At 64.6% G+C, this 114,018-nt stretch carries 98 protein-coding genes (1 of these 98 only partly in view); 55 read left to right on the top strand and 43 right to left on the bottom strand.

Translation table 11 applies throughout. The features are described from left to right. A partial coding sequence (locus ACIA49_RS33570; protein ID WP_396381971.1) for a hypothetical protein occupies nucleotides 1–492 on the bottom strand: 492 nt, incomplete at its 3' end. Nucleotides 493–594: 102 nt separating this feature from the next. Continuing rightward, nucleotides 595–954: a hypothetical protein gene (locus ACIA49_RS33565; RefSeq protein ID WP_396381969.1), complete on the bottom strand. Its 360-nt coding sequence runs from the start codon at nucleotides 952–954 to the stop codon at nucleotides 595–597. A gap of 199 nt (nucleotides 955–1,153) precedes the next feature. Between ACIA49_RS33565 and ACIA49_RS33560 the strand changes: the two genes are divergently transcribed. Together ACIA49_RS33560 and ACIA49_RS33555 are read left to right on the top strand one after the other, a co-directional pair. Continuing rightward, on the top strand, nucleotides 1,154–2,650 hold the full coding sequence (locus ACIA49_RS33560) for a M1 family aminopeptidase (protein WP_396381967.1): 1,497 nt from the start codon (nucleotides 1,154–1,156) through the stop codon (nucleotides 2,648–2,650). Between the two features lie 72 nt (nucleotides 2,651–2,722). Next, nucleotides 2,723–3,415, top strand: coding sequence for a TetR/AcrR family transcriptional regulator (locus ACIA49_RS33555; RefSeq protein ID WP_396381966.1), 693 nt, complete (start codon nucleotides 2,723–2,725; stop codon nucleotides 3,413–3,415). A 46-nt stretch (nucleotides 3,416–3,461) separates the two neighbouring features. Here the strand turns inward: ACIA49_RS33555 and ACIA49_RS33550 are convergent, their stop codons facing one another. Then, nucleotides 3,462–4,310, bottom strand: coding sequence for an alpha/beta fold hydrolase (locus ACIA49_RS33550; protein WP_396381964.1), 849 nt, complete (start codon nucleotides 4,308–4,310; stop codon nucleotides 3,462–3,464). A gap of 391 nt (nucleotides 4,311–4,701) precedes the next feature. Here ACIA49_RS33550 and ACIA49_RS33545 point away from each other — a divergent pair, with 391 nt between their 5' ends. The 4 genes from ACIA49_RS33545 (at nucleotide 4,702) to ACIA49_RS33530 (ending at nucleotide 10,587) form a co-directional block, all read left to right on the top strand. Continuing rightward, on the top strand, nucleotides 4,702–7,296 hold the full coding sequence (locus ACIA49_RS33545) for a Calx-beta domain-containing protein (RefSeq protein ID WP_396381963.1): 2,595 nt from the start codon (nucleotides 4,702–4,704) through the stop codon (nucleotides 7,294–7,296). A gap of 349 nt (nucleotides 7,297–7,645) precedes the next feature. Continuing rightward, the gene (locus ACIA49_RS33540) at nucleotides 7,646–8,323 is read left to right on the top strand and encodes a TetR/AcrR family transcriptional regulator (RefSeq protein WP_396381982.1); all 678 of its coding nucleotides are present in this window, start codon (nucleotides 7,646–7,648) and stop codon (nucleotides 8,321–8,323) included. Nucleotides 8,324–8,464: 141 nt separating this feature from the next. Beyond that, nucleotides 8,465–8,803, top strand: coding sequence for a hypothetical protein (locus ACIA49_RS33535; protein WP_396381961.1), 339 nt, complete (start codon nucleotides 8,465–8,467; stop codon nucleotides 8,801–8,803). A 329-nt stretch (nucleotides 8,804–9,132) separates the two neighbouring features. Further along, the gene (locus ACIA49_RS33530; protein ID WP_396381960.1) at nucleotides 9,133–10,587 is read left to right on the top strand and encodes a multicopper oxidase family protein; all 1,455 of its coding nucleotides are present in this window, start codon (nucleotides 9,133–9,135) and stop codon (nucleotides 10,585–10,587) included. Nucleotides 10,588–10,669: 82 nt separating this feature from the next. Here the strand turns inward: ACIA49_RS33530 and ACIA49_RS33525 are convergent, their stop codons facing one another. From ACIA49_RS33525 to ACIA49_RS33495, 7 genes are all read right to left on the bottom strand, one after another. Next, the gene (locus ACIA49_RS33525; protein ID WP_396381959.1) at nucleotides 10,670–11,464 is read right to left on the bottom strand and encodes a thioesterase family protein; all 795 of its coding nucleotides are present in this window, start codon (nucleotides 11,462–11,464) and stop codon (nucleotides 10,670–10,672) included. A 132-nt stretch (nucleotides 11,465–11,596) separates the two neighbouring features. Then, complete coding sequence (locus ACIA49_RS33520; protein ID WP_396381957.1) at nucleotides 11,597–12,919, bottom strand: cytochrome c biogenesis protein/redoxin; 1,323 nt, start codon at nucleotides 12,917–12,919, stop codon at nucleotides 11,597–11,599. Nucleotides 12,920–13,050: 131 nt separating this feature from the next. Beyond that, nucleotides 13,051–13,446 carry a hypothetical protein gene (locus ACIA49_RS33515; RefSeq protein WP_396381955.1) on the bottom strand — a complete coding sequence of 132 codons (396 nt, stop codon included), beginning with the start codon at nucleotides 13,444–13,446 and terminating at the stop codon, nucleotides 13,051–13,053. 140 nt (nucleotides 13,447–13,586) lie between these two features. Then, nucleotides 13,587–14,459, bottom strand: a complete 873-nt coding sequence (locus tag ACIA49_RS33510; protein ID WP_396381954.1) for a terpene synthase family protein — start codon at nucleotides 14,457–14,459, stop codon at nucleotides 13,587–13,589. A gap of 513 nt (nucleotides 14,460–14,972) precedes the next feature. Then, on the bottom strand, nucleotides 14,973–15,785 hold the full coding sequence (locus tag ACIA49_RS33505; protein WP_396381952.1) for a LuxR C-terminal-related transcriptional regulator: 813 nt from the start codon (nucleotides 15,783–15,785) through the stop codon (nucleotides 14,973–14,975). Nucleotides 15,786–15,822: 37 nt separating this feature from the next. Continuing rightward, nucleotides 15,823–16,827: a WHG domain-containing protein gene (locus ACIA49_RS33500; RefSeq protein ID WP_396381951.1), complete on the bottom strand. Its 1,005-nt coding sequence runs from the start codon at nucleotides 16,825–16,827 to the stop codon at nucleotides 15,823–15,825. 148 nt (nucleotides 16,828–16,975) lie between these two features. Continuing rightward, nucleotides 16,976–18,595: an AMP-binding protein gene (locus tag ACIA49_RS33495; protein ID WP_396381950.1), complete on the bottom strand. Its 1,620-nt coding sequence runs from the start codon at nucleotides 18,593–18,595 to the stop codon at nucleotides 16,976–16,978. 216 nt (nucleotides 18,596–18,811) lie between these two features. On the opposite strand from ACIA49_RS33495, the gene ACIA49_RS33490 reads away from it, so the two are divergent. Further along, complete coding sequence (locus tag ACIA49_RS33490) at nucleotides 18,812–19,963, top strand: acyl-CoA dehydrogenase family protein (protein WP_396381949.1); 1,152 nt, start codon at nucleotides 18,812–18,814, stop codon at nucleotides 19,961–19,963. A 275-nt stretch (nucleotides 19,964–20,238) separates the two neighbouring features. Here ACIA49_RS33490 and ACIA49_RS33485 read toward each other — a convergent pair whose 3' ends face one another. Next, nucleotides 20,239–21,621 (bottom strand): FAD-binding oxidoreductase, encoded by a 1,383-nt coding sequence (locus ACIA49_RS33485; protein ID WP_396381947.1) that lies wholly within the window; start codon nucleotides 21,619–21,621, stop codon nucleotides 20,239–20,241. Nucleotides 21,622–21,815: 194 nt separating this feature from the next. On the opposite strand from ACIA49_RS33485, the gene ACIA49_RS33480 reads away from it, so the two are divergent. Together ACIA49_RS33480 and ACIA49_RS33475 are read left to right on the top strand one after the other, a co-directional pair. Next, nucleotides 21,816–22,988, top strand: coding sequence for an acyl-CoA dehydrogenase family protein (locus ACIA49_RS33480; RefSeq protein WP_396381945.1), 1,173 nt, complete (start codon nucleotides 21,816–21,818; stop codon nucleotides 22,986–22,988). A gap of 281 nt (nucleotides 22,989–23,269) precedes the next feature. Then, nucleotides 23,270–24,190: an acyl-CoA dehydrogenase family protein gene (locus ACIA49_RS33475; protein ID WP_396381943.1), complete on the top strand. Its 921-nt coding sequence runs from the start codon at nucleotides 23,270–23,272 to the stop codon at nucleotides 24,188–24,190. 180 nt (nucleotides 24,191–24,370) lie between these two features. Here ACIA49_RS33475 and ACIA49_RS33470 read toward each other — a convergent pair whose 3' ends face one another. Then, nucleotides 24,371–25,396, bottom strand: coding sequence for a hypothetical protein (locus ACIA49_RS33470; protein ID WP_396381941.1), 1,026 nt, complete (start codon nucleotides 25,394–25,396; stop codon nucleotides 24,371–24,373). A 580-nt stretch (nucleotides 25,397–25,976) separates the two neighbouring features. Between ACIA49_RS33470 and ACIA49_RS33465 the strand changes: the two genes are divergently transcribed. Then, nucleotides 25,977–29,474, top strand: coding sequence for a S8 family serine peptidase (locus tag ACIA49_RS33465; protein WP_396381940.1), 3,498 nt, complete (start codon nucleotides 25,977–25,979; stop codon nucleotides 29,472–29,474). Between the two features lie 137 nt (nucleotides 29,475–29,611). Then, nucleotides 29,612–29,983, top strand: coding sequence for a hypothetical protein (locus ACIA49_RS33460; RefSeq protein ID WP_396381939.1), 372 nt, complete (start codon nucleotides 29,612–29,614; stop codon nucleotides 29,981–29,983). Between the two features lie 4 nt (nucleotides 29,984–29,987). On the opposite strand, the gene ACIA49_RS33455 is transcribed toward ACIA49_RS33460, so the two are convergent. Next, entirely contained in the window at nucleotides 29,988–30,716 is a 729-nt protein-coding gene (locus tag ACIA49_RS33455) for a BTAD domain-containing putative transcriptional regulator (protein WP_396381938.1), read from the bottom strand. 965 nt (nucleotides 30,717–31,681) lie between these two features. Next, on the bottom strand, nucleotides 31,682–32,176 hold the full coding sequence (locus ACIA49_RS33450) for a PaaI family thioesterase (RefSeq protein ID WP_396381937.1): 495 nt from the start codon (nucleotides 32,174–32,176) through the stop codon (nucleotides 31,682–31,684). Nucleotides 32,177–32,410: 234 nt separating this feature from the next. On the opposite strand from ACIA49_RS33450, the gene ACIA49_RS33445 reads away from it, so the two are divergent. Continuing rightward, nucleotides 32,411–32,764 carry a hypothetical protein gene (locus tag ACIA49_RS33445; protein WP_396381936.1) on the top strand — a complete coding sequence of 118 codons (354 nt, stop codon included), beginning with the start codon at nucleotides 32,411–32,413 and terminating at the stop codon, nucleotides 32,762–32,764. Nucleotides 32,765–33,131: 367 nt separating this feature from the next. Here the strand turns inward: ACIA49_RS33445 and ACIA49_RS33440 are convergent, their stop codons facing one another. Next, nucleotides 33,132–36,434 carry a S8 family serine peptidase gene (locus tag ACIA49_RS33440; protein ID WP_396381935.1) on the bottom strand — a complete coding sequence of 1,101 codons (3,303 nt, stop codon included), beginning with the start codon at nucleotides 36,432–36,434 and terminating at the stop codon, nucleotides 33,132–33,134. A gap of 485 nt (nucleotides 36,435–36,919) precedes the next feature. After that, nucleotides 36,920–37,576 carry an SDR family NAD(P)-dependent oxidoreductase gene (locus ACIA49_RS33435; RefSeq protein WP_396381934.1) on the bottom strand — a complete coding sequence of 219 codons (657 nt, stop codon included), beginning with the start codon at nucleotides 37,574–37,576 and terminating at the stop codon, nucleotides 36,920–36,922. 303 nt (nucleotides 37,577–37,879) lie between these two features. On the opposite strand from ACIA49_RS33435, the gene ACIA49_RS33430 reads away from it, so the two are divergent. After that, nucleotides 37,880–39,187 carry an NAD(P)/FAD-dependent oxidoreductase gene (locus tag ACIA49_RS33430; protein ID WP_396381933.1) on the top strand — a complete coding sequence of 436 codons (1,308 nt, stop codon included), beginning with the start codon at nucleotides 37,880–37,882 and terminating at the stop codon, nucleotides 39,185–39,187. An 82-nt stretch (nucleotides 39,188–39,269) separates the two neighbouring features. Here ACIA49_RS33430 and ACIA49_RS33425 read toward each other — a convergent pair whose 3' ends face one another. The 3 genes from ACIA49_RS33425 to ACIA49_RS33415 form a co-directional block, all read right to left on the bottom strand. Next, nucleotides 39,270–40,619 carry a cytochrome P450 gene (locus tag ACIA49_RS33425; protein ID WP_396381932.1) on the bottom strand — a complete coding sequence of 450 codons (1,350 nt, stop codon included), beginning with the start codon at nucleotides 40,617–40,619 and terminating at the stop codon, nucleotides 39,270–39,272. Nucleotides 40,620–40,846: 227 nt separating this feature from the next. After that, nucleotides 40,847–41,767 (bottom strand): SAM-dependent methyltransferase, encoded by a 921-nt coding sequence (locus ACIA49_RS33420; RefSeq protein ID WP_396381930.1) that lies wholly within the window; start codon nucleotides 41,765–41,767, stop codon nucleotides 40,847–40,849. Between the two features lie 83 nt (nucleotides 41,768–41,850). Continuing rightward, the gene (locus tag ACIA49_RS33415) at nucleotides 41,851–42,603 is read right to left on the bottom strand and encodes an SDR family NAD(P)-dependent oxidoreductase (protein WP_396381929.1); all 753 of its coding nucleotides are present in this window, start codon (nucleotides 42,601–42,603) and stop codon (nucleotides 41,851–41,853) included. A gap of 357 nt (nucleotides 42,604–42,960) precedes the next feature. On the opposite strand from ACIA49_RS33415, the gene ACIA49_RS33410 reads away from it, so the two are divergent. The 4 genes from ACIA49_RS33410 to ACIA49_RS33395 all read left to right on the top strand — a co-directional run bounded on the left by ACIA49_RS33410 (nucleotide 42,961) and on the right by ACIA49_RS33395 (nucleotide 46,624). Then, nucleotides 42,961–43,776, top strand: a complete 816-nt coding sequence (locus tag ACIA49_RS33410) for a S1 family peptidase (protein WP_396381928.1) — start codon at nucleotides 42,961–42,963, stop codon at nucleotides 43,774–43,776. Between the two features lie 81 nt (nucleotides 43,777–43,857). Continuing rightward, complete coding sequence (locus tag ACIA49_RS33405) at nucleotides 43,858–44,781, top strand: patatin family protein (protein WP_396381980.1); 924 nt, start codon at nucleotides 43,858–43,860, stop codon at nucleotides 44,779–44,781. Continuing rightward, a complete protein-coding gene (locus tag ACIA49_RS33400) occupies nucleotides 44,778–45,650 on the top strand; it encodes an alpha/beta fold hydrolase (RefSeq protein ID WP_396381927.1) in 873 nt (290 codons plus the stop codon). Before ACIA49_RS33405 ends, ACIA49_RS33400 begins: the two co-directional genes overlap by 4 nt. After that, entirely contained in the window at nucleotides 45,647–46,624 is a 978-nt protein-coding gene (locus tag ACIA49_RS33395) for an MBL fold metallo-hydrolase (RefSeq protein ID WP_396381926.1), read from the top strand. The genes ACIA49_RS33400 and ACIA49_RS33395 overlap by 4 nt, the downstream gene beginning before the upstream one ends. Here ACIA49_RS33395 and ACIA49_RS33390 read toward each other — a convergent pair. Both ACIA49_RS33390 and ACIA49_RS33385 read right to left on the bottom strand, forming a co-directional pair. Further along, complete coding sequence (locus tag ACIA49_RS33390; protein WP_396381925.1) at nucleotides 46,615–48,129, bottom strand: FAD-binding oxidoreductase; 1,515 nt, start codon at nucleotides 48,127–48,129, stop codon at nucleotides 46,615–46,617. The two genes, ACIA49_RS33395 and ACIA49_RS33390, sit on opposite strands and share 10 nt — an antisense overlap. Before the next feature lie 125 nt (nucleotides 48,130–48,254). Continuing rightward, nucleotides 48,255–49,049, bottom strand: coding sequence for a BTAD domain-containing putative transcriptional regulator (locus tag ACIA49_RS33385; RefSeq protein WP_396381923.1), 795 nt, complete (start codon nucleotides 49,047–49,049; stop codon nucleotides 48,255–48,257). A 123-nt stretch (nucleotides 49,050–49,172) separates the two neighbouring features. Here ACIA49_RS33385 and ACIA49_RS33380 point away from each other — a divergent pair, with 123 nt between their 5' ends. Both ACIA49_RS33380 and ACIA49_RS33375 read left to right on the top strand, forming a co-directional pair. After that, complete coding sequence (locus ACIA49_RS33380; RefSeq protein ID WP_396381922.1) at nucleotides 49,173–49,940, top strand: TetR/AcrR family transcriptional regulator; 768 nt, start codon at nucleotides 49,173–49,175, stop codon at nucleotides 49,938–49,940. 46 nt (nucleotides 49,941–49,986) lie between these two features. Then, complete coding sequence (locus ACIA49_RS33375) at nucleotides 49,987–52,449, top strand: BTAD domain-containing putative transcriptional regulator (RefSeq protein WP_396381921.1); 2,463 nt, start codon at nucleotides 49,987–49,989, stop codon at nucleotides 52,447–52,449. An 86-nt stretch (nucleotides 52,450–52,535) separates the two neighbouring features. On the opposite strand, the gene ACIA49_RS33370 is transcribed toward ACIA49_RS33375, so the two are convergent. Next, on the bottom strand, nucleotides 52,536–52,910 hold the full coding sequence (locus tag ACIA49_RS33370) for a hypothetical protein (RefSeq protein WP_396381920.1): 375 nt from the start codon (nucleotides 52,908–52,910) through the stop codon (nucleotides 52,536–52,538). A 143-nt stretch (nucleotides 52,911–53,053) separates the two neighbouring features. Between ACIA49_RS33370 and ACIA49_RS33365 the strand changes: the two genes are divergently transcribed. Next, nucleotides 53,054–53,716 (top strand): hypothetical protein, encoded by a 663-nt coding sequence (locus tag ACIA49_RS33365; RefSeq protein ID WP_396381918.1) that lies wholly within the window; start codon nucleotides 53,054–53,056, stop codon nucleotides 53,714–53,716. On the opposite strand, the gene ACIA49_RS33360 is transcribed toward ACIA49_RS33365, so the two are convergent. Continuing rightward, nucleotides 53,713–54,903, bottom strand: a complete 1,191-nt coding sequence (locus ACIA49_RS33360; RefSeq protein WP_396381916.1) for an epoxide hydrolase family protein — start codon at nucleotides 54,901–54,903, stop codon at nucleotides 53,713–53,715. The two genes, ACIA49_RS33365 and ACIA49_RS33360, sit on opposite strands and share 4 nt — an antisense overlap. A 118-nt stretch (nucleotides 54,904–55,021) precedes the next feature. Continuing rightward, nucleotides 55,022–56,017 (bottom strand): 2-dehydropantoate 2-reductase, encoded by a 996-nt coding sequence (locus ACIA49_RS33355; RefSeq protein WP_396381915.1) that lies wholly within the window; start codon nucleotides 56,015–56,017, stop codon nucleotides 55,022–55,024. A 426-nt stretch (nucleotides 56,018–56,443) separates the two neighbouring features. On the opposite strand from ACIA49_RS33355, the gene ACIA49_RS33350 reads away from it, so the two are divergent. From ACIA49_RS33350 to ACIA49_RS33340, 3 genes are all read left to right on the top strand, one after another. Next, nucleotides 56,444–59,275 (top strand): M36 family metallopeptidase, encoded by a 2,832-nt coding sequence (locus ACIA49_RS33350; protein WP_396381914.1) that lies wholly within the window; start codon nucleotides 56,444–56,446, stop codon nucleotides 59,273–59,275. A gap of 835 nt (nucleotides 59,276–60,110) precedes the next feature. Then, nucleotides 60,111–60,317, top strand: coding sequence for a hypothetical protein (locus tag ACIA49_RS33345; protein ID WP_396381913.1), 207 nt, complete (start codon nucleotides 60,111–60,113; stop codon nucleotides 60,315–60,317). Beyond that, nucleotides 60,314–61,255 (top strand): PLP-dependent cysteine synthase family protein, encoded by a 942-nt coding sequence (locus ACIA49_RS33340; RefSeq protein WP_396381911.1) that lies wholly within the window; start codon nucleotides 60,314–60,316, stop codon nucleotides 61,253–61,255. Before ACIA49_RS33345 ends, ACIA49_RS33340 begins: the two co-directional genes overlap by 4 nt. Before the next feature lie 76 nt (nucleotides 61,256–61,331). Here ACIA49_RS33340 and ACIA49_RS33335 read toward each other — a convergent pair whose 3' ends face one another. From ACIA49_RS33335 to ACIA49_RS33325, 3 genes are all read right to left on the bottom strand, one after another. Beyond that, nucleotides 61,332–62,717 carry an FAD-binding oxidoreductase gene (locus tag ACIA49_RS33335; RefSeq protein WP_396381909.1) on the bottom strand — a complete coding sequence of 462 codons (1,386 nt, stop codon included), beginning with the start codon at nucleotides 62,715–62,717 and terminating at the stop codon, nucleotides 61,332–61,334. A gap of 487 nt (nucleotides 62,718–63,204) precedes the next feature. Then, the gene (locus ACIA49_RS33330) at nucleotides 63,205–64,128 is read right to left on the bottom strand and encodes an SDR family NAD(P)-dependent oxidoreductase (protein ID WP_396381908.1); all 924 of its coding nucleotides are present in this window, start codon (nucleotides 64,126–64,128) and stop codon (nucleotides 63,205–63,207) included. 37 nt (nucleotides 64,129–64,165) lie between these two features. Further along, entirely contained in the window at nucleotides 64,166–65,266 is a 1,101-nt protein-coding gene (locus ACIA49_RS33325) for an acyltransferase family protein (RefSeq protein WP_396381906.1), read from the bottom strand. 186 nt (nucleotides 65,267–65,452) lie between these two features. Between ACIA49_RS33325 and ACIA49_RS33320 the strand changes: the two genes are divergently transcribed. Beyond that, nucleotides 65,453–66,487: a CapA family protein gene (locus tag ACIA49_RS33320; RefSeq protein ID WP_396381904.1), complete on the top strand. Its 1,035-nt coding sequence runs from the start codon at nucleotides 65,453–65,455 to the stop codon at nucleotides 66,485–66,487. Between the two features lie 5 nt (nucleotides 66,488–66,492). Here ACIA49_RS33320 and ACIA49_RS33315 read toward each other — a convergent pair whose 3' ends face one another. Further along, nucleotides 66,493–67,452, bottom strand: coding sequence for a DMT family transporter (locus ACIA49_RS33315; protein ID WP_396381902.1), 960 nt, complete (start codon nucleotides 67,450–67,452; stop codon nucleotides 66,493–66,495). 312 nt (nucleotides 67,453–67,764) lie between these two features. Then, the gene (locus ACIA49_RS33310; protein ID WP_396381901.1) at nucleotides 67,765–68,700 is read right to left on the bottom strand and encodes a PLP-dependent cysteine synthase family protein; all 936 of its coding nucleotides are present in this window, start codon (nucleotides 68,698–68,700) and stop codon (nucleotides 67,765–67,767) included. A gap of 73 nt (nucleotides 68,701–68,773) precedes the next feature. Here ACIA49_RS33310 and ACIA49_RS33305 point away from each other — a divergent pair, with 73 nt between their 5' ends. Next, nucleotides 68,774–70,213 (top strand): PLP-dependent aminotransferase family protein, encoded by a 1,440-nt coding sequence (locus ACIA49_RS33305; RefSeq protein ID WP_396381900.1) that lies wholly within the window; start codon nucleotides 68,774–68,776, stop codon nucleotides 70,211–70,213. Between the two features lie 81 nt (nucleotides 70,214–70,294). On the opposite strand, the gene ACIA49_RS33300 is transcribed toward ACIA49_RS33305, so the two are convergent. Further along, on the bottom strand, nucleotides 70,295–70,894 hold the full coding sequence (locus tag ACIA49_RS33300) for a VOC family protein (protein WP_396381898.1): 600 nt from the start codon (nucleotides 70,892–70,894) through the stop codon (nucleotides 70,295–70,297). Nucleotides 70,895–71,081: 187 nt separating this feature from the next. Here ACIA49_RS33300 and ACIA49_RS33295 point away from each other — a divergent pair, with 187 nt between their 5' ends. Then, the gene (locus tag ACIA49_RS33295) at nucleotides 71,082–72,005 is read left to right on the top strand and encodes an MBL fold metallo-hydrolase (RefSeq protein WP_396381896.1); all 924 of its coding nucleotides are present in this window, start codon (nucleotides 71,082–71,084) and stop codon (nucleotides 72,003–72,005) included. A 39-nt stretch (nucleotides 72,006–72,044) separates the two neighbouring features. Beyond that, entirely contained in the window at nucleotides 72,045–73,742 is a 1,698-nt protein-coding gene (locus ACIA49_RS33290; protein WP_396381894.1) for an amidohydrolase, read from the top strand. 32 nt (nucleotides 73,743–73,774) lie between these two features. On the opposite strand, the gene ACIA49_RS33285 is transcribed toward ACIA49_RS33290, so the two are convergent. Further along, a complete protein-coding gene (locus ACIA49_RS33285; protein WP_396381892.1) occupies nucleotides 73,775–74,458 on the bottom strand; it encodes a glutamine amidotransferase in 684 nt (227 codons plus the stop codon). Nucleotides 74,459–74,799: 341 nt separating this feature from the next. On the opposite strand from ACIA49_RS33285, the gene ACIA49_RS33280 reads away from it, so the two are divergent. The 8 genes from ACIA49_RS33280 (at nucleotide 74,800) to ACIA49_RS33245 (ending at nucleotide 84,376) form a co-directional block, all read left to right on the top strand. Next, nucleotides 74,800–75,261: a cupin domain-containing protein gene (locus tag ACIA49_RS33280; RefSeq protein WP_396381891.1), complete on the top strand. Its 462-nt coding sequence runs from the start codon at nucleotides 74,800–74,802 to the stop codon at nucleotides 75,259–75,261. Beyond that, nucleotides 75,258–76,703, top strand: a complete 1,446-nt coding sequence (locus tag ACIA49_RS33275; protein ID WP_396381890.1) for an MFS transporter — start codon at nucleotides 75,258–75,260, stop codon at nucleotides 76,701–76,703. The genes ACIA49_RS33280 and ACIA49_RS33275 overlap by 4 nt, the downstream gene beginning before the upstream one ends. A gap of 342 nt (nucleotides 76,704–77,045) precedes the next feature. Further along, on the top strand, nucleotides 77,046–77,594 hold the full coding sequence (locus ACIA49_RS33270; RefSeq protein ID WP_396381888.1) for a GNAT family N-acetyltransferase: 549 nt from the start codon (nucleotides 77,046–77,048) through the stop codon (nucleotides 77,592–77,594). Between the two features lie 304 nt (nucleotides 77,595–77,898). Beyond that, nucleotides 77,899–79,320 (top strand): FAD-dependent oxidoreductase, encoded by a 1,422-nt coding sequence (locus ACIA49_RS33265; protein ID WP_396381886.1) that lies wholly within the window; start codon nucleotides 77,899–77,901, stop codon nucleotides 79,318–79,320. Nucleotides 79,321–79,493: 173 nt separating this feature from the next. Then, nucleotides 79,494–80,825 (top strand): S8 family serine peptidase, encoded by a 1,332-nt coding sequence (locus ACIA49_RS33260; protein ID WP_396381884.1) that lies wholly within the window; start codon nucleotides 79,494–79,496, stop codon nucleotides 80,823–80,825. 57 nt (nucleotides 80,826–80,882) lie between these two features. Further along, nucleotides 80,883–82,358, top strand: coding sequence for a M1 family metallopeptidase (locus ACIA49_RS33255; RefSeq protein ID WP_396381883.1), 1,476 nt, complete (start codon nucleotides 80,883–80,885; stop codon nucleotides 82,356–82,358). Between the two features lie 193 nt (nucleotides 82,359–82,551). Next, a complete protein-coding gene (locus ACIA49_RS33250) occupies nucleotides 82,552–83,931 on the top strand; it encodes a hypothetical protein (protein ID WP_396381882.1) in 1,380 nt (459 codons plus the stop codon). Nucleotides 83,932–83,944: 13 nt separating this feature from the next. Further along, nucleotides 83,945–84,376, top strand: coding sequence for a hypothetical protein (locus ACIA49_RS33245; RefSeq protein WP_396381881.1), 432 nt, complete (start codon nucleotides 83,945–83,947; stop codon nucleotides 84,374–84,376). A 148-nt stretch (nucleotides 84,377–84,524) separates the two neighbouring features. Here the strand turns inward: ACIA49_RS33245 and ACIA49_RS33240 are convergent, their stop codons facing one another. After that, the gene (locus ACIA49_RS33240; RefSeq protein WP_396381880.1) at nucleotides 84,525–85,919 is read right to left on the bottom strand and encodes an epoxide hydrolase family protein; all 1,395 of its coding nucleotides are present in this window, start codon (nucleotides 85,917–85,919) and stop codon (nucleotides 84,525–84,527) included. Nucleotides 85,920–86,145: 226 nt separating this feature from the next. Here ACIA49_RS33240 and ACIA49_RS33235 point away from each other — a divergent pair, with 226 nt between their 5' ends. Further along, nucleotides 86,146–86,721: a hypothetical protein gene (locus ACIA49_RS33235; RefSeq protein WP_396381879.1), complete on the top strand. Its 576-nt coding sequence runs from the start codon at nucleotides 86,146–86,148 to the stop codon at nucleotides 86,719–86,721. A 70-nt stretch (nucleotides 86,722–86,791) separates the two neighbouring features. Here ACIA49_RS33235 and ACIA49_RS33230 read toward each other — a convergent pair whose 3' ends face one another. Beyond that, the gene (locus ACIA49_RS33230; protein WP_396381877.1) at nucleotides 86,792–87,400 is read right to left on the bottom strand and encodes a TetR/AcrR family transcriptional regulator; all 609 of its coding nucleotides are present in this window, start codon (nucleotides 87,398–87,400) and stop codon (nucleotides 86,792–86,794) included. A 214-nt stretch (nucleotides 87,401–87,614) separates the two neighbouring features. Between ACIA49_RS33230 and ACIA49_RS33225 the strand changes: the two genes are divergently transcribed. From ACIA49_RS33225 to ACIA49_RS33215, 3 genes are all read left to right on the top strand, one after another. Then, nucleotides 87,615–88,103, top strand: coding sequence for a PaaI family thioesterase (locus tag ACIA49_RS33225; RefSeq protein ID WP_396381876.1), 489 nt, complete (start codon nucleotides 87,615–87,617; stop codon nucleotides 88,101–88,103). 140 nt (nucleotides 88,104–88,243) lie between these two features. Then, complete coding sequence (locus ACIA49_RS33220; RefSeq protein WP_396381874.1) at nucleotides 88,244–89,038, top strand: ABC transporter ATP-binding protein; 795 nt, start codon at nucleotides 88,244–88,246, stop codon at nucleotides 89,036–89,038. 147 nt (nucleotides 89,039–89,185) lie between these two features. Beyond that, complete coding sequence (locus ACIA49_RS33215; protein ID WP_396381872.1) at nucleotides 89,186–90,001, top strand: isocitrate lyase/phosphoenolpyruvate mutase family protein; 816 nt, start codon at nucleotides 89,186–89,188, stop codon at nucleotides 89,999–90,001. Nucleotides 90,002–90,009: 8 nt separating this feature from the next. Here ACIA49_RS33215 and ACIA49_RS33210 read toward each other — a convergent pair whose 3' ends face one another. The 6 genes from ACIA49_RS33210 to ACIA49_RS33185 form a co-directional block, all read right to left on the bottom strand. Further along, a complete protein-coding gene (locus tag ACIA49_RS33210) occupies nucleotides 90,010–90,552 on the bottom strand; it encodes a TetR/AcrR family transcriptional regulator (protein WP_396381871.1) in 543 nt (180 codons plus the stop codon). Between the two features lie 126 nt (nucleotides 90,553–90,678). Further along, nucleotides 90,679–91,017 (bottom strand): hypothetical protein, encoded by a 339-nt coding sequence (locus ACIA49_RS33205; RefSeq protein ID WP_396381869.1) that lies wholly within the window; start codon nucleotides 91,015–91,017, stop codon nucleotides 90,679–90,681. Between the two features lie 11 nt (nucleotides 91,018–91,028). Further along, nucleotides 91,029–91,961: a DMT family transporter gene (locus ACIA49_RS33200; protein ID WP_396381867.1), complete on the bottom strand. Its 933-nt coding sequence runs from the start codon at nucleotides 91,959–91,961 to the stop codon at nucleotides 91,029–91,031. Between the two features lie 159 nt (nucleotides 91,962–92,120). Next, nucleotides 92,121–93,218: a terpene synthase family protein gene (locus tag ACIA49_RS33195; protein ID WP_396381866.1), complete on the bottom strand. Its 1,098-nt coding sequence runs from the start codon at nucleotides 93,216–93,218 to the stop codon at nucleotides 92,121–92,123. Between the two features lie 45 nt (nucleotides 93,219–93,263). Then, the gene (locus tag ACIA49_RS33190; RefSeq protein ID WP_396381865.1) at nucleotides 93,264–93,473 is read right to left on the bottom strand and encodes a hypothetical protein; all 210 of its coding nucleotides are present in this window, start codon (nucleotides 93,471–93,473) and stop codon (nucleotides 93,264–93,266) included. A gap of 68 nt (nucleotides 93,474–93,541) precedes the next feature. Continuing rightward, complete coding sequence (locus ACIA49_RS33185) at nucleotides 93,542–93,910, bottom strand: hypothetical protein (RefSeq protein ID WP_396381864.1); 369 nt, start codon at nucleotides 93,908–93,910, stop codon at nucleotides 93,542–93,544. Between the two features lie 460 nt (nucleotides 93,911–94,370). On the opposite strand from ACIA49_RS33185, the gene ACIA49_RS33180 reads away from it, so the two are divergent. Then, entirely contained in the window at nucleotides 94,371–95,732 is a 1,362-nt protein-coding gene (locus ACIA49_RS33180) for an FAD-dependent monooxygenase (RefSeq protein ID WP_396381862.1), read from the top strand. Nucleotides 95,733–95,961: 229 nt separating this feature from the next. Further along, a complete protein-coding gene (locus tag ACIA49_RS33175) occupies nucleotides 95,962–96,507 on the top strand; it encodes a CGNR zinc finger domain-containing protein (RefSeq protein ID WP_396381861.1) in 546 nt (181 codons plus the stop codon). Nucleotides 96,508–96,535: 28 nt separating this feature from the next. Here the strand turns inward: ACIA49_RS33175 and ACIA49_RS33170 are convergent, their stop codons facing one another. Continuing rightward, nucleotides 96,536–96,670 carry a hypothetical protein gene (locus ACIA49_RS33170; RefSeq protein WP_396381860.1) on the bottom strand — a complete coding sequence of 45 codons (135 nt, stop codon included), beginning with the start codon at nucleotides 96,668–96,670 and terminating at the stop codon, nucleotides 96,536–96,538. 135 nt (nucleotides 96,671–96,805) lie between these two features. Here ACIA49_RS33170 and ACIA49_RS33165 point away from each other — a divergent pair, with 135 nt between their 5' ends. From ACIA49_RS33165 to ACIA49_RS33110, 12 genes are all read left to right on the top strand, one after another. Then, on the top strand, nucleotides 96,806–97,498 hold the full coding sequence (locus ACIA49_RS33165) for a hypothetical protein (protein ID WP_396381858.1): 693 nt from the start codon (nucleotides 96,806–96,808) through the stop codon (nucleotides 97,496–97,498). Between the two features lie 62 nt (nucleotides 97,499–97,560). Next, nucleotides 97,561–97,806 (top strand): hypothetical protein, encoded by a 246-nt coding sequence (locus tag ACIA49_RS33160; RefSeq protein ID WP_396381856.1) that lies wholly within the window; start codon nucleotides 97,561–97,563, stop codon nucleotides 97,804–97,806. 102 nt (nucleotides 97,807–97,908) lie between these two features. Next, nucleotides 97,909–98,808, top strand: a complete 900-nt coding sequence (locus ACIA49_RS33155; protein ID WP_396381854.1) for a hypothetical protein — start codon at nucleotides 97,909–97,911, stop codon at nucleotides 98,806–98,808. Nucleotides 98,809–98,811: 3 nt separating this feature from the next. Further along, nucleotides 98,812–99,864: a toprim domain-containing protein gene (locus ACIA49_RS33150; protein ID WP_396381852.1), complete on the top strand. Its 1,053-nt coding sequence runs from the start codon at nucleotides 98,812–98,814 to the stop codon at nucleotides 99,862–99,864. A gap of 112 nt (nucleotides 99,865–99,976) precedes the next feature. Then, nucleotides 99,977–100,702: a hypothetical protein gene (locus ACIA49_RS33145; RefSeq protein ID WP_396381850.1), complete on the top strand. Its 726-nt coding sequence runs from the start codon at nucleotides 99,977–99,979 to the stop codon at nucleotides 100,700–100,702. A 36-nt stretch (nucleotides 100,703–100,738) separates the two neighbouring features. Beyond that, nucleotides 100,739–101,500 carry a hypothetical protein gene (locus ACIA49_RS33140; RefSeq protein WP_396381849.1) on the top strand — a complete coding sequence of 254 codons (762 nt, stop codon included), beginning with the start codon at nucleotides 100,739–100,741 and terminating at the stop codon, nucleotides 101,498–101,500. Further along, entirely contained in the window at nucleotides 101,497–102,048 is a 552-nt protein-coding gene (locus tag ACIA49_RS33135; protein WP_396381847.1) for a CHAP domain-containing protein, read from the top strand. The genes ACIA49_RS33140 and ACIA49_RS33135 overlap by 4 nt, the downstream gene beginning before the upstream one ends. Nucleotides 102,049–102,065: 17 nt before the next feature. Then, nucleotides 102,066–102,359 (top strand): DUF6112 family protein, encoded by a 294-nt coding sequence (locus ACIA49_RS33130; protein ID WP_396381846.1) that lies wholly within the window; start codon nucleotides 102,066–102,068, stop codon nucleotides 102,357–102,359. A 12-nt stretch (nucleotides 102,360–102,371) separates the two neighbouring features. After that, nucleotides 102,372–103,595 (top strand): hypothetical protein, encoded by a 1,224-nt coding sequence (locus ACIA49_RS33125; RefSeq protein ID WP_396381845.1) that lies wholly within the window; start codon nucleotides 102,372–102,374, stop codon nucleotides 103,593–103,595. Beyond that, on the top strand, nucleotides 103,592–105,016 hold the full coding sequence (locus ACIA49_RS33120) for an SCO6880 family protein (protein WP_396381844.1): 1,425 nt from the start codon (nucleotides 103,592–103,594) through the stop codon (nucleotides 105,014–105,016). The genes ACIA49_RS33125 and ACIA49_RS33120 overlap by 4 nt, the downstream gene beginning before the upstream one ends. Then, nucleotides 105,016–106,422, top strand: a complete 1,407-nt coding sequence (locus ACIA49_RS33115; protein ID WP_396381842.1) for an ATP-binding protein — start codon at nucleotides 105,016–105,018, stop codon at nucleotides 106,420–106,422. The genes ACIA49_RS33120 and ACIA49_RS33115 overlap by 1 nt, the downstream gene beginning before the upstream one ends. A 3-nt stretch (nucleotides 106,423–106,425) precedes the next feature. Further along, the gene (locus tag ACIA49_RS33110; protein ID WP_396381841.1) at nucleotides 106,426–108,180 is read left to right on the top strand and encodes a type IV secretory system conjugative DNA transfer family protein; all 1,755 of its coding nucleotides are present in this window, start codon (nucleotides 106,426–106,428) and stop codon (nucleotides 108,178–108,180) included. 420 nt (nucleotides 108,181–108,600) lie between these two features. On the opposite strand, the gene ACIA49_RS33105 is transcribed toward ACIA49_RS33110, so the two are convergent. Continuing rightward, entirely contained in the window at nucleotides 108,601–108,750 is a 150-nt protein-coding gene (locus ACIA49_RS33105) for a hypothetical protein (protein WP_396381839.1), read from the bottom strand. A 517-nt stretch (nucleotides 108,751–109,267) separates the two neighbouring features. After that, nucleotides 109,268–110,212, bottom strand: coding sequence for an RNA polymerase sigma factor (locus ACIA49_RS33100; protein ID WP_396381837.1), 945 nt, complete (start codon nucleotides 110,210–110,212; stop codon nucleotides 109,268–109,270). 55 nt (nucleotides 110,213–110,267) lie between these two features. Between ACIA49_RS33100 and ACIA49_RS33095 the strand changes: the two genes are divergently transcribed. Both ACIA49_RS33095 and ACIA49_RS33090 read left to right on the top strand, forming a co-directional pair. Continuing rightward, on the top strand, nucleotides 110,268–111,104 hold the full coding sequence (locus tag ACIA49_RS33095; protein ID WP_396381835.1) for a GNAT family N-acetyltransferase: 837 nt from the start codon (nucleotides 110,268–110,270) through the stop codon (nucleotides 111,102–111,104). 23 nt (nucleotides 111,105–111,127) lie between these two features. Beyond that, nucleotides 111,128–111,292 (top strand): hypothetical protein, encoded by a 165-nt coding sequence (locus ACIA49_RS33090; RefSeq protein WP_396381834.1) that lies wholly within the window; start codon nucleotides 111,128–111,130, stop codon nucleotides 111,290–111,292. A gap of 329 nt (nucleotides 111,293–111,621) precedes the next feature. Here ACIA49_RS33090 and mobF read toward each other — a convergent pair whose 3' ends face one another. Continuing rightward, nucleotides 111,622–114,018, bottom strand: the 3' portion of a protein-coding gene (gene mobF / locus ACIA49_RS33085; RefSeq protein WP_396381833.1) for a MobF family relaxase. Its footprint extends 1,203 nt past the window's final position; the window shows 2,397 of its 3,600 coding nt (coding positions 1,204–3,600); its start codon lies off the right edge, out of view; it ends in the stop codon at nucleotides 111,622–111,624.

Genomic DNA, 114,018 nt, shown 5'->3' with positions numbered 1-114,018 from the left:
GGCGGCCCCGCGGCCTTCGGGGGTGTGCCCCCCCGCCCCGGGCTGTGGGGCACTGGGTGTGCCACGCGGGGGGGGCGCCGTGGGGGGCGGGGCCGCCCCCCCCCCCCCCGCCAAGCTTGTACGGCGGTCAGCTCCAGTTGGAACAATCCGTGATGTTGTTCTCCCGCTGTAGTAGTGGTTGCAGACACGGATCTGCCAGACGTCCTGACCAGGAGTGATGCTCGAGGTCACACCCTCCTCGACCTTCCCGGTGTGGCGGATGATGCGGTCGTTGTAGAACTTGTAGTCGACCCAGGTTTCCCCTGTGCTGCCGCCGAACCACCAGATCCAGCTTGCGGCGCCACCGCTCGGGCTCTTGTCGAGCTGGGCGTAGGCGCCGTTGGAGGTGTAAACGGTCGTCGCCGCAGCAGCGGGTTGAACGACGGTGATTGCGGGCGCTGCGATCGTCGCTGTGGCGATCGCAGCGGAACTGGCGAAGTGCTTCAGCTTCACGGCTGTACTTGCCATCGAGCCGAGTCGGATGCCGAGCAGCAGTGGTCTGCGAGCGACTGGTCGATGAGCGGTCGAGCAGAGTGCCTCGACGGCGACATTCAGTCAGCTGTAATTGAGCGGAAACCAGTCCGAACCCGGCTGACTGACGGGGATGTAGTGGTGGGTCTCCTTCGACCTGCCATTGGTGAAGTACCAACGCACTGTGACGTTGCCCTTGAACCAGTATTCAGGGAAGTTCGAGCATCCGTGACTGCTCTTCGCACGGCTGTCCGTTTCCGCGAAGTTTCCGTTCCGGTCGGTCCCCCACACCCGCGCACCGACAATGTTGGCTCCACCGGGCGAGCAGGCGGCTGGGTGCTGACCGTTGGGGCTGGCCGACGCGGGGGCCGCCAGTAGGAGTCCAGCGGCACCGGACAGTGCGACGATGCCTGTGAGTAATCGTGTTCCAAAGCCGAGATTCATGACTTCTCCCTCAGATGGCCAAATCTCTCAGCCGCGGACGCGGCCTGCCTAGTGCAACCACAAGCAGTCAACGTCCTGTCAATGATCGCTCGATTCAGGCGGGAACTTTGGTGCGAGTTCGCGTCGCTCAACGAGTTGGCCGATGTGCAGTCAAGCGAGCATCATGCGGCTGTCTACTTGCTCCATTGACACTGGCCGGATGAGGATCCAGCGGCTACTCACATCCGGACTTGCGGTGCTCGTCTTCGCGGGGTGGACTCCAGGCCCTGGCATGGCCGCGCCCACCGAGGCGACCACGGATAACGCCCCCGCCGCAGTAGGCGCGGCTGGAATCGGTGACGCCGTCTGGCCCGAGGAAGGCAATGGGGGATACGACGTACTCGATCAGCGGCTCGCTTTTCGTTTCGCCACAGACCTTTCGAAGTACACCGCCAGTACCGCGTTGTCCGCTCGCGCGACTCAGGACTTGGACCGGTTCGATCTGGACTTGCTTGGGCCGAAGGTGGAGCGGGTCCGGGTGAACGGTAGGTTGGCCGCCTGGGCCAGCACCAGCGAGGGAGAGTTGGTCATCACCCCGGCGAGCAGGATCCACAACGGGGCTCACTTCGTGGTCGAGGTCAGCGTGACCAACACCGTGCCTGTGGCTGCGACGCCTGCCGACCTGCCGGCCTCCGGGCTCTTCCGTTCGGCGGGCTGGATTCAGTCGATCAACCAGCCTGCTGCCGCGCGCCGGATGCTTGCCGTCAGCGACCATCCGGCACAGAAGGCGCCGGCGACCTTCGTCATCACCGCGCCCAGTTCCCTGAACTCGATTGCCAACGGCAAGCTCCTACGGACGGTCAGATTGGGTGGGCTGACGACACGGGTCTTTCGTGAAGACCGCAGAATCGCCACCGAGCTGATGCAGATCGGTGTCGGGCCGTTCACCGTCGTTCGTCGCAGGGGACCTCACGGACTGGAGCTTCGCTATGCGGTGCCCACCGCGCGCTTGGCCGAGATCGAACCACAACTGGACGCGTTCGACGCGTCGGTGCGATTCATGGAGTCCCGGCTCGGACGGTTCCCGGGAGACCGCGCCGGTGCGTTGATCACTCCTTACGGGGGCGAGCTCGAGACTCAGGGCCTGACACTGTTGAAGGCTGACCTGATGACCAAGAAGGGCTTCGAGCAGGAGAGCGGAGCCACCATTGTGCTGCACGAGGTGTCGCACGAATGGTTCGGCAATTCGGTGTCACCTAAGCGCTGGTCGGATGTATGGCTCAATGAAGGCCATGCCACCTTCTACCATCAGGAGTGGATCGCGACGCACGGTGGAGGCCCGCAGGTCGATGTCACGCGGTCGACATACGAGGAGCTGGGCAACAAACTGCTGAAGAACGGGCCGATTGCCTTGCCCGATCCCGCTACTTTCCCTGGACCGGTAGCCTCATTCAGGCCTTACAGCAACGCTGCGTACCTCGGTGGTGCTCTGGTGCTGTTCGCCCTGGAGCAGCAGGTTGGGAAGGCAACGTTCACCAAGATCGAACGAGCCTGGGTGAGCGAGCACGCCAACGGTGTCGGTGGCACTGACGACTTCATTTCCACGGCGTCGCGTGTCGGGGGCTCGGATCTTGCCCCGTTCCTGCGGTCATGGCTGTACGGCACCAGCCTGCCTCGGATGCCCGGACATCCGGACTGGCGACCCGCGGCAGCCTGAGCCACCCGTCTGACGCGATGTCGAGGGTGCTGACGAGTTGCTGGAACCTTCAACGAACTGTAATGTCATGTCGTGCCGAAACCGTCGACGAGTGGTGAGTCGGGTCCGCAACGGGGCCGTCGTACGCCTCGGATCTCGGGCGACGACCGAGAGCGGGCGATCCTCGATGCCGCTCAACGGCTCTTGCAGCAGAAGCCCGTCCAAGACATTTCGATCGATGATCTGACGCGGGGCGTCGGGCTCTCGCGCCCGGCCTTCTACTTCTACTTTTCCTCGAAGACCGCCGTCGTGCTGGCGCTTCTGGACCGGATGGCCGAGGCCGTCCTCGCGGCCAGTAACCAACGGTTCGAGGATGCTGACGGTGATCCCGTCGGCCAGTGGCGGCTGGCGATCCAGGCGTCGGTGCAGACCTGGCAAGAGCATTCGGCGGTCGTTGTCGCGGTATCTCAGTTGCGGGCGGCACAGCCAGAGATCAGCGCACTGTGGACCCAGATCATGGAGCGTTGGGTTCGTCGGATCACCAAGGCGATCGAGGCGGAGCGAAAGCGTGGTGTGGCGCCGGCCGGCCTACCGGCCCGGGATCTGGCGATCGCGCTGAGCCTGATGAACGAACGCGCCATGCTGGCAGCCACAATGGGGGAGGAGCCGTCCCTGCCCGAGGACCAGTTGGTCGACATCCTCGCGCAGGTCTGGGTGAACGCGATCTATCTGACGCCCACGCCAAAGGCAGTCAACAGCACCTCGAAGCGCAGGCCCCGCTCCTGACGGACCGAGGCCTGACACCACCGCTTGTTCAACGCTGGGTTTCAGGTCAGCATTGAGCTCGGTCAGCAGCGACGTCCTGCCAGAAGTCGACCGCCAGCCGGGCGAACTCTCCTGACTTTTCGATCATCGGCATGTGTCCAGCGTCAGAAATCAGCTGGGTCCGGGCATACGGCAGGGCGTGGGTCGCAGCATCGAGGTCCGAAGGCCGTAGGACCTTGTCGTGGTCCCCCCACATCACGAGCGTGGGAACGCGATGCTGATTCAGCGCCTCGAGTAGCGGCAGCCGCCACTCGGCACGTTGTCCGCGGATCGAGAGGAGCTGCTCGGTCAGCGCCAACGATGCCGCAATGGTATGCGGCTGCTTCGAGGCGATGTACGTGTGCTTTGTGCGTTCCTCGGTCGCGAAGACCGGATTGAAGAAGAACGCCTTCTCGTTCCCACGCGCCATCCCGAGTGTGCCGTTACACATGATCAGGGCGGCGAGTGGACGGACTCCCAGGAGGCGAAGCGGAAGGTTGGCGTTGTGCGAGAATCCCGCGCTGTTGGTCAGCAGCAGGCTGCGCACTCGGTGGGGCGCCTCGACCGACGCGGTCATCGTGACAGCGCCGCCCATGGAGTTGCCGACGAGGTGAATGGGTTTGTCGATACGTGCCGCCTCGAGGAACGCGATCACCGAACGGCCGAGGGCCTTGAGGGTGTACGGCTCGCGCAGTGGATGAGAGTCGCCGAAACCCGGCAGATCGAGACTGTAAACACGGAAGCGTTGCTTCAGCAGTTCGTGTTGCTGCGCCCAGTCCTCCAGCGTTCGACCGAAACCGTGGATCAGGACCACGGGGTCTCCTTCTCCGTCCACGCGGTAGTGCAGACGAGTACCTTCAGCGGTCACGTAACTCATCGGTGCAGCCCTTCGTTGCGATACCCCATGCGCCCGCGGATCTGTCCGCTTGCGCCACTAGCTCACCAGCCGGTCCGCAACGATCGATGGATAAACCCTTGATGGCCTGGGCGGAGGTGGCGGTGTATCAGGAGTTCGTGACGGATCGTGGCCACCGACAACCATCGCTGCGGTCTGGGAGTCAGCACGGTGATCTGTCCACAACGAAGGGAACATCGTGCGGGTACTGGAAAGGGCGGGCCTGGTGATCGCGCTCGTCGCCGGAGCGATACTTTCTCCAACGGCTCTAGCGGCGACCGCATCGCCCGAGGAATCAGTTGTCGAAGGCAAGAACTGGGATGTCAGACCAGTGGCAGCCGGCTACCAGGTGAGGCTGGGTCTCGATTCGTCGATGCCGATACGCAACGCGTTGCCGCTGATCGCGGTCAACGGCGTACCGGTGGGCGCGGCAAGACAATCGGAGGACTCGCGCACCCTGACGACGATCAGTCGCGACGTATCGGTGCTGAAGGCAAAAGATGTTCGGTTGATCTGGTCGGCCGATCTCGGCAGAAACAAGGCACAACCTGGCAAGGCACCGACAGGAGATACCACCGACGCCGAGTGGCTGAAGGCGCCGCAGGGCCCGCCACTGGCCGTCGATCCGGGTGCGGCCGGTCCATATGCGGTGGACAAGGCTGAGTACAACTTGGGCGATCAGGCCGTGTACCTGCCCGGTCTCGGCGAGAAATCGGAGATCCTCGGCAAGGTGTACTCGCCGCACGGTGCGGTCGGAGCTCGGCCGCTGGTCATCTTCCTGCACGGCCGGAACCCGTTCTGCTACGGCAACGCCGCACAGGATGGGGCCAGCGTATGGCCATGTCGCAGTGGCGAGAAACCGGTGCCAAGCTACGCAGGCTACGACGGACCGGCGACGGCGCTCGCGAGTAACGGCTACCAGGTCGTCTCGATCAGTGCGAACGCGGTGAACGCCTTCGACGGCTCGACGTACGACCAAGGTGCGCAGGCCCGCGCCGAGCTGATCCTCGACCACCTCGCGCTGTGGAAGCAGTGGTCGACCACCGGCGGCGGTCCGTTCGGCAGCAGGTTTGTCGGCAAGGTCGATCTGAGTAACGTCGGATTGATGGGCCACTCGCGAGGTGGCGAAGGCGTCGTTCGAGCCGCTGCGCTCAACGCCGACCGCGGTGGCCAGTACGGGATCCGCGCCGTACTGCCGCTGGCCCCGACTGACTTTGCGCGGTCGACTGTGCCCGGTGTCGCGATGAGCATCATCCTCCCGTACTGCGACGGCGACGTTTCCGACCTGGGGGGTCAGAAGTTCTATGACGACAGCAGGTACTCCGTGACCGGTGATGCAGCGACTCGTTCGACCGTCCTGGTGATGGGGGCCAACCACAACTTCTTCAACACCGAGTGGACTCCCGGGCAGTCGGTGTCGTTCTCGATCGACGACTGGCACCAAGCGGACGAGAAGGCGGCACCGTGTGGTGCGAAGTACGCGGGCCGGTTGACGCCGAAGGAGCAGCAGGCCGTCGGCACGGCGTACGTTGCCGGCTTCTTTCGCCTGCAGCTTGGGCATGAAACCAAGCTGCTTCCGCTACTCGACGGCTCGAACGCGCATCCGGCCTCGGCTGGGCGCGCTGTGGTTCGGGTGGTCTCGCAGGCGCCGCTGGCCAGCCGGCAAGATGTCAGCCGCCTCGATGAGGCACTACCTTCCGGTGCTGTGGTCGGTAGCGCCAGGGCAGCAGTTTGTGCGGGCCTTGCTTCCGCTTCTCAGGCTGCAGTCGGACCTACTGGTCCGAAGTGTCTGACGACCGCCGATAGCTCGACCTCACCGCATTGGAATGCGGCCTACTACGCCCAGAGCGCTCCGACGACGGCAGTCACCAAACTCACCTGGACCGGCACGAACGGCGTGATGCGGGTGGATGTCGGCGCCGCGCAGCGGAATGTCAGCCGGTACTCCGCGCTGACCTTCCGCGCGACTCCCGATCCATCGGGGGCGCCAAGGACGGATCTGACCGTGCGCGTGATAGACGGCCATGGCGGCGCATCGTCGATACCAGTGTCGGCGGTCAGCGATGCGCTGCTCCGGCTGCCAGGCTCGGGCGAGGATGGTCTGTCGAAGAATCTGCTGCGTACCGTACGAATCCCGACCAGCTCACTGACAGGGGTCGATCTGCGCGATGTCCGGGCCATCGAGCTACGGACCGACAAGGTGGCGTCCGGTTCGGTCTTCGTCAGCGACCTCGCGTTCTCGATCCCTGGCGTTGGCGAGTCAGGGCCGACGCGGGTGCCGACATTGTCTGTCACCGACGGTGGGAAGGTCGCCGAGGGCGACGACGCCACCAAGGATGTCGACCTCTGGGTGAAACTGTCGCGACCGAGCTCTCGACCGGTCAGTGTGTCCGCTGAAACGGGCGGCGACCTGGGCTCGTCTGTGGGCCACGTTGCCGAGCAGGTGGTGTTCGAGCCCGGCCAGACCAGACACAAGATCACCGTTGCGGTCACCGGCAACACCATGGACAGCGAAGACTTGAAGGCCAGTCTGGTGCTTTCAGCGCCGGTGGAGGCGCAACTTGGCGAGTCGTTCGGCAGACTTCTGGTGGTCGACGACGATGCCACACCTGCTTTGACCATCAGCCCGGCGAGGGCAGCCGAGAGTGCCGGCTCGATAAAGTTCGCAATGAGGCTGTCAGCACCAAGCGAGAAGTTCGTCATTGTGAAGGCGAATCTCGTCGACGGTACTGCGATGATCCGGCAGGACTTCACAGCTATCGGGGACGATGGCTCCACCGTGCCGCCCGACCGCTTTGTCGAGACAGTTCTCGAACCCGGCCAGACGGTGGGCGCAGTAGAGGCCGCGCTGGTCGACGACAAGGTGAAGGAAGACACTGAAACCTTCGCCCTCCATGTCATCAGCGTCGACAGCGCAACCTTCGCGGCCCCGACTGACATCGTCGCGACGATCATCGACGACGACTGACCGAACTCAGTTGCCAAGGTCGGCCGGGCGGATGGCCGGCCGGTCCAACGCCCGTCCCGACTGCTGCCTTCGCCGTGCTCGGGACGTGCAGGACCGGTCCGCGGGCATCCGTGGGTAACCCCTCCAGTTCGAGTCGGGACCTGCCGTCACGAGTGCCGGATGGGGCGGCACCGATTGTTTACGCCATGTCCACTCGCGTCAGGTCCGATGGTGTAATCCGTTGCCTGGGATGCTGCTTGATCTGGGAAGGAAAGACGGTGCGTCGGCTCGGGCTCTCCGGGGGTTCGCCGGCGCCTGGAAGTCCCGCACACGGAAGTCTGGTAGGACCGGGACGATTGAAGTGGTGACCATGTATGGCCTTTCCGACGAGGAACCGGCCCCCGTTCGCGGGCGGCGCACTCCTCGGGTCTCGGGTGACGACCGGGAGCAAGCGATTCTGGATGCCGCGCACCACCTGCTAGGCGAGAAACCGTTGCAGGCTATCTCGGTGGAGGAATTGACGAGGATCGTCGGAATCTCGAGACCGGCTTTCTACTTCTACTTTTCGTCGAAGGCGGACGTTGTGCTCGCGCTGCTGGATCGGATCGCGCAGGCGTCTTTCGAGGCTGCTGATCGAAGGTACGAGAATGCCGACGGTGATCCGTTCGGCCTGTGGCACTCGGGGATCCTTGCCTCGGTCCGGACCTGGACAGAGCACCGGGCCGTGATCGAGGCCGTTGCCCAACTGCGGCCCGGACATCCGCAGATCAGGGACCTCTGGGCTCTGATCATGGAGCGTTGGGTCCAACGGGTCGCGGCAGCGATCGAGCGCGAGCGAGAGGGTGGTATGGCCCCGGCCGGAGTGCCGGCCAGGGAACTGGCAATCGCACTCAGCTTGATGAACGAACGTGCCATGCATGCGACCTCGGTAGGTGATGAACCTGCACTCACCCAGGACCGACTGGTCGACAGCCTTACTCAGATCTGGGTCAACGCCATTTACCTGACGGCGAATCCACCCAGAGTGCCCGAGGCTGAGGCTCGTTGACCGGCTCACAGCACGATGTCGCGATGCAACATCGAGGCTCCCGGCAATGGAACGTCGACTCGATGTCGACGACTGTCGTGTGGGCTGAGAGCACCGCCCAGGTTCCGCGATCGGAACCCAATGACTTAAGGAGGACCTCTTATGAAGATGGCACGTGGCGTAGGGTCGATTGTAGGCGTAGCGGTTCTGACAACCGCCGCCGCCTTCGCGGCGGCCGGGCCGGCAGCAGCCGGCTCGAACGGCCAGCACGTGAAGGCTTGTGGAAGCGCCTTCTCAGCCACGATCTGGGGCACAGACCAGAACGGACACTTTGCGCAGGCGCCGATCACGCTTGTCAAGAACGGATGCGCGGAGTTTGGCACGCTCTGGCTCAAGGGTGCCGTGACCGTCCGCTGGTATAGCAACCGAGGGAGCTACTCAGAGAGCCAATTCAACATTCCGGTCAGCTGGCCCCAGGACTGGTACTCCGTTTACAAGTAAACACCGCTTGGAGTCAGTCGCTGGTGAGCACGTCAGGGGCCACTGATTCCCGTGCAAGGCACCAAAGGGACGGTAACGCAGCTCAGTTGGTTTGCGTTGCCGTCCCTTTCGTCTTGTAGTCGAAGCATCGCTGCCGACGACACCTACGCGCTGTCTACGACCTGTCGACCGATCCAGGATTCCCTAGGTCACATGTGTCCCACAGACCCGCCACTGGTGACTGAGCATCGATCCGTCCCCCCGCGTCTCAGCGCGGCCTTCATCCGGTTCCGCCACTCGTCTCATTCCATCCCTCCGCACGCCATCGCGCCCAGTGCCAAGGAGCTTCCATGATCAGTCGTCGGAATGTCTTGGCGCTCGGTGTTTTGTCTGCCGCCGCTGCCGCCGCGCCCTTGGAGCGATTGGTGCTGTCGCCGACCAGCGCAACTGCCAACGCGGCGACTTCGAGCCCGCCGATCCCACTTTTCGACCGTGCGTTAACGGTCCCACCGGTGTTGCGACCGCGACGACTCGGCAGCGTGGACTACTACGACATCACGATGCGCACGACGGACGTCGAGTTGCTGCCCGGAGCCACCAGTAACCTCTGGACGTACGGAGGTGAGTCTCCCGGTCCGGTGATCAAGGCAGTTGCCGGTCGCCCCGTAATCGTCCAGCAGCGAAACCAACTGCCTGAGCCTGCCGCGGTTCACCTCCATGGCGGAAACGTGCCGTCTGCTTCCGATGGTCTGCCCGGCGACGAAATCCAGCCGGGAGGCTCACGCAGGTATCTGTACCCGAACCGCCAGCCGGCTGCGACGCTCTACTACCACGATCACGTCCATCATCTCGAATCACCGCACACCTATCGCGGTCTCACCGGGTTGTATCTCCTGACGGATCGTGCCGAACAACGTCTCTGCCTACCCACGGGCAAGTACGACGTGCCGCTGGTTCTTCAGGATCGGCTGTTCAATGCGGACGGCTCGCTGCGGATGCCGGGTCCGCGCGACATCGTCGGGGATGTGACCTTGGTGAATGGGCGTCCGACGCCGGTGCTGGAGGTGGAGCAGCGGCCCTATCGATTCCGCCTGCTCAACGGCTCATCGCTGGACGGAATTCAGCAACTGAGCCTGGGCGATGGCGAACAGTTCCAGGTCATCGCCTCCGACGGTGGCCTTCTGAGTGCGCCGGTAGCGGTGAACGGCCTGACCCTGTCGCCGTCAGAGCGGTACGAGATCGTCATCGACTTCTCGAAGTATCCGATCGGCACGCAACTCGAGCTCCGGAACAGTCTCGTTGCCACGGGCTTGTCTCCGCATGTCATGCGTTTCGACGTGACCCAACGTGCGACGTCGGCCTTTGGCCCTGTCGGGAAGCGTCTTGTCCCCGTGCCGCGTCTGCGCGAGGCAGTGGCCACGGTGCGGCGCGAGTTCGTCTTCCAGTTCAACCAGGCCGCTACACAGATGGAGATCAACGGCAAGGCGTTCGACCCGAACCGGATCGATATCAAGCCGCGTCTCGGGGACACGGAAATCTGGACCGTGCGGAACGCTGACCAGTCGCCGCCCATCCCACACGTCTTTCACACTCACCTGGTCCGCTTCCAGGTCCTGGATCGCGATGGCAAGCCCGCCGGTCCGCTGGAGGCCGGCTGGAAGGACAGCATCTTGATCAATCCCGGTGAGTCCGTCCGGCTGATCATGCGCTTCGGGGACTTCACTGGCCGCTATCTCTATCACTGTCACCTGTTGGGTCACGCCGACCTCGGCATGATGGCCCAGATGGAGGTCGTCCGCCGCTGAGTTAACCGGCTCATTCCACGAGTCTGTCCCGACTTTCCGATCGTGGGGTCGGGACAGACTCCGTTGCCGCCTGACCGCAAGCTCAGCGAAGGGTTCCCAGCTGAGTGCTATGAGCAACCAATTTGCCCGTGCGGTCCCAGATGTAGCAGGACTGGTCGACTTGTCCGTCGAGAACCATGTTGGCCCGCTGGAGGATCCGTACGGGACCATCGGCCGGTAGCGCACGAATGTATGTCGTGAGCGAGATCGTCGGAGCCCACCGGGTGGGATAGATGTCGAACGTCGCCGGCGGGAGTGCGTCGCTGGCGAAGATTAGCGACACCGGGTCGAACGGCTCGTTGTCAGGCAGCGAGAGCCACGCACGGAGTTCACCTGTACCGGACGGCTCGAGCCAAAAGGCGGTGTCGAGGTCCATATGTATGACGATCTCGTCCATGATCGGCACCGGATCACCGGATGGAGCGACGCTCGGTACGCGGAGAGCGGGGTACACCCCCGGCCGCGGGAAGCTTGGCGAGTCACTCTGCCAGTCGGTGGATGCCCCCTTCATCAACGAACCAAGCGTGAGCATGCTCTCGACTCGCACCTCGTCGTCCTGCCTCAATGTGGCGCGTATCTGGCTCACACCACGCCCCATGTGTATCTGCTCAAGGAGCACCTGAGCGGGGCCGGGCTTTGGTGGCCGGGCGTACTGCGCGGTGGCGGAAAGAATATGAGGATGATCGCCGACTGCCAGCGCTGCCCTTGCGGCGGTGGCCAGAAGATAGCCCCCGTTCGGCCACCTCGCCGCGCTCCACCGATCGTTGATCTCGATATCGAACTCCAGTGGAGCTCGCTGCGTGACCGCCGAGGCTTGGGCGAAGGTCGTCGTGCTCATCAGTTGTCTCCTGGATCTTTCGTGTAGGGCAGCAGGGGAGACGTCCGCGGCCCTCTCAGACGTCGTCGAGCGAATCACGCCAAGTCTGCTGGCGTCTGATCGACAATCGGTCCACACAGGCTGACTCCATCGTCACATCTCCACCTGTTCTCCGAGCTTGATCGTCGGGTTGGAATCGGTGAGCAGCTGTCGGATCTGACTCTCCAGTTGCGCGTAGCCGCCCTCGCCGAAGTTGATGGACCGAACTGTTCCGGTCGCGTCGACCAGGTACTTGGCAGGCCAGTACTGATTTCGAAACGCGTTCCAGGTGGCGTAGTCGTTGTCCTGGCCGACCGGGTAGGCGATGCCTTTGTCGCGAACAGCCTTGGCCACGTTGCCGGCGTCCCGCTCGAAGGAGTACTCCGGCGTGTGGATCCCGACAACCTCGAACCCCTGGTCCTTGTAGGCGTCGTACAGCCGGCCGATGTGTGGGTTGTCCCGCTCGCAGTTGATGCAGTCGAACGTCCAGAAGTCGACCAGAACAACCTTGCCTTTGAGTCCGGCCAGCGTCACAGGGCGGCCCGCGGGCGCATTGAACCATTGCTGGGTGCCTCGGATCTCCGGCGCGGGCCCGCAGTCGGCGAGATCGACGGCACCTGGGGTGCAGCTGTCCAGCTTGGCTCCGTCAGCTCCGTTCGCCGGCGCCAGCTTTCCGCCGGGCCGTAGGGCATCGGCAATCTTTTGCTCGAGACCGCTGGTGTAGCTCGGGATGGCCTGCTGTACCGCGTTGGTTGCACCGAGAGAAAGAGACAGCGCCAGGACAATCATGACGATCCCGCCGATCGTGCGGAAGATCCGTGCGCGATGCCGGTAGCTGGTGAGCCGCTCGGAGATCCGTGATCCGGCCAACGCGAAGACGAGCAGTGGGAAGGCTGCACCAACAGCAAACGCCAGCGTGAGCACAACGGTGTTCCATCCAACAGTTCCGGTTGCTCCGGCAACCGTGACAGCGGCGAGGACGGGACCTGCACAGGGCACGTACAAGGTGCCTAGCCCAAGGCCCAGAAGGAATCCGCCGCGGTCCCTTTCCTGGGAGATCGTCGGCAGACGATAGAAGGGACGCTCAAGTAGATGGCCGAGTTGCGGGATGATCAGCCCGAGGCCGACCAACGTCAGTACGACAAGTCCTGCCCAACGGAGCAAGCTGTCCGGGAGGCCGAGCGCGGAGAGCAGGACCGTGCCGGTCAAGGTGATGAGGCTGAAGCTGACGACAATGCCCGCGATGATGCGGCTCGGCCGCCGGCTGGACGCCCGGCCAGTCGCCGGTCCCTCGACCAGCAGCCGACCGGCGGTATCGCCCGGCGGCGTGGTCGCGCCGGTGCCAGCAAAGAAGACGATGGGCAGCATGGGCAGAACGCACGGGGAGACTCCGGTGATCAAGCCTCCGAGAAGACCTATCAGGACAAGCGTGCTCATGGCGGAACACTCCAGATGTATGAGAAGAATGCGTATTCAAAACGGTATCTGGAGGCTTTGATGAGCACGCTTGTATCGACGTTACGTAACACTTACGTCAGTTGCTGGTAGGTCGAAGCACGCTCAGATAATCAGCTTGGGCAACCTGATCCAGAGGCATACGCGTTCTGGGTAGCTCCTAGCAGGGTGTAGCACCAGTTGCGATCGTTCGACAGCGTCCTGTTGTCGAACTGATGGTACTTGCCGCCAGCATAGTCAAAACTGACCTCAACCGAGGTCGCTTGTGCGGGAATATAGGCCCGCCAGGTCTGTCCATTGCGCCGATTGGTGTGGCAGTAGTCGCCGGCGACCCCGGTCGGTAGCCAGTGGTAGCAGGTCTGTGCGACATAGGCGGCGTGATTCGTGAACTGTAGATAGTGGTTTTCGGCAGGCTGCGCTGGTGCTGCGCTAGCCGTAGTGGTGAGGGCGGCGATGATCCCCACCGATGCCACGAGGGTGGCGCCGAGGCGACTGGTGGCAGAGGTCATGAGTTGCTCCGATCGTTGCATGCGGTATCACCCGGTTTCAGGTGACACCGCCAGCAGACCGAATGGGTGTCGACAGGGGATTGACATCGGCTTGCCTGCCGGCCTCGCCGTTGCCTCCGATCGAGGAGTCGGCGAGCAGCTCACCCTTCTAGAAGGTCCCACCACCAAGCGATGGCAGGCATATCGATGGGCTTGTCGGCGTCCGGCGCGGAGATGTCTGTGAGCTGCACCGTGAGTTCGAGGTCGGGCGCGCTGTCCAGGCCATCGACGCTGGAGGATCCTTCGACCTGGCGCTGGTTGTACCAGTCGAGGGAGCCCCTGATTGCACACACGACCCCGGTGAGGTACGCCCGCAGGTCTGGACTGGCCAGCGGCATGATCTGAGCGCGGAGGCGAACGATCAGGCGCATCACTCGGTTCCGCAGTTCGACCGCGTGAAGGAAGGCATCCTGCAAGGAATAGCCGTGCGTCAAGATGAGCAGACCGACCAGGTTGAGGACTGGCTCGCGACCACCGTTGAGCATCCGATGCCTGCTGTAGGAGAACAGGTCGTTGTCCCAGCCGGCGAGCAACCCCCAGGCCTCGTTGATGGCCTGAACAACCGGGGAGTACATTTCCTCGTCCGGTACATCTATGCAGCGGGTGAACTCTATCGCCGCGCGAACCGGGCCGACGCCGATGGTGTGCATCCGAATGGACGCGTACTCGTTGAGCGTCGGAATCTCGTTGGACACGACGTACACGCGCTCCCACGTGACGGCGGTCAACATGCTCCGGTGGCCGTCGATCCATCGGTGGCGCTGCGCCGGGGTCGCGGTCGCATTGAACCGGCGTGCCACGTCCCGCCAGGGCGCGAGAAAAGGATCGTTGTCGGCCAGCAGTTCCGAGTCCGGCACCTCCAGCAAGCGCACCAACCGCGCTGCTGCCCGCGACGTGGAGGCTTCCATTCGGGCGCTGGTCTCCGACGCCCCGTTGTTCTCGAAGACGAGTGTGTCGAGCGCACGGATGATCATCGACCAGTCCGCAATGACTCGCATTCCGAGGTCGTCACCGACGGGCCAGGTCAGCCCGGCGGCCTTGACCCAGCTACTTCCGTCGACCACGGACTGCACGCGGGGGAGCCGGAAGAATTCGTGCTTCTCCATCCAGGTCAGCGTTCGCCGCTGGAGCACCTCGGTCCGCGGATGAATCGAGAAAGGAAACGGGCAATAGAGCGAAGGTACGCCGATGATCAGCTTTTCGGCACGCGCGGTTCCCATCACTGTCCTCTCGAAGCGCAGGGCTGTCGTGGTGTTGTGTTTGCCGGTGGTCAGACCGTGCCGCGCGATAGACGCGGGACAGGACTGTCAGGGCGGCGCGGCGGACCACAACGAGGGCCCCGGCGGTATGGGTCATAGATCGCGAGCCCAAGGGGCGGCGCAGTACGGCAACGGCGAACACCCGTTGGACAGCCACAAGGTTAGTTTCGCCGGGTATACATGTCGTCAACGGCGCAATGAAAAGATTGTGGCCGAGCTGGTTGACGGTTACAGCTCCCCGCTGAGGCGCGCTCGGTGGGCAGCTGCTGTTCTGTTGTGAACTTCGAGCTTGCGCATCGCCGAACGCAGGTAGGCCTTCACGGTCTCGACGCTGATCCCGAGTCGCGTCGCGATCTCCAGGTTGCTCTCACCGATCTCTACGAGCTTCAGGGTGTCCACTTCGCGTGGAGACAATCGCTGACTACATCGCTTCGGTGTCGGGTCGTTGATCAAGCCGCGCTGGATTCTGACCAATCTGGCGCGCAAGCTGGGTTCCGCGGTCTCGCGAATGACCGCTGCTAGTTCTGCCAGCGCTGTCGTCGGCCCGACGGTGGGATCGGTCGTCTGCTCAGTGAGTCGCCGCTCGATGTCCTGCTGCAGTTGATCGGCCATGACGGTCGCAGCCCGGACGGCTCTGTCTCCGAGGGGACGGTGGTCACGTGCGGCGCCGTAGACAACTCCCCGCACCTCCCCGTGGATGAGGATCGGCACAGCAAGGATCGAGGTCAGCTCCTCGACTCCGACCACGACGTAGTCGAAATCGTGCGTGATGCCCATAGCCGTCGCGTAGTCATGCACGCGAAGAGGTACCCGCTGGCGGATGACACAGCCCCCGAGACCGCGCCCCGCGGGAATCGAGAGTCCGATCAAGGCGTCGCCATAGGTCCCCAGCGTCCGATCGAGGACGAGTGTCGTCCCATCCGGGCCGTAGCGTGTCGCCCCGCCGAGTACTACCGGGACGCCGGCTACGCGCCGGAGACGTTCCATTCGCTCGGGCAGCAGTTCCTGGATCGCTCGCCGGGCGGCGAGGTGGTCATGCATCGTGCCCTCCCTGATGGTGGAAGGTGGAGAGACGGGGCTACCGTGAGCCCGCGGCCCGGCTGGCTGGTTGACTGGCGAAAACGCCGCTGGCGGTCATGACGACTTGGTCGTCGGCAATGAGCTTGGCGCTCGCGTACGAGAGTCGGGATCCATGTCGGTGCACTTCGGCCTCGCCTTGCAACCACTGCCCCACCCGGGCTGATCCCACGAAGTCCGTCGTCATGGAAACTGTCACGATCGGGGGCGAGTCGGGGTGCTTGCGAAGAACCGTGTGTCCGAGCAACGTGTCGGCCAAGGTGGCCAGCACGCCAGCGTGTGCGAGCCCGCGGGTGTTGGTGTGGCGGTGGTCCAGCCAAAGCCCCGCCACCAGGGTGTCTCTCGCTGCCTCGTATACCGGACCGATCAGCTCGAGGTAGGGACTGGGACATGTGTAGGGGACGAAACCGGCCGGCGGTTGCGCATCGACCTCAGAAGGAGCCCGCTCCGTCTTCCTCCTTGCAGGCCCCAGGCCCTGGAAGAGCGTGTCGAAGCCCAGCCGCCAGCGGCGCTCCGTCGACTGTGGTGAGTCGCCCAGACGATCGGCGCCCTCGGCCGCGGACAGGCCTTCGGCGAGTGCGAAGACAAGGTGTGCGACGTCTCGGGGATCTTTGTTGAGGAGGCCGGCCGCAACGGCGGCGCGAGCGTGCCCGACGAAGACCTCTCGCACCTTGACACCTGCTTGCTCGTCTTCGGGAGTGGGCTCGAAGTCCGCGAACGGTCGCGAGAACATGATTTGTGCCAGTACCGGATTGGTCAGCACGAACGTCCGGAAGACGGCGCAACAGGCCTCGAGCGACGCGAACGGATCCGAGCCTGATTCCACACCCGCTAGCTCGTCGCCGAGAAGGCGAAATCCCTCGAAGAACACGGCCCGGATCAAGCCGGCCTTGTCGCCGAAGACCTCGTAGATCGCAGGCACTGACGCGCCGGCGTGCTGGGCGACGGCACGCGTGGTCAGCCCAGCCGGCCCTTTGGTTGCGAGCACGGCCAGCGCACTGGCCACTCCACGCTCTCGGAGCGCAGCGGTTCGCTGCTTGAGTCTCGGCACAACGCCGACCGTAGCAGTCGTCGAGCATATTGGGAACAGCGTTACGGAACACTGATACGAAACGCTTTGGGTCGGGCGAATGGAGGCCGGGGTTCGGCCCTCGCTACGTAGCGGACACCGGTAGTCCAAGGATCCTTGCGGACTCTGCGCGCATCTCGACCTTGCGGATCTTGCCGGTGACCGTCGTCGGGAACGCATCAACGGTCAGGACGTAGCGGGGTACTTTGTAGTGAGCCAGCTTGCCGGTCGCGAAGGCGCGGACGGCTTCTGCGTCGAGATGCGGACGACCGGACCGCACCTGGATCCAGGCGCAGAGCTCTTCGCCGTATTTCTCATCCGGTACGCCGACAACTTGGACGTCGACGACGTCGGGGTGCGTGTAGAGGAACTCCTCGATCTCTCGAGGATAGATGTTCTCCCCGCCGCGGATGATCATGTCCTTGATCCGCCCGACGATCTGTGCGTAGCCGTCCGCACGGATCACCGCGAGGTCGCCGGTGTGCATCCAGCCGTCCGCATCGATCGCGTCGGCGGTCTTCGCCGGCTCGTCCCAGTAGCCCAGCATGACCGAATACCCACGGGTGCAGAGTTCGCCGGGCGTCCCGCACTCAACCGTGCCGCCGGTCTCGGGATCGACGACCTTGACCTCGACGTGGGGGTGCACCCGCCCGATGGTCGAGGTACGCCGGTCGACATCGTCGTCGGTCCTGGTCTGGAACGACACAGGCGATGTCTCCGTCATTCCGTAGCAGATCGACACCTCTGCCATGTGCATCTCGTCGATGCAGCGCTTCATGACCTCGACGGGGCACGGGGCGCCGGCCATGATCCCGGTCCGGAGCGTCGACAGGTCGTAGTCCAGGAAGTCTGGCTGACTTTGTATCGCGATGAACATCGTCGGTACGCCGTACACCCCGGTGCAGGACTCCTGCTCGATGGCTCGCAGAGTGGCTGCCGGGTCGAAGGCCGGACCGGGGATGATCATCGCCGCGCCGTGGGTGGTGCAGCCCAGGTTCGCCATCACCATGCCGAAGCAGTGGTAGAAGGGCACCGGGATGGCCAGCCGGTCCTCGGGGGTGAAGTTGATCAGATCGGTGACGAAGTAGCCGTTGTTGAGGATGTTGTGGTGGCTCAGCGTCGCGCCCTTGGGAAAGCCCGTCGTGCCCGACGTGTACTGGATATTGATGGCGTCGGCCGGATCCAGCTCCGCCATCCGGGCGGCCACATCTTCCTGGCCGGTCGCCGCGTCGAGCAACTCGTCCCAATCAGGGCCGTCGAGAAACACGACGCGTCGCAGGTCAGTCTCGCTGCGGACTTCATCGATCATCGTTCGATAGTCGCTGGTCTTGAAGGTACTGGCCGAGATCAGGAGCGATACTCCGGACTGATTGAGTGCATAGGTCAGTTCGTGCGTCCGGTAGGCCGGGTTAATGTTCACGAGAATCGCACCGATCTTGGCGGTCGCGTACTGCGTGATCACCCAGCGCGCGCAGTTCGGCGCCCAAATCCCAACCCGATCACCCTTGGCGACGCCGGCCGCGAGCAACCCGCGGGCCAGTCTGTCGACGTCCGCGTTGAACTCGGCATACGTCCATCTCCGGCCGGTCGCCATCTCGACGAGTGCTTCCCGGCCGCCGTGTTCTGCGACTATTCGTTCCAGATTGGCGCCGATCGTCTCGACGATGAGGGACGGACGCGCTTCACCTCGTGAGAAGGACAGCATGGTTCGACTCTGCGGCAGGTCACCCGCGACCGGCCACCCTCGCACGGGGGTAATGCCAGCTCGCCGCATTGTCGCGCCTCGCCCGCCTCTGCCACGATCCGAAGAAGCTGGCTCAAGGTGCGTCCCGACGAAGACGTCACCGGCTTTTTGTTGCCGCTGGCCCCAATGCCGCGGCTGACGCTGCCATGACATGGCATCCATCCCCGGAGGACTTCCGTGATCGACAACAGACTAGACGACGAGTACGAGACCCTGCGCAAGACAGTCGAGATCTTCGCGCGCGAGGAAGTCGCCCCGGTGATCGGTGACTTCTACGAGCGCCACGCGTTCCCGTACGACCTGGTCGCGAAGATGGGCGAGATGGGTCTGTTCGGCCTGCCGTTCGAGGCGAGGTACGGCGGTCAGGGTGGTGACTTCTTCGCCGTCTGCGTGGTGATCGAGGAGCTGGCCCGTGTCGACTCGTCGATCGCAGTGACGCTCGAGGCCGGCCTGACGCTGGGAGTCATGCCGATCTACCGGTTCGGCACGGAGGACCAGAAGAACGAGTGGCTTCCGAAACTCACCAGCGGGAAGATGATCGGGGCTTTCGGGCTGACGGAGCCCGGTGCCGGATCGGACGCCAGTAACACGATCACCACCGCCGTGCTGCAGGATGACGAGTGGGTGATCAACGGTTCGAAGGCCTTCATCACGAACGCAGGTTCGGACATCACCGGTCTGATCACCGTCACCGCGGTGACCGGCACCAGTCCGGAGGGTCGCAAGGAGATCTCCACGATCATCGTGCCCGCCGGTACGCCGGGCCTGACGGTCGCACCGGGCTACTCGAAGGTCGGCTGGTGTGCGGCTGACTGCCACGAGCTCGCCTTCGACAACGTTCGGGTCCCGGCGAGCAACTTGCTGGGGGAGCTCGGCCGCGGATATGCCCAATTCCTCTCGACGCTGGATGAGGGCCGCGTCGGCGTATCGGCGCTGGCCGTCGGCCTGGCCCAGGGCTGCGTCGATCAGTCGGTCCGCTACGCGCAGGAGCGCGAGACCTTCGGACAGCCGCTCGGCAAGCACCAAGCGATTGCTTTCAAGATCGCCGAGATGGAGGCCCGAACCCACGTCGCGCGGCTCGCGTACTACGCCGCGGCCGCCAAGATGCTCCGCGGCGAGCCATTCAAACGTGAAGCCTCGATCGCCAAGCTCGTCTCGTCGAACGCGGCGATGGACAACTCCCGTGACGCCACTCAGATCTTCGGCGGCATGGGCTTCATCAACGAGACGCCCGTCGCGCGGTTCTACCGCGACGCGAAGATCCTCGAGGTGGGTGAGGGGAGCAGCGAGGTCCAGAAGATGCTGATCTCCCGCGATCTCGGACTCTGACCGGAGAACCAGGGCTTCGCTCACTGAGGTGACATCGACGGACCCCAGGGAACAGCTGGCCGCCGTGAATCAGGTCGCTGCACCTGCCGCCAGTCCAGGCTGGCCGACGTGGCCATCAAGCCCGAGGACACGCACGATTTCGCCTGGTATGGCGCCGCCGAGGCCGGATGCGACGACTCGCACCTCCATTTCCGAGCGCGACCAGGGGCTGCCTACAGAAACGACAGCGCCACCGTGCCGAAACCGGTGACGCTGCGTCGATCGTTGCGAGACGATTACCAGAGGGGATGGTTCTGCGGAGCCACTGGGTGGTTGCTGCGGAAGAGGTTCTCCGGATCTACCCGGGACTTGATCTCGCGCAGCCGGGCCAGGGAGGTCGGCATGAAGATCTGCTCGATCTGGGCTTCGTCGGCAAAGGTCATCGGCACCCGGCCGCTGACGGAGGTCTCGAGGTCGGAGGACACCCGATCGAACGCTTGGTTGATCAAACCTTGAAGTTCGGGTGTAGCTGCCACCGCGCCCAGAAGCACCATGTAGGGCTCCTCGATCAGGCCGACGGGGCCGTCCACGATATTCGCGCGGCCGAAGGCACCTCCTAGGTGCCGGATCTGAATGATCGCGATCGGGGAGGAACCGCTGCCCAGCTCGTCGAGCAGGCTGTCGATGGCAAGATCCGTGAGCCCGGTCAGCAGGTGCGTCCGCCCCATTCCGGGCATCGGGTCGTCGGGCTCGGCCGCGATGGCTGCGACGGTGCCGGTTGTGATCGTGGCGAATTCGCCCATCTCGGGCTCGGCGACGGCGTACAGCGGGGCGAGGAGCTTCTCCGCCTCGTCGGGGTCTCCGAGGTAGGTCATGCCGAAGCCGATCATCAGCCGGCCGCGCATCGGCGCGGGGACCATTTCCAGATCCGGCATGTTCATCAGCCAGGCCCAGAGGGAAAGCTCATCGGGCGCCGTGCTGGTGATCTCCGCGTACGCCCTGAGGAGTGCTCGACCGTTCTCGGAGGACCACAATTTGCGGCCACCGTAGATGCTGGGCGCCGGCATCAGGTCGAGTTCCATCGCGGTGACGATGCCGAAGTCGCCTCCGCCGCCGCGGAGCGCCCAGAACAGCTCTGGATCACTCTCGGCGGTCACGCGCTGCTGTGCTCCGGATGCGTCGACCAGCTCCACGGCCCGGATGTGATGGGCTGCCAGTCCGTACTGTCGGCCGAACCAGCTGAGCCCGCCGCTGATCGTGTAGCCGACAACGGTGGTGTCACCATTGCTTCCTGGCAAGGATGTTTGCCCGAGACCGTCGAGGGCGGCATTCAGCTCACGCCACGCAACTCCGGCTCCGACTCGGACGACATCATCCTTCACGACGATCTCGTCGAGCTCCTCGAAGCGAAGCAGGACGACATCATCGGCAGTGTGCGCAGTCGCTCCGTGTCCTCGGGGCTGTGCGGCGACGGCGTACCCGAAGGCTGACGCGAGCCGCACGGCTATCTGTACATCTTCGGCATTGGCGACGTGAACGATCGCAGCGGGCTCCTGTGGCACGTGTGTGTGCCAGGCGAGCCGCTCGGTCGTCCAGTCGCTACTCGAGAGCGATGTCACGTGGCCACTGACGGCCTGGCGCAGCGCGTTCACGAGTTGGGCATTTTCTTCGCGGGTCATGTGAACACCCTGCTCCGGTGGAGTCGACACCACCTGCATGCGCTGTCGACGTGACCTGCACGACTCAATCGATGCTCCGTATACACCTTGTCAATCACCCGATGACAGCGTGAATCTCGCTACTGGTCAGTACCGATTGCTGATCGGCGGCATGAGTCGCATCTGTCCACGTCCCACCCTTCAGGAGGCGCGCGATGTCTATCGCGAGCGCTGACGATTCCCCCATGACGCGGGTTCACCCCGTGCGGCCCGAGCCCGGCCCGACGCCAAGGATGTTCGACCTCAATCCCACTGAAGACCAGCAGTTGATTCGGGATATGGTCGCAAAGTTCGGCGCCGAGCAGCTGCGCGAGCGAGCCGCCGCTGCCGACGAGACCTGCACAGCACCGGACGAGGTCGTCGCGAAAGCGGCTGGACTCGGCCTCACTCAGCTTGCGGTTCCCGAGGATCTCGGTGGCCTCAACACCACACGTTCCGCAGTGACGGGCGTTCTGATTACCGAGGCGCTCGCCAAGGCTGACATGGGACTCGCCGTTGCCTGCCTTGCGTCGTCAGCCGTCAGTACAGCGCTGGTCCTCTGGGGAGACCGTGCGGCGCAGGAGGGCTATCTCCCTGCATTCGTGGCCGAGAACGTGCCGGCCGCAGCCTTGGGTATCGCCGAACCGGACGCACTTTTCGATCCGTTCGAATTGCGCACCACGGCACGGCGTACGGCGACGGGCTTCATCCTCGACGGGGTGAAGGCAATGGTTCCGCGCGCTGCTTGGGCGGACTTGTTCGTGGTCGCGGCGGACCTCGAAGGGCACGGACCGGCGCTCTTCGTCGTGGAGGCGGACCGTCCAGGCGTGAGCGTCGAGGGGACTCCCGCAATGGGCGTCCGCGCTGCGGGGATGGGGCGTCTGGCCATCGCACAGGTCGAGGTGCCTCGCAGAGCTCTGCTCGGTGAGGGCAACCCAAGCTCGTACGCGGAATGCGTCCGGCTGTCTCGACTCGGGTGGTGCGCGCTCGCGGTCGGCGCAGCGCAGGCTGTCCTCGACTACGTCATTCCGTACGTGAACGATCGTGTGGCGTTCGGCGAGCCGATCAGCCACCGCCAGGGCGTGGCCTTCAAGGTCGCCGACATGGCCGTCGAGCTGGAGGGCATGCGATTGGCAACGTACCGCGCCGCGGCGCGGTACGACTCTGGTGAGTCTTATGCCCGAGAAGTGGCGTTGGCCAGGCGCCTGTGCGTCGACAAGGGAATGCAGATCGGCTCGGATGGCGTGCAGTTACTTGGGGGGCACGGCTTCGTCAAGGAGTACCCGGTCGAACGGTGGTATCGCGATCTGCGGGCCGTCGGTGTCATGGAAGGCGCGGTGCTGGTCTGATGATCAATCTCGAAGTGCCCACAGAGTTCGTTCCCCTGGTCGCGATCGCGCGGCAGACAGCGGCAGCGGTTCTACGGCCGATCTCACGAGATTACGACAGCGCGGAGCACACGTATCCGGTGGAACTCGATGCCTTGGCCGATCAGTTCGAGAGCCTCAACGGGGAAGGCAAGGCCTTCGGAGCAGGTGGAGTACGTCGTACTCGGTCCGACGATGGCCAGAATCGTAACGGAGCCAATGTATCGACGGCCCTGGCGATGATGGAGATGTGCTGGGGAGACGTGGGGCTCACACTCGCGATGCCGAGGCAGGGGCTCGGAAACTCCGCGATCGCTTCGGTGGCCAACGACGATCAGCTCAAGCGATTCGCGGGTAAGTGGGCTGCGATGGCCATCACCGAGCCGGACTGCGGCTCGGACTCTGCTGCGATTCGCACCACTGCCGTGCTCGATGGCGATGAGTACGTCCTCAACGGCGAGAAGATCTTCGTCACGTCAGGACAACGGGCCGACGCCGTCGTGGTCTGGGCCACCCTCGACCGCGACCTGGGACGGAGCGCGATAAAGTCGTTCGTCGTCGAGCACGGCACGCCAGGCTTCGAGGTCGTTCGGCTCGAGCACAAACTCGGGATCCGCGCTTCGGACACGGCACACCTGCTGCTGAACAACGTCCGAGTGCCGAAGGAGAACCTGCTCGGCAATCCCGAGATCGATCCGAGCCGGGGCTTCGCAGGGGTCATGCAGACCTTCGACAACACTCGTCCGCTGGTTGCCGCGATGGCGATCGGAGTCGCCAGAGCGGCCTTGGACGAAACACGCCGACTGCTCGCCGAGGCCCGAGTCAAGATCGACTACGACCGCGTCAGCGCGGACCAAACAGCGGCGGCCGCGACCTTCATTCAGCTGGAGGCCGACTACGAGGCCGCGTATCTGCTGACCCTCGAGGCCGCGTGGATGGCGGACAACTCGAAGCCCAACTCGCTCCATGCCTCGATGGCCAAGGCCAAGGCCGGTCGGAGCGCGACCGACATCACGCTTCGCTGCGTCGAACTTGTGGGAAACCTCGGTTACGCCGAGACCTCATTGCTGGAGAAGTGGTCTCGTGATGCCAAGATTTTGGATATCTTCGAAGGTACCCAGCAGATCCAGCAACTGATCGTCGCACGCCGCCTCCTCGGAAAAACATCAGCCGAGCTGAAGTGACCTAATACTCAGCCTTCCGACCGGCTCCCAGCGTAGATTTCCCGGAGCCGGCCGATCGGCCGGTGGAATCGCTCTGATCAATCGTTGCTCAGAACTTTTGTTGTGCAGTTGGCGTCCGGGATAGCTGGCGGGCTTGTCCCGGACGTCAACGCTATTCACAAATCGGCGTGGGCGGACACGCTAGCGCTTGAGACCGACTTTCCAGACAGCCTCACCGATGGCCTGGCCCGCGAGTGGACGGCGAGTTGCTTCGAGGTATGCCCGAAAGCCAATCGCGAGGACGAAGGGAGCGACGTTGGAGCGAAGACCACCGACGACACCCTGCCAGTTGCGGAAGTCGAACTGACGAGGCCACCAGCCGTGGTAGACGTACCCGTTGGTCCCAGTGTAGGCGATCTCCATGTCCCCGTTCGTGAGCGTGGCCGCCGCAGGTGATCCGGCCGCGGCCACGCCGGTGTCACCCAGTTGCGTGAACCTCGACCAGGGACGCCCGTAATCCTGGTATGCGTAGTAGAGCTGGTCGGTACCGCGGCCCGCGATGAAGGCGAAGAGTCGCTGCCTGGATTCGTTCCAGGTGAGAGTCGCGGCGTATGAACTCTGTCCGTTGGTGATCTGGATCGGCTCCGACCAGAAGCGCCCGTCGTAGAACGATCCGTAGATATTGGGATCCGACGGGTCATAGCCACGCCAAGACATGTAGGCCTGAGTGCCATGGCCGGTCAACTGCACAACCGACACAGACTGCTGCGTTCGAAGACGCGGGACGGCTGCTACCCGCCACTGCGACCAGTCACCGGCAGAAAAGAGCTGACGGAACTCGGAGTTGGAGCTGTAGTACACCTGACCATCTAGGCCCGTGTGGTAGATGATCATCTGGCGGCCGTCCCAGACGATCCGCGGCGCCACAGCCGTGTGGGCGTCGAAGATCGCAGGCGTGAACGAGGGTCCGCCGTCGACGGACGCATAGATCAGGTTGTCTGCACCGCGCCAGACTCGGACCCGATGCGTCTCAGCGCCGATGGTCCCGACAGCCTCACCGATGGTGTCGGGAGATCTGATGATCACGTCGCTGTCGCCGTCGTCGTAGGTCTGCTGCACCCAGCCCGGGTCCTCGCCCGGTTCGGATGCGGTGGAGGCGTTGGCGGTCGTTGTAGCTGCTAGGCCAAGGGCTATGAGACTCAGGATCGTAGTGGTCACACGGCCCATGCGGCGCATTGTGGATGGCATCGAGAACCTTTCTGAAGCCCGCGGGACTGGTGCCCCGCTTGCTTCGCTGCTGATGGTGGTCCGGACGGATCAGCCGTCACCAGTTGAAGGCGGATGTGTACACAGGGAGTCGATAGCGGATGCGGCCCCGTAGCGGCAACAGGTCGTCAACTGTGCGTATACACAGGGACCGTAGGTTGATCCTGCGCTATGTCCTGGAGCACTCCGGTTGTAACCAGCGTGGGCGACGCCATCCAATCGGTCATGACAACTTGCGCCTTGTGCCAGATCAGGTCGCCTCACAGGCGGAAACCTCCGCCTGTGAGGCGAGAACGAATGACTCAGCCCCGCAAGGTAGCGTCCGTTTGGAGTTCACTTGTCCACATCCTTCTCCCGCGGCTTGGTCTCCGTCGCTGTTGGTCTGGCGCTGCTGGTCACAACAAGCTCTCCGGTTCATGCAAGCGCAAGCTCTCAGAGGACCGTCGCCGTTCCGCGAATCGGAGAGACCCGAACGGTCACGTTGATTACGGGTGACAAGGTCACTGCGACAACCACGGCAGATGGTCACGTCACCGCGACCGTGCAGAAGCCGACCGGCGGTCCGGCAGGCGCCCACATCATGACTGTGGGCGGGAAGACCTATGTCTACCCCGAGGCTGCTATGCCGTACGTCGCGTCCGGTGTGCTCGACGAGGAGTTGTTCAACGTCAGCGAGTTGCTCGCCGATGGGTATGACGATGCGGAAGCCGGCCACCTCCCGCTGATCGTGTCGTACGCCGATGCCCGCAAGCAGTCGGTCCCGGCCGGGGCCAGCCGAATCCGCACGCTGGCCAGCATCCACGGTGCCGCGCTGGCCGTCGACCGTGCAGCCCCCACGACCTTCTGGACGTCGCTGACTGGTGCGCCGGATTACGCCACAAGCTCGGCGAAGTCCCTGCGGAGCGGGATCGCCAAGGTTTGGCTGGACGGCAAAGTGAAGGTGTCGCTCGCCGACACCACCACACAGATCGGCGCTCCGGAGGTTTGGCGGGGTGGGAACACCGGACAAGGCGTCGATGTCGCGGTGCTGGACACCGGCATCGATGCTGAGCACCCGGACCTCAAAGGCCAGGTCAAGAGCGCGGTGAGTTTCGTGCCGGGGCAGGATGCGCTGGACCGGCACGGGCACGGTACCCACGTCGCGTCGACGATCGCTGGCACGGGTGCAGCATCCGGCGGCAAGGAGCAAGGCGTCGCGCCGGGTGCCGGCTTGCGGATCGGCAAGGTGCTCGGCAATGACGGATCCGGTCAGGACTCCTGGATCATCGCCGGGATGGAGTGGGCCGCCAAGGATCAGCATGCCAAGGTGATCAACATGAGTCTGGGATCTGACTCTGGGTCGGACGGGAATGATGTGCTGAGTCAGGCAGTGAACCGGCTCAGCGCGGACACGGGAGCCCTGTTCGTGGTCGCCGCAGGCAACACTGGCCCCGCGCCGTACAGTGTGGGAGGTCCTGGTGCGGCCGATGCCGCATTGACTGTCGGTGCCGTCGACAAGTCCGACCGACTGGCCACCTTCTCCAGCCGTGGTCCGCGGCTGGGTGACTCCGCGCTCAAGCCGGAGTTGACAGCGCCGGGAGTCGACGTACTGGCCGCGCGGTCGCAGTATGCGCCAGAAGGTACGGGTCCATACCTGACCCTGAGTGGCACATCCCAGGCAACCCCCCACGTCTCTGGCTCGGCCGCGCTGCTGGCCAAGGTGCACCCTGATTGGACAGGTGCCCAGCTCAAGGACGCGCTGGTCAGCACAACCAAGCGAATCACTGGGATCAGCCCGTACGCCGGAGGCAGCGGCCGACTGGATGTGGCTCGTGCAGTCAAGAGCACCGTGTTTGCCACTGCCTCGGCGTTCCAGGCCGTGAAGTGGCCATACCCGTCCGATGGTGTAACCAGCAGGGACGTCGTCTACACCAACACTGGCGCAGATCCCGTCCGGCTACAGCTGTCTGTGGATGGTCAGAACGTTCCTGCTGGTCTGCTCACATTGTCGACATCGCAGGTGACTGTGCCGGCCCACGGAAGCGCCAAGGTCGGTGTACAGGCGCACCTGGAACTGGCCACAGAGGAGCTTGCCTACAGTGCATTCCTGACCGCGACTGGGCCTGCGGGTGATCTTCGTACTCCGATCGGCGTGAGTAAGCAGAGCCAGCGGGCGAAGTTGTCCATCGATGCCAAGGACCGTGACGGGTCGGGCCTCGCCGGCGGCCAAGTTGTTGTCAAGGACATCAAGCACGACACCCTGCCGCAGTCGTATCAGACCGATCAGAACGGCCGCCTCGAACTGACTCTGCGGACGAGCACATACGCGATCTGGATGTACGCCGATGTTCGCGGACTCGACAGAGCACACTCGCTGACACGAGCGCTCCTCAGCAACCCGGAGGTCGTACTGAGCGAGGACCGCAGCCTGACCTTCGATGCGAAGACGTTGCGAAAAATCGCTGCGGTGACTCCGCAATCGACGGTCAACAACGGTCTTCGAATTGACCAGTACCGTAGCTATCCGGACGTGCATCAGTTTGTCGACAGTTATCAGCTCGAGTGGTGGCGCTACGACAGTGTGTGGGCGACGCCGACGACGAACGTCACACAGGGGGAGTACACGTTCGCTACTCGCTGGCGGCAGCAGCAGGCCGCCCTGACATTTTCCGCTGGCAAAGACGTGTGGACGCCAACCGTGCAGAGCTTCTCGCCGAAACCCAGAGCGGGCACGGACCTCGCCACACTCGTCTACCTGGGCGAAGGAACGGCCTCGGACTTCCAGGGTGCGGGAATCCGCGGCAAGGTCGCCGTGGTACTTCGCAATGACCAGGTGACTGCCATCGATCAAGCCAAAGCAGCCGCGAAGGCGGGCGCGAGGCAGTTGATCCTCGTCAACGATGGGTACGGCCCGCTGGATGCCTGGTCCGACCTTCCTGCAGAGGAGGCGCCAAAGCTGCCGGTGACCGCGCTGAACAGTGATGAGGGCGGGAGGCTGATTTTCGAGCTTCGTCAGGGCCCTAAGCAGGTCAGGCTGGTCTCCCATCCGTACCCGGAGTATCTGTACGACCTTGTCCAGCACCACGACCGCGCGATCCCGCGCGACCCCGGCTATCGGCCTCGTCCGTGGGACCTCGCCAGGATCGAGGAGTCCTTCCGCGACGTCACGCAGGGCGAAGCGTTGGACATCCGGTACGACCTGTCTCCGGACCAGACCTGGGCCGTTGCTTCCGCGACGAGCACTGTGCGCGCGCAGGGAAAGTACACCGTCTGGGTGAGCGCCGGCCCGAGAGCAAAGTGGCTGACGCAGGCCAGCGTACCTTCTGACGTGAGTCTGTTCGGCTCGGCGACGGCGTACAAGCCGCTGCGTACAGTCCGGGAGACCTGGTTCGGCGGAATTCAGCGGCCGAGGTTCCTGAGCGACAACCCGCTGTCGACGCCGCCTTCCCGAGTCGGCAACCTGATCGACGTCTTCGGGGTGCCGGCTTGGGGGAGCGGACCCCACGAGGGCACCCTGTTCAGCGGAGTTGCGCTGCATACCGAGCTACACCAGGGCACGCGGCTGGTGGTTGCAGGCGACGACACCCTGAGCGCCGAGGTCCCGCCACAGGAGCTCCGCTATCGCCTGGACGTAGACGCCGTCCGCAACCTGCCCAACCTGCCCAGCCGGCCTTACTCGCCACACACGCACACAGAATGGGGCTTCGCCTCGGCCGAGACGGATCCCACTCACCTGAAGACTTTGCCGCTGATCCAGCTCGATTACGGCGTCTCGACTGAACTCGCCGGCCAAGCCCACCGGCGTACCGATCTTGCAATCACGCCGTCGCATATCTCCGGCACAGAGAACAGCGGGACGATTAACAGGGTGTCGATAGAGGTTTCGTACGACGACGGAGCGAGCTGGCGGAGCATAGCGACCCGGCGGTCGGGCCTCAGTTGGCACGCAAGACTGGACGCGCCGTCGAAGGCGCGTTACGCGAGCCTGCGCACCACAGCACATGACGCTGCGGGAAACTCCGTCACACAGACCATCGAACGAGCCTTCGGGTTGACCTGAATTGAGACGTTGTCCGAGCGATGACTGGAGAGTCCCGGCGCCTAGCTTCGGCCCGGGGGACGTTGAGAGGCGAGTTCGACTCCGGCCGATTGAGACAGCTGTACGCCCGTGCCAAGAGCCTCGCAGCTGCTCGAAGAATGAAGGGTGACAGCTCGATCGGCCTTCAGACGGCTGTGGAGAGCCAGATCACGGCTGGCGAGCTCGCGCTGGCCGCACTAGTTTCTGGCTTACTGGCACTCGGCAGATTCACGGATGCGTTGGACTTGATCGAGTCGATCAACGACCCGGAAGACCTCGCCTCAGCTCTGGCCGAGTGCTCGGTGCACGCCACTGCCGCAGAGGGGCTCCAGCTCTTGGTCCGCGCGTTTTGCGCGGATGGCTCCGAGCCGCCACTGGACGCCCTCGGGGCGCTGAATCGTGAAGTGCTAACAGCGATCGGGGACGAGCTCGACCAGGAGCTGGATGCGATGCTGGCGGAACGGGCCAAACCGCGACAGGGTGGGCTATGACCGGCTAGGCGACGGCGCGGACGTAGGCTGCGGGTCGCGGAGCCGTGCGCAGCTGTCCGGAGATGATTTGGGCTCGGGCAGAGCGGAGACCCGGGCCCGGTTCGAGGCCGAGCTCGGAGTCCAGCAGGGAGCTCACCTGTTGGTAGGCGGACAGCGCGTCGGCGCGTCGATCCGCTCGCGTGAAGGCGATCATCAAGAGCTGCCACAAGCCCTCGTCGAAGGGGTTGGCCGTGGTCGCCTCGGTCAGGTCGGCGACGGCCTCCTCGCAGTGGCCCTGCTCGATCTCCAGCTCCCACAGCGCGTGGCTCGCGGCACGGCGCTGCTCCTCCAGCCAGGTTCGTCGAGCATCGAAGAACGCTCCCTGGAGACCACCCAGTGCCGGGCCGCGCCACATCGCGAGTGCCGTCCGGTAGAGCCCGGTCGCGTCGTCAAGACGTCCGCGGTCACGAGCGGCTCTCGCGGCGGCCACGGTCTCGCGGAACGAAAGAGCGTCGACCTGGGTCGGGTCGACGCAGATCTGGTAACCGCCGCCGACGGAACGGATCTCCGGCTCGGCCGCGTCCTGCCGAAGCAGTACCTGTCGGAGCCGGCTCACGTACGAGCGGGTGGTCAAGAACGCGCTGCGGGGTGCGTTCGGACCCCACAAAGCGCTGACGATGGCGTCGGAGGAGACCTGTCGTCCTTCGCTGAGGAGGAGGAGCGCGAGGAGTGCGTGCTGACGCGGAGCGCCCAAATTCAGAGCCTGAAGTCCTCTCCGAGCGCGAACCGGCCCCAGGAGCTCGAAGGTCACCTCACCCGTCATTGTCTGTTCCCGTCCTTGAGTCGAACACGGTGGATGTCTCTGTCTATCGACAGTATGTCAGGTCTACAGACAGATTGTCGACTGCGTCAACGGTCTGTAATATTGACCCGTGTGCAAACGCGTCGATCTGCGCGGTGCCGCCCGAGTTGGCGGCACGCGAAGCGGCGCCGTGTGCGGCCATGACGCCCAACGGGGTGGAGTCACCCGTGGACGACGAGCCGTCCGCCTCGACCGGAGGTTCGGGCACGAAGCGTTCCGTGGATCACGTTGCTGTAGGCATCAGCAATACGCTGACGATATGCCGCTGGTGCTTTCGTTGGTGATGGTGTCCCACTCACCAGTAAGGAAGGCATCGAATGAAGGTTTTGGCCTACGCGTTGGCAGCAGGAGTGTCACTGGCGACGCTTGCCGTTGCCGGACCGGCCATCGCAAGTCCAGCTGACCACACGCCGCAGCGAGGAGCGACGACCGCGACCGAAAGGGCTGATCCGAGCCCGCAACCCAGGGTTCGCAGCCACAATGCGGTCAGGATCCCGATCTCGTATGACCCTCAACACCCAGTCAGCGGCAGACCGCAGTCGGTGCGGCCTTCCCAAGGCTCCCGGTCATCAACCGTCGACACGGCTGCGCCGAGCAAGGCCGGCGGTGTTGTTGCTGGCGGAGGGCGCGCCGCCGAGATCAAGCCGACGGGCCGCGCGGGTTGTCACTGCAGGGTGTCGGTGACGAGCCCGGGTCACTGAGTTCCCTGAGACTGACGAGCGCAGTCGGGTAAGCGGCTGCGCACTGCGAAGAGGTAGATGGCCCGTCTCCGTGATGGAGCGGGCCATCTGTCGATTTCGTTCAGAGTTTGTTCGTCACGGTGGTCAGCAGTGGTTGTGCACGTGAATCCGACGATGTCAGGCGTCAATAGGAAACAGCATGCATGACGCCGTGGCGTGCGCGAGTAGCCGATCGGACTTGTCTCGGAGCTCGGCTTTGCCGAGCGCCGTGCGTCGGCCGCGGTTGACGACGGTGCCGATGACTCGAAGCTGGCCGAGGTCACTCGTGATTGGCCGGAGGAAATGGGCGGAGAGGTCCAGCGTCGAGTAGCCGGTGCCGAGTGGCAGCGTGGTGTGCACCGCACAACTGGCGGCACTGTCGAGAAGAGTCGCCGCGACGCCGCCATGAACCATCCCCAACGGGTTGTACATGAACTCGGCGGTGTCGCAGGTGAGCTCTATGTGCCCCTCGTCGGCGCGCACGATCTTGCTGGCGATGGTGGCCAGCATCGGCGTCTCCCCGAGTTCCCCAGACGCCAGGAGCCGCAGGAACTCGAGGCCGGACAGGCCTTCGCTTGTCTTCTTGAGCTGTTCCGGGTCGCCCCAGGCATAGGTCCGTGTCGGCTGATCCATGCCAGGATAGTAGAGGGTCGTATCCACGTTACGGAACAGTGATACGCAACACTGTTCCGCGGGATCGTCAAGTGGCCGCCTCATGGGGTTCGGGGTTCGACGCAGCTTGATGCCGGGCGAACTCCCCCGATGCGGCCGTTGGGACTCGTCGTTGACCGCGCGTCCATCTGTGCACCGTGTCATTGAATCAGGTGACCACATCGGGTGGATGCCCAAATCCGAAGGAGAGATCCCATGACGTTGCTAGCCACACTCAGAGGGTTCGGTGGCATGGTGGCGGTCGCCGCCAGCCTGCTCGCGGTTGGCGTCAGTCCCGCCGTTGCTGGATACAACGGTCAGCACGTCAGAGTCTGCGGTGGTCACGAGGCCGGCAACGCCACGGTCTGGGGGACCGATCAGAACGGAAACTTCGCACAGACGCCGTTGCGCTTAGTGCGGGGAGGGTGTGCGGAGTTCGGCGACTACTGGTTCAAGGGAAATGTGACAGCTCTTGTCGGTGATGTGGTCGTTGGGCATGTCCATCACAAAGAAGTTCACGCCACCGTCCCGGTCAGTCAGGCCGATGACTGGTTCCGGATCAACTTCTGAGCTTTGACGTGGCTACTGCTTCTCCGAACGCCATACGTTCTGGAAACGCCGGACGTTGTTGAATAGGAACATGAGTGATATGCGACACTTCCAAATCGAGAACGGTGAAGGGTGGGTTTTCCTGCCGGCAGCGCTGGCCGGCATCCTGATCGTAGTCCTCGCCGGGTTGGCAGCATTTGGGATCACTGACAACGATGGTTCTTCGCCCGTGACACGCGATCCTCAAGGAACGCCGGCTTCCAGCCAGGTGCATCACCTGTCTGCCAATGCTCCGCCTCCGGTCTCGCGTCGACGTTGAGGTCACGGTGCCTTTCCAACGCCGGTGGGCGGGGGTGAGTGCGCCCCAGCCCACCGGCTTGCATGGGTTCTACTTCAGTTCGTAAGCTCGCTTAACGGTTTGGTCGACCTGATTGCCACCGGAATCGACCGCGACGGCTCGCAGTGTCACGAAGCCAGTGGATGGCTGGTCGAGTTCTGCCTTCCAGGTGTTCGTGCCGGTCCGGCTCACCTGGACCTTCTGCCACGTCGTGCCGTCGTCGAAGGATGCTGTGAGATCGAGCGATGTGATCGGCTTGGCATCAGCCTGGAAAGCTGTCTGTACGGTCACGGGAAAGTCGAACTTCCCGCCGTTGGCTCGGTTGCGGTCGTCCAGTTTGGGTGAGTAGCGAACGTTGAGCAGGGGCACCGGTGTGTTGGGACCGTCTGGTGTCCGCTCCGACCGGAATGTCCACTCCGAGGTGATCTCGGTGGACAGCTTCGTCCAGCCGACTGCGGGCCTGATGACCTTCTTCAATCGGTACGTCGCAAGCGCAGGAGGCAACGCGAAGACTTGGTGGTCCGCCGTGTCCGTGGAGCGCAGTTCCTGCCCGTCGCGGTACAGCGTCGTCCTCTCCGAGGCGAGGGCGTGGCCGATGTCAGAAGGAACGCCGTCACCGAAGTTCGGTACGCCGACGTCCAAGCTGTCTCCGTCTCGCGACACCCATGGGCTGGCATTCAGATCGGGGTCTCCGGCGCGGCGATCAGCCATAGTCGGTCCGAAGACACCACGTTGCCGGGAGATCTCGGTGGTACGACCTGCGGGTAAGGCCACCGGCTGAGAAGCGATCGATGACTGGATGTGCTGCCCGTCCTTGGCGTTGTACTCGAAGATGTCACTACCGAATGCCCACTCGACGTTCGTCGAGTAGAACTCGTCTCGATGGTGCGGCAGGCTAACCGTCGTAGCCGGTTGGATGGCCGCGAGACCCAGCGGAAGGCCATTGGCGCCTCGACGTGGATCGATCGGGTATGCCGAGCTGCTGGTGTAGTACCCGGGCTCACCGGCGTACGACGAATTCACCCGCGCGTAGCCGCTGGGCGTCGTGGCCACCGCCGGACGGCTCGGCATGAGGCCACGCCAAAAGGCGGCGTCGTAATAGACATATGGACTGTCCAGATACTGTCCGATCGGGTTGGTTCCCGCCGGAACGCCTGTCCATAGAGCGTTGGCATAGACCGTGTAGTTTGCCGGCGATCCAGTCCGGTTCGGCGCGACGTAGAGGGTGGTCGCGCCGGTGTCGAGTCCGAGGCTTCCGCCAAAGCTCCGATCGCCGACTGTGCGCCACGCACCAAGGCCCACGGCCGCCGAGGTGGCTCCCTTCACGGGCTGACGAAGGCCGAGCCGGACCGCCCTCCGGCCGTCGAGGACGATAGGTCCCTTATCGCCGATGGCCAGATCGCCTTCCAGGAAGTAGGTGGCTTCCTTGACGGCGACGCCATGGTCGAAGACGGACACCGCGCCGTCGAGCACGTAGTGGCCGGAGGGGATATTGGCTGTCGCACCGTTGAGCACGTGGTATAGCTCAGTCGTCTTCGGGTTGAACAGGTACATATCGGAGGTGTGGTCGTCGTCATTCAGGCCTGGGCGGCCGCCGAAGTCCGTCATGGTGAGAGTGTGCGGATGAGTCGGAACGGCTTTGCCGACGCCGACGGTGGTCCGAATCGGTGAACCGTTGCCATCAGCGATGAGCCATGCGCCGTAGCCACCATCAACCTCCGGGCCAGAGGTGGTCGCAGTGACATCGACCTGACTGCTGCCATGGGCTGGGATGTCGAGCGAAGTGCGATTGAGCCGGAAGATGCCAGGACCATCCAGTCGGAGGGTAAGGTGCACCGGCCGCTCACCAGTGTTGACGTAGGTCACCGACTTGGTGATCGGCTTGTCGTCGTTGTGCGGCGCAGGTTGCAAACCCAGGTTGAGGCTGCTTGGCATGGCCAGCACGTTCTGCTTCACCGCCTGCGCGAGATCGGCCCGTCCGGCACCCTGAGTGTAGATGTCTTGCTTTGGCAGGCCGACGGACGAGCCCATCAACGCCGACTTGAGCTCGGCTGCCTTCCAATCCGGATGCTGCTGCGCGAGCAGAGCCGCGGCCCCGGCGATGTGGGGCGCTGCCATCGACGTGCCGGACAGTTCGGCGTACGAGTCGTTGATCGCGTACGGCGCGAGCGGGGTGTTGGCGGCCCGCGCGGCGATGATCCGGCTACCTGGGGCCGAGATGTCCGGCTTCACAGCGAGGTCACCATAGCGCGGACCGCTGCTCGAGAAGAGGCTGTGCGTATCGCCCTTCGTGACCGAGGCGACAGCGAGGGCGGCATCGGCGGTGGCGGGACTGCCGATCGAACCGGCCTCTCCGAAGTTTCCTCCCGAGACGACGAACAGAGTCCCGGTACGCGCAGTGAGTTTGTTGAGAGCCTCGGAGAGGACGTCGGTTCCGTCTGTCGGAGCGCCACCGAGGCTCATGTTGACCACTCTGGCGCCCGAGTTTGCGGCCCATTCCATACCGGCGATGATCGACGAGTCCTCGCAGTCAAGCGTCCCGCAGACCTTGCCGATCATTAGGTCGGCATCTGGTGCGACGCCTCTGTACTTGCCGTCGGACGCCGCTCCGGTTCCGGCGACGATCGACGCTACATGTGTGCCATGACCCTCGGTGTCCAAGACGTCCTTGTCGTCGACGGTGCCGTCTTCCTTCGGCGCGAAGCCCTTCGTCGTGACGACCCGGCCATTCAGGTCGGGGTGCGTCGCGTCGTATCCAGTGTCGAGGACCGCAACCTTGACACCCTTGCCGGTGAAACCTGCCTTCCAAGCCGCGGGAGCACCGATCTGCGGAACGCTGCGGTCGAGATTTGGCCGAGCGCCGCCATCGAGAGATACCTTCTTCACTCCGCCGGCCAGGCCGCTCTTGCGCTTGGCGCGTTGGCTGTTCAACCAGGTGGACCAAATATGAGATGCCTGAGCACGCTCCTGGCCGATGGCGACCGCATCGACGATCGGGAGCTGTCGTTTGAACTTGGCACCCACCGGTAGTTCGGATCGGGCACTCGGATTCGCCGAGTCGTAGTGCAGCAGGAGCGGAAGTCGCGGGGCTGATGTGTCGTCGAGACCAAGAGTGGCGAGGAGGTTGACGTCGAACAATCGCTGGTCCACGACCCCGGCCGCTACGAGGGCGGTCGCGTCCAGGGGAACGACAAGTTGCTTGTCTCCGGCCGAGAACTTGTGGAAGCCCATGCCTGCACGACCGGTGCCGGGCTGCACCGAAACAGCGCGGTACGAGTCGCCTTGTCGCGCGACTGTCACCTTGTCGCCCGTGATGAGTGTGATGTTCAGCCGCGAAAGCGACGCCGGCTGCATTCTTGGCTGCTGTGCAGCGACGGCCGCAGACGGCAGCGATGGTGCGTGGCTACCTGCGGCTGGGATTGCCCACGCGGCGATGAGCCCTGTGGATACTGCAGTGACCAGTGCCAAACTTCGATATCGAAACAACTGCGTTCCCTTCTCTGGAAGTGCTCGGCGTTGATCGAGCCTGGTCGGCCCGTCTGTGCCTCGGTCAGGTTCTGCGCCGGTACTTCCCGCGTTCAAAGATGGGAGCCCGGTGCATCCTGGACGCGCGACCTGGTGGCGTGGATGACATGAGAAGCTCACCGAGCGCCGTTACGTATCTGCGTTACACATCCCGCAGAGTTGGGGTCAGTTGATCGCGCCGAAGCTATCGAAAACGTATGAAACCCGCCGGTATGGACACGAAGAGGAGTCCATGCCGTCGGCTGCTGCCTAGGCTCGTAGCATCGGCCTGGTGGTGCCGAAAGATCCTGGCCGCAGAGAGCGCTACCGGCTGATCAGTCGATCTGTGCGAGGAAAAGGGACCGGCCGGGTGGAGCCAGCACCAGGGCGGCCACGGCGGCCGCGAGAGCCGAGTCATTTACGGTGCCCTTGGCAATCAACCGTTCGGGGATGATCGTGGTATCGATACCGAGACGGGCGACTTTAGCGGCATGGACAGCGGCGAGTGAGTCCGCAGCCACCTTCGTCGCTGCACTGACCGAGGATTCGCCGTCGTAGCCGGCACCTCCCAGATAGACGAGCAATCCTTCGCCTTGTCTGCGCATCTGCGGCACGACCGCGCGATTGAGCCGTTGTGCGCCTAGGAGATTGGCGTGGTGAACCTTGTCTGTGTATCCAGGGGTCGGCCGATGATCTGGATCGGCGACGGGCCACAGTCCGTTGTGGACCATGACGTCGATGCGTCGCTGCTCTTTGATGATCGTCGCGACCGCACATGTCACGGAACGTTGTGAATGAGGATCCAGTTCGACCGGTCGAAGAAGGAACGACTTCTGTGCGGCGTATCGCCTCGCCGCGGCGGCAGGCGCCGCGTTGACTCCGTCGATGTCGAGATCGCCGGCGTAGACAGCGTGCCCTGATTCAGCGAGCCGCCGCGTGACGGCGACGCCGAGGGGAGACATCGCGTGGCTGACAAGGACCGTTCTCCGCACAGATCTGCCTTTCAAATGCTCTGCTCACAGTCTGATGAAGATCGGTAGATGTTCAGTGGATGCAGTTGGCCTGGGATGTCGGCGCTGTCCGTCGTTGGCCCAAGGTGTTCAACCAGAGCTACCTGCAAGCTTTCATCTACGCGGCATCATCCCCGCTGCGCTGGGCTGTACGGCGATGCCAACCTCCCCAGCGACAAGGATCGGTGAGCTCGAGTGTCTGACTCCGTAGCGGCGATTTTCGAGAGGTTGAACCGGGTCGGGGTGCCAGAAAGACGAACAGATCTGCTCGGGACGGCGTGTGTCATGGGGGGCAGCGTCGCCGGTCTGCTGGCGGCCCGAGTCCTGGCCGACTACGCCGAGGAGGTGGTCGTCATCGAGCGGGACGAGGCCGGGCAGCACGCAGGTCCACGCAGCGGCGTTCCGCAGAACCGTCATGGGCACGTGTTGCTGCAGGGAGGACAGAAACAGATCGAACGCTGGTTCCCTGGTTTCGCTCGGGACACCGTCGCGCGGGGTGGGCATCTGGCGAGGCCCGACCAGCAGGTCGTGTATTACGACGGCCGGTCGCAGGTGCCCAGCAGTGACGCATCGATGCTGGTAGGCAGCCGCCCGCTCCTGGAGGCGGGTATCCGTGATCGAGTTCTGGCGCTGCCGAACGTCAGGATGCAGGTCGGGCAGGCAAGAGGCTTGTCGTACGACGAGAGGCGAGTCTCCGGCGTCGTTGTCGACGACGGGTTGGTGTCCGCGGACTTTGTCGTTGATGCCACTGGCCGGAGCAGCAAGCTGTCGTCGTGGTTGGACAGCGACGGATTCCAGCGACCACCGATGCGAAGGGTGAAAACCGGCATTCACTACGCCACGATGCAGGTCAAGCGATCCGGCGGTGCGGACGAGCAAGAGCTCGCGTTCGTGCTCGAGCACTTCCGTCCGAACTCGATGCCGTTCGATTTGACGGCTGCCTACTTGAGCGTGATCGAGCGCGACCAGTGGCTGATGATGCTGATGACGTACAACGATCATCCGGCAGCGCGGTCAGTAGAGGCATTCCGTGCGACTTGTGCCGAGTTGTCGCCAACGTTCGGCGAGGTCGCCGGCAATACGATCACTCGTGGCATCGAGACCTTCTATCAAGCCGACAGCAGGCGGCGCGACTTCTCAGAGACGCCCGGATTCCCCGCCGGCTTGGTGGCGGTCGGTGATGCCGTGGCGTCCTTCAATCCGATCTATGGACAGGGAATCGCCTCGGCCGCGCTGCACGCTTCGTGCCTGGCTGAATACCTGGCGGGAGGCCCTGACGTCCGTCAGGTTGCTGGGGATTTCTTCGCGCTGCAACGAATAGTTGTCGACGCCGCCTGGGCGATCTCGGCGGGAGGCGACGCGGCACGGCAGGACAGGATCCACGGAGTCGACGCTCCGGCTGATGTCGCCCGTCAACGGTGGGCGCTCGAGCAGGTCATCCAGGCAACCCTCGTCGACGAGCAGATCTCGGAGATCTGGGGAGCCGTGACCCGGATGGAGACCCATCCCATCAGACTGTCGGACCCGAAGCTGATCGAACGCGCGGTCGGCGTGAATCACCCCGCCGGACCAGGATGGGTAGCAGGTGCGTAGGCGGACTGCACCACTCAGGGCCGGCGCAATGCGCGCCGGCCCTGAGTGGTAGATGGTGAATGATGGAAGTGACCAGAGGTACCTAGCCGCGTGCTGTGACCTTGAGGCGTAAGGCTTTGGGGCGGAGGGAGGCGCCCACCTGAGGTTTGTGGCCGTCGCCGGGTTGGCTGGTGACCTCGAAGCGCTTCATGATGCTGGCCAACGCCAGAACAGCCTCAGTCATACCGAACTCGTCCCCGATGCACTTGCGGGCGCCGGCGCCGAAGGCGACGAAGGCGTTCCGAGAAGGAACTCGCTCGGCATCCGCTGACCAGCGGTCGGGATCAAAGCGTTCAGGGTCGGCGTAACTGTCCGGGAGACGGCCGACGATGTAGGGACTATAGGCGACGTTCGTGCCGGCGGGAATCGTGTATTCGCCCAGTTGGGCTTCGCTGGTGGTCGTCCGGGTCAGCAGCCACGCCGGTGGGTAGAGGCGGAGCGCTTCCGAGAGAGCGTTGCGTGTGTAAGTGAGTTGCGGCAGCTCATCCCAGGTCGCTGTATTGCCCGCAAGCGCCGCGTCCGCTTCATCGGACAGCTTGCGTGCCACCTGAGGATGCTGCGCGGACAGTGCGAGTACCCATGCCAGTGTGTTGGCGGTGGTCTCTGATCCCGCGACGTAAAACGTCGAGACCTGGTCGATGAGTTCGCGTTCGGACATGGCTTCCCCGCTGCCTTCGACATCGCGCACCTCCAGCAGCCGTGCGAGCAGGTCGTCGTGTGAATCAGAAGTCGACGCGCGCCGGAATGTGATGGCATCGGCGATGAGTTGCCGTGCGCGCTCGGTGGCGCGGACATACCGACGATTGCTGGGAATGATGCGTGTCGTACCGAGGGCCTCAGGTAGCAGCATCCGTACGTAGAGACCTGTGACGAGAAGGCTGACGTTGTCGTCGATCTCCGCCATGGCCGTGTCGTCGAGAGTGTCCCCGAGCATTGCCGACAGCATGATCCTGCTGGTGATCGTCTGCATCTCCCTGCCCACGTCGAGTATCTGCCCGTCGCTCCAGGCGTCGACGACGCCGGCGATCTTTTCGGACATCACCCTCGCGTACGACGGCAGGTTCGCTCGGTGGAAGGCCGGCTGGAGCAGCCGACGCTGCCGACGATGTTGATGAGCGGGACACGCGAAGATCCCGTTGCCGGCGACTGAATCGCGAGCCCGCTCGAAGAACGCACCGCCCTTGTCGAACACACGGTCGCGGACCAGCAACTCATGGGTCAACTCAGGCGTGCAGACGACGACCATCCGGCTCGGACCCAGCCTCAACTGGACGAGGTCGCCGTAGGTGTGAAGACTGCGCAAGAACTCGAACGGGGAGCGAATCAGCGGTAGCGCGTGGCCGAGCAACGGAAGTGCGCCACCTGGCTCCGGGACGCCTTTCAAAGCCTTCATTACGGTTCCAGTCAGTTGTTGGGCAGAGGCGGCCACGGCATTCCAGGGCAACCGCGGCTGCTGTTCACCGGGCCGGCACGTAGAGGACACCAGTGACCTGTTGATGGCGAGTTGACAAAGCTCGCAACGCTAGACCGGAACAGAGATGCAGACTTCGGGGGGCGACCCGTCTTGATCACTGCTGAGCAGCGGAGTCACGAAACTGTGTGAGTTGGGGCCGGGTATTCTCAGCGCAGTTCTGCGGCGAAGAGCCAGATCACCAGCCGGTCCTCGAGATAAGCGAGCAGGGGTGGGAGTGGCCGTCCAGACTCACGCCCGACCTTGTGCACGTCGGTCACCTCGATGACTCGCCAGCCGTGCTTCGCCATCCAATCGGCGGGCTCCCCGAGTTGGTTGTCCCGGAACGAGGTCAACAGCAGATCCCAGGTGGCCTGGTCGCCCGGGTCTGCGGTGTCGTAATGGACGTCAGCTCGAGTCGACGGTCGATTGAAGTATTCGCCGGCTGTGCGACTACCTGGTGCCGACACCGCACTAATTGCCTCGAGCAACTGATCTGCTTCTGCTCGATCCAGATACATCAGCAGGCCCTCGACGATCCAGCAGGTCGGCTGTGCACGGTCGAATCCGCCCTCGAGCAGTGCGCTCGTCCAGTTCTGCTGCAGATCGGCCACTAGCGGGATCCGCCGGCAGGTGGGTACTGCCTCCTCGTCGTCGAGCACCTGGGCCTTGAACTCGAGCACAGGCTCGGTGTCGACTTCGAAGAAGGTCACGGCCGGAGGCAGATCCAGCCGGAAAGCGCGGGTGTCGAGGCCGGCGCCGACGACCACGACCTGACGGATACCGGCGTCGACCGCATCGAGTACCTGCTGGTCGTAGAACGGTGTCCGTTGCGCGAAGTAGTAACGCAGACCGTCCCAGGTGCGAGAGCCGGCATCGTCGCGCGCCGGGCCGAGGCGCGGCAACTGGACGCCCTCCGGAACTGGAGCCGTGACCGTGGCCGCTACGAATGCCGCCGCCAGCGGTTCGGTGAACAGCGGATTGGGCTCTCTGCTTTCCTGAGCACGTCCGTAAGCGGTCAGCAGCGACGTCCAGCCAACGCCGACGGGAAGCTGGGCCACAGGTTCGGCGACCGGCAGGGGTTCGTTCACTTCAGTGACCTTTCATAATGGCGCCCACGAAGGGCGCATTGCTGGCGGCCGTGAGGCCTTGTCTTCATGACGCAGTTGTATAGCTAGTACATGACCAAGCCGGCGGACACGTTGAGATCCTCACCAGTGATGGAGGCTGCTCGATCGCTGCCGAGGAAGACGACCGCGGCCGAGACATCAGCCGCCGCGACAAGCCGACCGAGCGGAGACTCGGAGACCGCCTGCCCGAGGACTACTTCTGCAGAAATGCTTTGGGATTCGGCCATCGCGTCGATGACAGCACGAAAGCGATCGCTGTCAATGGCGCCTGGAGACACGAGATTGATGCGGACGCCGTGTGGTCCGGCTTCGGCGGCCAGCGTCCGGGTCAGCCCGATCAAGGCGGTCTTGCTTGCAGCGTAGCCAGCTCGGCCTGGGTTCGGGCGCTTGCCCGTCACCGAACCGATGGTGACGATGCTTCCGGAGCCCTGGCCGATCATTGTCGGTAGGACTGCGCGGCAACACAAAAAGGTGCCTGTCAGGTTCGTGTCGATCGTGTCCTGCCAGTCCGTTATCGAGTATTCCCACAGCGGGCAGGTCGGTCCAGCGATTCCGCTGTTGTTCACCAGTACGTCGATACGGCCGAATCGGCTGAGCGTCATGTCCACCAGCGTTGCGACGTCATTCTCGTTGCGGTTGTCGCACACCAGCGATACCACCCGCTCACCACTCGGATCGAGCGATCGCGCAGTTGCCGCGAGGGTTTCGGCGTGCCGGCCGGTGATCACGACTGAGAAGCCGGCTCCCAGGAACCCTTCGGCGATCGTGGCGCCCAACCCGCCTGCGCCACCGGTCACGATGACGACCTTGTGGAGTGTTGCGTCCGTCGCACAAGTCGAGCTCATCTCAAGCTCCTCCCGTTTCTCGCCAGCACAACAGAGGTGAGTGCATCCGGCGTTGACATCGCGTTGCACGCGGAAGCATCTCAGCTGCAGTCCACTGGACATCCACTGGATATCCACTGTCTGTGCCGCAAGGTTGTCGTTAGCAACGATCTGACGCTTCGCGTCATCCAGAAATATGATCCGGCTCCTTCTGCCAGACGAGGTTGAGGCGTGAGGTCCACCTCGGCACGCGGCCAGGAGTCCTTCCCGAAGGCTCATGTCAACGGGGACTGTCCATTTCGCCTCTGAAGATCACCCCTGGAGTGTGTGATGACCGGAAAGCTCAAATTCATCCGTTCGGCGGTCGCCGTCCTGGCCCTGGTAGCGGCATCAGCCGGAGTCGTCGGCAACGCCCAGGCAGCCAACCCGAAGCCGACGCCGACGATCATCGGTGGGACGTCGGCTACCACGGGCAAGGTTCCTTGGGTGATCGCGCTGAACAACGAGTGGTCTACCCTTCCGAACGGCCAGCTCTGCGGGGCAGCTCTCGTCAGACCCGACAAGCTGGTCACCGCAGCACACTGCGTCGATCTGCCGATCGAGACCTACCTCGCTGTGCAGGGTCGCGACAAGCTGAGCACCACGGTCGGCAGGACCTCGAAGATTTCTGGAATCTGGGCAGATCCTGAATACAAGAAGAAGCCCGGTCATGACGTAGCGGTAGTGACGCTGGCCACGGCCTTCACCGGTGTCCCCACGCTGCCATTGGAGCCCGATCCCGCGGCTGATGCAGTCGGCGCGCGGCCAACCGCCTACGGCTGGGGCGACACGAAGGGGACCGCTCCTGCGGGTACCTTCCAGAAGTTGATCGCGCCAGTGCTCGGCGACGCGTACTGCGAGCAGGTCTACAAAGACGACAACTATGTCAAGGACGGCAAGGGGGAGATCTGCGCCGGCTACAAGGAGGGTGGCAAGGACACCTGCCAGGGGGATTCAGGCGGTCCCCTCGTCTTGAACGGTCGCCTCTTCGGCATTGTTTCCTGGGGCGTCGGCTGTGCTGAGCCCGGACATCCGGGCGTCTACGCCGAGGTCGCCACCTACCACACCGAACTGATGCAACACATCCTCGGCATGACGGATCGATGATACGTATCCATCGAACGTATACAGCTTGTTGACTGTACTCGGCGGTATAAAGGAAGAGTGAACGACTCTGTCCTGCGGTTGATGCGTGATCGGATAGCGGAGGGAACGTTGCCGGGGCAGCGTTCCGACGAGGCTCGGCTGGTACTGCTGATCGAAGGTGGTAGCTCTCGCGGTGCCTATTCCAGCGGGATGACGATCGCGATCGAGCGGCTCGGCCTACTGCCGGCCTTCGATGGCGTCTACGGCAGTTCGGCGGGCTCTCTGAACGCTGCCTGGCTACTGTGTGGCCGGGCGGAGAGCACCCAGCACGCCTGGTGGGATCCAAGGATCATGGGAACCGTGATCAAACCGCGGCGGATCTTTTCCGGGCAGCCCGTGGTGGACACCAAATTCCTGGTCCACACGGTGTATACGTCGATCATGCCGATGGGCTTCCAGGACGTATTGGACAACCCGGTGGGTATTCACCCGATCGCGACCGATGCCCTGAGCGGTGAGCCGGTGGATCTGCACAGGCATGTTCATGACCAGGCGAGCTTGCAGGCTGCGTTGCGTGCTTCGGCCGCGATGCCGCTGCTCGCCGGTCCGCCGGTGGAGATCGATGGTCGTGGGTATGTCGATGCCGGCGTCAGTGAGGGAACGCCGGTGCGCACGGCGCTTGCGCAAGGCGCGACTCACATCGTTGCCTTGCGCACCAGGCGGCTGGATGAGACACAGTCACGTCCGTCGCGCGGTGAGCGGATGCTGATGGCACAGTGGTTCAGCCGCAATGCGCCAGGTGCCTACAGGCCGTGGCTCAGCCGGGTTGAGATCCGTGCTGAGGAGGAGCGGCTGTTGGCGTCGCACCCCGCGGTGATCCAGGTCCGGCCGCCGTTGGGCAGTGCGCGGATCGGGCGGACGGAGAGTCGGCCAGATCCGCTTCGCGCCGCGGTGGATACCGGCCGGGATGCGGCGCTTGCCGCGCTGCAAGCCGCGGTCCCCGTTGATCGGCAGGCCTCGTCATGAGTCTGGAGACGACAGCCATGCGAGACCCCGCGCTGGGGGAGCGTAGGTCGGTGGTGCTGCCGGGCGGACGGATCGCCTATACAGACAGTGGTTCGGGTCGGCCGGTGGTGTTCGTGCACGGCCTGCTGGTCAATGCCAATCTCTGGCGCAAGGTTGTGCCGCTGGTCGTGGATGCTGGGTTTCGTTGCCTGACACCTGATTGGCCGCTCGGCGCACACAGCATCGCGATGAGTCCGCAGGCTGATCTGACTCCGCCTGGGATCGCTCATCTGATCCTCGAGTTCCTCGAGGAGCTTGACCTGGACGATGTCACGATCGTTGCCAACGACACCGGTGGTGCGCTGACGCAGATCTTGATGGCCAACCACCCCGAGCGGATCGGCAGGGTTGTCCTGACGCCTTGCGACGCGTTCGAGGAGTTCTTTCCCGCGCCGTACGACCGGTTCCCCACGCTGATGCGCTGGCCTGGAGCGATCTGGATGGCCAGCCGGCTGTTGCCGTTGCCGGTTGTGTACTCGCGGGCCTCGGTTTTCGGCTGCTTGACCAAGCAGCCGATCCCCGCCGACGTGATGGATTCCTATCTCGGGCCCATCCGTGACGACGGACAGATCCGTCGCGATGCCAAGCGGTTCATAGTTGAGGTCGACAGCAAGTACACGCTGGCCGCCGCGACGATGCTGCCGGAGTTCGACAAGCCGGTGCTGCTGGTGCGAGCGGCGGATGATCGAGTCTTTGCTCCGCAGCTCTTCGAGCGGCTCGCGGCAACGTTGCCGAACGCCGAACTGGTGACGGTCGCCGACAGTTGCGCCTTCGTGCCCGAGGACCAGCCGAACGATTTGGCCAGGCTGATCGTCGAATTCGCCGGATGACCGTCCACTCGTTGCCAAGTTGGCTGGTGTGGCAGCAGCGCCCGTTCCCGGACGCCAACCTTCTGTTGCTACCTGGCAGACATGCAGCCATGGTCGACAGTGGGTTCGTCGGGCATGCGCCCGAGACTGCTGCCTGGGTGATGGCGCGAACCCGACGCTTGGACCTGGTCGTGAACACGCACTGGCATAGCGACCATGTAGGCGGCAACGCGCTGCTTCAGTCGTTAGGCGCCGGAATCGTCGCATCGGTGGTCGATGCGGACGCCCTGCAGCGCCGCGACGCCGGGTGCTGTGTGTCGGAGTATCTCGATCAGCCGGTGCCGCAGTACTCCGTTGACAGGCGAGTCAGCGACGGTCAGGTACTGCGCCTGGGCGAGGCCGACTGGGAAGTCATCCGTACACCAGGTCACACCCCGGGGCACTTGGCGTTGTGGCAACCGGAGGAGCGGTTACTCGTGGTTGGTGACGCCTTGTCGGACTATGACGTCGGCTGGGTGAACCTCGCGCTCGACGGAGTCGAGGCGAGCCGGACGGCGCTGGAGTCGCTGGAGCGACTCGCAGACCTGTCTGCGCGGGTCTTGTTACCCTCACACGGGCCGCTTCCTGAAGACGCCGGTGCTGCGTTGGCTGCGGCGATACGTCGGGCGCAGCGACTCGTCGACGATCCCGCCGGCGCGGTCTGGTACGGCGCGCGCCGGGTGTTTGCCTATGCGTTGATGATCCGCGGTGGAATCCCGGTGGACGACGTCGAAACCTACCTGCTCGACCGGGACTGGCTGCTCGACGGCGCTCGGCTCCTGAACTGCGATGCGGACGACTTTGCCGGCGACTTGGTCGCGGCCATGCTTCGCGCAGGCTCAGTGGTGCATCGTGATGGCCGGCTGCACGCGGCCGCTGAGCATACGCCAGTTACCTCGGAGTCGATCGACGTGCCGCTGCCACGGGCATGGCCGGCGGTCGCGCATCACCAGTAGGGGTAGCTGCGTGTCGCCAAGGGATAGTTGCCGCGGAACAGGTTGTTGGGATCGACGCGCTCTTTGATCTCTCGCAGTCGCGCCAGCGCGGTAGGCATGAAGATCTGGTCGATCGAGGACCCAGCCGCGAAGGTCATAGGGACTCGACCGCTGATCGAGAACAGCAGATCCGCGGTCACACGGTCGAAAGCCTGGCGAATCTGGCCGTGCAGCTGCGGACTGACTGCGGCAGCGCCCAGCAGGACCATGTACGGCTCCTCGATGATGCCGACCGGTCCGTCGGTGGTCGTGGCTTTGGTGAGGGCGCCGCCGAGATGGCGGATCTGGACCACCTGAAGGGGCGAGTACCCGCAGGTGATTTCGTCGAGCAGGCTGTCGATCGTCAGGTCAGTGAGCCCGGTCAGAAGGTGGGTCCGACCCATACCAGGCATCGGGTCGTCGGGCTCGGCGGCGATCGAGGCGATCTGTGCGGTAGTCAGCTCGGAGTATGCGCCCGACTCAGGCTGCGCAACCGCGTAGAGCGGAGCCAGCAGCTGCTCCGCCTCCTCTCGCTCGCCCAAATAGGCCATTCCGAAACCAACCAGAGCGCGGCCACGCAGGGGCTCCGGTACGCCGTCGATATCGGGCATCGACACCAACCAGGCCCACAGACTGAGCTCGTCAGGCGCGGTCTTGGTGATCTCGCCGTACGCTCGCAGCAGGGCCGTGCCGTGCTCGATCGACCACAGCCGACGTCCTCCGTAGATGCGCGGCGCCGGAAGCAGATCGAGCTCCATCGCCACGACGACGGCGAACTCGCCACCGCCGCCGCGCAACGCCCAGAACAGATCCGGGTCGCTGTCGGCCGTTACGTGCACGACGTCGCCTGAGGCGTTCACGGCGTCGACGGCCCGAATGTGGTGAGCTGCCAGACCGTACTTGCGGCCGAACCAGCTGAGCCCGCCGCTGAGCGTATATCCAACGACTGTCGTGTCACCGTTGCTGCCCGGCAGCGAGGTGACTCCGGTGCCGTCTAGCGCGGCGTTGAGATCGCGCCACGTGGTTCCGGCGCCGACCCGGACGGAGTCTTCCTGAACCACGATCTCGTCCATACCGTCGAAGCGGAGCAGGACGGCGTCGTCCGCCGTGTGCGCGGTTGCGCCGTGGCCCCGGGGCTGCGCGGAGACGGAACAACCGAATGCCGCGGCGACGCGGACGGTGTTCTGGACATCGTCGAGGCAAGTGGCGTAGACGATGGCGGCCGGTTCTTGTGGCACGTGGGTGTGCCAGGCGAGTCGCGCGGCCGGCCAGTCGTCACAAGCCTGCGACACAACGCGGCCCGCGATGGCGGCGCGTAGCGCATCGACAAGCTGCATATTCTCTTGGCGGGTCATGAAACCAGCCTGCGGGGTGACCGTCGACAACACCTGTATGACTCGATCGATGCCGCGTATACGCCGCGTCATCTGCCGCGTGCCAATGTCGAGACTGTGCCGTTCGCGGTGCCGGTTAGGGGCCTTGCTCACTCCTCCTCACACTGACCGGCAACCCGATTGCCGATGAGTGGCACAAGTCGCCCGGGCGCCCGACCGCGTCCGGGCGACTTTTGTCCAGCGTGTCCGCTTCTGGTATGCGTGACCGGAGATGAGCCTCAGGCGACCGCGCGGTCGGACAGACTGCGCTGAATAGCTGGCTGGCGGGCGGTGAGAATTCGGGTCCGCGTGCGTTGAAGCGCGGGACCGGGCTCGAGTCCTAGCTCGTCGTTCAGAAGACGGCTGGCTTGCTGGTAGGCGGTGAGGGCATCGGCCCGGCGATCGGCCCGACTGAAGGCGAGCATGAGGAGTTCCCACAGGCCTTCGTCGAAAGGGCGGGCCGCCGTGGCCTCACCAAGCTCCGAGATGGCTTCCTCGCAACGGCCCCGCTGGATGTCGAGTCGCCAGAGGCTTTGTCGAGCTGAGTGACGCTGCTCCTCGAGCCACGTACGGCGAGCCTCGAAATAGGGGCCCCTGAGGCCACCCAGCGCTGGACCATGCCACCTTGAAAGGGCTGAGCGGAGAAGTGCGCAAGCCTCTTCGAGCTCGCCGCGATCCCGCGCAGCCCTAGCGGCAGCTGTCGTATGCCGAAAGTCCAGCGCGTCGACCCTCGCGGGGTTGACGATGAACTGATACCCGCCGCCGACAGACCGGATCTCCGAGTCTTTGGTGGCCTGCTGCAGGAGCACCTGACGGAGCCTGCTCGCATACGAGCGAGTCGTCGTGGAAGCGCTTCGCGGCGCGTTGGGCCCCCACAGCGCGCTGACGATCGCCTCGGCCGAGACCTGCCGGCCTTCGCTCAGCAGGAGCAGGGCAAGTAGAGCACGTTGACGTGGAGTCCCCAGATCCAGAACCTCGGAACCCCTCCAGGCCCGCACCGGGCCCAGAAGTTCGAAGGTCACCTCACCCGTCATGGCTTTTCCCATCGAGTTGGTAAGTCGCGGCCCCGCCCAGGCGGGCGAAACCCTGTCTGCTGACAGTATGTCAGGTTTGATGACGAATGGTCGACAGAGTCAACATGCTGTAACATGACTTCCATGTCCCAGGCAGCCCTGTACGGCCTCAACGAGCATCAAGACAGATCAGCGCGCCGCGCGACTCCTGCTGTACCGGAAGCGAAAGACATCGAACCGGCACCGAAACGCGGGCGGCGCGCGCCCAGGATGTCGGGAGACGACCGCGAGCGCGCGATCCTGGATGCTGCTCAGCAGCTACTACAGGAACGCCCGGTGCAGGACATCTCCATCGACGATCTGACGCGCAGCGTCGGGATCTCACGGCCTGCTTTCTACTTCTACTTCTCCTCAAAGGCGGCTGTGGTCCTTGCGCTGCTCGACCGGATGGCCGAAGCGGTCCTGGCTGCCACCCATCAAAAGTTCGAGGATGCCGGGGGTGACCCTGTGAAGCAGTGGCGCGCCGCGATTCACGCGTCCATCCGGACCTGGGGCAACCATGCGCCAGTGGTCGTCGCGGTGGCCCAGTTGCGTGCTCAGCATCCCGAGATCCGTGAGCTCTGGACAGCGATCATGGAGCGCTGGGTGCGCCGGGTCGAGAAGGCGATCGAGGCCGACCGTCGATGCGGTGTCGCTCCTCCAGGTCTGCCCGCGCGCGAGCTCGCGATCGCTCTGACGCTCATGAATGAGCGCTCGATGCTTGCCTGCACGATCGGTGAGGATCCGGCCCTTCCCGAGGATCGGCTGGTCGACATCCTCACGCAGATCTGGGTGAACGCCATCTACCTGGATCCGGCTCCCCGGCAGCTCGGTGAGGCATCAAGAAAGGAACCTCGCGATGCGACGACCTGACGGATCCCACGAGTACCGACTGACCATCCTGGGGCCGCCAGGGTTGATGCGGGGCGACGAGATTCTCGATCTGGGCTCCCCACAACAGCAGGCGGTCCTCATCATGCTGCTGGCCGGTGGCGGCAACTTCGTCCGCAGTGCCGATCTGGTCGACGGATTGTGGGGCGAACATGCGCCCGCCACCAGCGAGACGGTGATCCGGACCTACATCTCGCGGCTTCGGCGCCTGTTGTCGACAGATGACAAGTCGGTGATCACCTTCCAGTCCGGCAGCTATCTGATCGACGCCTCGCTGTTCGTTCTGGACGCGGCGGAGTTCGGCGACCTGATCAAGGTGGCTCGGCAGTACCGCGCCGACGGCGAATTGACCGCCGCGGTAGCCGAGCTCGAACGGAGCCTGAGTTTTTGGACAGGCACGGCGCTGGCCGGCGTGCCAGGTGAGGCCGCGGAGCGAGAGCGGTTTCGGCTCGAGCAACTGAAGCTCACTGCGTCGAAGGAGCTCCTGGAGTGTCGGCTGGATCTCGGGCAGCATGCAGAGGTCGTCGCCGAGGTTCCTCTGCTCATCCAGCTGAACCCATTGGAAGAACCCCTTTACGAGATCTACCTCCTCGCCTTGTACCGCAGCGGTCGGCGCGCCGAGGCTCTCGATGTCTACCGGATGCTGTACGACCTGTTGTCGACCGAGCTCGGAATCAGTCCTGGAGCCGGCGTGCAGGCGATCCACGAGAAGATTCTGAGATCCGAACCCGAGCAGGATGACGTGCTGGTCGAGCTCCGCGGCAGCAGGTCGCGCATCGAGCGGCAGCCGCTGAGGACGCCGCGAGTCGATCACGCTTCCTCGCAGCCGGCGGCCGGCGCCTCGCACACGGGATGGCGGTTCGTCGGCCGGCATTCGGAACGCACGATGTTTCAGTCGCTGCTCGCCACGGGCCCGCGCGAGCGTCAGCAGGTGTTGTTTTTTCACGGGCCGGCCGGGATCGGTAAGTCCTCCCTCGTGCGGCAACTGGCCGCAGACGCGGTTGCGGACGGCTATCAGGCCTGGTTGTTGTCCGGCAAGTCAACCTCCGACTTGCAGACGGAACTCAACGACGTGATCAGTGAGACTACCGATGTCGCCACGCCCGTGCTGTTGATCGACTCTCCCCCTGACATCGGCGAGCTTGAGCCCTGGCTGCTGTGCGACTGGCTGCCGAAGCTGCCCGTTGACGCGGTGGTCGTCCTGGCGGCTCGCTGTGGACCGAGCGCCGGCTGGCGTACTGACCCGCGATGGGCGGGCGCGATCCATTGTCGACGACTCGAAGGGCTTTTGGACGCCGAGGCGGCCGAATTGGTCGAAGGTTGTGGTGCCGAGCCAGACGCGAAGGCGTCGATCACCGATTTCGCGGACGGAAATCCCTTCGCCGTTGTGCTGAGCTCTGAGGTCAGCAGAACTGTCACAGCCAATGGGCAGCTCTCGCGGCGGGACGCCGCCCGGTATGTGGTGGACACACTGGTGACCACGCTCGCAGGCGATGCTCCCAGCGCCTTGCATCGCAAGGCATTGCATATCTGTGCACATGCCCGCAGCACGACGGAGGACCTACTGCGTGAGGTCATGCCGGCCGGTGACTCGGCCGAGTTGTTCGACTGGCTCCGTTCACACCCTGGCGTCGAGGCTGCGACCTACGGCCTGGAGATCAACGGCGTCCTGCGTGAAGCGCTCGACGACCACCTGCGGTGGCGCGATCCTGAAGGCTACAGGTCCATGCATCGCACGATCCGCGACTATGTCCTGGGCAAGGCGTTGCGGGACTGTACTGAGCCGTACGCGCTGATCGAGGCGGTCAGGGCGATCGGACATCTCTGTCGCGCGGGCGGGGTCTCGTCGCGGTACGTCTCATGGGCCGGGGGCAACGACATCGTTGGTGGTACTGCCGGGCCGGATGACCAAGCCGAACTCGTGGGCATGGCACGTGAGTTCCATGGCGACACGGTTGCGCAGTCGGTGCAGTATTGGTTCGGCCGACGGCCGGAGGCTTTCCACGTCCTGAAGTGCCGCACCACTGGACGCCTTCGTGGGTTCTCGAGCTGGTTGACGCTCGAAAGCCCGGCACAGGATGAGATCGAAGCAGATCCGCAGGTCGGAGCGATTTGGCGAGATGTCCACGATCGTATGGAGGTGCCCGCGGGACGTCACATCGGAATCGCCAGACATCTGATCAGTCCGGTGGGGCAGGCTGGACCGTCTCCTGTCGTCGACGCCATGCGCGGACGGATGATTCGTTCATGGCTGCATGACGACCGCTTGGTCGCGTCGTACCTGGTGGCGCCGAGTGCTGCCTTCTGGCGTGGGTCGATGGAGTACTTCGGACAGTACGAGTTGAACGATGCGGCTATCGAGCATCCAGGAGCGATTTTCGGCCACGACTGGTTGGCTGAGCCGCGGGTGCAGTGGCTGGAGGAGCACCTGGACGAGAGGATGGGAGCTGGGCCGGGGTTGCGGCTGTTTCTGCAGCCGAGCGGGCAGTAGTTCGGTGCAAAGCAGAACGTCAGCGAAGTAGAGAAAGTACAGCGCCCGGCACGAGTGCCGGGCGCTGTTCCATAAAGGAGGGGAGGTCAGTATTGCCCCAAATGAACAGTTTTCCAGTCGCTGGCTTGGGAGACTGGAATGTACTCATGTGTTTCGGTGGTCGTCCCATCGCTGCGATACCACCGGACGGTGATGTTGCCCTTGAACCAGTAGTCGTCGAACCTGTCGCACTGGCGCACCGAGTAGGCGTACGGGAAGTCGCGACGAGGGGTCTCCGCGAAGTTGCCGTTTTGATCGGTTCCCCACATGCTGGCTCCGATGACCGTGTGGTAGCCGGAGCAGGCCTCAACGTGCTGCCCGTTCGTGCCGGCTGCAGCGGGAGAGGTCGCGGCGACCGCGACGATGGGTAGTAGTAGAGCTACGCCGGCGCCGAGGCGGGCGAACGATGACGTGAGCTTCATGTTCCTCCTTGGAGAACATTATGGTTGCTAAGAGTCCAAGAAGCTTCACATGGAGTGATAGACAGACCGTCAACAGCTGATCCACGAGCTGCACGATGATGCCGTCTACTGGGTGTTGACCACGGCACGGTTTTCTGTGGGACATGCGTCTTCCAGGTTCGTCGAACCTCATTGAGCCGTCGGATCAGCCGATACGTCGGGAGGGGCAGTCCGGTTCGCCTAATCGTCGGATCGCTCTCGTCGCCGCCGTACAGGCCTACGTTGTAGGTGCCTTTTTGACCTGGACGGCCGGATCGGATCGAGCGGCCAGACAACATGTGCTGGACATGCCGGGTATGCCTGGCATGAGCGGGCACGCGATGCCGGGGATGCCGATGCCGGACAGCCATGAACGCCTCTCCCCGGTGCTGCGAGCGCTTCGTGACTCGACCCTGGCGGTTCCGTTCGCGATAGTCATCCTGTTTGTGGTCACGGCGGCCTTACGGCAGATAGTCGTCAGGGTTCGATGGCCGCTGGACGGCATGCGCGTTCGGATTCTGTTTGCTGTGGGCATCGGTATCTCCGCGACCGCCTTTCTCTTCAGCGACGTCGTCTCGGGGTTGATGTTTTCCGAGCCGCTGGCCGGGGTGAGTGCAGGAAGCCACTTTGCCGCGCTCGCCATTGCGGGGCTGCGTTATTCGCTCGCTTACGGTCTGCTGTATGTCGCCCTCTTCGGTGCCAGCGAACTCTCGGGCGGCCGAAGCGGCCCCGGAGTGCCTGTGAGCTTCCCCCGCCCAGGAGGAGATCAGACCGGCAACGAGCTCTAGCGGAGGGCTCGGAAGGCTGCGCGGATCTCGGCGGCGAAAAGCGCGGGTTCCTCCCAGGCAGCGAAATGTCCGCCCCTTACGGGCTGGTTGTAGTAGGCGAGGGTGGGGTAGACGTTCTGGACCCAGGTTTTTGGTGCTTGGAAGATCTCGCCGGGGAAGGCGCTGAAGCCGACCGGGACCTGGACCGGGGGAGACGTCATCCCGCTCACGGCATGGGCACTCTCCCAGTAGACCCGGGCAGACGAGGCGCCGGTGCCGGTCAGCCAGTAGAGAGTGATGTTGTCGAGGATCTGGTCACGCGTCAGATTGCCTGTGGGCAGAGCGGCGCGAAAAGCGCCGGCGACCTTGTAATAGCTGTCGGTGTCGTGGTCGAGCATCCATGCAGCCAAGGCGATGGGTGAGTCGAGCAAGGCGTAGCCGATGGTCTGCGGTCGAGTCGTCTGCTCGATCCGGTAGCCGCTGCCAGCGGTGTTGAAATCGAGGATCGCGGCCGCTGCGGCCCGTTCCTCGTCGGTATCCGTTGGTCCGACGGGTGCAGAGAGTGCGGAACGAAGCAGATTCATGTGGATCCCCGCGAGTCCGACCGGTGCCTGGCGGCCCATGGCGTCGGTGATGCCGGCACCGACATCTCCGCCCTGGGCGACGTATCGGTCGTATCCGAGGCGGTGCATGAGCTCGGCCCAGGCACGTGCGACGCGACCGGTGTCCCAACCGAGTTCGGTCGGTTGGCCGGAGAAGCCGAATCCGGGGATGGACGGTACGACGACATGAAACGCTTCCGCTGCGCGACCGCCGTACCGGGTCGGATCGGTCAGTGGTCCGATCACGTCGAGCATCTCGACGAAAGAGCCGGGCCAGCCGTGCGTGACGATCAGCGGCAGGGCACCGGGATGCGGGGAGGGGACGTGGAGGAAGTGGATGTCGACGCCGTCGATCTCCGTCAGGTACTGCGGAAACCTCCTGAGCGCCTTCTCGAATCTTCGCCAGTCATAGCGCGTCAACCAGTACTTCGCGAGCGCGCGAGTAGTGGCAAGCTGGACTCCCTGGGATCGGTCACTGACCTGCTCGGCCGTTGGGAGGGACATCGCCGCTATCCGGCGCCGCAACTCGAGCAGTTGGCTCGTAGGCACCTCGACCTGAAACGAACGGACGTAGTTGGCCGCGGAACGGCCGGCGTGCCGCGGCACGAGCGATCCTGTTGAGTTCCTTGATGACGCGCGCATGACCAGATCCCTTCGCGACCGATGCCTTTGACGTGCAGTCGAGCAGGAGGGGGTGGACGGCGGGTTGACGAGTGATCGACGGTTACCGGCCGAGCTCATGAAGCAGTTCGGGCCCAGTCCAGGTCCGGCGGTTTCGTTCTGCGGCCCGAACGAGGGCGACGAGCCGCGCGTTGATCGGGGCCGTGCGGCCGAGCGACTCCGCGAGGCGGACGACCTCGCCGTTCAGGTAGTCGATCTCGGTCGGCTGCCCGGCCTGGAGATCCTGCCACATGGAGGTTCGTGCCAGCGGGTCCATCCTGGGCAGCACGTCGGATCGCCGATAGAGGAAGTCCGGTAGCCGCAAGATGTCCGGTAAGTGTGACATCGGGCTGCGGAGGATCTGCGCGGGCTCGATACCGGCCATCGCCAGGAGGTTCATCGCCTCGTCCAGAGCCGCGGCCCAGCAGAGCCGGAAGGCGTGTTGCGACAACTGCGTCTGCATCGGCAGGTCCGACAGAGCGTTGATTGGATTGATGAGGTTGAGTAGGAGCTTGGCCCATTGCACGGGGAGGATTTCGTCATGCTCGAGCAGCGGAAGGCCGGCCCGGGCGAACGCACGCTCGTATGGTGTCAGCGCGGGGTCCCGTTGTACGAAGAGCGTCCCCTCGGTGCCTTGATGGAAGTGTCCGCCGGCATCGTTCACCACGTTGAATGGCACCATGCCGCTCAGCACGGTGTTCGCAGGCAGGCGCGTCGAGAGGATTGCACCGTTGCGAAGTCCGTTCTGGAAGCTGATAACGACGGTGTCCGGCTTGAGGACGTCGGCGAGTTCGTCGGCGGCGGTCGCGGTTGCGGCCGACTTGACCGTCAGCAAAAGCAGATCTGCCCTGCTGGCGGCCGCGGGACTGGTGGCGTAACTCAGGTCACCGGGCTCGATCCGCAGATCGGTGCCGAGGTAGTCACTCAACCTGAGACCGTGGTCCGCCAGCTCATCGGCCATTCGCCGGCGGCCGACGAACGTCACGTCACTTCCGCTCGCAAGGAGCCGTCCTCCGACATAACATCCGATATCGCCTGCGCCGTACACGACGATTGTCATCGCCCGCGTCCTATCTAGATGGTTGATCCGAACGAGCCCGGGAAGCGCTGCGAGCAAGGCACAGTGGGTTGGAAGGTTGCGCCCGCTCCGTCCCTCTAGATCGGCCTGCGCTCTCTCCGCCGGCACGTCCCGGGCCCACCGCTGGAAGCGGCGTCCTCAGAACACCCCAGACCGGTTGACGCCGGGTTGACGACCTTTGGAGCGCGGCGCCCGCACCGGAGCTCCGACAGGCCATTGGGGGAGACGTCGCAGCGGTAGGGCTTGCGTCAACGATCCATCGATCCGGTGTCAACGAGTTTCGGCTGCGATGGCTGCGCGCATACAGCGCGATCCGCCTAGACACCTGGAGTGACGACTGTGACCACATCACGCAGGCGGTGGGGGCTCTTGGCCGCCGCCGCCGTCTCGGCCGCCAGTCTTCTGGCCGTGAATTCGGTTGGTGGCGCGAATGCCGCGCAGACTGGAGACCCTGGGCAAGGACCGGTCGGCAACGAATCGGCCAAAGCCAAGGATCGGAAGGGAAACTTCGACGCACGCACGCCGGATGCCAGAATTACGTTGGCTCGGGCCGCGAAGGCCGGCGGTGCGGAGCCGGCCGGGTCGATGAGGTTCCGCAGCTCGCTCGGGGCACAAGGAGTCGTCCGGTTGGACCCGAACACCGGTACGCCGGCGCAGGTGACGAAGCTGGATGGCTTCCTGACCGGTCGCAGCATCAAGAAGGCTCAGGACATCGCGCTGGACTATGTTCAGGCGCATCAGGAGGTCTTCAGGCTGAGCGAAGCTGACCTCGCAACGCTGAAGTTACGCAAGGACTACGTCGACGACTTGGGCACCCACCATGTCTTCTGGTCGCAGACGGTGGACGGTATCGAGGTGTTCGGCAACGGCCTGAAGGCTAACGTCAGCAGGCATGGCGAGCTCATCTCGATCATGGGCTCACCAGTTCCTGGGCTGGAAGCGAAGGCCGCGGTGCGGGCGAAGGCACCGAGTGTGTCTGCGGCCGAGGCGCGCTCGAAGGCTGTGGCCGATGTCAATGGTACGGCGAAGCCTGCGTCTGCGAAGTCAACCGGCCAGCAGGTCCTGTGGAGCAATGGCGACTCCGCGAAGCAGGTCTGGTTCTTCACGGCTGACGGTCTGCGCAAGGGTTGGTCGACGTATGTCGATGCCGGTGGCACCAAGATCTACACACACGTGATTGATGCCGAGACCGGAGGCCTGCTGTACCGACGTGACCTGTCCAACGAGGGCACCGGCGATGCGCTCGTCACCGACTACTACCCGGGTGCTGCCATGGGGGGCACGCAGCGTGTTCAGAACCTCGTCCACAAGAGGTGGCTCTCCAAGGGGGCCAAGACCCTTTTGGAAGGCACCTCGGTCGCTGCGTTCGCGGATGTGAACGACGACAACGTGGCGAACGTAGGGGAGACGGTCAAGGTGCCGGGCACGGCGAGCGGCGCCGAGTACAAGCTGACGCCCTTCAACAGCAACAAACTGTGCGCACCGGCCTACGTCTGCACCTGGGACCCAGCCACACCGGATTCCTGGAAGACCAACCTGAACGAGGATGTCACCAACGCGTTCTCCTTGGCGAGCAACTATCACGACTGGCTGGCCAAGCCGCCGATCAGTTTCACTCCGGCGGCCGGCTCGTTCGACGCCGCGGGCGGTGACCCGGTTGAGTTGAACGCTTTGGATGGCGCGGCAACCGGGGAGGATGGTGGGCCGGACCCCGCGCACGTCGACAACGCCAACATGAGCACCCCACCGGACGGCACCTCACCGACGATGCAGATGTATCTGTTCGGCACGACCGCCCCGGACAGCTTCTTGCCCTCGAGCTCCGCGAATTCCGCGGACGTTCTCTACCACGAATACACGCACGGCCTGTCCAACCGCCTGGTCGTCGACGCGACTGGCAACGGAACGCTGACCAGCGTTCAGGGCGGCTCCATGGGGGAGGCGTGGAGTGACTTCTACGCCCTTGACTACCTGGTCTCACACGGTCTGGTCAAAGACACCAAGGCCCCCGGCGAGGTCCTCGAGGGTCGGTATGTTGCCGCGGGGAAATCGATTCGTACGATGGCCATCGACTGCGGACTCAAGGTCGAAAATCCGAACTGTGTCGCTCGGGACGGTTCGAAGGGTGGTTACACGTACGGCGACTTTCCGACGATTGCGGGCGCTCCCGAAGTCCACGCTTCCGGCGAGGTATGGGGACAGACTCTCTGGGATCTGCGAGCACGGCTCGGCCGCTCGTACGCGGTCAGCATCATCACCCGGGCGATGGAACTGTCGCCCGACAATCCGACCATGCTCGACATGCGCAACGCGATCGTGCAAGCGGACCTGGTGGCAGGCGGCGGCAAGAATGCCCGCGCGATCTGGAGCGTCTTCGCCAACCGCGGGATGGGCTGGTTCGCGGGGATCCTGGACGGTGGGGACGCCTACCCGGCGGAGGATTTCCACCTCCCGCCGACCGGTGCCACCACGACGATCTCGGGCGTCGTGACCGACAAGGACACCGGCGCACCACTCGGCGGTGCGCTGGTTTTCGTGGGCGGACATTCTTCCGGGTTCGCCGGTGACTACTCGGCGGTCACGGATGCTGCCGGCAAGTACACGATCCACAATGTGGCCCCAGGCATTTATCCGAAGGTCGCTGTCACCCCGCCTGGGTATGAACTCACGGTTCAGTCGGTGACAGTACCCGCGGGCGGAGTGACGACGAACCTCGCGCTGCGGCGTAACTGGGCCTCGGCCTCCGGCGGGGGCAAGATCGTTGCCTTCAATGGGCCGGACCTGACAGCCTACGGCTGCGGTCCGAGTGCCGCCATCGACAATCGGCAGGGTAGCGGCTGGGGTAGTACCACCGGTGACGACAACGGCACCCCAACCGGTACGGTGATCCCCAAGCACATGGACATCAAGCTGCCGGCGACCGTCAGCATCGAGTCGTTCAAGGTGGATCCGTCGAACGTCTGTGGCGATTCCGTCAGCTCCGCGACCGGAAAGTACCGGATCGAGACCTCGCCCGACGGTGTCACCTGGGCAACCGCGCGCGAAGGCGAGTTCGACGCCACGAACCGAGGTAAGTACAACGTCGTGACCCCGACCGGTAATGCGACCGGCGTCCAGTACGTTCGGTTCACCATGCTGAGCCCGCAGGTTCCCGACTTCGCCACCAACTGCCCGTCTGGGGGCTTGGGCGGGTGCCAGTTCACCGACATGACCGAGATCCAGGTCTTCGGAGTCCAGTAGCACCCCGATGGGAGTGGGTCGGTCTGGTTCGCGGCCGACCCACTCATCAAGGGCGGGAACAACTAGCTGCCATCGCGAGATGCAGCTAACTGGGGCAGCCGGCACCCTCTGCGTGAGATGTGACCGTGGTACCCAGGAGGGTGTAGCACCAGTTGCGGCCGTTGGTGACGTTCCTGTTGTCGAACTGCTCGTAGCCAGCCTGCCAGGATGCCATGCTGACCTGTACGGACTGGGCACCGGCGGGAATGTAGGCTCGCCACGTTTGGCCGGCAGGTCGACCTTGGTGACAGTAGTCGTTGGCCACGCCGGAAGGAATCCAGTGGTAGCAGGTGCGCGCTAGGTACGCACCGTGGTTGGTGAACTGGATGTAGTTGTTCTCGGTCGGTCGCGCGGGAGCTGCGGCGGAGGTCGCTGGGGCTGCGGTAACGAGTCCGGAGATCGCGATCACGGCCGTTCCGGTCAACCTGAGCAGAGATGCGGTCCTCAGTGAGCGCACGATGTTCCTTTCGACTGATTCGGGAGACGACGGCGCGGAGTTGCAAGCGCCGGGTGGATCGAGGTCACTACCGAGGTAGACCTCGACCTTGAGCCTGTCTGCGCCCGGTAGACGGTGGATCGACACGAGATACAGTCGTCGGCTTTGCGCGCTCGGCGACTCCGGCAGGCCGAACGCCGCACGTCCCGGCCATCAATCGCTTGTGTACCGGTGCACAGGACCGTGGGGTGGTGGGTGTCAGGTCGTTGTCGACGGCAACGAGCTCACGACGAGGTGGTCGGAAGCCGCCGCCTCGTGACCACAATGTCCGCAATTCGTCTGGATGTGTGAGGTCGTAGGATGCGTATTGACTGGGATGCCTTTTTCCACAGCCTGTGGGTGACTTCGCTCGAGTTCGCTGGAAGCGAGGACCTGATCGCTGTTCTGGACGCTACCCGGGCGGAGACCCTGGCAGATGGCGATCCGGCGCAGAAGCTGCCGCGGCCGGGGCGGGCGATGGACCGTGCCCTCCAGGGTCGTGCTGTCGTCGGATGGGATCAACGATGAACAAGATCCTGAACTCCATCATGGACACCATCGGCGGGACGCCGATGATCAGGCTCGACCGGTTGACCGACGGGCTGGACGGCACGATCGTGGCGAAGCTTGAATATTTCAGTCCCAGCGGATCCAAGAAGGACCGCGCGGCGAAGCGGATCATCGAGGACGCCGAGAAGTCGGGTGAGCTCAAGCCGGGGCAGGCTGTCGTCGAGGTCACCAGTGGGAACACGGGAGCCGGATTGGCGATCGCCTGTGCGGTCACGGGGCACCCGTTCATCGCCGTGCTCACGGATCATCCGTCCAAGGAACGAGGACGGATGATCCGCGCCTTGGGCGCCGAGGTGGCGTCCGTGGACAGTGTGGCCGCGGGGTCTGGTGAAGAGCCAATGCTCGTTGAGCAGGAGGTACGCCGGATTGTGGCCTCTCGTGGCGCCTTTCGGGCCAACCAGTTCGGCAACCGGAGCGATGTCGACAGTCACTACACGACCACCGGGCGAGAGATGTGGGAGCAGGCAGGCGACGACATCGACGCCTTCGTGGACTTCGTCGGGACTGGTGGTTGCCTGGCCGGCGTCACCCGGGCGCTCAAGGAGCAGAAGCCCTCGATCAAGTGTTATGCGGTCGAGCCCGAGGGCGTCGCGACGCTGGCCGGGATGCCGGTCTCCCGACGTTCGCACGGGATTCAAGGTGGGGGTCTCGGTCGACACGACCTGACTCATCTGCATCACGTTGCCCTGGACGGATATTTACAGGTCAGCGGTGAGGACGCACGGACGACGTGTCGAGAGCTAGCGCGCCGCGAAGGCGTTTTCGCCGGATATTCGGCCGGCGCGAATGTGGCGGCCGCGCTGCAACTGCTTCGGGGCCGCTTCGCCGGAGGAACTGTTGCGTTGGTCATCCCCGATACGGGCATGAAGTATCTGTCGACGGATCTGTGGGCGTGACCTGGAGCGGTCCGGTTGATCTATGGATCAGCCGGACCGCTTGACGGGCGTTCTATGCATCGAGTTGATGGACGTCTCAGTACTGGCGGGGGTGCCGCTCGCGTGGCCAAACGGGATAATTGCTGCGCAAGCGCCGGTGCGGATCGACCCGGTCCTTGATGTCGCGCAGGCGGGCCAGTTGACGAGGAGCGAAGATGTGCTCGATCGGCTCGTCACCGGCCATCGTCATCGGCACCCGGCCGCTGACGGACAGGATCACCCCGGCGGTCACGCGGTACAGCGCCTGCTGGATGACTCTGGTCTGCTCCGGATCTGTCACCACGCCGGCGGCCAACAGCAGATAGGGATCGTCGATCGCGCCCGACGGGCCGTCCGTGGTGGTCGACCGCAGCAAGGCACCGCCCAGGTGGCGGATCTGGAGCATGGCGAGCGGCGTGTCACCACGGTTGATCTCCTTGAGGAGCGCGTCGACGACCTCATCATTGAACTCGGTCAGCAGATGGGCGCGCCCGGTAATCGGCATCGGCTCGTGTGGCTCGTCGGAGATCGAGTCGATCTGATCGATCGAAAGACTGCCGAACTGCCCCAGCTCAGGCTCGGCCACTGCGTACAGCGGAGCGAGCAGTTTCTCTGCTTCGTCGGCATCGCCGAGATAAGCGGCACTGACACTGACGGCCGCTCGTCCACGCAGGGGCTCGGGAACGCTGTCGAGGTCCGGCATTCGCAGCAGTGTGAGCCAGAGCGTCAGTTCGTCGGGCGCTGCATCGGTGACAGTGGTGAAAGCCTGCACAAGCTCACGAACGTGGAAGAAGGACCAAATCTTGCTGCCACCGTAGATGTGCGGCGCTGGGTGGAGTCGGACTTCGATGGCGGTGACGATTCCGAAGTCGCCACCCCCGCCGCACAAGGCCCAGAACAACTGAGCATCGGAGTCGGCTGTGACCCGCCGAGCCTTTCCGCCGGCGTCGACGAGTTCAATGGCCTGGATGCTGTGAGCCGCCTGACCGTAGGCCCGGCTGAACCAGCTGAGACCGCCGCTGAGTGTGTAGCCCACGACGGAGACGTTGCCGTTGCTGCCCGGCAGAGACGTGGAACCGGTGCCGGCCAGAGCTGCGTTCAGGTCCTTCCAGGCAACTCCGGCGCCGATACGAACGACGTCTCGTTCGACGGTGATCTCGTCGAGTAGGTCCAGGCGGAGCAGAATGGAACCGTCCGCTGTGTGCGAGGTTGCCCCGTGCCCGCGAGGTTGCGGTGAGACTGCGAGGCGATGCCACTCAGCGGCCCGCACGACCTTTTGTATGTCGCGGACGCTCGCCGCATGGACCACCGCCACTGGCTCCTGAGGGACCAACGTATGCCAGGGGCGTCGCTCAGCGTCCCAGTCCTCGGCGTCCGGTGCTACCACGCGTCCGGTGAGGACCCGACGGAGGTCGGCAATCAGAGTCTTGTTCGTCTCGGTCATGAGACCAGCGTCGAGTGTCTGGATTGACAGCGCCTGTACCTCGAGGGCGAGGTATATATACGCGAGTTCGATGCGCGCCGTGCAGGTGCTGCGTCGATTGTGGCTTGAAGCAAGGAACCTTGCGCAGCCTTGGCCTCGGCCTCGTCCCGCGGCGCTGGAATCAACCGATCATCGACAGGTTGTGTACGCCGATGTTGTTTTCTGGTTGCTCCGCCCGGTGAAGACGATGGCATCCCCAGCGAACGGACCTCGTCCGATGGCCGGAGCGGACGGTCAGCCGGCTCGTCTAGGGCGCAGCGCCTGAGGTGCTGCAGGCGAGTCGGCTGACCACCCTGGTCGTCGCCCGTCCGGGGCGGAAGGATGACGGCCCAGAGTTCGTTCCGGATGCCGTCCGAGCGGCATCCGGAACGAACTCGTCCCCACGGCTACCCCTGGAACCGGCCGGCGAATCAGCTACCCAGCGGATCACCGACCGGTGGTAGCAGGTTCAATCGAGGACGGGGCCGAGCAGGTCGGCCAGGCCGACGCGGCGCAGAAACTCCGCGCGCACCCTGTCAGCCATCATGTTCACTACTTCGGCGCCGTCGTCGACCGGATCTACGTGGACGCGGAACGGCCTGCTCCCCTTGGGCGTGTCCACGATGGCGACGATCGCCGTCGAGACGTCCGCGACATCGGCCCAGTCTGGTGTGAGGTCCGCGAGACGTTCGCCCACGTGCTCGAGCAATCCGGGCTGGACGGCCTCGTAGATCTCAAGGAGCCGCGTGTCTGCGGGCTTGGCGCTCTTGGCGAACAGATCCGTACCGTGGGTGTAGACGCCGGGAACAAGAACAGTGGTATCGACTCCGAAGCGGGAGATCTCCAATGCATAGCTGGTGGCGAGCGAGTCCGCGGCCGCCTTCGCGGCGAAGTACGGAGCCAGATAGGGCGGGGTTCCGCCGCGAGTGCTCGAGCTGCTGACCCACAGCAACAGCCCATCGCGCCGCGAACGCATGTGGGGAAGCACGGCGCGGTTGAGACGCTGCGCACCGAGCACGTTGCTGTCGTACAGATCAGCCAGCTGTTCTGGGGTGAAGGCTTCGGCAGGACCGCCGGCGAGACGGCCGGCGTTGTGCACGAGCACGTCCAGGCGATCGCGCTCGTGCACAACGGTTCTGACGGCCAGCCGCACCGAGCTCTCGGACTTGACGTCGAGATCGATCGGTCGGAGGCTCACCTGGTGATCGGCGGCATAGGCGGTCGCCTCACTCGCCGCGGCGGCGTTGCGCCCATTGATATCGCGGATTCCGGCGTACACGTGATGGCCCGCGACAGCGAGGGCACGGGCGGCGGCGGCGCCGAAGCCGCTCGATGCGCCGCTGATGAGAATGACCTTGTTGATGTCCGGCCTCCAGGGTGGTGTCTCGTTCACCCTGGACGCGAGGAATCGACGTCGCGTTGACGACTCGTTACGAGGCCGATGAAGCCCCCAGGCGTTGCAGGGCCCGCTTCAGCCGTGGCGCGAGCGGGCGCTCGACATACCGATGAACGAGGTAGGCGAGACCGACGACCAGCGCGGTGGTGGCGACCAGCAGTAGATACTTGTTGAATCTGTCTCCGAAGCGTTCAAAGGCAATGAATCCGAGCTGGGCGTGCAATAAGTACAGCGGATAGGTCAACGCCCCGACCGCGGCGTACCAAGGCTTTGCCAGCCGGGAGGTGATGCGTAGCGCCACGGCAAGCATCACGCCGAAGATGGCGATGATGATGGCGACCACGATGAATACATGAAGCGTGGTGTGGTAACGGTCGCCGATGTCCGCGGCGAACTGCCGGCCACGGTAGAGGGCGTTGACCAGGCACAATCCAACGAGGGCCAACCACGACCTCCGCGATCCGAAGCGATAGATCAGGCTGAGTGTCATACCGGCGATGAAGTAGTGGGAGAACTGTGTATTGATGACCAGATCGGTCATCGGCGGGAGGACACCGAGTTCGAGCAGCGCGGTCAGACCGAGCCAGGTCCAGCAGACAACACTGACTCTTCGTGGAGTGATTGCGACCGTAGTCAGCACGAGGACGATGGCATAGAACCTCAGTTCGGCCCACAGGGTCCAATACACGACGTCGACGTTCTCGAGGTTGACCAGCGAGTTGAACATTGTCAGGTTGGCGAGGTACTGGCCAAGCCCGATCGGGAAGCGCCCAGCGCCGAAGAGGACCGAGACAGCTGCGGTAATCGAGACCGCCGCCCAGTAGGCCGGGTAGAGGCGGGTGATTCGTGAGACCACGAAGCTGCGCGGTGTCCGGTTCCACGCGGACAGCGAGACGACGAATCCACTGATCACGAAGAAGAGGTCGACGCCGAGATAGCCGTAGCGCGCGACGACGTTGAGCGCGCCGAAGTTCAGCGGCGAGACGACCTTGAAGTAGCCGGCGAACAGGTAGTGATACAGCAGAACCGAGCCTGCGGCGAGTATCCGGAGCAGATCGATCTCGTACAACCGGAGGGGAGTGCGGCTGTTGGGGCGCGCTTGGCGCACGTCGGAGAGCTGGATCGTCACCGTCACCAGTAGAGCGTTTGGTGCGTATCGAAAACGTATCAGGAAGTCTTAACGCTGCCGATACGCCGCGGACGATGTCATCGATGGCATGTTTCCAGGAAACCGTACTCGGATGTTCGCTCGATGAGCCATGCTGCGGATCCGGCGACCGGCAACCGCCGGCGCCGAGCCGACGGGCGGAGGCTCGGGTGGATGGCTTTGTCCATACTGGTCGTCACGCTCACCGCGGCAGGATGTACCGGCGGCCAGCTTGCGTCCGACCCGACGATTCAAGGCGATGGACCGGAGCTGTCCATTGCGTTCGCGGGCGACGTGAACTTCGAAGATCGTGCCGGAGAGCTCTTGGACAAGTCGCCCGCTTCGGCAGTCGGTCCGGTCTCCGGTCAGCTGGCTTCGGCTGATCTCGCGATCGTCAACCTGGAGACGCCGGTCACCACCCGGGGCGCGGCACAGCAGAAGCGATACTTGTTCCGGACGGACGCACGAGCGGTGAATGCGCTCAAATCAGCGGGTGTTGACCTTGTCAGCCTGGCGAACAATCACACCCTCGACTACGGCAGAACTGGACTCGCGGACACCATGAGTGCCGCCGCACGAGGTGGTCTGGGTACCGTCGGAGCCGGGGTGAACGCCAGCCGGGCCTACGCGCCGTGGCGGACGACGATCCGCGGCATCCGAGTCTCTGTCCTGGCCTTCAGCCAGGTCGAGGACCTTGCCGACCAGTGGGTGGCTACGCCATCGCGTTCTGGGCTCGCGATGGCGATCGACAACCGGGCGGCGCTAGCAGCCGTACGAGCTGCCCGTGCGGCCAGCGACGTCGTGATCGTGGTTCCGCATTGGGGTTCTGAACACAACCATTGCCCGACCCATGTTCAGCAAACCTTTGCCAGCGAGCTGGCGAAGGCCGGCGCAGACGTGATCCTCGGATCCCATGCTCATGTGCTTCAGGGGCAGGGGTACCTCGGTCGGACATTCGTTGCCTACGGCATGGGCAACTTCCTGTGGGGCGCAGGCCTTCTCACGCCGGAGGACTGGCGAGGTGGTGTGCTCAAGCTGACCCTGCGCGGTCGGACAGTTGTGCAGCGGAACCTGATCCCCACCGAGCTGTCCGACGACACTCGTCAGCCGGTGGAATTCGCATCCAAGGAAGCCGACAAGGAACGCGCCAGGGTCAACCAGCTGCGGGGCTGCACGAGTCTGGAGCGAACCCCTGGGCCGGTGAGCTGATCTGCTCAGGTTGTGACCGCGGCTGATGGCTCGGCTTGTGACTGCCGGCTCTTGCGGCTGGTGCTCAGCACGGCGAGGAGGGCGCCGGCAACGGTGATGACGGCCCCGAGAATCTGAATGTGGGTGAAGGACTCGTTGATGAACAGGACCGAGGAGAGGGTTCCGAAGACGGGAACGGTGAACATGGTGATGGTGGCTGTGATGGGACTGACGGCGCGTAGGCCCCGGTAGTAGAAGAGGTAGGCGATTGCGGTGGGGCCGACAGCCAGGAAGATCACGTTGGCCCAGGTGGAGGTCTGAAGCGCGGCCCAGTGTGTATCAGCGATGGATGGGATCGCGATGAGGCTGAGGGCCGCCGCGCCGACGCTGGTGGCATAGGCCGTGGCGCGGAGGGGATCGATGCCGCTGAGGACCTTCTTGGAGGCAATGCTGTACGCCGCCCAGCAGGCCGCTGCGAGGAGGTAGATGAAGTCGCCGGCCAGGCGAGGTCCGCTGACGGGGCTCCCACTGCCGACGCCGAGGAAGAAGACGACCGCACCAGCGACACCGAGCACGAGGCCGGCAATGCGCAGGCCCGAGGCCGACTCTCGTCGGGTCGCGATGAGCGCGAGGGTCGTCAGCACCGGGCTGAGGACAGGAATGATGACGCTGCCGTCTATCGCGGGCGCCAGTGACAGGGCCCAGAAGAAGAACAGGTTGTATGCGAAGACACCGATCAGGCCCACAGAGCCGGCTATGCAGAAGTCTCGCCAGGAGAAGCGGCTGCCGTCGCGCCGCAGGCAGAGCAGCACGACGAGGATGAGTGCGCCGCCGCCGAAGCGCAGCATGGCGGCGACGTCGTGAGGCATCCGTCCGACGACCACCTTCGAGCTGGTGAACGCGGTCCCGAAGAGGACCATGGTCACCAGTAGGTAGAGGTACGGCGTTGCTGCGGCAGCCGCAGGAGTTCGGGTCTGATCGCTCACGTCTGGATCCAGGTCGTTGTCGGGGGCAATGGATGACCAGGAATGCTGCATCCCGCGTGAGCATTCCGTCTGCATGTCTCGTGGGATTGCCGAGGTCTTCAATCGGGAGCTGGACCGGGGCCCGAAGGCCTCAGCCAGCTGTGCGGAAGAGATGGATCATTCGCCGGACCTGCTGGATGTACGGCGAGATCCCCAGGGCATCGAGCGCTTCCTGGACCGAATACGGGCGTAGCGTCAGCATGATGTTTGCTCCGTTCTAGTGGTGATAACAGCGTCGTGCGCTGGGATTGACGTCGAGTCAACGCCCTGGCCTTACGGCCAGAGGTCGGTGGAGAGGTACTTCAGACCGGTGTCGGGGATGACGACGGCTATGGTCCGGCCGGCTAGATCGCCGCTGAGCAAGTTGATGGCGGCGGCAACGTTCGCGCCCGCTGAGTACCCGGCGAACACGCCTTCGCGGATCGCCAGCAAGCGTGCGGTCTCGCGTGCCTGGTCACCACTGACCTGGAGGTAGCCGTCCAGCTGAACGCCATCGAGGTGGGTGAGGTCCGAGCGAGAGAAACCGCCGCCCTGGATCGGATGGTTGGGTTGAGTTGCCACTTGGCCGGCAAGGACCGCTGCTCCCGCCGGTTCCACCGCGAAGCACTGGATGGCCGGGTTGTGCTCCTTGAGTGCGCGGCTGACGCCCGCCAGACAACCTCCGGTCCCGACGTAGTCGACAAAGGCGTCCACGCGGCCACCGGTCTGCTGCCAGATCTCCTGCCCAGTGGTGCTGTAGTGGCTGGCGACGTTGCTCGCGTTCTCGAACTGGTCGGAGCGGAAGGCGCCCCGCTCGCCGGTGATTCGCTTGGCTTCGATCTCGACGAGCTCCATGTCGCCGCCGGAGATCTTGCCGGGTTCCGAACCGGCCAGCTGGTCGACAAGGACAACCTCGGCACCCAGCGCCGCGATCATCCGCGCGCGCTCGGCGGAGCTTCCACGGGACAGCACCGCGATGAATGGATGGCCGGTAACGGCACAGGCGATCGCCAGACCGGCTCCCGTGTTACCGCTGGTGAGCTCGACGACGGGCTGGCCGGGCAACAATCGGCCAGTCTTCTCAGCGTCCTCGATGATCCGCTTCGCGACCCGGTCCTTCTTCGAGCCGCCCGGGTTGAAGTACTCGAGTTTGGCCAGCAGGGTGCCGTCGATGCTCTCGGTGAGGCGGTCCAGCCGCACCATCGGAGTCGCTCCGATGGTATCGAGCACCGAGTTCGCGATCCCCGGCTGCGGTGCTGGGACCGCTACTCTAACGGGCGCAGTAGCGCTATCATTGTCTCTCATGAAACATAGTAGCAGTTCGGCGGCTGTCGCCGCGGCTGTCCGTGACGAGCTTCACCGCTACTCGATCGGGGAGAAGCTGCCCTCCAGCCGATCGCTGGTCGAGCGCTTTGGCGTCAGCCCGGTCACCGTGTCACAAGCGTTGGCGATCCTGAGCGACGAGGGCCTGGTGGTGACGCGGCCGGGAGCTGGTGTCTTTCGTGCCGACGCGAGCTCCGCTGCGCTACGGATCGTTGATACGTCCTGGCAGGAGATCGCGCTGGCCGCGGAGGAAGGTGAACCGGTCCCGCGGAGTGTTGACGCGTCGGCGATTGCGATGAGTCTCGCGGTTCCGCAGCCCGGACTGATCGCGTTCAACGGTGGTTATCTGCATCCTTCGCTGCAACCGGCGCAGGCCTTGAGCGCATCACTCGCTCGAGCCGCCCGGAGGCCCGATGCCTGGGAGATGCCGGCGCCGGAAGGCATGATCGCCCTCAGAACCTGGTTCGCGCGACAGATCGGTGGGGCACGCGGCAGCGTGACGGCGGCACAGGTGCTGGTCACGTCCGGCGGTCAGGCGGCCTTGGCAACCACGCTGCGCGCACTGACACCACCGGGTACCCCGATCTTGGTGGAGTCACCTACGTACCCAGGTGTGTTGGCCGCTGCTCGCCGGGCCGGCCTGCGACCGGTTCCGGTGCCCGTCGACCGCGACGGCGTACGACTCGATCACCTGGAGAACGCGTTCGCGGCCACCGGAGCTCGCGCCTTCTACTGCCAGCCAATGTTTCAGAATCCAACCGGCGCCGTGCTGGCCGCTGATCGGCGGGCGAAGGTCATCGAGGCCGCGCACACCGCGGGCGCATTTGTCGTCGAGGACGACTACGCACGCTACCTGGGTCATGGCGGGCCGCTGCCCGCACCGCTTGTCGCTGATGATCCCTACGGCGTCGTCGTGCACATCAGCTCGCTGACCAAGCCGACGTCGCCGAACCTTCGCGTCGGCGCAGTGGCGGCCAGGGGACCGGTCCTGGAGCGCCTCCGCGCCATCCAGCTCGTCGACAGTTTCTTCGTGTCGAGGCCACTCCAAGAGGCCGCCCTGGATCTGGTGACGAGCACAGCCTGGCCGAAACACCTTCGAAGAATCTCCGCAGGTCTGAGTGAACGGCGCGACGCGATGCTTGCGGCACTCGACCGCGAGCTTCCCGGCCTAGCGCCCGTGTACGCGCCGTCCGGTGGCTATCACCTCTGGCTTGCCTTACCCGGTGGGACGAGCGAGCTCACGTTGGTTGATTCGCTGCTGCGAGTCGGTGTCGTCGTCTCACCGGGTCGTCCCTACTTCGCGGCCGAGGCATCGGCGCCGTACATCCGGTTGAGTTTCGCCAACACGCCCGGCATCGACGAGATTGCCGAAGGCATCCATCGGATGGCAACCGTCATCAGTGAGACAAAGGTTTTATGACACCGAGGCGGCGATGAGCCGCGAGGATGTCATGGGCTCGTCGCCGCGGCCACGATGTCAGCGGATAAGGTTCGTGCCGGTTCAGGCCGGATAGGTAGGGAGCGGCTCGTTGCTGGCAGTCGCGAACAGGTAGGCCGCACACCAGGCCACCCAGTCGGAGCTGGGAGCTCCGCTTTCGGTGCTGGAGGTGGCGGCCACCTGTGCAAGCGCCACCCGGAGTTCGTCGACGGACCGGTACGTCGCGCTTGGCTCCACCCGACCAGGTATCCGTGTTGTCACCTCTTGAAGGATCCAGAGGTTCCCGTCCGGGTCAGCGAACCGAGCCCTGGTGCTGTACGTCCTCCGCTCCGGATCGAGCCCCGGAGCGAACCCCTCCGCCGTCCGGTGGAAGTAGTCGTCAACGTCGGCTCCGGCCTTCAGGAGCCCTTCACGAGCTTCGACGATGTCGGACACGACGACGTATCCGATCGATGAACCCGGCTGAGCAGGGTTCAGATTCGGCCCGAACTGGATCGAAGTCGCCGATCCTGGCGGAGTCAGCTGTACGACGCCTGGCGGCGTGGCGTCGAGTCGCCATCCGAGGCCGACGTAGAAGTCGCGGGCGCGATCGACATCGGAGACCGCGATGATGACGGCTTCCACCTTCTGGTCGAAGTCGCCGGGCTTTTCGGTTGTGCTCACTCTGGTTGGCCTCTCGTCCGGGATGACCCGATTGTCACTGGCCTGGGATCTTTTCGCGCCAGGGAATATCCCTGGTCGACATCACGTGGCGAGCCGACCGGTCGTGGATCGACACGACGTCGACCCGCCGTCAACCTGCCTGCGATGCGATGACTGCTGTCCACGCGCAGTGCTGACCTGGAGTGTGATGAGCAGACCTGGCGGTAAACCGTCCACGATCGAGATCAGTGAAGGCGTCTTCGCCTACGTTCAGCCCGACGGAAGCTGGTGGCTCAACAACGCAGGCTTCATCGTCGGCCGTCGCGGAGTGACCAGCATCGACACCTGCGCCACCGAAGCGCGAACCCGTGCGTACCAGGCAGCGATTCGCGGGGTGACCAGCCAACCGGTGCGCACGATCGTCAACACGCATCACCACGGTGATCACACGTTCGGCAACTACCTGTTCCATGACGCGACGATCGTGGGTCACTACCTCGTGCGGCCCGAGATGGAGTCCTTCGGGCATCCGGCGGACCTGCCGTTCTGGACGCCGGTCGACTGGGGAGCGATCGAACTCGAACCACCGACGTTGACGTACACGGATCGTGTGACGATCTGGAGTGACGAACTCGCCTGTGGCGTCGCCTACGTCGGCAGACCTGCCCACACCACCAACGACTCGATCGTGTGGATCCCGGAACGGTCGGTGCTGTTCGCCGGCGACCTGCTGTTCAACGGCGGTACGCCGTTCCTGCTGATGGGCTCGGTGAGGGGCTCGATCGAGGTACTCGAAGACGTTGTCGAGCCTCTCGACGCGACGACGATCGTTCCGGGGCACGGTGACATCTGCGGTCCAGAGGTCATTGACGACGTCCTCGCCTATCTGTACTTCGTCCAGAGCATCGCACGGGCGGGAAGGGCCGCCGGCCTGTCTCCACTCGAGACGGCTCTCGACACCGATCTCGGCGAGTACGCCGGGCTGACGGATCCCGAGCGGATCGTCGGAAACCTTCATCGTGCCTACGCGGAGCTCGAAGGTGCGCCCGAGGGGACGCCGTTGGACATCCACACGATCCTCGGCGAGATGGTCGCGTACACCAAAGGCCAGCGACTCCGCACGTTCGCATGAATTGCTCCGTCCGGCATATCGACCTTGTGAGGAACAGCAATGACCAACTACGACGTGGGCCGTCGCCGGCTGCTCAAGGCCTTCGGCCTCACCGCGGCGGCCGGTCCATTGGCAATGTCCAAGGCAGACGCCGTGCTTGGCGCGAGTCTCGGCTACGACGAGAAGACGGGCGTCTCACCGTCGGACTACCGGCCGCCGACCGATCTCGCGCGGTCGAGCGATGCGAAGTCGGCAGCGATCACGTGGATCGAGGCCAATGCTGCCGAGGTCACGAAGCTCAGTGACGATGTCTGGGGCTACGCGGAGCTGTCGTTGCGGGAGTGGAAATCTTCCCTCGCCACGGCGGCCTTGCTCCGCAAGTACGGGTTCTCGATCCGATGGGGTGCGGGCGGGTTCCCCGCCGCCTTCGTGGCGACGTTCGGGCAGGGCGGTCCGGTGCTCGGCTTCAACGCCGAGTACGACGCATTGCCAGGCCTGTCACAGGTCGCGGGTAAGGGCACCCATGACCCGCTCGTCTACAACTATGACGCCTACGGACCCACGTACGGTCCAGGCCACGGGGACGCGCACAACTTGCTCGGGAGCGGATCCACCGCCGCGGCGATTGCCGTCAGTCAGGCGATCCGCCGATACGGTCTGAAGGCGACGGTGAAGGTGTTCGGTACGACCGGCGAGGAGCAGCTCGTCGGCAAGCCGTACCTGGTCAAGGCGGGCGTGTACGACGGCCTCGATGCCTTCCTCGACTGGCACCCGTTCAACAACACACTGGCCTTCTGGAACACGACGAGCGCACTCACCTCGGCCACGTTCACATTCGTCGGGGCAGCCGGCCATGGCGCGAACCCGCTCGGCAACAAATCCGGGCTCGATGGCGCATTGCTGATGGCGACGATGTCCGAATACCTGCGCGAGAAGAACGTCGCGGCGTCCGGCCGGTTCCACTACGCGATCATCAACGGCGGAGGTGCGCCGAACGTGACGCCCGACCTCTGCTCGATCTGGTACTTCGTTCGTGAGGGCAGCCCGGCCCGCGTGAAGGTCCTCTACGACAAGATTGTCGAGTGCGCGAAGGCTGCGGCTCAGGCGAGCCAGACTCGCTTGGAGCACAAGTTCCACTCGGCGACCTGGAACACTCTGGGCAACAAGGCCGGTGCCGAGCTCATGAACGACAACATGCGACAGATCGGGCCGCCGCTCTTCACTGCCGCTGACCAGGAGCTCGCCCGAACGCTGCAGCGCTCCGTCGGCAAACCGGCGGATGGGCTGCCCACCGGCCTGATTCCGTTGGCGCCGCCGGCGCCCGCGTTCGGCGGTGGTATCTCGACCGACACAGCGGACGTGAGTTGGCGGACGCCGGTCTTGACGGCGCTCGTCACGACATTCCCGGCCGGACTGCCCAATCACAACTGGACCGTGACGGCGGCAGCGGCCAGTCCGATCGGTCACTCGGGCATGCTTTCCGCGGCTCGGTATCTCGCCGCCGCGGCCATCGACCTGATCGAGCAACCTGATCGTCTGGCGGCGATCAAGGAGGAGTTCAGCGGCCGTACGGCCGCTGTGCGTTGGGAGAGTCTGATTCCCGAGGGGCAACAGCCGCCGGCCTACGAGCCTCCGCAAGACTTCCTCACGGCGACCGGCCAGACCTGGCCGCCGCCGGCCGTCCAATGGCCGGTCCCCGAAGTCGTCTCAACCGAGACTTTGGGCGGCACCGGCCCGGCGCTTCCGCCGGTCAGCTGATCAAGCCGTGCCGGGAGAGAAGTTCGCAAGACTTAGGTCTGGTCCAGCCAGGTCTCGATGACCTGGCCGGCCAACTCGGCGAGGGCCGGGCCGTAGGTGCGGGCCTGGCGACGGAGGGCGCGGGGATCGGCGTTCACGGCGACCAGGACGTCGGCGTATCCGACGAGCCAATGTTCGAGGGCTCGGTGGTCGACCTCCAGGTGAAACTGGAGGGCGAGTACGTGGGCGCCCAAGGCGAAGGCCTGGTGCGGGCAAACCTCGGTCGAGGCGAGGTTTCGAGCTCCGCGGGGGAGATCGAAACAGTCGTAGTGCCAGTGCAAGACCGGCGTACCTCGAAGCGGTTCCAGCAGGTGGTCCGAACTGATCGTCAGCTCGGCGTACCCGATCTCCGCGGCGGTACCAGGTGCAACGTTCGCACCGAGCGCTCGAGCGATCAGCTGGGCGCCCAGGCAGATGCCGAGAGTTGGTCTGCCGGCGCCAAGCCGGGCGACGAGGGCATCGATCTCATCGGCGAGGAACGGATAGCTCTCCGCGTCGTTGGCTCCGATCGGCCCACCGAGTACGACGACCAGGTCCGCTTCCTCGATGGCGTCGCGGTCGACGCCCTCGACCGCGGGATCGAGGTACCGGACGCTGTATCCGCGGTTGTGCAGGATCGGCAGAACCAGGCCGAGATCCTCGAAGAAGACGTGCCGTACGGCGATGGCAAGAGGCATATCGAACGTTCCGATCGAGAGGACAACGGACGGGCAGGGCTGTAAGGCTGGGTCCTCGCGGTCAACGTCGGCTTGACGATACGTAAGCGGCGCGCCCTACGGCGTCGAGCAGTCGTCAATGAGGGGTGTACTGCGCTTCGTGATCCTGGATCAATGACTATCAGGAAGTATTTCGCAGCCGTGTTCGCCGCTGTGGCGCCGGTTGCTCCAGCTCTGGCGTCCACCTTGCGTCTTCCGACAATCGAACTGATGTCCCGATCCGGACAGACGGAGCCGATGTATCCGGTCTACGACGTCTGCTCCGCCGTGGGCGATCTGACCCGTGGGCGGGGGTGTGGCCGATGAGTATCGACCGACGTGCTCTGCTGCGCGGCTCCGGGGTGACCGCGCTTGGCCTGATCGGTCTCGGTCATCTGGCCGGCCCTGCCGCGGCGACTGGCGCGCACACCGCGGCGACGGACCTTCCCGGGGGAGGGCCGACCGATGGGGTTACCCGTACCCTCCTCCAGCACTTCGAGGCACCGGCAAAGGGCTGGGACATCTACCAGACCCGGGTCGAGATTCCTGTTGGGAAGCAGTCAGGGCGGCACCTGCACCCGACTGGTCCCGAGGTCGGGTACTTGATCCGTGGCGACGTCGCCATGGAGTTCGACGATCGGCCGACGCAGATCCTGCGGACCGGCGACCCCTTTCATATCCCGCCGGACGTCATCCACAACGCGGTCAATATCGGTGTTGTCACAACGATGATGCTGTCGACTTACGTGATCCTGCACGACCAGCCACTGGTCATCAACCAATGACCAGGGAGGCATCTGCGACCCGGCGGTACGGCGTCGTCCTCACCGTCATTCTCATTACCCAGCTGATGGTGACATTGGACGGCACCGTGATCAGCGTGGCGATCCCGAAGATCGAGCAGACACTGCATTTCAGCCCAGCCGATCTCTCCTGGGTCCAGAATGCCTATGCGCTGGCCTTCGGAGGCCTTCTGCTCCTGGGAGCGCGGGCGGGTGATCTGCTCGGTCGGCGGAGAGTTTTCATTGTAGGTGTGGGTGTGTTCACCTTCGCGTCACTGTGCGGGGGACTGGCGCCGACGGCTGGATCGCTCCTGGCCGCGCGCGTCGTCCAGGGACTCGGCGCCGCGATCGCGGCGCCGGCCGCACTCGCGTTCCTCATGCTCGCGGCGGGCGAGGGAACCCGGAGGCTGAAGGCACTTGGCCTCTACAGCCTCGTGAACTCTGGCGGCGCGAGCGTGGGACTGCTACTCGGCGGGGTGCTGACGGACCGGCTCTCCTGGCGGTGGGGATTGTTCATCAATGTCCCGATCGGGATCGCGCTGATGATCACGGCTCGCGTCGTGCTGCCACGGGCGAAACGAGAAACGGGCCACTTCGACGGCGCAGGTGCGTTGACATCGACCGTCGGCGTCACGGCGATCGTCTACGGCCTGATCCGGGCAGCACAAGCAGGCTGGTCGTCGATCGAGGTGCTGAGTGCTTTCGGTGCCGGATCGATTCTCCTGATCGCGTTCGTCCTGATCGAGCGGCGCGCTAGCCACCCCGTCGTACCGCTGAAGCTGTTCGCCAGCTTCGACCGCGATTCTTCTTATCTGAGCATGCTGCTCCTGGTCGGCACCTTGCTCGGCATGTTCTTCTTCCTGACGCAGTACATGCAGGGTGTGCTGGGTTTCACGCCGCTACAGGCCGGTCTCGGCTTCCTGCCGCTCACCGCGCTCCTCCTCATCATGACGAGGATCGTTCCACGTCTCATCGGCTGGGTCGGGCGCGGTCTGCTGACCGTTCTCGGCTCGGTGGTCGTCTTGGGCGGCATGGTGTGGCTGAGTCAGGTGACTGTGCACTCGAGCTATGCAGCCAACATCCTCGGCCCGCTTGTTCTGTTCGGAATCGGTGCCGGGGCGCTGTTCATCCCGTTGACCGGCCGCGCCCTGGCGCACGTCCGGCCTGAACACGCGGGTGCTGCTTCGGGAATGCTCAATGTCACCCAGCAACTTGGTGGTGCGCTGGGCCTCGGCGTGCTTGTCACCATCTTCGGTACGGCGATCCGGGGGAGGGGCGCGATGGATTCGCGAGAACTGCTGACCAGAGGAGTACATCAGGCCTATCTGGGTGCCACAGGATTCGCAGTCATCACGCTTCTCGTGATGGTGATCAGCCTGCGGCCCTGGCGGCGACGGAAGAACTCGGTGGGCACCGAAGAGGCGGTGGTGGTAGCCGATGCCTGACAGTGAAGGTGGTCGTCTCAGGCGTGCTGTACGCCGAGCGGCGGGCCTCGTCGAAGACATGGCCGGTTTTGTGTTGCTGACCACGCTGGGACTATTGCTGTTCGTCAGCCGCCGATCTCGTGAGAGGAAAGTGCGACACACCAAGTCCGACCATTGGTCCATGCGCTTTCCCCACGAGCCCGAGCGTCGGTAGACCGAAAATGTGCAGACGGTGGCAGCGTTGTCAAGCTCGCATCCACAGCGGTGGTCGACCGTAGAAGTGTGACTACTCAACGGCTTGCCCGCAACGACCTTACGAGCCGTTGCACCTACGATCGACGGACGGTCCTCCGCGCTACCGGTGTGGCGACGCTCAACGCCATCGGGTTTCCGGTCGGGGCCACGGTTCCGAGGTCGGCCGAGCTCGTCGTCCGCCGCACAGCCGGCTCGGACCTCGACGGGGTCACCGCGATGCTCGCGCGGCAGCCGGAATCGAACCTCTATTTCCGGTTTCAGAGCGCTATCGGGAGTCCGCCCCGGCCATCGATCGTGAAACTGCTGCTCCAGGGCAACGGTGGGACCTGGCTCGCCGAGCGCGGAGACGTGGTCGCGGGGCACGGAATGTGGGCCTGGGTCACCGAGGCCGCGATCCCCACAGCGGAGATCGCGATCATCGTCGACGAGGCCGAGCAGGGGCGCGGTCTGGGAAGCCGCTTGTTCGATCTCGCAGTCGCTGACGCGATCGCTGCCGGAACGCGACAGTTCTTGCTGATCGTCAGCGCGATGAACGACAAGGTGCTGCGCATGGTCCGTCGCCGGTGCCCGGGAGCCGTGTTCGAGTACAGCGGATCGTTGGTCACTGTCACGGTCGACGCCGCTGATCTTGGAATCGGCGCCGGGACGCGGGCCTGAATGTTGCCCCAGGCATCCGATCGGTGGCGCGCCCCCCGTGCGCTCCGCTCCTCGGGCGATGTCCTTGTTACTGCGACAGCGCTTGATCATTCGTTCGTTGACGGTCTGTCAACCGGGGTCCGCTGAGATGGTCCTCGAGACCCGAAGGGGACGTGTTCTCCGACGAGGTGGCGCCACCTCGCCTGATTCTCCTCAAACTGGGTCGGCCGCGGGCTGGGGGCAGCGTAGGCCGACCCAGGTGTTCGTCCCGGACGGTCGCACAGCGTCCGGGACGAACACCGTTTCCCATCGACGAGGAGATTTCGTGAACGAGGCGGCGATCGCGACTTTCGAGCAGCTGAACCTGGTGTGGGTGCCGGACAAACCGCAGCCCATGTTCGACACCGCTTGCGTGATGGGCGGGAGTATCGCCGGTCTCCTGGCGGCCCGGGTCCTGGCGAACTACGCACGTCACGTGGTTGTACTCGAGCGTGAGCGCGTCGGCCTGCTCGGCTCACCCCGGATCGGCGTCCCGCAGGACCGCCATGGACATGTGCTCTTGCCCGGCGGGTTGAGACAGTTCGAGCGGTGGCTTCCTGGACTGGCGGCGGAGGCGGTGTCGCGAGGTGGCTACCTGGCGGGGCCTAGTCAGCAAGTCGTTTACTACGACGGCGTGGCCCAGGCTCCCTCCGGGCCCGCAGCGATGTTGCTCGGAAGCCGTCCCTTCCTCGAGGCACGGATTCGCGATGTCGTGACCTCGACTCCGAATATCTATCTGATTCATGGAGAGGCTGCTGGCCTCACCTACGGAGCCGGCGGACGAGTCAACGGCGTGCGTTTCCGCGAAGGCCTGATTCCGGCGGACCTCGAAGGCCTGATTCCGGCAGACCTCGTAGTGGATGCGATGGGGCGTGGGAGCAACCTCTCGTCCTGGCTCGACCGGGACGGGTACGAGCGACCGCGCTTGCAGCGAGTCAAGACCGGCATCAACTACGCCACAGCCTGTTTCGAGCGAATCGAAAGCGCGGATGTGCAAGAGATTGCCTGCGTGCTCGAGCTCTTCCGCCCGCGATCGATGCCGCACGATCTGACGGTCGCGCACCTCAGCGTTGTCGAGAACGATCAGTGGCTGGTCATGCTGATGTCGTACGACGATCATCCCGCGGCACGTTCGCTCCAGGCGTTCCGCGCCGCGTGCGACCAGCTGCCACCGATCTTCGGTGAGGCTTCGTCCGGCAACGCGACCCGCCAGATCGAGACCTTCCACCAGGCCGACAGCCGGCGTCGTGACTTTCTCGGGCTGTCCCACTTCCCAGGAGGTCTGCTCGCGGTCGGCGACGCGGTGGCGTCCTTCAACCCGATCTACGGCCAGGGAATGAGCTCGGCGGCGCTTCACGCGTCGTGCTTGGCCGAATATCTGAGCGAAGAAGTGGACGTCTCCGGACGGGCCGACAGATTCTTCGCCTTGCAGCAAGTGGTCACCGACGCTGCGTGGACGGTGTCGGCGGGTGGAGATCAGGCACGGCTGGATCTGGTCAATGAGATCGAGGTTCCCGATGAAGTGGCGCAGCGGCGGTGGGCGCTCGGCCAGATCGTCCAGGCGACCTTGACCGACGAAGCGATCTCCGAGACCTTCCGATCCGTGACCGGCATGGAGGCGCACCCCGCCGTACTTGCAGATCCCTTGCTGATCCAACGTGCGATCGCGGTCAACTCGGCCGCTGAGCCTGATGGGACAGCGCGATGAACGAGAAGATGGATGCTCGGTGGACGCTACGGCTGCGTCGGCGAGCCGCGGTACCGGATGGCATCGTGACGGGTACTGAGACCCTCAGCAGAGCTGATCTCGTCGAGCAGTACGGTGCGCATCCTGCCGATGTAGAGCTCCTGAACGACGTGCTGCAACGAGCAGGGATCGCAGTGGTCGACTCCGACCTTGATGGCCGTCAGATCGTTGTAGAGGGCAACCGGGCGAGGCTCGCCGAGCTACTCTCCGAAGACAATCAGCTCGACGGAGTCGTAGTGGACGCATTCAGCACTGGATCGGCGCCCGTCGTACGACCTCTGTTCCGCTCGCTGAGCGGAAGACCGCAGCTCGTCTACACGCCGTTGGAGATCGCCGAGATCTACGGCTTTCCGCAGGATACCGATGGAAGCAGTCAGGTGATCGCGATCATTTCGGTCGCGGGTGGATACCGCCGAGCTGACGTCGAGGGCTTCTTCGCCGATTTGGGGTTGACGACGCCGCGCATCGAGGACGTCAGCGTGGCCGGCGTCCACAATGATCCATGGGCTGTCGGACAGGCACCGCGGATGGCGGACATCGAAGCCACGCTGGATCTGGAGATCGCCGGTGCCCTCGCTCCGCAGGCCAGATTTGTGAACTACTTCGCGCCCAACACCGAAGCGGGCATCCTGCAGGCAACCAGCAGCGCGATCCACGCCGAACCGACGCCCACGGTTGTCAGTATGAGTTGGGGCGCGTCGGAGAGCTCCCTGACCGCCCCGTTCATCGCCGCGATGGAGGAGTTGTTGGTCGACGCCGCCGCTCTCGGGATCACGATGTGTGCTGCCAGCGGAGATGCCGGAAGCGGCAACAATCAGTACGACGGCGGCTCTCACGTCAACTATCCCGCCTCGAGTCCCCATGTTCTCGCGGTCGGTGGCACAAGCCTGGCGGCCGATCCGGCCGCGAAGGTGATCCATTCGGAGACCGTCTGGAACGCCGGCTCGTCGCAGGCGACGGGTGGTGGCGTCAGCCGATTGTTCGGGCTGCCCAGCTGGCAGACAGATGCGGCGGTGCCACATCGCTTCGGTACCAGTGAGGGCGGCCGCGGTGTACCGGATGTGGCAGCCAACGCAGATGCCAACACGGCGTACGAGTTCCGGATCGACGGCAAGCCGGCGTTCATCGGCGGGACAAGTTGTGCCGCTCCGCTGTGGGCCGCGCTCGTGTGCCGCCTCGCTCAGGCAATTGGCCGTCCGCTAGGTCTGCTTCAACCATTGATCTACAGAGAGCTGACGAGGGAAGGCGTCGTGGCAGGCTTTCGTGATGTGGTTGCCGGAGACAACGGCGCCTATGCGGCGCGCCCAGGTTGGGATCCGACCACTGGCCTCGGTTCACCAGACGGAAGGAGGTTGCTCGAGGTGCTTCGGAGACGGATAGATGCCGCGGATGAGGTGCTTCGGGCGATGGGGCAACCGAGTTTGACAGTTGTTCAGAGCAACGGATCCACGCGAACTTTACGCTGACAATACGCCGAATCTGCTTGCCTGGGCGGTGTCCGATTCACCGATCGAGGAGAACAGATGAGATCGCTGTCGCGAGTATTACTCGTCGGCATAACAACGGCCGCGGTGCTGGCCGGTGGACAAGTGGGGGCCGAAGCCAGCGGGCTGTTTCCGCAGCCGGGAGCCCATGGTGGCGGGGAGAGGCTCTATCCGGGCCTCGGCAACGGCGGATACGACGTCCTGTCGTACGACGTCTCGTACAAGTTCGATTCCGGTACCCCGTTGATGCCCGCGGCAGTCAGCATCGTGGCCCGGGCCGACCAAAGTCTGTCGTCTTTCAGCCTCGACGCCGTGGCTCGGAAGATCAGTTCCGTCTCTGTGAACGGCTTGCCGGCGAATTTCGTGCTGGACAAGACCAAAGAGAAGCTCGTCATCGATCCTAAGCTGCCATTGCTGAAAGGTCTGCCGTTCCGGGTCGGCATCGACTTCGTCGCCGATCGTTCGCTGAGTCCGAAAGCGCCGAACTTTGGCCACCAGGACAACCTGCCGCATTGGGTCAACGGGTCGGATGGCTTCTGGCTGTTGGGTCAGCCCGACCGAGCTCATCTGTTCTTTCCGATGAACGACGTGCCACGCGACAAGGCACGGGTGACGTTCCGCATCAACGTGCCGCGAGATCGCCAGGCTGTCGCCAGCGGGCTGCTGAAGTCGAAGGTGACGTCAGGGAACCGCACGACTTACGTGTACAGCACGCGCGACCCCATCCCGACCGACGTCGTCGAGGTCGGTGTGGGGCGCTTGACAGAGATCGATGGCGTGGGCCCACATGGCTTGCCGCTGCGCAGCTTCGTCTCCTCGTCGCAGGCGGCCGCCGCGCGTCGGCGAGTGGGGCTCATCCCGGGGCAGCTGCGCTGGGTCGAGAAGAAGATCGGCGCTCCGTACCCGTTCGAGACCTACGGCGTGCTGGGGGAGGACGCCGATGTGGGCATTGCCCTTGAGGGTGCGACGCTGACGTCGATCGGGGCGAGCTACCTGGCAAAGCCATCGGTGAAAGGCGTGGCGGTGATGGTCCATGAGCTTGTCCACCAGTACTTCGGCAATGCGGTCTCGGTCCGGAGCTGGGACGATATGTGGATCAGCGAGGGGCACGCCAGCTATTACGGCAGCCTATGGAGTGCGGAGCAGGGGGACGACCCGATCGAAGAGTTCCTCCGCAAAGCGTACGACTATGACAGCGGGGACCGGCCGCTGTACGGTCCTCCCGGCCGGCCCGCGGACACGATCGCCGTCCTGGGCGGTACAAACGCCGGCGGAGCTCTGATGCTGTACGGGCTGAATCGGACGGTCGGCGACAAGACCTTCACGAACATCGAGCGGACGTTCTTCCAGCGGTACCGCAACCGGTCGGCCACGACGCAGAACTACATCGACGTGGTCAACCAGGTCACCGGGAAGGACTTCACCAAGTACATCCGGAGCTGGATCTACGGCAAGACGACGCCGATGGTCCCTGGGCATCCGGAGTTGGGTCACTCGGCTCTGCGGTCCCACTGAGGCGACGCTGCCGGTCGCAGGACCTCGGCCGGCAGCATCCATCCGGCTCCAATCCACCGTCATCGGCTGGTACACGCAACATCAACCTCGGGGCGGTGTGATGGGGGAGTAATCACCTTGAGCGGGCGCGCGGAGTTGATCCGAAACCGTGGCCGGCGGCCGCGCAACAGGCGGCCAGGGACGATGAGGAGCGATGGTGAACCAGCCGGATATCGACGTCTTTTCGAGACTCAGCCAGGTCGAGGTGCCGAGCCGCAGACCGATTCTGTTCGAGGCGGTGTGTGTCCTCGGTGGAAGCATCGCCGGACTTCTGGCTGCCCGGGTTCTCTCGGACTATTCCCGGCTGGTCATCGTGCTCGACCGCGACGAGCTCGGTCTCGGCGGGCTGTCACGGCACGGTGTACCACAGGACGTGCAAGGGCATCTGCTGCTGGAAGGCGGGAGATTGCAGATCGAGCGCTGGATGCCCGGGTTCGCCTTCAACGCTCAAGCGCGGGGTGGCTATCTGGCCGGCTGGGACCAACAGGCATTGTTCGTCGACGGGCATCAGCAGGAGACCTTCGGCAGGGAGAAATGGCTGCTCGGCAGTCGGCCGTTCCTTGAGGCGCGGATCCGCGATCGCGTCCGCACTCGGCCCAATGTCTGGTTGTCATCTGGGCACGCGACCGGGTTGACATATGAGGCAGACGGCCGGATCAACGGTGTGCGGTGCGGCGACCGGGTGATACCCGCCGACTTCGTCGTCGACGCGATGGGGCGAGCGAGCAAGTTGTCATCCTGGCTTCGGGCGGACGGCTTCGAGCGGCCGTCGATGGAGCGTGTGCCGTCCGGTGTCAGTTACGCCACGGCCTGTTTCGAGCGCCGGGGCCACGCGACCGGTGAGGAAATCGCGACCGCGGCAGCGGTGGCAAGTCACCCGGGTCCCGGCGAGCTGAGGGCAGCCCACATCCAGGTGATCGAGAACAATCAATGGCTGGTCATGGTGATGGGCGCGGGCAACAACGCTGTCCCGAAGTCGATGGAGGACTTCCGCTTGGCCTGCGCGTCGCTACCTCCGATTTTCGCGAAGGCGGCCGGCGGCAAGGTGACACATCAAGTACGGACCTACCACCAGGCAGACGGCCGGCGCCGCAACTACTCATCGCTGACCCATTTCCCGGCCAGGCTGATTTCACTGGGCGATTCGGTGGCTTCGTTCAACCCGATCTATGGCCAGGGCATCACCTCGGCAGCGCTGCAGGTGTCGTGCCTGTCGGAATACTTGTCGAGTGGTCCGGATCTGAACCTCGCGGCGACGGAATTCTTCGATCTCCAGCGAGTGATCGTCAACGCAGGCTGGCTGATGTCGGCCGGGACTGACCAGATCCAAAGCGACCTGAAGACCGGAGCGCGGGTCCCTGTGAAGCTGCAGCGGGAACGCGATGCCCTCGCGCAGATCCAGCGCGCCGGCACCCGCAACCCCGAGCTCGGCCGGCGCCTCAGCGCAGTGAAGCACATGCTGGTCCACCCCGGGACTCTCAAGGACCCAGCCCTCCTGGCACTCGCCACCGCGGTCAACGAGGGCCGGCGGTAGGGGGGCCGTGTCGTTGATCGAGAAGACCGATCTGATGGTGGACGTCCATCTGAGCCTCTTCTTCGTTGTGGCGGGAACAGGCGGCGTTCCAGAGCCGAAGTACAGCGACGCCTTTCTGGAAGTTCGCGGCAGCGGGCTGATCTGCTTCAGCGCCGCACCGGAGCACACCGCAAAAGTCCGCCTCGAATGGTGGCAGGGCAGGCCACCGCCGTGCCCTGAGCCTTGGGAGGCGCAGCGCATCGTCGAACTCGAGCGCGGCGACGGTCCTGCGGCGATCGTTCCCTTGGCCGACGGAGTTTCAAGCACTTTTCCGCTCGGGGATGCGCCAGGACGCCGGCTCCGGGCCCATGTCCTCTGCCGCGGTCGAAAGAAGATCCGTCAGTTGAACGGCGCCGTACCGTCTGTGGGTACCGAAGTCTGGCTGATTCAGCTCTGGTTCCCGTAAACAAGAATTGGTCCGCCGCGGAAGACGAACGCAAAAGACCTCTACAGGCTTGGACCGCGCTCGAGCCGAACCCGGTGAGACCTGGTGCGGCTCACGCGGACGAGCGGGACCCGACGTACGGCCGAAGCACGCCGGGACCCGGCCTCGGTCAGCGCAGCGCGCGGAAGGCCGCGCGGACCTCTGCTGCGAACAGCTGCGGTTCTTCCCACGCTGCGAAGTGGCCGCCACGGGCGGGTTTGTTGTAGTAGGCAAGCGTCGGATAGGTCTGTTCGACCCAGCTTCGGGGTGCCTGGAGAATTTCGCCAGGGAATGCGCTGAAGCCGACTGGGATCTTGACTGGAGCCGGCGTCTGTCCGACGGCCCGAGCGCGAGCCTGCGCGTTCTCCCAGTACGAGCGCGCGGCCGAGACTCCGGAACCGGTGAGCCAGTACATCGTGATGTTGTCGAGAACATGGTCGCGGGTCAGATTGCCTGCGGCAGGGCCGCCGAGAAAGGCCCGGGCGATCTTGTTGTAGCTGTCGGTGTCGTGGTCGAGCATCCAGGCGGCCAGCGCCATCGGTGAGTCGGCCAGCGCGGTCCCGATCGTCTGCGGTCGGGTGGACTGCTCGATGAGGTAGCCGTTGCCAGACGAGCTGAACTCGGCGACTGCCGCTGCTGCCGTGCGTTCCTCTGCCGTGACGACCGGTTGAGCACCGCCGCGGAGCGCAGAGGTCAGGAGATTGAAGTGGACTCCGGCCAGCCCCGCCGGCGCCTGGCGCGCCAAGAGGTCGGTGACACTGGCACCTACGTCCCCGCCCTGGGCGACCCAGCGCTTGTAACCCAATCGCGCCATGAGTGCGGCCCAGGTCTGCGCCATCCGGCCGGCGTCCCATCCCTTGTCGACCGGGTGGCCGGAGAAGCCATAACCAGGCATCGATGGAACAACCAGATCGAATGCGTCCGTGGCCGAGCCGCCGTGGGCGGTCGGATTCGTGAGCGGGCCGATGACTTCGAGCATCTCGATGAACGAGCCAGGCCAGCCATGCGTGATGATCAAGGGCAGGGCGTTCTTGTGCCGCGACCGTACATGGATGAAGTGGATGTCCATGTCGTCGATCGTCGTCATGAACTGCGGTACCGCATTGATCTTCTTCTCGAAGCGAGACCAGGAGTAGTCGGTCCCCCAATAGCGGGCCAGCCGTTGGGCAGCGGCGAGCTGCACGCCTTGCGACCGGTCGGAGACGAGCTCCTTGGTCGGCCATCGGGTGGCAGCGACACGGCTGCGTAGTTCGAGAACTTGCTGACGCGGGACTCTGACCCGGTATGGCCGGATGACCGCAACCTTGGCTGGTCCACCAGGGCCGCGCGAATCAGTTGTACTGATTGCGGCATCCGCCGAGGTACTGCCGAGCGCTGTCAACGCAGCACCGGCGACGCCTACGGCGAGGCCGCCCTGAAGGACGTTTCGTCGGCTGGGCCCGGATCTTGTCGAGGCGACCGCCTCTTGTGCAGCCTCGACGGCGTGATGCTCAGCGCCGTGGGGGCGGGCTGATTTCGGGTGCATGATCTCCCTCTCAGACTCATGAAGCGTTTCATCTGCCCATGGGTGATCGAGGCGGTGTCACACCTGGGGGCTCCGATCAAGCTGCCACGGCTGCATTGACATCCTGTAAACAACTGCTGTTGGCGACAGTCCATGCATCGTCAATCGAGCGGTCACCAAGCCTGGACGGACGACGGCTGCGTGCCTACCGTGTCGCTCACCAGATGAAAGATGGTGGAGGACCTTCGTGACCGATACCAAGATGACGAAGACGGTGGGGGAGCATTGGACTTGTGCGATGCTCGCTCGTTACGGATGGGCACCAGCTTTGACTCGGGACGGCATCGCTCGAACCGATGTTCTTGCCGTCGCAACGCACCTGGCCGAGAGACCGTCCGTCGAGATTCAAGTCAAGACTGCGTCGGCCGGTACCGGGCGGACCTCGTGGTTGCTCGGCAACGCTTCGTTGCCTGCGGCATCGGCTCACGAGTGGTTCGTCTTCGTCATGGTCCCGTTCCAGAAGACCGCACCGCCACGTGGGTTCGTCGTACCTCGAGACCACGTGGTCGCCGCGCGCTGGATCGTCCACCAGAACTGGTTGACCAACGAGGAGGTCCCGGCCGGTCAGCGCAACACACCTATCTCCAGGGCACGCGTCAACGATGAAGTCTGGAGGGCCTACGAGGACCGCTGGGACCTCTTGGGCGCGCCGACGACAGACGTACCAGTTCTCTTTCCGAGGTGGTTGCGCGAGAAGGCCGAACTCCCTCGTGTCGGACTTCCGCCCGGCCACCCGTGGAACGCCCGACTTCCCAGCTGGTAGATCGCCTTCGTCTGGAACTGATCTGGAGGCCGACTGCTCTTTCGCTCGGGTCTTGCACCGGGAGCCAAGATCACGAGGCGGCCTTCAGGCCGTTCCAGATGATGCTCCAGATGATGTCACTGGTGACGCCGTCGTCTTCGGTGGGATCAAACCAGTGGTAGGCCCAGTTGCAGGAGCCGAAGACGACCATGGCGGCGGTGTGGGGGTTGACGGAGCGGAAGGTGCCTTGGGCCCGGCCGTCGGTGATCATCTCGACCACGGCTGCCTCGTACCGCTGGCGGCCCGCGCGGATCGACTGACGGTGCTCGGGAGGCAGTTCGCGATAGTGCTCGAAGAAGGTGCGGACGTGGGAACGATGCGTCTTCATCAATGCGACGATGTGCTCGACGACCGAGCGCAGACGGTCCTCGGGTGGGATGACGTCACGAGGAATCGTGTCGAGCTGATCGAACAGCAGCTGCATGAAGTCGTTGTGGATCTGCGTCAAGAGCTCGCTCTTCGACTGGAAGTAGTGGTAGAGCGTAGGTTTGTGCAGGCCGGCCGACTCGGCGATCGTCTGCATGTTGGTGCCGGTGTAGCCCTCGTGATCGAAGAGCTCGGCGGCGATGGCCACGATCTCGGATCGTTTGGTCCAGAAGGCTGACGTACCTGGCGTCGTTGCCTCGTTCGGTGCGTACATCAGGCTCCTCCCCGTCGACGGTGTTCCGGAAACGTAAGCGCTGGAGTACCTGCGCGCCACCTCACGGAACACAGATGCCCCCGTATGGGGGTAGCGGGCGGTCCGGACCACGACGGAGACTTCGTGACGCCCGACCGCCCGGTCGGATGACGGGGGCCTCCGCGACGAACGCCGGTCGAGCTGGTCGATAACAAAGACACGAAGGAGATACGGCATGGAGCGCACTCGTACCTATGGCTACGTGGATCCACTTGAACTCGCGGCCGTGGCTCGAGCGACGGACGGCCTCACGTTCACCCGACAATTGGTCAGTGGCGAGCAGGGGCCGATCCCGATTTTCTCGACGCTCGGCTATCAGGTGACCGAGATCGAAGAAGGACGCGCCATGTACGTAGGCAATCCGGCCGAATACGTCTACAACCCACTGGGTTCGGTCCACGGCGGCTATGCTGCGGCAATCCTTGACAGTGCGGCCAGCAGCGCGGTCCAGTCCACCCTGCCACCTGGTGTCGGTTTCAGCACCATACATCTGTCCGTCCGCTATCTGCGGCCGATCTTCGGCAATCAAGGCGAGGTGCGCGCCGTCGGAACGGTCAAGAACCGCGGCCGGCGGACCGCGTTGGCCGAGGTCGAGATGCGCGACGCGCAGGATCGGTTAGTTGCTCAGGGCACAGGATCGTTCATGCTCCTGCCGCCGGACTGAGGTTCCTTCGATGCTGTCACCTGGTCGAGCAGATACCCCCGATCGCGGGTATCTACCCAACGGGCCACTCGTTTTACTTCCAGCAACTGGATGGCTGTCCGTCCTGTAGCCGCAGCGCCGAACAGACGGGAGGGTTCGCGGTGAGTGATCGAAGGAACTATTTCGACGAGCAACTGCTGACCATTACCAATCTCGTCGTCGAGTACGGCGGTGGCGTCAGTGCCCTGCGAGGAGTGTCGCTAGCTGTCCCCGAAAACGGCATCGTCGCCGTCCTGGGCAGCGCGGGGGCAGGGAAGACCACGCTGCTGCGCACGATTGCCGGCATTCATGGCCTCCGTGACGCGACCATCGAACGCGGGAGGATCGTCCTTGACGGGACTGAGATCACCGGTCTTCGTCCGGATCGAGTAGTGGGTGCGGGAATCGTCCAGGTGCCGGAGGTCCGGCGCGTGTTCAACCGGATGACCGTCGAGGAGAACCTTCGGACCGGGGCGATGCGTCAGCGTGACCGCGCCGTACGAGAAAGCCGGCGGAAGCGAGTCTTCGAGTTGTTCCCGATTCTCGGTGAGCGGCGCGAGGAGCGGGCCGGCCTGCTGTCCGGTGGAGAGCAGCAGATGCTCGCGATCGGTAGGGCGCTGATGGCCTCACCACGTCTAGTGCTCCTCGACGAGCCGTCGCTCGGCCAGACCCCGCAGATGACGGCCCGGGTCGCCGAAGCCGTTCGAGAGATCCATCGCCACGGTACGGCGGTGCTCCTGATCGAGCAGGATGCCGAGATGGCCCTGGGGTTGGCGCAATTCGTCTACGTGCTTGCGAAAGGGCGGATCTCGTTGTCGGGCCCCGCGGCGGACCTCGTCGGTAGCGACGAGATTCGACGCCTCGCTCGGGGTAAGACCGCCCAGGACTCTCTTAATCTGCGGATGGGCTCGTCGTGACCGACCTGGCGAGACATACCGAGCGCCCGCACACGGTGAGTAGCAGCGCTTGTGCGGGGGAGGGATGCCCGGGATCAGGTGACTCGGGCACCCCTTTGACAATGGTCGGCTTTCGCTGCGTCCGCTCGTCCGAAGGGAAACAACCGCATGTCCCGTTCTGAGGAGTTCCTCGCCCTGCATCAGCGTGCCGGAGGGTTCGTGATGCCTAACGCCTGGGATGGACTGTCGGCGATCGTGTTGGCCGACGCAGGATTCGAGGCGATCGGAACATCGTCCGCCGCACTTGCTGCTACTCTCGGGCGGCTGGACGGTCGGCATAGTCTGACGCGGCAGGAGCACCTGGAACACGCGGTCCTGCTCGGACGTCTGACCGATCTCCCGATCAACGGAGACTTCGAGGACGGTTACGGAGAGACCGCGGAAGACATTGCCGCGACGGTGTCCGCGGCCGTCGAGCATGGTCTGGCGGGAATCGGTATCGAGGACACCTCAGGCGATCCAACGAACCCCATTCGTCCTTTCGACCAGGCCGTCGATCGCGTCCGTTCCGCAGTACAGGCCGCTGATCGGCGGATCGTCGTAACAGGTCGTGCGGACAATTTCGGCCATGGACGCGCCGACCTCGATGACACGATTCGGCGATTGACGGCCTTCGCCGAGGCCGGCGCGGACGTGTTGTTCGCACCCTACTTGCCGGATGCCGATGCGGTCCGGGCGGTGGTGGCCGCAGTCGCGCCCAAGCCGGTCAATGTCGTTGTCTCGCCAACCGACAAGGTGCTGACAGTGACCGAGTTGCAGGCGATCGGAGTCAAACGGATCAGCCTGGGCTTCGCGCTGTACGGGCATGCGATGGCTGCCCTGGAGAAAGCTGCGCTCTCGCTCGCTGAGGGAGACATTGCCTCAGCGGCATCGGGGATGACCTTCAAGCGGTTCTTCGGGCTACTGCGGCAGGCCAAAGCCTGAAGGGAGAGTCAGCGAAAACCGTTGATCAGTGCCGTCATGCCGAGCTTCCACCGCCGGTCGATCGTCTGCTTGGAACCGCCGAGCCGCCGAGCGTTCTCAGCAGCTGCCATGCCCGTGACGAAGGTGAAGAGCACAAGCGCCAAATCCGTCGGCTCACCCTGTAGCTGTCTGGCCGCGACCGCGTCCTTCACCCGCTGCACGAAGATCTTCCGCACCTCGGCGCCGGCTTTGACCTCGTCCTTCGACGGGTCGAAGTCTGCGAAGGGCCGGGCGAACATGATCCCAGCAAGCATCTCGTTGCGCACCAGAAACTGACGGAATCCAGTGGCAAGCTGCTCCAAGCCCTCGATCGGGTCGGCGCTCGGCGGCAATTCCGCCAACTCGGCGGCGAGCAGCCGGAAGCCCTCGAGAAAGACCTCGCGAATGATGCCGGCCTTGTCCCCGAACACCTCGTAGATGGCGGGCACGGAAGCGTTGGCCCGGCTCGCCACGGACCGCGTCGTCAGGCCGGCGAAGCCGTCCTCGTTGAGCACCGCCATCGCGCTGGCCAAGCCGCGCTCATGGAGCGCCTCAGTACGCATCTTCACTCGGGGCACACCTCGAAATTAGCATGGCCCCCCAGCCGACGACGCGCGGACGCGCGTTGATTCCAGGTCGACCGCCACTCGCGTCAGTTGCTAACCGGCAGTTTTGGCGCGGCGGCCGAGGAGCAACATGTCGAAGCGTCCCTTCGCCGTGAAGGTCGCGATGAAGATGTAGGGCAGGAGGTAGACCGTGCCGAGCACGACCGGCAACGCCAGCAGCACCCGCGGGAAGGTCTTCTCGCGGTAGGCGATCCAGGCCATCACCAGGAGCAGGTGAAGGACGAAGTCGCCGTTGAACTGTGCACGCCAGGCATTCGAGAAGTCGGTGACGAACAGCTGTCCGTCGGAGAGTCCCAGTGTGGTGAGTGCGTTGACGGTCACCGCGACGATGGCTACCCATGCCACGACGAGAGTGCTTCTGAAAACCAGCATTGACGGACCTTTCATGTTGTCGGCTCTGTAGCAGCGACCGCCGGGCCAACTGTGATGCTCCGCGAGCGTCGGCCGCTGAGCACAAGGAAGACGCCTACGCCGCTGATCAGCAGCCCGACGAACCCCAGCACCGTCAGCCCTTCACGAAACATCAGGAACGCCCAGAGCATCGTCGTCGGCGGGGTGAGATAAAGGAGCGCGCTGACGACCGTCGCGCCGAGCGTCCTCGTGACGTAGATGTACAGGCCGTACCCGCCCAGACTTGGGAGCGCGACGAGCCACACGATGGGCAACCAGTTCCTCAGGTGGCCCGGGGGTGACGCCTGGCCGGCCACCCCAGCGACCGCCATCAAGGCGACAGCCCCGGTGAGTGACTGCATCGTGATGCTCTGCAGCAGCGTCTCAGACGGCCGCAATCTGCGGGTCAGCACGGTTCCGGCCGCGAGACTCAGCATTCCGGCCATGGGAAATGCGAAGGCCCACAAGGGTGTGTCACTGCCGCGGAGGTCACCTCCGACCACGACCGCGACGCCGGCGAACCCGACAGCCATACCGAGCCACATGGTGGCAGAGGACTTCTCCCCAAGAAGGCGGCCGGCGACCGACGCCACCAGCAGGGGCTGCAACGCTCCGATCAAGGCGGAGGTTCCGCTGGTGACACCGTGGCTCACGCCTTCGAAGATGCACACCAGGAAGCCGACCTGGCACAGCAGCCCGAGGACAATCTGACGCCTCCATCCGGCCCACGTGACCAGCGATGTTCTGGTCGCGGCGCAGGCTGTGATCAAGACGCCTGCGAGCACAACGAATCGCCACCCGAGGACGGTCAACGGAGGATCACCCACACGCGCACTCAGTTCGGCTCCAACGAATCCCGAGCTCCAGGTGAGCACCAGCCCGGCTGGCGCGAAGAGTCCGACGAGGCGGAGGTTCAGGCAGGCCATGCCAGATCCTAACTCATGAACTCTTGTTACGTAACGCTGGTACAGAATCACCCTTCGAAGAAATCCGAGGTCCTGCTCCGGGAGGCGACGATCTCAGCGGGACAGTGATGTCACTGAGCACTACGGGCCCGCCTGGTCGGGAGTCGCGCCTTGTCGCGATCAGGACTCAAGGAGATCCCACCACCAGGCAATCGCAGGTAGCGCGATTCGTTCCGTATGACGCGGTGCGGGCGTTCTGGTGATGTGCGGAGTGAACCAGATCTGGTCCGCGCTCTTCGACGGGGAAGAGGCCGCTCGCGACTGAATTCGCCACTCGAGGAGCCCTCGAATCGCGAGGCTCACTCCGTCCAGATAGTCGCGTAGCGTTGGGCTGGCTGTCTGGACGACCTGCGCCTGCAGCCTCACGATCAGGCTCATGACCTGGTTTCGCAGCTCGACTGCGTGGATCAGGGCGTCGTGTGCGGTGCAGCCATACGTGAGAACCAGGAGATCGACCAAGTTGAGTCCCGAGTCGCGCTCCGGGTTGGTGGTTCGGTACTTGCAGTAGCGGAACAGGTCGGCTTCCCACCCGCTGAGCAGCCCCCAGGCCTCGTTGATCGCTTGGACGGCCGGCGAGTACATCTCCGAGCCAGGTACCTCGATGCGTCGGGTGAACTCGATGACGGCGCGCCCCGGGCCTACGCCGCTGGTGTGGATCCGTAGGGAGGCGTGTTCGTTGAGTGTGAGACGTTCTTCAGCTACGACGAAAGCCCGCTGCCACATGATCGCGCTCAAAAACGACCGATGGCCGTCGATCCACCGTCGCTTCTGGGCGGAGGTGGCAACAGCGTTGAATCGTCGCGCCACATTGCGCCAAGGGGCGAGGAAGGGGTCGGTTGTGGGCAGCAGTTCAGCCGCCGGTACCTCCAGGAGACGGATCAGACGCGCGGCCGCGCGCCAGGTCGTTGTCTCCCGGAGGGCGGTTGGCTCGGCCGTGTCGTCGCGCCCGGAGGTCAGGTCGCCGAGTACGCGGACGAGCATCGACCAGTCCGCGATGACCTGCATGTCATCGTCGTCTCCTACGGGCCAGGTCAAACCGTCGGCCTCGACCCCCTGTCCGTCGCCGACAAGCGCCCGTACACGCGGAATCTGGAAGAAGTCGTACTTGTCGAGCCAGATGCTGGTCCGCTTCTGGAAGGTATCGGTTCGTGGATGGATTTCGACCGGGAACGGGCAATACAGCGAAGGTGTCCCGACCATGATCCTCTCGATCCGCATGTCCCCGACCACAGTCCTTTCAACGTGTCCACGGCTGGTTCGGCATCAGGGCGTTATCGGCAGGCCCGCATTGTTTGCCTTCTTGCGCTTTGTCAGGTCTCCGGCCGCGTTGCACAGGTCGTACGTCGGATAGAGCGGCTGAGACTGGCCCGACTCCGAGGTGAACTCAGACGAAGGCCGGAAGGTGGTCGCCAGTGCGGAGCCAACCAAGGCCACGGCCGCGAAAGTCGTCGCCAGAAACCGTTTGATCGCCACTCCTGCAGGGTGCGCCGTGGCTGTAGACGGATGATTGACGGGTGCATGCGTCCACCGGGGTGCGAGCGCTAGCCTTGTGCTTCGTACCACGCGGTCCACCAGTTGTTGTCCGGTTTGCTGATCGGGACATAGAAGTGCCCTTCGGCTGTCGTGCCGTTGCTGAAGTACCACCGGACAGTCAAGTTGCCCTTGAACCAGTAGTCCCCGAAGGCAGCACACCTACCGGCCGTGACACTCTGAAGTGGCCGGGTGTCCGTCTCGGCGAAGTCTCCTTTGTAGTCTGTACCCCACGCCCGCGCGCTCGCGATGTCTCGCCGGCGGGTACAGGTCTGAAGATGTTGCCCGTTCGTCCCGGCATCCGCTGGCTCGGTGGTGGCCAACGTCCCTGCCGTGACGAGTAAAGCGGTGAATGCAATGACGCCGATGGTCTTCATCATGTCCTCTCGTCCCGCGGTTCCTGCCCCGCGCCGGGGCCGTTCTCAGCTCACCGTCGGTGCGTCGACGCGCGATGGACGGATGGTTGTAGTCCACGAAGACGTGAAGATCCGCGGTGTCCCGCTCCGAGACATGGAATTTATCGATCGTCAAGGGTGCAGAGGCAGAGTTGATGTCACCTATCGCGGACGAGAAGACGTCAGCGGTCGCATTGATCTCTCGATACCGGAGGCTTCACTATGACCGGACTACTTGTACTTGCGGGCCTCTTGGTGGCGATCCTCGCGCCACTCGAGGTCAATCATCGGCGGAATGGAAATTTGGCGGATCCGCCGTCCGCGGATGCAAACCCCGTCGACGACCGTGATGCGGCGCGAGTCCACTCCGACCTTGTCAGCCGTGAGTCGGCTCCGCACAGTTCCGGCAAGCCTCGGCGGCGTTGATCCCGCTACGGAGACCATCATGACCGTCCTCATCGCCGGTGCCGGACCGACCGGCCTCACCCTCGCCATTGACCTCGCCCGCCGCGGCCTCGCCGTCCGCATCGTCGACAAGGCGACCGAGTTCTTCACCGGATCCCGCGGCGACGGCCTGCAGCCGCGCACCCTCGAGGTGTTCGACGATCTCGGCGTCGTGGACGAAGTCATCCGCCAAGGCATCGACGGATCGACGGTCCACATCCACCTGGACGGCGTCGAGGTGGGCCAGCGCCAGATGCGGGAGCTTGTCGAGCCCACGGCCGACATCCCCTACCCGAACGGGCGCATGCTCGCGCAGTCGCGCACCGAAGAGATCCTGCGCGGCAAACTGGCCGAGTACGGCGTCCAGGTCGAGCTCGCCACGGCGATCGTCGGGTTCACCCAGGACGCGACCGGCGTCACCGCCGAACTGTCGACCGGCGAGACCGTCCGGGCGACCTACCTGGTCGGGGCCGACGGCGGCGCCAGCTTCGTCCGCAAGCACCTCGGGATCGCCTTCGAGGGCACGACGGACGAGTCGATCAAGGTGCTGATCGGCGACGTCTCCGCCGACGGACTCGACCACGACAAGTCGTACTGGTTCGCCCACCGGGAGAACCCGATGCAGGGCATCGTGCTGATGCCGCTGTCCGGTGGCGACCAGTTCCAGCTCGCCTCACCGATCGTCGAGGAGCACCGGGAGCCGAGCCTGGAGGTGCTCCAGGACCTGATGGACACCTACGCCGGCCCCGGCTTCGCCAAGCTGCGCGACCTGACCTGGGTCACCGTCTGGCGCCCGAACGTCCGGCTCGCCGAACGCTTCCGGGTCGGCCGGGTCTTCATCGCCGGCGACGCCGCGCACGTGCACCCGCCGACCGGCGGCCAGGGCCTGAACACCGGGATCGGGGATGCCTACAACCTCGGCTGGAAACTCGCCGACGGCCGGGAAGAGATCCTGGCGACCTATGAGCCCGAACGCCGGACCAACGCGGCCCGCGTCCTCGGCATCAGCGAGGACCTGATGCAGAAGCACCTCGACGGCGACGAGTCGGCCCTCGACCGCGGCGAGAACACCCGCCAGCTCGACATCTCCTACCGCGACCGCACCGACACCCGCCCGATCGCCTCCGGCGACCGTGCCCCCGACGCCGTACTGATCGATGCTGACGGCAACGAGCTGCGCTTGTTCGACCTCTTCCGCGGACCCCACGAAACCCTCCTCCGCTTCGCCCCTACCACCCCGGCCACCCACCCGCACACCGTCGACTTCGGCCCCGGCGCCTACACCTCCCCCACCGCCTACGCCGCCTACCACGCGGCCGACGGCGACGAGATCCTCATCCGCCCCGACGGCTACCTCGCGTAGGACAGACGAAGAGCTCGACCGAGCCGCTGCTCAGCTCTCCCCTTGTGTTGGCGGGCGCTGGCTGCGACCACCTCTCCTCATGATCCGTGACATTCATCCAGGCCCGTTCCGCCTTGCCACCCGCTTGGCACCCGCTTGCCACCCGCTTGGCACCCGCTTGCCACTCGCTTGGCAGACGTGACCGCGGGCGCTTCGAGGGACAGGGTCGGCGAGCGACGGGGGAACTTGGATGGCTATGCACGCGCAGGCGTTCGCGCTTGACTTCGTCGGCACTCTGATCGGGCGCCGGGATCACGCGCCGGTTGAGATGCTGCCGACGAGTCTCCACCTGGCCGCCTGGCTGCGAGACTCCGAGATAGTTGATGACAAAGTTTTCTGTTCTGACAGAGACCTGGCGAATGCACGTGCTGTGCGCGAGGCGATCTACCTGCTCGTTGCCGAGCAATTGCACGGGGAGCCGAGTCATGACACGGAAGCGACCGCGCTGGTGAATGCGACCGCACGTGCTGCTTGTGTCGTGCCACAGCTTGATGCGACAGGTCGTCGGCTGCTGGGTTCGGCGTCCCAGGCACTGTCATCCATCGCCCGCAACGCGATCGAGATCCTGGGCGGAATCGATGCCGACTTCCTCAAGGAGTGCGCTCGAGCGGGCTGTACGCAAGTCTTCCTGGATCATTCGCGCAGCAGTCGTCGAGAGCGGTGCGCCACTCTCGTGTGCGGGAGCAGAGGCAAGGCGCGCGCCAGCCGATCACTACAGCAACTGGTCGTTCTCTGAGTCCTGACAGTCCCCGCTGGTTGAGATCCTAGATCTGTGGATCAAGGTTCTGGATGTCGTCGGCGCGGATGACGCTGGTCCCATGAATCGCGTCAAAGTGACGGTCGATGATCTTCGGCGGGTGGTGGATGCCGAAGTAGCGCGTCGTTGGTCGGGTAGGCAATGGGTGGAGTGGCTTGACGCCGCAGCGACTCTGCACGATTTGTCGTTTCGTAACGTGGTCCTGGTCAGGATGCAGTTGCCCGGAGCAACGTGGGTCGACGGGCGAGACGGCTGGCAACGTCGGAGCCGCCAAGTCATGCGTGGCGAATCGGGGATCAGGATCATTGCTCCCGCGGTCGAGCCGAGACGTTCGTCCGGCGTCGTGCAGGGCCGCGGTGTGACGACGGTGTGGGACGTGATCCAGACCAGCGGCGGGATGTTCGAGCTGCCATCGCTCGAGGTGATCGCGGGTGTCACGCCGGTCACCGTCTGTACGGCGCTGACCGATGTCGCGTGTGCCGCGGGTTATCAGGTGGTCCGAGGCCGGCCGCAGTCCGCGACTGCGCTGGCAGAGACTCAGTTCTCACGCCACCGGATCATTGTGCGTGACGACCTCAGCCCGGCGCTGTCCGTCATGGGGCTGGCCCATGAACTCGCCCATCTGCGGATGCACAAGATGTCTCGAAGTGTGACTTGTCATGGTCTGAGCAGGCTTGAAGCCGACTGCGTCGGCTATCTGGTGCTTGCACGGTTCGGGTGTCTGCCTGATGTGCCGCCGGTGGACCTGGTGGGAGATGCTGCGCGGACGGTTGGGCGGAAGCCTCCAACGCGACTGGTGGAAACTTTGGGCGGTCGTGTGGTCACGGCCGCTCAACGCTTGGTCCAGGCAACGGAGAAGCAGATGTCAGCGCCCACCGGGACCGAATTCCGAGTGCAGAAGAGTCTTCGATCGGCCGCCGGACACTGGCAAGAGCCTGAGCCGCATCACCCCGGGATCGGGCCCGCCTGATGACTCCTTGATCTGTGGATCAGGGTTCTGGACCCGGCTTTGCCCGGGTGAGGTTCGTTGTCATGGACAACGATTTGGACGTCGGCAGAGGCCCGCAGGCTTGGTCGATCGCAAGGCTGATCGCGCTGATCGACGAGGCCATCGATTCGGCTGGAGATCAGTTGGCGCGGTCGGGCGGGCTCGGCTTCGAGTGGACCGAAGTCGATGCCGCCGTACGCCCGATTGGCGGGAGACGGCCCCGGCGTCCGTCCCTGGCTAGCGCGTGCGAGTACGAAGCCGCCGCGGCACCTGGTCCCGAGCTTCCTTGATCGGAGCTCGCTTAGTCCTCGATCTGCAATTCCGGGTTCTGCGGTGGAGAGCCGGCGACCACCTTCATGGCTGTCAGTCGATGTCAGTCTCTGGAGGTAGCAATGGAAGATCAGGGCTTTGCGGTGTCCGAGAAGGAACGTCAGCGGTTGCTTGCCGTCAACATGGCTGCGGCGAGATTCTTTCGCCGTGAGTTGCTCCGGGCCAATAGCGGCTGGCCGCTGGAGTATCTGCGGGCTCGTGGTGCGGAGTCTGTGTTGACCATCAACACGGACTGGAAGGTCGGGTACGCGCCGAATTCGTGGACGAGACTTGCTGATCACCTGTGCGGCGAGGGCATCAGTCACGCGACGATGGTGAAGGCCGGCTTGGTCGAGTGGGCCGCGAGTGGTGAGGCGGTGGATCGACATCGGGACAAGTTGATGCTGGTCGCGCGCGATCATCTACTGTCGCCGGTTGGATTCGTGGGCATCAGCGAGGACGGTCACGCCTCGTCGGTGACTCCGGTCAGTGCCATTCATCGGCCGTCGAACGTGGTGGTGGGCGTCGAGGAGCAGCGGGATCTGTTTGTGCGGGGTGCGGTCCCGGTGATCGTCGAGCATCCGATCGATGCGATCGCGGTGACGAATCTGAGCCGTGCGAACGGTGGGCTGTGGGTGGGGATCCCGGTTGGTGAGGACGGATTGTCGACGGCCCAGGCACGGATTGTGCGTCGCCATAGCCGTACCGACAAGGTGATCGTGGTTATGAGCGGCGACAGTGTCGCTCGTCGCCGTGCCGCCGGCTGCGTTGTCGACCTTGCCTTCTTCTTTGATCGGGTGCGGGTTGTCGAGCTGACGACGGGGTTTGCTGAGGTGCTCATGCGAGAGGGCGCCAGCGATGCGCTGCATGAGCTGCTGTCGGGTTCCCGATCGTTGATCACCTACAAGCTCAACGGCAGCGATCGCGGCCCGCTCCAGGTTGAGGATTTGGATCCTCCGGACCGGCGACCGGGGCTGGCATGAGCCATGGCGCCCATCGAACTGGAGATGCACCAGAGAGCGACGGAGTTCTATGTGCGGCAGCTGCGCCAACGACCCGCAGGCTGGGCCGCAGCACATCTACACGACCGCGGCCTGGACTCGGCACTCGAGGATCCGGCGTGGCGAATCGGCTATGCACCTGACGGCTGGACCGCGCTGACTGATCATCTGCGCAAGTCCGGTTTTAACGACAAGAGCTTGGTGGCAGCCGGCCTGGCGACGCCAACGATTAACGGCTATCTCGTGGATCGTTTCCGCGATCGGATCATGTTCCCGGTTGAGAACGCTGACCTGGAAGTGGTCGCGTTCAGCGGCCGGTCCCGCGGTGGCCGGGCGCGGTACCTCAACAGCCCGACCACCAAGATTTACCGCAAGTCCGAGACCACAGTTGGTCTGGTGGCTCAGTGCGGGAAGCTCCTGCGAGGGGCGACACCGGTGTTGGTAGAGGGTGTGATGGACGCTCTTGCGGTCGACCAGCTCGGCGCGCGGTGGGCAGGTATCTCTACGTGCGGTACGGCGGTGTCGCCGCAGCAGGCCGCGATGATCAGGCAGTTGTCTCCGTGCAACCGGATCGTGGTGGCGTTCGATCCGGATCTTGGCGGGCGGCTGGGTGCGGTGCGCAGCCTGGGTGCCCTGAGTGGTGCGTTCGGCGCGGTGCAGGCCGCTGTGCTTCCGGATGGGTACGACGTGGCCGACCTGTTCAAGGTGTCGCCAGCGCGGTTGGCCGAGTGTCTGAGCGCGGCTGATGCGTTGGCGGGTTTCGCGATCGAGGTGGAGTTGGCCAAGTGGGAGCGAGTTCTCGACCATCTCAGCGGTCGGGTCAATGCGCTGCGTGCGGTGGTTCCGTTCGTGAGACAGCTGCCGAGCGGCCGCGTGGCCGGCGAGATCGCGAGGCTGTCCGAGCGCCTGGACCTCGAGGTCGCGGTGGTGACGAGGGAGGTCCTGACACCCGCGACAAGACGGCGGCCAGGACGAAGCGCGGCTGGCTGGAACGGAGAGTCCTTGAACTGGGACGCGGCTGATTCAAGGACTCCTTGATCTAGTGAATCGAGGTTCTGGGATCGGGCTGTCGGCGCGAGATTGGTGGCACGGCGGTACGACGAGAGGAGCCGGGGCGATCCGCTTCTCCTTCCCCAGGACGGAGTCACCGATGAACGTGGAGTTGGAGGAACTCATCAGCGACGCGGCCAGGTCGGGTTGGGCGGAAGGTCCGTCCAAGCGGCTGGCCGAGGGGATCGAGGAGCGGATCGTGGCTGTGTTGCCGAGCAGGATTCGCGTCGCGCTCGGCGGCGACGAGGCCGCTCAGTTGGCTCGTCTGATCGCCTGGGAGCGGTGCCATGAACTGGCCGTGGTCACCCCGCCGGGCGGACTGTCCTGGGGGTACCTGGCGAACTTCGTCCGTTGGCGGCTGACCGACGTACTGCGAGCGGAGGCTCATCGCCGGCGGCAGTATCCGCTGACGGCCGCGCTTCCGGAACCGGAGTCTCTGCCCAGTCCGACGTTGGGTCACCTTCTGGACCAAATCGTGGAGGAGCTCGCTCGCAACGGCATGCGGGCAGCTAGCGCTCGGTTGCTGATCGCGGCCGCGGCAGATGGTACGTCGTACCAGCGGGCGGCCATCGTGGTTCGGCTGCGACGGGTCGGCGCGTCGAAGGAGCAAGCCGAGGCATTCAGTTGGCTGCTGCGCGGTGGAGCGGCCGGGCGCTCCGCGCTGGCACGTCTCGCCTCCGGGCAGCCACCAAGACAGGTCTTCGCCGAACCGGACGTACGACGCTGGATCTGGGCCGCAGCAGGCCGTGACCTGCGGTTTTTCGGACGTAGAAGGGCCGTCGAATACCGCCGATCAGCTGGTACGGAGCTTCTTCGAGCCGCCTGACACAAAAAGTTCCGGGCTCATCCGTTGAAGCCCGGCATGACACACAACTCCTCAGCCGTACCTCGCCACCACTGGCTCGTCCGGTACTACCGCGCGCAGTTCCGGTTGTTCCTGCACGTCTTCGGCGGGCTGCGGATCATCCCGCCGCCGCTCACCGCACTCGGGTTCGCGTGGCTACGCCGTACTCAAGTCCCCACGAAAGGAAAACGGATGAACAAGTCGATTCGCTCCAGGATCGTGATCCCCGCAGCGCTCGTCCTTGGCACAGCGCTCGTCGTGCTGCTCGCCGGATGCGGACAACGCTCAACCAGTACGCCGGTAGGCCCGGCGGTGCCAGGAGACAACATCCAGGCGACCCGGGCACCGCTGGAGGAGTGGAGGGTGCCAGTCACCGCCGATCCGCGCCAGTACGCGATCGCCTTCGCGCAGGCCCTCTGGACGTACGACACGTCCAAGCACAGCTACAGCGATTGGGAGACGGCGATCAGCATGTTCCCGGGCACTGAGGCTGCCGCGGTCGCGCGCAGCATGCTGCCCGGGGCAGCGGAGTGGCGGCAACTCGTACTTCAGCGGGCACGAGCCCACGCGCTGGAGATCAGCGCCGCGACGACACCGGAACTGGAGAAGCTGAAGGCCATGCACGGCCTGCCGCCGGGGTTCCAGGCGTACGTCGTTCGCGGCAAGCAGACCGTGCAGTTCGGCAAGGAGTTCAAGACGATCGACCGATTGCTGGCGGTCAGCGTGGTCTGCGTCTACACCTGCAAGCTCTGGTCCGCATCGGCGCAAACCTCACTGTGATCATCAAGCTGACACTGGCCGGCGCTCTGCTGGCCAGTGGGATCGGCCTGATGGCGCCGCTGGCCATCGCCGCCCAAGGCGACGACACCTGCGTCGTGACGCCCACCGAGACGCTACCGGCCGGATGCCAGGCGCCGGCCGTGAACACCGGCACCTTGCCGGGAGCCGAGGAAGCAGTGGCGCGGGCGCTGAGGCTGGTGGGCAGCCACGGCTACTACCAGCTGTGCGCCCGGCTGGCGGCCCATATCTGGGGCCGTGCGCACTCGGGCTACTACTCCGCGGCCGTGCAATGGCACCAGATGGTGCGAACCGGCCGCGCACATCGTAGCGATCGGCAACCACCGGTCGGGGCGCTCCTGTTCTGGGACACGGGCGGTCCGTACGGCCACGTCGCCGTCTACGTCGGCAACGGCCAGATCGTCTCGAACGATATCGGCGACGGTATCCCCGGCGAAGGCGGCGTCTACCGCGTCGCCTTCGACCTCATCGAGTCGAAGTGGGGCGCGAGCTATCTCGGCTGGGCCCCGCCGATCTACCACTCCTCTTGATCAACGAAGGAACTCACGTGTTCAGCCACAGCATCTTCATCCAGGATCCCGGCATCCAGCCGAATACCGATGGTCTACCCGGTCTGCCGGCGCTTCGGCAGATGATCGGCGCGCTACTGCCATTCGGGCTCGCTGTCTGCGTCGCCGTGTTCGTCATCTCGGCCGCGGCGTGGGGGATGGGCAGCATCAACGGCAACGCCGGCTATGCGAGCAAGGGCAAGTTCGGCTGCCTGATCGCCGTCGGTGCGGCGATCTTGATCAGCTCGGCCAACGGCATCATCCGCTTCTTCAGTGGCATCACCATCGCCTGATCGGAGCTTGTGATGGAGAACTGGCTTCAATGCCTACTGAGCCCGAGCGCTTGCGCGGCCTCTGGTGCCGCCGACGCCGCGGCCGAGTCGATGTGGCAGTCGTTCCTGAACTGGATGGCCAAGGGCTTGACCCAGCTCACCGGCTGGGTCTTCAAGGAGTTCAGCAACAGCACGTCTCCACGGTTCAATCAGGACTGGTGGCAAGAGAACCTCGATCTGATGATCGCGATCTCGTTGCCGCTGCTGGTCGGTCTGTTCGTGTTCCAGTGCCTGTCAGCCGCCGTACGGCGCGAGCCCGGACAACTGGGCCACGCACTGGTCGGCGCACTGATCGGTACGGCGGGCGTGCCGTTCTCGGTCGCTGTCATCGCTGCCCTCGGCAGCGTGGTCGACCAGATATCGCTCGGAATCCTCGGAGGCAAAGCAAGCGCCGAGGGAATCAGCCGTCTCACTACGCTCACGGCGCTGCCCGCACTGCCGACCCTCGGCGGCTCACTCCTGGTCGCCGCCATCCTGGGTCTGATCGCTGCCATCTCCCTGTACTTCGTCATGCTGCTTCGCGAAGTGGCACTGATCGCGTTCGTAGTCTTTGCTCCGATCGCGATGGCCAGCTGGACCTGGTCGGCGACGCGTCACTGGCTGCGGCGGTGGATCGAGATCGTGGGGGCGTTGCTGTTCTCCAAGATCGCGATGGCCTTGATCTTCACGCTGGGGCTGTCGGCGATCGGCAACACCCAGGCGGACGGCGACCCCAGCATCGGTACGTTCCTGGCGGGGATCTTGCTGTTTGCGATGGCGGCCTTCGCTCCGCTGGCGACCTTCTCGTTCATTCATTGGGCAGGTGATCACGCTTCGGCCGCAACCCACCTGTTCCAGCAGGGAGCCACCGGCGCGACTGCCCTCAAGCACCGCGCCGAGCAGGGATACGGCTGGGCCGCTCATCACTTCGGGGGTTCGAGCGGCGGCGAAGACTCATCTCCCGTCGTAGGCGACGACCAGGCTCCGGCCGATGGCGATGACGCACCCGACAAGTCCGATCTCACGATGTCGTCCGGCCCCGAGGTGGTCGTCGTCGACAACAGCGGCAGTACGCCGCCGCCACCCGAGCCGGCTCCTAGCAGCGGCAGTTCCGCAACGGCGGTCGCGACCAGCCAGGTCTCGGTCTCGAGCAACGAGCCGACCCAGCAATCGGATACCGCCGGCAACACCGACAAGCACGGAGGCAACCAGCAATGAGCGGCCCCAGCGCACTCTCCACGCGCTTCCCCCGCCCTGAACGCAACGCCGTACTGCTGGGGCTGCGGCCAGTGCAGGTGGGTCTCCTTCTCCTCGCTGTGGTCGTTCTGACGGTCTCGTTCGTCGAGCAGTTGCCTCTGGCTCGGATGGTAGTTGTGTTGTCTGTGGCATCGATCTGCTTGGCCATTGCATTTCTGCGGGCCGAGCATGTGCCCTTGTACCGCTGGCTCTTCCTGCGCGCGGTTTACCTCGCACGGCGGCGGTCGTACCGAGCCGACGTCACCAAGCCGCGCCAGCACGGACGGCTGCAACTGCCCGGCGACGGCGGCGCGCTGCGGATCCTGACCACGACCGCGGGAGTGGGAGTAGTGCACGACCCACGCCGCCGCCGACTGATCGCAGTAGCGAAACTTGAAGGGCCGGCGCACCTGCTGCAAAACACCGACGAACAGGACCGCCGGGTGACGGCGTACGGGCAACTGATCGCCGGACTGTGCCAGAGCAACCGCATTACACGCGCCCAGGTCCTGGAACGGACTCTGCCCGACCCAGGCGACGAACTCAGCGCATGGGCAAAGGCCCGAGAGGTCGACCCGCACTCCCCAGCTGGAGCCATCTACACAGACCTGCTCCGGCAGGCAGCACCAGCGTCGGCTCGGCACGAAACGCTGTTCAGCTTCGCGATCAGCCTGGATGCGGTCGGACGCGAGGTCCGCAAACACGGAGGCGGCATTGCTGGAGCCACCGCCGTACTGGAGTCAGAGGCTCGTGCCTTTCAGACCTCGCTCGCTGCCGCGGGCGTGGCAGGGTGCTGGCTGAGTGCGAAGGAGCTGGCGATGAGCCTGCGCGTAGCGTTCGATCCCGCGGCGACCCGGACGATTCCAGCAGTGCAGGGATTCGACGCTTCGGAGGCTGGGCCGCTGGCGGTCGACGAGGACTGGGATCAGCTGCGCACCGACTCCTCGTTCCACCGCGTGTACGTCGTCACTGAGTGGCCGCGCGTCCGGGCGAACCCATCGTTCCTGAGCCCGTTGCTGCTCAAGCCGGGGATCAGGCGCACGTTCAGCTTGGTGCTGCAGCCGATCCCGATGGCCAAGGCGCTGCGAGACGCCCGCCGTCACCAGGTCGAACGGATCACCGACCGCGCCACGCGATCGCGAATCGGCCAGCTGGAGACCGAGGAGGACCGGCAGTTGGACGCCGACGTGGCACAGCGCGAGCGCGATCTTGCCGCCGGCCACGGTGACGTCCGGTGGCTGGGCCTCCTTGTCGTGTCGGGGGACAACGAGGAGGCGCTCGACGACGCGTGCATGGAGATGGAGATCGCCGCGACCCAGGCACTACTCGACGTACGGCGGCTCGTTGGTCAGCAGCTCGAGGGATTCATGGCCGCCGCACTACCGTTCGGGATCGGACTCTGATGAAGCAGCAAGCGGCGTACTACGAACTCGACGGCGCCGACCGCGCCACCAAGCGAGCCAATCGCCAGCCACGAGGCATCGCGCGCTCATCCGGATCCAAGCCGAGCACACGATCGTTGGAGACGGTATCCGGCAGGAGCGCTCGCCTCTTGGTTGACAAGCACCGAGCGACCACGCGGATCTTGCAGGCGGCATACCCGTTCTTGGCCGAGGGCGGGTTGGGTGCCGACGGCACCTACATCGGATCCGACGTCTTCAGCGGCGGGTCGTTCGTTTACGACCCCTGGGTTCTCTACCAGGACCGGGTCATCACCAACCCGAACATCTTGCTGGCCGGCGTCATCGGTAGCGGCAAGTCGTCAACGGCCAAGGCCCTGATCACCCGGTCTCTCGCGCTCGGCTACAAGGCCTATGTTCCCTGTGACCCAAAGGGGGAATGGACCGCGGTCGCCGAAGCAATGGGCGGGTCGACGATCAAGCTCGGCCCTGGTCTGCCGACCCGGCTCAATCCGCTGGACGCCGGCCGACAGCCTTCGTCTGTCGGTGCAGACGAATGGGACCGGATTGTCTGGTCCCGACGTCGCGCGTTGCTGGGCACGCTCGCCGAGTCGACTCTCGGGCGTCCGCTGGCCGCGATCGAGCACACCGCGTTGGACATGGCCCTCGAAACAGCCTGCACTCAGGTCGACGTACCGACCATCCCCGATGTCGTCGTCGCCCTTTTCACCCCGGACTCCAATCGCGCCGAGCGCGCGGGTCTGCGGGTGTCTGCGCTGGTGTCCGACGGTCGCGAAGTGGCGCACGCGATCCGTCGTCTCGTGCACGGAGATCTGTCCGGCATGTTCGACGGCCACTCGACGACTGATTTCGACTCGAATCTGCCGATGGTCACGTTGGACTCCTCCTGGCTGAGCACCGGCGGCGACGACCAGGCGCTTCGGCTCACCTTGGCCTGCGCCTCATCGTGGCTCGAAGCCGCCGTGGCCGACCCGGCGGGCGGCAACAGGTTCATCGTGTACGACGAGGGCTGGCGAGTGATGCGTGACGCCGCGCTGCTGCGTCGGATGCAGGAGCAATGGAAGTTGTCACGGGCCTGGGGAGTGTCGAACATCCTCATCGTCCATCGACTCTCCGACCTGGCAGCTGTTGGTGACGTCGGTTCCGAAGCACGGGCCCTCGCCGAGGGCTTGCTGGCAGACTGCTCGACACGCATCATGCTCCGGCAAGAGTCCGATCAGCTGGCCCGTACCGCGAGTCTTCTCGGGTTGACCGACGTCGAGATCGCCACGATCGCCAAGCTTCCCAAAGGCCGAGCCTTGTGGCGGCTGCCGAGCAGGTCGTTCGTCGTGCAGCTCGTTCGCCACGCCCGCGAAGTCACACTCTTCGACACCGACTCCCGGATGTAACCGATGAACCAGCGATCCGGACATGACCTCACCGACACCATCTTCATCGCCGGAGGAGTACTCTTCGCCTTCGCCGGCGTCCTTTATCTGGCCGGTGGCATCACGAGCCTGCTTACCACAGGGGAGTGGGTCGCCTCGCCGTGGACCGACGCTCTCCGCGCCCCGCTCCATCCAAGCAACCCAGCTGCCGCCTTCGGGAAAGATCCGTCCGACCTGGCGCCGACAGCGTACTGGGCGGTCTTCGCCGTGCTCCTCGCCATCCCACTCGGCCTTGCCTATATCACCATGCACGTGTGGCAAAGCCGCAAAGCGACAATCGCCAGCCGCACCCGCTTGGTTGCCGCACGCCCAGGCCTTGCCACGCGCGGTGAAGTCGAGATCGCCGTTGGCCGTCGGCAACTCGTTCGCCGCGGCCGCACTGCCCGCCCACAGGCGCGCACCAACTCGCCGTACGAGGTCGGCACCTTGCTCGGTCACTCCCGCGGCCGCGAATGTTGGTCCTCGGTCGAAGACTCGAGGATCGACGTCGGGCCTCCACGCTCCGGCAAAGGTCTTCACCAGATCATCGGTGCAATCATCGATGCACCCGGAGCCGTCGTCACCACGTCAACGCGGCCCGACAACCTCGCCGCAACCCTCGAGCTGCGCCGAGCCATCGGACCGGTCGCCGTCTTCGATCCCCAAGGACTCGGTCGATCCGAGGGTATCCGTTGGTCACCTGTGCGCGGTTGCGAGAATCCCACGACCGCCATGGTCCGAGCCGGCGGTCTCGCCGCCGGGGCCGGCTTTGCCAAAGGCAACGTCAGCGATGCGGCCTTCTGGCACGGTCAAACCGAGATGGCCCTGCGTGGTCTTCTCCACGCCGCGGCCCTCGACGGCACGGGCATCGGCCAGCTCTATCGCTGGAGCCTCGAACCCGCCTCGGCGATTGAAGCCGTCGGCATCCTCAATCGCTCCGCAGACGCGGCCGAGGGTTGGGGCGACACCCTGGACGGCATCGTCCGGATGGACGGACGCACGCGCGACGCCATCTGGGCCGGCGTCCGCTCTGCCCTCTCGGCCCTCGCCGACCCCGCTGTGCGGCGCGCCTTCGACCCACCACCCGGCGAGGGCCTCAACCCCGCCGAGTTCATCCGTGATCGCGGCACCATCTACCTCCTGGGCACCGGGGCTGGAGCTTCTGCGACGTCCGCATTCATCGCAGCCCTCCTCGAAGACATCACCGAATCGGCCCGCCAGATCGCTGCCCACAACCCAGGGGGGAGGCTCGAACCGCCATTGGCACTGGTGCTCGACGAGATCGCCAACCTCTGCGCCGTACCGTCCCTACCCGGGCTGATGGCAGACGGAGGAGGCTCCGGCATCTCCACTCATGTCGTCATCCAGTCACTGGCGCAGGCCAGGGAACGTTGGGGCGAACAGGCCGCCGCGGCGATGTGGGATGCCGCCACCCTGCGCCTCGTCCTCGGCGGCTCGGCTCAGCCCCGCGACCTCCAAGACCTCGCGGCAGTCTGTGGCGAACACGACGAAGAAGTCCGCAACTGGAGCCGCGACCCCAACGGAGGCCGTACGATGTCGACCAGCACGCGCCGAATTCCCATTCTTCCGCCGGATGTCATCCGCACTCTGCCCTTCGGCACGGGCATCCTCCTGGCCCGCACTGCTCCACCGATCCTCGTGAACATGGTGCCGTGGACCGATCGGCCCGACGCCGATGCGATTCGCCTCAGCATCACTCGGGCAACCGACCGGCCATGAACCGCAGCGAGGAGTTCGCCCATCCCCTCGGCCTACCCTTCGCGGATCCCGTTGTCGTCTGTTGGCGCGACTTGGACCCGACGAGGGAAAGTGAGGAGCTCGAACGACTCGACTTGTGGGTCGGATGGTTCTCGGGCAGATACGGTCTGGATCACAAGGTGGTGCCTCCATGTTGGCGGCACCACGGCGCAGTGATCGAGGAGTTGTCGGCGCTTCGAACTTTCTGGGAATCCAGCTACGACGAAGATGCCGGCCCGTCCGAACCTTTGGCTTTCCACCGCGACCTCACCCTGGCACTACGGCGCCTGAGAGACTGGACCAGTTTGCTGGGCTGCACGCGGACGACTCATAGACAATCAAGGGAGATCTGAAGCGGCCGAAACAGCGGGAACAAGAAGCCAGAGCCCTCGTAGTCCCCATTTACAAGACGCACATCTGATACAGAGACGGGGAGCACTTGTCCCTGGGGTTGCCGGCCGGCGCCGCGGAGGCCGGCTGCGTGACGAGCGTCAGGCTGGTCAGGGCGGCGGCCATTACGACGAGAATGAATTCGAACACGTTCTTCTTCAAGTTGGCTCACTCACCTTTATTGTTATCAGCGGATAGGCATGTCGTCTCGCTGCGAGACTCATGTCTCCAAAGAACAGGGATGCGATCAACGCGCAGTAGACAGCGGATAGCAACGGAACTTGTTGCGGGGCCGACCCGTATCTACTGCGTGTACACCGTCTTGCTACAGAAGCTCGCCCTCAGCCAGGTCGGACGTGTTGAATCGAGTGAGCCCGGGTGCTGCAAGGCGCCAGGCATGCACTCGAACATTCTTCGGATGCTGGATATCGCTGGCTGTCCAGCAGTGGATCGGCTCGGGCGAGGGCGGCGAGCTCCATGGTGCCGGCCATGGAAGCCTCGGGGACGATGACGAGTTGATTCTGGTTCTGGCCGAACGGTACCCGCTCAAAACAGCGTGTCACTGGGCACCGCCGCACAACCGCGGGTCACACATGCCTAACGCCGCCGTGGCCTAAGCGAACGACCCGAAGCTGTTCCCCTGACCAAGAAACACTCTTCTGTTGACCTGACTACGGGCTCAGGGGGTGCGGGGCTGGTGATGAAGGCGGAGGGTGGAGACGCGGCCGGATTCGAGGCGGAGGACCCAGACGACCGAGGGTGGGCAGTGATCGGGGTCGTCGGGTGGGTTAATCAGGTCTGCTTCCCAGACCACATGGTTACGGCTGGCAACGACCGAGGTGAGGTCGTGGCGGACACCCGCGGCGAGGTCACGGTCCATGGCGGCGATCATGTCGTGGTACCCGACGGTGTGCCGACCGGTGGACCAGAAGGTCTCGACGGTCGGTAGCCAGAACGCACCCAGGACCGAGCCCATCTCACCGGAATACGGTGCCTCAAGGAGATCGAGTGCTTCTTGGCGGTGCCGGGCGGTCAGGGCGGCGATGTCGTCGTGACGCTGGGTGGCGGTGGCCAGGAGGGCTTCGGAGAGCTTGGTGCGTGCCTGGTTGAGGCGGCTTCGGATGGTCCCGACCGGCACGCCGCAAAGCATCGCGATAACGTCGTACCTCGTCGCCTCCGTGAAGTAGCGCAGCATCACGGGTAGCTGCAGTGCCGGACTCAGCCGACCGATCGCCGTCCAGATCCAGTCCCGGCTTGCGTGCGCATCGATCACCCGAGCTGGGTCGGCCTCCGTCGATGGCTGAACGAAGGCTCCGGGGTCGTCGACCAAGATCGCGGACCGGCCGCGTAGTTGCATCCGGCAAATATTCCGGACCAGCATCCGCAGCCACGCTCCGATCGCCTCCGGGTCCCGAACCGTGCCGATCTGGCGCAGCGCCGTCAGACAGGCCTCCTGGACCGCGTCCTCGGCCGCCGGCCGGTGCCCATGGAAAGCCAACGCGACCGCACGCATGGGTGCCCGATGCCGAGTCAGCAGCAGACCGAGGGCCTCGACTTCACCCTGTTGCGCCGCCCGCACCAGATCCGCGTCAGTGGTCTGATCGACCGGTAGGTGGCTTGCCACGACCCCAATTTACCCGCCGATCGAACTCCACGCGATACCGCTGCATCCTGTGGGTATGACATCAGTTTTTGAGCGTGCGCAGTTGGTAACCCTTGCTGAGCAGAGCGAGGCCGAGTTCATGTTCCAGTACGAGAGCGGTGCCCCGGCCGAGGCAGCCGCTGAGCTCGGGATCAGTACCCAGCGACTCGAAGACGGCGTGGTCATGGTGATGCGCAACGACGTGACCGGCTACTGGAACAAGGCCCTTGGCTTCACCAGCATCACGGACACGCTGATCGGCCGCATCCTCGACATCTACCGCACGGAACAAGCTCCGGTAGCCGTGCTTCAGTTGGCGCCTGACCTGCTCCCCGAAGACTGGGCAGAGATCTCAGTCAGGCACGGCCTGACCGAGGGCGGCAAGATCGTCAAGTTGATCGCGCCGATCCACTCCGTACAGCCCGAAGAAGGCAAGACCGACCTCCGCATCGGCCCGGTCACCCCGCAGGACGCCGACGAGTGGGGCCGCCTCATCATTAGCGCTTTCGGCATGCCCTCCGGCGGCCTGGACTCGATGCTGGCCGCCAGCGTCACCAACCCAAACTGCCGCACCTTTGCTGCATGGGATGGCGACCAGATCGTGGCCGGCGGCAGCCTCTACCTCCATAAATCGGCGGGCGTCGTCAACGCCGGCGCGACCGCTCCCACCCACCGCAACCGCGGCGCACAGTCAGCCATCATCGCCGCCCGGATCGCCGCCGCCCAGGATGCCGGCTGTCGCTGGGTAGTCGCCGAGGCGAGTCAGCCCGCCCCCGGCGAGTCCAACCCGTCCCTCAACAACCTGATCCGCGCCGGCCTCCAGCCCCTCTACGTCCGCTCCAGTTGGATCTGGCGCCCACGAACGAGGTGGTGAACGCAGTCAGTTGCAGGGGGTGGGTGGGCTTTGAAACGCAACGGCTAGCGAAGATCTGGCCGGGGGCCATCCTCGAACTGAGTGAAGGGCTGGGGCATAGGCGCATCCTTCGTGATGCCGATACGGCGCTGCTGCCCAACTACTTCCTGTTCTTGGGGCCGATCGAAATCAACCAAGGGATGAAGTAGATGGGAATCACCCGCCGTACCTTGCTCGCGGGAGGCGCAGTGGTACCTCTAGCCGGCGCGATCCCCCAGCCGGCCTCGGGAGTTGGCAACCACAACGTGAGTGGATCGGACATCAACAGGCAGATCGAAGAGCTCGTGGACGAGTATGCCGGTGATGGTGTGGCCCCGATCGTTGCGCTTGGGGAAGCCGTCCTGAGGAAGCGGGCGGTGCGATTCGGCGGTCAGGTGGACGACGAGGTGCTGGCCGAGTTCCTGGCGCTGATGCGTCGGACAAACAAGGCAGCGCCCGGCGTCGGGTTGGCTGCTTCGGCCGCGGACGGGCGTGCGTGTCAGGTTGGAGGACCTGAAGGCGCAGGACCAGCGTGGTGGCCATCGTGGGCAGAGGGCGGTGGGTCGAGTCGGCTGCCACCTAACGTTGACGATCGGAGCCGATCGGCCAGGCGGGTGTGGTGTGCCAGTTGGATTCGGTGATGTGAAGCTGGAGCGGGACCGAGGGCTTGGAGGCTTGTGATGCCGTACCGCTCCCGGTAGGCGCTGACGTCGCGGACGATTCGATCGAACTCGGACCTGGAGCCGCAGCGATCCTGCAACGCCGTGAACCAGGCCGGCCTGCCGATGACAGCTTGATGGGTGAGCCAGTCGGCTCGGGCCGCGATCTGGGATTCGAGCTCGCGGAACGCGACGGCGAGAGTGGGGTCCGCGAGCTGTGTGGCCGGTGTGACGAGTCCGGCGATCAGCGCGGGCTCCTGACGGGTATGTCCCGTGGATCTGCGGGTGAGTCGCTCGATTCGGGTGTGGAGCACGGCGGCGATGTCGTGGGCCTCGGTGAGCGGCGCGAGGCCGACGGACCTTCGCAGCAGTGTGGGGATGTCGAGGCCCGTGTTCTCGGCGCGGCGGAGGGCGGCTAGAAGCGCGCCGTACGCAGGTGATGCCTGTAGGGCAGCTTGGTCAGAGGTGTCGAGGCCGCTGGTGGCGACGGCTGGTGCGAAGCGGGAGCGGGCGTCCATCTGGGAGAGGTGTTCGTGGATCGGGATCAGGCGGTCCAGGCGGGTGGCGTCGTCGAGTTGCTGACGCATGATTTCGTGGGCGGAGAGCTCGACGCCGGGGTTGTCGAGGACGGCTTCGAGGAGGTCTTGCATGGTTTGTTCGAAGTGGGGTTCGTGGAGGTCGGGCGCGGGTTGGTGGGTGGCTACGTAGGCGTGGTTGGCTTCGCGGCCGCGGGTCATGCCGACGTACAGGAGGGCTCGGGTGAGTTGGTCGGTGACGACGAGGTGGGCGGTGTCGACGGTGGCACCTTGGGCTCGGTGGGCCGTGGTGGCGTAGGCGAGTTCGACGGATTCTTGGACGTAGGTGGTGGGGAGGGTGACGGTATCGTCGGCTTGGTTTTGGACGGTGAGGGAGCCGTCGGGCCAGCGGTGGATGACCGTCCAGTGGTTGCCGTTTTGGACGAAGCCGGTGGGGGAGTAGCGCAGGCGGCGGTTGTTGAGGCGGGTGACGATGTGGTCGCCGAGGCCTACGTGGGTGCCGTCGTGGAGTTCGACGCCGCCGGGTTCGACTTCGCCGGTGGTGATGCGGTCGAGGCGGGCACGTGAGTTGAGGCGGGCGACAGTGGCGTTGTCAGCGGCGATGAGGAGACTGGTTTTGCCGGCGGATATGTCTGCTAACCAGGCCTTGTAGGCGGCGTCCTCCATATCGTCGGAGGAGCCTGCGATGAGTCGGTTGTGGTCTTCGTAGGTGTCGATGACCGAGAGGGCACCTCTGCGGAGGGAGAGGCTGGCGTCGCGTTCCCACGGGGATGCGAAGCGCCAGACGTCGCTGAGCTCGGCGGCGTTGGTGTCTTGAGCGATGAGTCGGAAGGCGCCGCCGGTGTCGGCTGCGCCGAGTTGGGCGGTGTCGCCGACGAGGAGGAGTTTGGCTCCGGCGGTGTCTGCTGCTCGGGCGAGGGCGGCGAGTTCCATGGTGCCGGCCATGGAGGCTTCGTCGACGATGACGAGTTGATTCTGGTGGAAGGTCCAGCGGTCGGACTCGGCGCGTAGGGCCGCGAGTTGGATGGTCAGTTTTTGGTGGCGGCGCCGACGTCCTACGCGGTGTGCGAGGTGGGCGGCGTGCTCGGTCTGCTGGGTGAGTTGGCGGCGTTGTTCGGCGCCTAGGCCGAGGGCCTCGTAGGTCCATTTGGCAATGTTCTCGGCTGGTGCTCCGATGGCGTCGGACAGGATGTTGGAGGCGGCTGACGAGGGAGCGAGGGCGATGACTGAGCCTTCGCCATGGGCGTGTTCCCAGGTGGCGGTGAGTGCCGACAGGAGGCTGGTTTTGCCTGTGCCGGCTGGCCCGATCAGTGCCTCGACCTTCTGGCCGCTGGCGGTGATTCGGGTGAGGGCTTGAAGCTTGTCGTCGCTCAGGTCGGCGGTGCGGGATGAGCTGAGTCGGGCCTTCGGCCCTGAGGAGTCGCGGGCCAGGTCGAGGAGGACGGACTCAGCACCCAGTACGACGGGGGAGGTGTAGATCTGGCCGTTGTGGATGGTAAAGACACTTTCGCCGTCGGCGCGTCGTTCGGGGACGGTGACGAGCTCGGGCGCGGTGAGGTTGATCGAGTAGTGCTCGGCGCGTTCCACGATCGATTGGAGTACGGCGAAGCGATCGGCCGAGGACGTCATGCGTAGCAGCCGGGTTTGGCGAGCGGCTTCGGCGAGAAGGTTCCACCTGGTCCAGGTCGCGCGCTTGTTCTG

Origin of the sequence: Kribbella sp. NPDC051587, from assembly GCF_044453945.1 — a bacterium.
GTDB lineage: Bacteria > Actinomycetota > Actinomycetes > Propionibacteriales > Kribbellaceae > Kribbella.
The sequence above is the reverse complement of the archived record's forward strand: the minus strand, read 5'-3'. Positions and strand labels throughout refer to the sequence as shown.

Bases quoted from the DNA above. Each gene is read 5' to 3' on its own strand.
- ACIA49_RS33380 (WP_396381922.1), top strand. From the start codon at position 49,173: ATGTCCCAGGCAGCCCTGTACGGCCTCAACGAGCATCAAGACAGATCA.
- ACIA49_RS33460 (WP_396381939.1), top strand. From the start codon at position 29,612: ATGAAGGGTGACAGCTCGATCGGCCTTCAGACGGCTGTGGAGAGCCAG.
- ACIA49_RS33385 (WP_396381923.1), bottom strand. From the start codon at position 49,049: ATGACGGGTGAGGTGACCTTCGAACTTCTGGGCCCGGTGCGGGCCTGG.
- ACIA49_RS33335 (WP_396381909.1), bottom strand. From the start codon at position 62,717: ATGACCGAGACGAACAAGACTCTGATTGCCGACCTCCGTCGGGTCCTC.
- ACIA49_RS33510 (WP_396381954.1), bottom strand. From the start codon at position 14,459: ATGATCATCCGTGCGCTCGACACACTCGTCTTCGAGAACAACGGGGCG.
- ACIA49_RS33365 (WP_396381918.1), top strand. From the start codon at position 53,054: ATGCGTCTTCCAGGTTCGTCGAACCTCATTGAGCCGTCGGATCAGCCG.
- ACIA49_RS33370 (WP_396381920.1), bottom strand. From the start codon at position 52,910: ATGAAGCTCACGTCATCGTTCGCCCGCCTCGGCGCCGGCGTAGCTCTA.
- ACIA49_RS33345 (WP_396381913.1), top strand. From the start codon at position 60,111: ATGCGTATTGACTGGGATGCCTTTTTCCACAGCCTGTGGGTGACTTCG.
- ACIA49_RS33400 (WP_396381927.1), top strand. From the start codon at position 44,778: ATGAGTCTGGAGACGACAGCCATGCGAGACCCCGCGCTGGGGGAGCGT.
- ACIA49_RS33215 (WP_396381872.1), top strand. From the start codon at position 89,186: ATGTCCCGTTCTGAGGAGTTCCTCGCCCTGCATCAGCGTGCCGGAGGG.
- ACIA49_RS33545 (WP_396381963.1), top strand. From the start codon at position 4,702: ATGCCGATACGCAACGCGTTGCCGCTGATCGCGGTCAACGGCGTACCG.
- ACIA49_RS33495 (WP_396381950.1), bottom strand. From the start codon at position 18,595: ATGCTGTCCTTCTCACGAGGTGAAGCGCGTCCGTCCCTCATCGTCGAG.
- ACIA49_RS33295 (WP_396381896.1), top strand. From the start codon at position 71,082: ATGAGCAGACCTGGCGGTAAACCGTCCACGATCGAGATCAGTGAAGGC.
- ACIA49_RS33410 (WP_396381928.1), top strand. From the start codon at position 42,961: ATGACCGGAAAGCTCAAATTCATCCGTTCGGCGGTCGCCGTCCTGGCC.
- ACIA49_RS33120 (WP_396381844.1), top strand. From the start codon at position 103,592: ATGAGCGGCCCCAGCGCACTCTCCACGCGCTTCCCCCGCCCTGAACGC.
- ACIA49_RS33155 (WP_396381854.1), top strand. From the start codon at position 97,909: ATGGAAGATCAGGGCTTTGCGGTGTCCGAGAAGGAACGTCAGCGGTTG.
- ACIA49_RS33395 (WP_396381926.1), top strand. From the start codon at position 45,647: ATGACCGTCCACTCGTTGCCAAGTTGGCTGGTGTGGCAGCAGCGCCCG.
- ACIA49_RS33405 (WP_396381980.1), top strand. From the start codon at position 43,858: ATGCGTGATCGGATAGCGGAGGGAACGTTGCCGGGGCAGCGTTCCGAC.
- ACIA49_RS33535 (WP_396381961.1), top strand. From the start codon at position 8,465: ATGAAGATGGCACGTGGCGTAGGGTCGATTGTAGGCGTAGCGGTTCTG.
- ACIA49_RS33165 (WP_396381858.1), top strand. From the start codon at position 96,806: ATGCGTGGCGAATCGGGGATCAGGATCATTGCTCCCGCGGTCGAGCCG.
- ACIA49_RS33110 (WP_396381841.1), top strand. From the start codon at position 106,426: ATGAACCAGCGATCCGGACATGACCTCACCGACACCATCTTCATCGCC.
- ACIA49_RS33320 (WP_396381904.1), top strand. From the start codon at position 65,453: ATGGCTTTGTCCATACTGGTCGTCACGCTCACCGCGGCAGGATGTACC.
- ACIA49_RS33515 (WP_396381955.1), bottom strand. From the start codon at position 13,446: ATGACCTCTGCCACCAGTCGCCTCGGCGCCACCCTCGTGGCATCGGTG.
- ACIA49_RS33305 (WP_396381900.1), top strand. From the start codon at position 68,774: ATGAAACATAGTAGCAGTTCGGCGGCTGTCGCCGCGGCTGTCCGTGAC.
- ACIA49_RS33425 (WP_396381932.1), bottom strand. From the start codon at position 40,619: ATGAAGGCTTTGAAAGGCGTCCCGGAGCCAGGTGGCGCACTTCCGTTG.
- ACIA49_RS33340 (WP_396381911.1), top strand. From the start codon at position 60,314: ATGAACAAGATCCTGAACTCCATCATGGACACCATCGGCGGGACGCCG.
- ACIA49_RS33290 (WP_396381894.1), top strand. From the start codon at position 72,045: ATGACCAACTACGACGTGGGCCGTCGCCGGCTGCTCAAGGCCTTCGGC.
- ACIA49_RS33275 (WP_396381890.1), top strand. From the start codon at position 75,258: ATGACCAGGGAGGCATCTGCGACCCGGCGGTACGGCGTCGTCCTCACC.
- ACIA49_RS33480 (WP_396381945.1), top strand. From the start codon at position 21,816: ATGTCTATCGCGAGCGCTGACGATTCCCCCATGACGCGGGTTCACCCC.
- ACIA49_RS33445 (WP_396381936.1), top strand. From the start codon at position 32,411: ATGACGTTGCTAGCCACACTCAGAGGGTTCGGTGGCATGGTGGCGGTC.
- ACIA49_RS33520 (WP_396381957.1), bottom strand. From the start codon at position 12,919: ATGAGCACGCTTGTCCTGATAGGTCTTCTCGGAGGCTTGATCACCGGA.
- ACIA49_RS33485 (WP_396381947.1), bottom strand. From the start codon at position 21,621: ATGACCCGCGAAGAAAATGCCCAACTCGTGAACGCGCTGCGCCAGGCC.
- ACIA49_RS33560 (WP_396381967.1), top strand. From the start codon at position 1,154: ATGAGGATCCAGCGGCTACTCACATCCGGACTTGCGGTGCTCGTCTTC.
- ACIA49_RS33195 (WP_396381866.1), bottom strand. From the start codon at position 93,218: ATGCGGATCGAGAGGATCATGGTCGGGACACCTTCGCTGTATTGCCCG.
- ACIA49_RS33530 (WP_396381960.1), top strand. From the start codon at position 9,133: ATGATCAGTCGTCGGAATGTCTTGGCGCTCGGTGTTTTGTCTGCCGCC.
- ACIA49_RS33505 (WP_396381952.1), bottom strand. From the start codon at position 15,785: ATGCATGACCACCTCGCCGCCCGGCGAGCGATCCAGGAACTGCTGCCC.
- ACIA49_RS33450 (WP_396381937.1), bottom strand. From the start codon at position 32,176: ATGGATCAGCCGACACGGACCTATGCCTGGGGCGACCCGGAACAGCTC.
- ACIA49_RS33200 (WP_396381867.1), bottom strand. From the start codon at position 91,961: ATGGCCTGCCTGAACCTCCGCCTCGTCGGACTCTTCGCGCCAGCCGGG.
- ACIA49_RS33525 (WP_396381959.1), bottom strand. From the start codon at position 11,464: ATGAGCACGACGACCTTCGCCCAAGCCTCGGCGGTCACGCAGCGAGCT.
- ACIA49_RS33150 (WP_396381852.1), top strand. From the start codon at position 98,812: ATGGCGCCCATCGAACTGGAGATGCACCAGAGAGCGACGGAGTTCTAT.
- ACIA49_RS33115 (WP_396381842.1), top strand. From the start codon at position 105,016: ATGAAGCAGCAAGCGGCGTACTACGAACTCGACGGCGCCGACCGCGCC.
- ACIA49_RS33240 (WP_396381880.1), bottom strand. From the start codon at position 85,919: ATGCACCCGAAATCAGCCCGCCCCCACGGCGCTGAGCATCACGCCGTC.
- ACIA49_RS33140 (WP_396381849.1), top strand. From the start codon at position 100,739: ATGACACACAACTCCTCAGCCGTACCTCGCCACCACTGGCTCGTCCGG.
- ACIA49_RS33280 (WP_396381891.1), top strand. From the start codon at position 74,800: ATGAGTATCGACCGACGTGCTCTGCTGCGCGGCTCCGGGGTGACCGCG.
- ACIA49_RS33180 (WP_396381862.1), top strand. From the start codon at position 94,371: ATGACCGTCCTCATCGCCGGTGCCGGACCGACCGGCCTCACCCTCGCC.
- ACIA49_RS33430 (WP_396381933.1), top strand. From the start codon at position 37,880: ATGGGGGGCAGCGTCGCCGGTCTGCTGGCGGCCCGAGTCCTGGCCGAC.
- ACIA49_RS33355 (WP_396381915.1), bottom strand. From the start codon at position 56,017: ATGACAATCGTCGTGTACGGCGCAGGCGATATCGGATGTTATGTCGGA.
- ACIA49_RS33175 (WP_396381861.1), top strand. From the start codon at position 95,962: ATGGCTATGCACGCGCAGGCGTTCGCGCTTGACTTCGTCGGCACTCTG.
- ACIA49_RS33205 (WP_396381869.1), bottom strand. From the start codon at position 91,017: ATGCTGGTTTTCAGAAGCACTCTCGTCGTGGCATGGGTAGCCATCGTC.
- ACIA49_RS33255 (WP_396381883.1), top strand. From the start codon at position 80,883: ATGAGATCGCTGTCGCGAGTATTACTCGTCGGCATAACAACGGCCGCG.
- ACIA49_RS33375 (WP_396381921.1), top strand. From the start codon at position 49,987: ATGCGGGGCGACGAGATTCTCGATCTGGGCTCCCCACAACAGCAGGCG.
- ACIA49_RS33565 (WP_396381969.1), bottom strand. From the start codon at position 954: ATGAATCTCGGCTTTGGAACACGATTACTCACAGGCATCGTCGCACTG.
- ACIA49_RS33540 (WP_396381982.1), top strand. From the start codon at position 7,646: ATGTATGGCCTTTCCGACGAGGAACCGGCCCCCGTTCGCGGGCGGCGC.
- ACIA49_RS33440 (WP_396381935.1), bottom strand. From the start codon at position 36,434: ATGCAGCCGGCGTCGCTTTCGCGGCTGAACATCACACTCATCACGGGC.
- ACIA49_RS33285 (WP_396381892.1), bottom strand. From the start codon at position 74,458: ATGCCTCTTGCCATCGCCGTACGGCACGTCTTCTTCGAGGATCTCGGC.
- ACIA49_RS33095 (WP_396381835.1), top strand. From the start codon at position 110,268: ATGACATCAGTTTTTGAGCGTGCGCAGTTGGTAACCCTTGCTGAGCAG.
- ACIA49_RS33470 (WP_396381941.1), bottom strand. From the start codon at position 25,396: ATGGGCCGTGTGACCACTACGATCCTGAGTCTCATAGCCCTTGGCCTA.
- ACIA49_RS33145 (WP_396381850.1), top strand. From the start codon at position 99,977: ATGAACGTGGAGTTGGAGGAACTCATCAGCGACGCGGCCAGGTCGGGT.
- ACIA49_RS33230 (WP_396381877.1), bottom strand. From the start codon at position 87,400: ATGTACGCACCGAACGAGGCAACGACGCCAGGTACGTCAGCCTTCTGG.
- ACIA49_RS33160 (WP_396381856.1), top strand. From the start codon at position 97,561: ATGGACAACGATTTGGACGTCGGCAGAGGCCCGCAGGCTTGGTCGATC.
- ACIA49_RS33185 (WP_396381864.1), bottom strand. From the start codon at position 93,910: ATGATGAAGACCATCGGCGTCATTGCATTCACCGCTTTACTCGTCACG.
- ACIA49_RS33550 (WP_396381964.1), bottom strand. From the start codon at position 4,310: ATGAGTTACGTGACCGCTGAAGGTACTCGTCTGCACTACCGCGTGGAC.
- ACIA49_RS33125 (WP_396381845.1), top strand. From the start codon at position 102,372: ATGGAGAACTGGCTTCAATGCCTACTGAGCCCGAGCGCTTGCGCGGCC.
- ACIA49_RS33225 (WP_396381876.1), top strand. From the start codon at position 87,615: ATGGAGCGCACTCGTACCTATGGCTACGTGGATCCACTTGAACTCGCG.
- ACIA49_RS33250 (WP_396381882.1), top strand. From the start codon at position 82,552: ATGGTGAACCAGCCGGATATCGACGTCTTTTCGAGACTCAGCCAGGTC.